The 113,026-nt window shown below is 64.2% G+C and carries 108 protein-coding genes, 1 tRNA gene and 3 pseudogenes (2 of these 112 running past the window's edge); 65 read left to right on the top strand and 47 right to left on the bottom strand.

Annotation, left to right across the window (positions count from 1 at the left end; translation table 11 throughout):
• Positions 1–1,279, bottom strand: the 5' portion of a protein-coding gene (locus QSV46_RS07180) for a metallophosphoesterase (RefSeq protein ID WP_314948542.1). 218 nt of this gene lie to the left of the window's left edge; the window shows 1,279 of its 1,497 coding nt (coding positions 1–1,279); it begins with the start codon at positions 1,277–1,279; its stop codon lies beyond the left edge, outside the window.
• Positions 1,280–1,548: 269 nt separating this feature from the next.
• Entirely contained in the window at positions 1,549–1,752 is a 204-nt protein-coding gene (locus tag QSV46_RS07185) for a hypothetical protein (protein WP_314948544.1), read from the bottom strand.
• 204 nt (positions 1,753–1,956) lie between these two features.
• Between QSV46_RS07185 and QSV46_RS07190 the strand changes: the two genes are divergently transcribed.
• Together QSV46_RS07190 and QSV46_RS07195 are read left to right on the top strand one after the other, a co-directional pair.
• Positions 1,957–3,330 (top strand): leucyl aminopeptidase family protein, encoded by a 1,374-nt coding sequence (locus QSV46_RS07190; RefSeq protein ID WP_314948547.1) that lies wholly within the window; start codon positions 1,957–1,959, stop codon positions 3,328–3,330.
• A complete protein-coding gene (locus QSV46_RS07195) occupies positions 3,323–4,177 on the top strand; it encodes a C40 family peptidase (protein ID WP_314948549.1) in 855 nt (284 codons plus the stop codon). The genes QSV46_RS07190 and QSV46_RS07195 overlap by 8 nt, the downstream gene beginning before the upstream one ends.
• A gap of 5 nt (positions 4,178–4,182) precedes the next feature.
• Here the strand turns inward: QSV46_RS07195 and QSV46_RS07200 are convergent, their stop codons facing one another.
• The 6 genes from QSV46_RS07200 to QSV46_RS07225 all read right to left on the bottom strand — a co-directional run bounded on the left by QSV46_RS07200 (position 4,183) and on the right by QSV46_RS07225 (position 12,680).
• Positions 4,183–5,820, bottom strand: a complete 1,638-nt coding sequence (locus QSV46_RS07200; RefSeq protein ID WP_314948552.1) for an ABC transporter ATP-binding protein — start codon at positions 5,818–5,820, stop codon at positions 4,183–4,185.
• Between the two features lie 7 nt (positions 5,821–5,827).
• A complete protein-coding gene (locus QSV46_RS07205; RefSeq protein WP_314948553.1) occupies positions 5,828–7,009 on the bottom strand; it encodes an ABC transporter permease in 1,182 nt (393 codons plus the stop codon).
• Entirely contained in the window at positions 7,009–8,115 is a 1,107-nt protein-coding gene (locus QSV46_RS07210) for a microcin C ABC transporter permease YejB (protein ID WP_314948555.1), read from the bottom strand. The genes QSV46_RS07205 and QSV46_RS07210 overlap by 1 nt, the downstream gene beginning before the upstream one ends.
• Before the next feature lie 2 nt (positions 8,116–8,117).
• Positions 8,118–10,001: an extracellular solute-binding protein gene (locus QSV46_RS07215; RefSeq protein ID WP_314948557.1), complete on the bottom strand. Its 1,884-nt coding sequence runs from the start codon at positions 9,999–10,001 to the stop codon at positions 8,118–8,120.
• 14 nt (positions 10,002–10,015) lie between these two features.
• Positions 10,016–11,914 carry an extracellular solute-binding protein gene (locus QSV46_RS07220; RefSeq protein WP_314948560.1) on the bottom strand — a complete coding sequence of 633 codons (1,899 nt, stop codon included), beginning with the start codon at positions 11,912–11,914 and terminating at the stop codon, positions 10,016–10,018.
• Between the two features lie 211 nt (positions 11,915–12,125).
• Positions 12,126–12,680 (bottom strand): c-type cytochrome, encoded by a 555-nt coding sequence (locus tag QSV46_RS07225; RefSeq protein ID WP_314948563.1) that lies wholly within the window; start codon positions 12,678–12,680, stop codon positions 12,126–12,128.
• Between the two features lie 219 nt (positions 12,681–12,899).
• On the opposite strand from QSV46_RS07225, the gene QSV46_RS07230 reads away from it, so the two are divergent.
• Both QSV46_RS07230 and QSV46_RS07235 read left to right on the top strand, forming a co-directional pair.
• On the top strand, positions 12,900–13,640 hold the full coding sequence (locus tag QSV46_RS07230; RefSeq protein ID WP_314948565.1) for a 3-deoxy-manno-octulosonate cytidylyltransferase: 741 nt from the start codon (positions 12,900–12,902) through the stop codon (positions 13,638–13,640).
• Positions 13,641–13,661: 21 nt separating this feature from the next.
• Positions 13,662–14,522, top strand: a complete 861-nt coding sequence (locus QSV46_RS07235; RefSeq protein ID WP_314948568.1) for a prephenate dehydratase — start codon at positions 13,662–13,664, stop codon at positions 14,520–14,522.
• A gap of 69 nt (positions 14,523–14,591) precedes the next feature.
• Here the strand turns inward: QSV46_RS07235 and QSV46_RS07240 are convergent, their stop codons facing one another.
• Positions 14,592–15,605 (bottom strand): LLM class flavin-dependent oxidoreductase, encoded by a 1,014-nt coding sequence (locus QSV46_RS07240; RefSeq protein ID WP_314948570.1) that lies wholly within the window; start codon positions 15,603–15,605, stop codon positions 14,592–14,594.
• Positions 15,606–15,988: 383 nt separating this feature from the next.
• On the opposite strand from QSV46_RS07240, the gene metF reads away from it, so the two are divergent.
• Positions 15,989–16,909 carry a methylenetetrahydrofolate reductase [NAD(P)H] gene (gene metF, locus QSV46_RS07245; protein WP_314948573.1) on the top strand — a complete coding sequence of 307 codons (921 nt, stop codon included), beginning with the start codon at positions 15,989–15,991 and terminating at the stop codon, positions 16,907–16,909.
• 6 nt (positions 16,910–16,915) lie between these two features.
• Positions 16,916–20,767 (top strand): methionine synthase, encoded by a 3,852-nt coding sequence (metH, locus tag QSV46_RS07250; protein ID WP_314948575.1) that lies wholly within the window; start codon positions 16,916–16,918, stop codon positions 20,765–20,767.
• A 199-nt stretch (positions 20,768–20,966) separates the two neighbouring features.
• On the opposite strand, the gene QSV46_RS07255 is transcribed toward metH, so the two are convergent.
• Positions 20,967–21,596, bottom strand: coding sequence for a glutathione S-transferase family protein (locus QSV46_RS07255; protein WP_314948578.1), 630 nt, complete (start codon positions 21,594–21,596; stop codon positions 20,967–20,969).
• Between the two features lie 152 nt (positions 21,597–21,748).
• Here QSV46_RS07255 and QSV46_RS07260 point away from each other — a divergent pair, with 152 nt between their 5' ends.
• Both QSV46_RS07260 and QSV46_RS07265 read left to right on the top strand, forming a co-directional pair.
• On the top strand, positions 21,749–22,696 hold the full coding sequence (locus QSV46_RS07260; RefSeq protein WP_314948581.1) for a threonine/serine dehydratase: 948 nt from the start codon (positions 21,749–21,751) through the stop codon (positions 22,694–22,696).
• 10 nt (positions 22,697–22,706) lie between these two features.
• Complete coding sequence (locus QSV46_RS07265) at positions 22,707–23,129, top strand: DUF6636 domain-containing protein (protein ID WP_314948583.1); 423 nt, start codon at positions 22,707–22,709, stop codon at positions 23,127–23,129.
• A gap of 254 nt (positions 23,130–23,383) precedes the next feature.
• On the opposite strand, the gene QSV46_RS07270 is transcribed toward QSV46_RS07265, so the two are convergent.
• Positions 23,384–23,977 carry a GNAT family N-acetyltransferase gene (locus tag QSV46_RS07270; RefSeq protein WP_314948586.1) on the bottom strand — a complete coding sequence of 198 codons (594 nt, stop codon included), beginning with the start codon at positions 23,975–23,977 and terminating at the stop codon, positions 23,384–23,386.
• Between the two features lie 193 nt (positions 23,978–24,170).
• Positions 24,171–25,676: a glycerol kinase GlpK gene (gene glpK, locus QSV46_RS07275; protein ID WP_314948589.1), complete on the bottom strand. Its 1,506-nt coding sequence runs from the start codon at positions 25,674–25,676 to the stop codon at positions 24,171–24,173.
• Positions 25,677–25,883: 207 nt separating this feature from the next.
• Here glpK and QSV46_RS07280 point away from each other — a divergent pair, with 207 nt between their 5' ends.
• On the top strand, positions 25,884–27,242 hold the full coding sequence (locus QSV46_RS07280; RefSeq protein ID WP_314948592.1) for an MBOAT family O-acyltransferase: 1,359 nt from the start codon (positions 25,884–25,886) through the stop codon (positions 27,240–27,242).
• A gap of 11 nt (positions 27,243–27,253) precedes the next feature.
• Entirely contained in the window at positions 27,254–28,138 is an 885-nt protein-coding gene (locus QSV46_RS07285; protein WP_314948594.1) for a hypothetical protein, read from the top strand.
• 9 nt (positions 28,139–28,147) lie between these two features.
• Here QSV46_RS07285 and QSV46_RS07290 read toward each other — a convergent pair whose 3' ends face one another.
• The 5 genes from QSV46_RS07290 to QSV46_RS07310 all read right to left on the bottom strand — a co-directional run bounded on the left by QSV46_RS07290 (position 28,148) and on the right by QSV46_RS07310 (position 35,513).
• Positions 28,148–28,921: an SDR family oxidoreductase gene (locus QSV46_RS07290; protein WP_314948596.1), complete on the bottom strand. Its 774-nt coding sequence runs from the start codon at positions 28,919–28,921 to the stop codon at positions 28,148–28,150.
• A gap of 150 nt (positions 28,922–29,071) precedes the next feature.
• A complete protein-coding gene (gene pimD / locus QSV46_RS07295; protein WP_314948598.1) occupies positions 29,072–30,214 on the bottom strand; it encodes a pimeloyl-CoA dehydrogenase small subunit in 1,143 nt (380 codons plus the stop codon).
• A gap of 162 nt (positions 30,215–30,376) precedes the next feature.
• Positions 30,377–31,567, bottom strand: coding sequence for a pimeloyl-CoA dehydrogenase large subunit (gene pimC / locus QSV46_RS07300; protein ID WP_314948601.1), 1,191 nt, complete (start codon positions 31,565–31,567; stop codon positions 30,377–30,379).
• 24 nt (positions 31,568–31,591) lie between these two features.
• Complete coding sequence (pimA, locus tag QSV46_RS07305; protein ID WP_314948602.1) at positions 31,592–33,271, bottom strand: dicarboxylate--CoA ligase PimA; 1,680 nt, start codon at positions 33,269–33,271, stop codon at positions 31,592–31,594.
• Between the two features lie 145 nt (positions 33,272–33,416).
• On the bottom strand, positions 33,417–35,513 hold the full coding sequence (locus QSV46_RS07310) for a 3-hydroxyacyl-CoA dehydrogenase NAD-binding domain-containing protein (RefSeq protein WP_314948605.1): 2,097 nt from the start codon (positions 35,511–35,513) through the stop codon (positions 33,417–33,419).
• Between the two features lie 128 nt (positions 35,514–35,641).
• Between QSV46_RS07310 and QSV46_RS07315 the strand changes: the two genes are divergently transcribed.
• From QSV46_RS07315 to QSV46_RS07360, 10 genes are all read left to right on the top strand, one after another.
• Positions 35,642–36,508 carry an IclR family transcriptional regulator gene (locus tag QSV46_RS07315; RefSeq protein WP_314948609.1) on the top strand — a complete coding sequence of 289 codons (867 nt, stop codon included), beginning with the start codon at positions 35,642–35,644 and terminating at the stop codon, positions 36,506–36,508.
• A 66-nt stretch (positions 36,509–36,574) separates the two neighbouring features.
• Entirely contained in the window at positions 36,575–37,372 is a 798-nt protein-coding gene (locus QSV46_RS07320; protein ID WP_314948611.1) for an ABC transporter ATP-binding protein, read from the top strand.
• Complete coding sequence (locus QSV46_RS07325; RefSeq protein ID WP_314948613.1) at positions 37,369–38,082, top strand: ABC transporter ATP-binding protein; 714 nt, start codon at positions 37,369–37,371, stop codon at positions 38,080–38,082. Before QSV46_RS07320 ends, QSV46_RS07325 begins: the two co-directional genes overlap by 4 nt.
• A 12-nt stretch (positions 38,083–38,094) precedes the next feature.
• Positions 38,095–38,973 (top strand): branched-chain amino acid ABC transporter permease, encoded by an 879-nt coding sequence (locus QSV46_RS07330; RefSeq protein ID WP_314948615.1) that lies wholly within the window; start codon positions 38,095–38,097, stop codon positions 38,971–38,973.
• 2 nt (positions 38,974–38,975) lie between these two features.
• Positions 38,976–39,992, top strand: a complete 1,017-nt coding sequence (locus QSV46_RS07335) for a branched-chain amino acid ABC transporter permease (RefSeq protein ID WP_314948616.1) — start codon at positions 38,976–38,978, stop codon at positions 39,990–39,992.
• A gap of 31 nt (positions 39,993–40,023) precedes the next feature.
• Positions 40,024–41,259, top strand: a complete 1,236-nt coding sequence (locus tag QSV46_RS07340) for an ABC transporter substrate-binding protein (protein ID WP_314948619.1) — start codon at positions 40,024–40,026, stop codon at positions 41,257–41,259.
• A gap of 121 nt (positions 41,260–41,380) precedes the next feature.
• Positions 41,381–42,607, top strand: a complete 1,227-nt coding sequence (locus tag QSV46_RS07345; protein ID WP_314948622.1) for an ABC transporter substrate-binding protein — start codon at positions 41,381–41,383, stop codon at positions 42,605–42,607.
• Positions 42,608–42,865: 258 nt separating this feature from the next.
• Positions 42,866–44,095 (top strand): ABC transporter substrate-binding protein, encoded by a 1,230-nt coding sequence (locus tag QSV46_RS07350; protein WP_314948625.1) that lies wholly within the window; start codon positions 42,866–42,868, stop codon positions 44,093–44,095.
• 168 nt (positions 44,096–44,263) lie between these two features.
• Positions 44,264–45,493 carry an ABC transporter substrate-binding protein gene (locus tag QSV46_RS07355; RefSeq protein WP_314948627.1) on the top strand — a complete coding sequence of 410 codons (1,230 nt, stop codon included), beginning with the start codon at positions 44,264–44,266 and terminating at the stop codon, positions 45,491–45,493.
• A 189-nt stretch (positions 45,494–45,682) separates the two neighbouring features.
• Positions 45,683–46,966, top strand: a complete 1,284-nt coding sequence (locus tag QSV46_RS07360; protein WP_314948630.1) for a glycerate kinase — start codon at positions 45,683–45,685, stop codon at positions 46,964–46,966.
• 143 nt (positions 46,967–47,109) lie between these two features.
• Here QSV46_RS07360 and QSV46_RS07365 read toward each other — a convergent pair whose 3' ends face one another.
• A complete protein-coding gene (locus QSV46_RS07365) occupies positions 47,110–47,643 on the bottom strand; it encodes a MarR family winged helix-turn-helix transcriptional regulator (RefSeq protein WP_314948632.1) in 534 nt (177 codons plus the stop codon).
• A gap of 176 nt (positions 47,644–47,819) precedes the next feature.
• Here QSV46_RS07365 and QSV46_RS07370 point away from each other — a divergent pair, with 176 nt between their 5' ends.
• The 3 genes from QSV46_RS07370 to QSV46_RS07380 are packed head-to-tail and all read left to right on the top strand — an operon-like array spanning position 47,820 to position 51,365.
• Positions 47,820–48,860 (top strand): branched-chain amino acid ABC transporter permease, encoded by a 1,041-nt coding sequence (locus tag QSV46_RS07370; protein WP_314948635.1) that lies wholly within the window; start codon positions 47,820–47,822, stop codon positions 48,858–48,860.
• 7 nt (positions 48,861–48,867) lie between these two features.
• Positions 48,868–50,637 carry a branched-chain amino acid ABC transporter ATP-binding protein/permease gene (locus QSV46_RS07375; RefSeq protein WP_314948637.1) on the top strand — a complete coding sequence of 590 codons (1,770 nt, stop codon included), beginning with the start codon at positions 48,868–48,870 and terminating at the stop codon, positions 50,635–50,637.
• Positions 50,634–51,365, top strand: coding sequence for an ABC transporter ATP-binding protein (locus tag QSV46_RS07380; RefSeq protein ID WP_314948639.1), 732 nt, complete (start codon positions 50,634–50,636; stop codon positions 51,363–51,365). Before QSV46_RS07375 ends, QSV46_RS07380 begins: the two co-directional genes overlap by 4 nt.
• A gap of 112 nt (positions 51,366–51,477) precedes the next feature.
• On the opposite strand, the gene QSV46_RS07385 is transcribed toward QSV46_RS07380, so the two are convergent.
• The 5 genes from QSV46_RS07385 to QSV46_RS07405 all read right to left on the bottom strand — a co-directional run bounded on the left by QSV46_RS07385 (position 51,478) and on the right by QSV46_RS07405 (position 54,286).
• Positions 51,478–51,861 carry a DUF1330 domain-containing protein gene (locus QSV46_RS07385; protein WP_314948640.1) on the bottom strand — a complete coding sequence of 128 codons (384 nt, stop codon included), beginning with the start codon at positions 51,859–51,861 and terminating at the stop codon, positions 51,478–51,480.
• A 16-nt stretch (positions 51,862–51,877) separates the two neighbouring features.
• On the bottom strand, positions 51,878–52,273 hold the full coding sequence (locus tag QSV46_RS07390; protein ID WP_314948641.1) for a putative quinol monooxygenase: 396 nt from the start codon (positions 52,271–52,273) through the stop codon (positions 51,878–51,880).
• A gap of 125 nt (positions 52,274–52,398) precedes the next feature.
• Positions 52,399–52,797: a cupin domain-containing protein gene (locus QSV46_RS07395; protein WP_057847934.1), complete on the bottom strand. Its 399-nt coding sequence runs from the start codon at positions 52,795–52,797 to the stop codon at positions 52,399–52,401.
• A 113-nt stretch (positions 52,798–52,910) separates the two neighbouring features.
• Positions 52,911–53,693 (bottom strand): carboxymuconolactone decarboxylase family protein, encoded by a 783-nt coding sequence (locus QSV46_RS07400; protein WP_314948643.1) that lies wholly within the window; start codon positions 53,691–53,693, stop codon positions 52,911–52,913.
• The gene (locus QSV46_RS07405; protein WP_409997153.1) at positions 53,690–54,286 is read right to left on the bottom strand and encodes an MFS transporter; all 597 of its coding nucleotides are present in this window, start codon (positions 54,284–54,286) and stop codon (positions 53,690–53,692) included. The genes QSV46_RS07400 and QSV46_RS07405 overlap by 4 nt, the downstream gene beginning before the upstream one ends.
• 202 nt (positions 54,287–54,488) lie before the next feature.
• Between QSV46_RS07405 and QSV46_RS07410 the strand changes: the two genes are divergently transcribed.
• Positions 54,489–55,391 carry a LysR family transcriptional regulator gene (locus QSV46_RS07410; protein WP_314948646.1) on the top strand — a complete coding sequence of 301 codons (903 nt, stop codon included), beginning with the start codon at positions 54,489–54,491 and terminating at the stop codon, positions 55,389–55,391.
• Between the two features lie 225 nt (positions 55,392–55,616).
• Here the strand turns inward: QSV46_RS07410 and QSV46_RS07415 are convergent, their stop codons facing one another.
• Complete coding sequence (locus QSV46_RS07415) at positions 55,617–56,252, bottom strand: pyridoxamine 5'-phosphate oxidase family protein (RefSeq protein WP_314948648.1); 636 nt, start codon at positions 56,250–56,252, stop codon at positions 55,617–55,619.
• A gap of 119 nt (positions 56,253–56,371) precedes the next feature.
• On the opposite strand from QSV46_RS07415, the gene QSV46_RS07420 reads away from it, so the two are divergent.
• On the top strand, positions 56,372–57,256 hold the full coding sequence (locus QSV46_RS07420) for a LysR family transcriptional regulator (RefSeq protein WP_314948650.1): 885 nt from the start codon (positions 56,372–56,374) through the stop codon (positions 57,254–57,256).
• Positions 57,257–57,361: 105 nt separating this feature from the next.
• Here the strand turns inward: QSV46_RS07420 and QSV46_RS07425 are convergent, their stop codons facing one another.
• Positions 57,362–57,781: a PaaI family thioesterase gene (locus QSV46_RS07425; RefSeq protein WP_314948652.1), complete on the bottom strand. Its 420-nt coding sequence runs from the start codon at positions 57,779–57,781 to the stop codon at positions 57,362–57,364.
• Between the two features lie 249 nt (positions 57,782–58,030).
• Positions 58,031–59,200, bottom strand: a complete 1,170-nt coding sequence (pobA, locus tag QSV46_RS07430; protein WP_314948655.1) for a 4-hydroxybenzoate 3-monooxygenase — start codon at positions 59,198–59,200, stop codon at positions 58,031–58,033.
• Between the two features lie 147 nt (positions 59,201–59,347).
• Here pobA and QSV46_RS07435 point away from each other — a divergent pair, with 147 nt between their 5' ends.
• The 12 genes from QSV46_RS07435 to QSV46_RS07490 all read left to right on the top strand — a co-directional run bounded on the left by QSV46_RS07435 (position 59,348) and on the right by QSV46_RS07490 (position 68,954).
• Positions 59,348–59,524: a hypothetical protein gene (locus QSV46_RS07435; protein WP_314949273.1), complete on the top strand. Its 177-nt coding sequence runs from the start codon at positions 59,348–59,350 to the stop codon at positions 59,522–59,524.
• Positions 59,451–60,467 (top strand): TRAP transporter substrate-binding protein, encoded by a 1,017-nt coding sequence (locus QSV46_RS07440; protein WP_314949252.1) that lies wholly within the window; start codon positions 59,451–59,453, stop codon positions 60,465–60,467. The genes QSV46_RS07435 and QSV46_RS07440 overlap by 74 nt, the downstream gene beginning before the upstream one ends.
• A 246-nt stretch (positions 60,468–60,713) precedes the next feature.
• Positions 60,714–61,223, top strand: a complete 510-nt coding sequence (locus QSV46_RS07445) for a TRAP transporter small permease (RefSeq protein ID WP_314949254.1) — start codon at positions 60,714–60,716, stop codon at positions 61,221–61,223.
• Between the two features lie 2 nt (positions 61,224–61,225).
• Positions 61,226–62,545: a TRAP transporter permease gene (locus tag QSV46_RS07450; protein ID WP_314948658.1), complete on the top strand. Its 1,320-nt coding sequence runs from the start codon at positions 61,226–61,228 to the stop codon at positions 62,543–62,545.
• A 12-nt stretch (positions 62,546–62,557) separates the two neighbouring features.
• Positions 62,558–63,019, top strand: coding sequence for a DUF3237 domain-containing protein (locus QSV46_RS07455; protein ID WP_314948661.1), 462 nt, complete (start codon positions 62,558–62,560; stop codon positions 63,017–63,019).
• A 43-nt stretch (positions 63,020–63,062) separates the two neighbouring features.
• Positions 63,063–63,251 (top strand): type II toxin-antitoxin system HicA family toxin, encoded by a 189-nt coding sequence (locus tag QSV46_RS07460; protein ID WP_314948664.1) that lies wholly within the window; start codon positions 63,063–63,065, stop codon positions 63,249–63,251.
• Between the two features lie 5 nt (positions 63,252–63,256).
• Complete coding sequence (locus QSV46_RS07465) at positions 63,257–63,655, top strand: type II toxin-antitoxin system HicB family antitoxin (RefSeq protein ID WP_314948666.1); 399 nt, start codon at positions 63,257–63,259, stop codon at positions 63,653–63,655.
• Positions 63,656–63,803: 148 nt separating this feature from the next.
• Positions 63,804–64,613, top strand: coding sequence for a crotonase/enoyl-CoA hydratase family protein (locus tag QSV46_RS07470; RefSeq protein ID WP_314948668.1), 810 nt, complete (start codon positions 63,804–63,806; stop codon positions 64,611–64,613).
• The gene (locus QSV46_RS07475; RefSeq protein ID WP_314948671.1) at positions 64,610–66,493 is read left to right on the top strand and encodes a feruloyl-CoA synthase; all 1,884 of its coding nucleotides are present in this window, start codon (positions 64,610–64,612) and stop codon (positions 66,491–66,493) included. The genes QSV46_RS07470 and QSV46_RS07475 overlap by 4 nt, the downstream gene beginning before the upstream one ends.
• 25 nt (positions 66,494–66,518) lie before the next feature.
• Complete coding sequence (locus tag QSV46_RS07480; RefSeq protein WP_314948674.1) at positions 66,519–67,280, top strand: SDR family NAD(P)-dependent oxidoreductase; 762 nt, start codon at positions 66,519–66,521, stop codon at positions 67,278–67,280.
• Between the two features lie 9 nt (positions 67,281–67,289).
• Positions 67,290–67,709, top strand: coding sequence for a thioesterase family protein (locus QSV46_RS07485; RefSeq protein WP_314948677.1), 420 nt, complete (start codon positions 67,290–67,292; stop codon positions 67,707–67,709).
• A gap of 93 nt (positions 67,710–67,802) precedes the next feature.
• Complete coding sequence (locus QSV46_RS07490) at positions 67,803–68,954, top strand: ABC transporter substrate-binding protein (RefSeq protein WP_314948679.1); 1,152 nt, start codon at positions 67,803–67,805, stop codon at positions 68,952–68,954.
• A gap of 74 nt (positions 68,955–69,028) precedes the next feature.
• On the opposite strand, the gene QSV46_RS07495 is transcribed toward QSV46_RS07490, so the two are convergent.
• A complete protein-coding gene (locus QSV46_RS07495) occupies positions 69,029–69,757 on the bottom strand; it encodes a glutathione S-transferase family protein (RefSeq protein WP_314948680.1) in 729 nt (242 codons plus the stop codon).
• A 37-nt stretch (positions 69,758–69,794) separates the two neighbouring features.
• Positions 69,795–70,055, bottom strand: a complete 261-nt coding sequence (locus QSV46_RS07500; protein WP_314948683.1) for a hypothetical protein — start codon at positions 70,053–70,055, stop codon at positions 69,795–69,797.
• 113 nt (positions 70,056–70,168) lie between these two features.
• Here QSV46_RS07500 and QSV46_RS07505 point away from each other — a divergent pair, with 113 nt between their 5' ends.
• Positions 70,169–70,867, top strand: coding sequence for a YafY family protein (locus QSV46_RS07505; RefSeq protein WP_314948685.1), 699 nt, complete (start codon positions 70,169–70,171; stop codon positions 70,865–70,867).
• A gap of 5 nt (positions 70,868–70,872) precedes the next feature.
• Positions 70,873–71,196 carry a YkgJ family cysteine cluster protein gene (locus tag QSV46_RS07510; protein ID WP_314948688.1) on the top strand — a complete coding sequence of 108 codons (324 nt, stop codon included), beginning with the start codon at positions 70,873–70,875 and terminating at the stop codon, positions 71,194–71,196.
• Here the strand turns inward: QSV46_RS07510 and QSV46_RS07515 are convergent.
• On the bottom strand, positions 71,193–71,591 hold the full coding sequence (locus tag QSV46_RS07515; protein ID WP_314948691.1) for a hypothetical protein: 399 nt from the start codon (positions 71,589–71,591) through the stop codon (positions 71,193–71,195). The genes QSV46_RS07510 and QSV46_RS07515 overlap by 4 nt on opposite strands.
• 217 nt (positions 71,592–71,808) lie before the next feature.
• On the bottom strand, positions 71,809–72,156 hold the full coding sequence (locus tag QSV46_RS07520; RefSeq protein ID WP_314949256.1) for a DUF3307 domain-containing protein: 348 nt from the start codon (positions 72,154–72,156) through the stop codon (positions 71,809–71,811).
• Positions 72,157–72,562: 406 nt separating this feature from the next.
• Between QSV46_RS07520 and QSV46_RS07525 the strand changes: the two genes are divergently transcribed.
• From QSV46_RS07525 to QSV46_RS07540, 4 genes and pseudogenes are all read left to right on the top strand, one after another.
• On the top strand, positions 72,563–74,020 hold the full coding sequence (locus QSV46_RS07525; RefSeq protein ID WP_314948694.1) for a TAXI family TRAP transporter solute-binding subunit: 1,458 nt from the start codon (positions 72,563–72,565) through the stop codon (positions 74,018–74,020).
• A gap of 117 nt (positions 74,021–74,137) precedes the next feature.
• Entirely contained in the window at positions 74,138–74,356 is a 219-nt protein-coding gene (locus QSV46_RS07530; protein ID WP_314948697.1) for a hypothetical protein, read from the top strand.
• A 170-nt stretch (positions 74,357–74,526) separates the two neighbouring features.
• Positions 74,527–75,636: a cyclic nucleotide-gated ion channel gene (locus QSV46_RS07535; protein WP_314948700.1), complete on the top strand. Its 1,110-nt coding sequence runs from the start codon at positions 74,527–74,529 to the stop codon at positions 75,634–75,636.
• A 12-nt stretch (positions 75,637–75,648) separates the two neighbouring features.
• Positions 75,649–76,435: pseudogene (locus tag QSV46_RS07540) on the top strand (enoyl-CoA hydratase/isomerase family protein).
• On the opposite strand, the gene QSV46_RS07545 reads toward QSV46_RS07540, so the two are convergent.
• Positions 76,436–76,870, bottom strand: coding sequence for a DUF6157 family protein (locus QSV46_RS07545; protein WP_314948703.1), 435 nt, complete (start codon positions 76,868–76,870; stop codon positions 76,436–76,438).
• A gap of 17 nt (positions 76,871–76,887) precedes the next feature.
• Positions 76,888–77,532 carry a glutathione S-transferase family protein gene (locus tag QSV46_RS07550; protein WP_314948705.1) on the bottom strand — a complete coding sequence of 215 codons (645 nt, stop codon included), beginning with the start codon at positions 77,530–77,532 and terminating at the stop codon, positions 76,888–76,890.
• Positions 77,533–77,618: 86 nt separating this feature from the next.
• Here QSV46_RS07550 and QSV46_RS07555 point away from each other — a divergent pair, with 86 nt between their 5' ends.
• Both QSV46_RS07555 and QSV46_RS07560 read left to right on the top strand, forming a co-directional pair.
• Positions 77,619–78,641 (top strand): YafY family protein, encoded by a 1,023-nt coding sequence (locus tag QSV46_RS07555; protein WP_314948707.1) that lies wholly within the window; start codon positions 77,619–77,621, stop codon positions 78,639–78,641.
• A 97-nt stretch (positions 78,642–78,738) separates the two neighbouring features.
• Positions 78,739–78,987 carry a hypothetical protein gene (locus tag QSV46_RS07560; protein WP_314948709.1) on the top strand — a complete coding sequence of 83 codons (249 nt, stop codon included), beginning with the start codon at positions 78,739–78,741 and terminating at the stop codon, positions 78,985–78,987.
• Between the two features lie 57 nt (positions 78,988–79,044).
• Here the strand turns inward: QSV46_RS07560 and QSV46_RS07565 are convergent, their stop codons facing one another.
• From QSV46_RS07565 to QSV46_RS07575, 3 genes are all read right to left on the bottom strand, one after another.
• Complete coding sequence (locus QSV46_RS07565; protein WP_314948712.1) at positions 79,045–79,992, bottom strand: fatty acid desaturase; 948 nt, start codon at positions 79,990–79,992, stop codon at positions 79,045–79,047.
• Positions 79,993–80,021: 29 nt separating this feature from the next.
• Positions 80,022–81,038, bottom strand: a complete 1,017-nt coding sequence (locus tag QSV46_RS07570; RefSeq protein WP_314948715.1) for an alpha/beta fold hydrolase — start codon at positions 81,036–81,038, stop codon at positions 80,022–80,024.
• Between the two features lie 155 nt (positions 81,039–81,193).
• On the bottom strand, positions 81,194–81,997 hold the full coding sequence (locus QSV46_RS07575; protein WP_314948717.1) for an MBL fold metallo-hydrolase: 804 nt from the start codon (positions 81,995–81,997) through the stop codon (positions 81,194–81,196).
• 191 nt (positions 81,998–82,188) lie between these two features.
• On the opposite strand from QSV46_RS07575, the gene QSV46_RS07580 reads away from it, so the two are divergent.
• Positions 82,189–83,391, top strand: a complete 1,203-nt coding sequence (locus tag QSV46_RS07580; RefSeq protein ID WP_314948719.1) for an MFS transporter — start codon at positions 82,189–82,191, stop codon at positions 83,389–83,391.
• Positions 83,392–83,428: 37 nt separating this feature from the next.
• Here QSV46_RS07580 and QSV46_RS07585 read toward each other — a convergent pair whose 3' ends face one another.
• On the bottom strand, positions 83,429–85,042 hold the full coding sequence (locus QSV46_RS07585; protein ID WP_314948723.1) for an acyl-CoA synthetase: 1,614 nt from the start codon (positions 85,040–85,042) through the stop codon (positions 83,429–83,431).
• A gap of 153 nt (positions 85,043–85,195) precedes the next feature.
• Here QSV46_RS07585 and QSV46_RS07590 point away from each other — a divergent pair, with 153 nt between their 5' ends.
• Complete coding sequence (locus QSV46_RS07590; protein ID WP_314948725.1) at positions 85,196–86,401, top strand: ABC transporter substrate-binding protein; 1,206 nt, start codon at positions 85,196–85,198, stop codon at positions 86,399–86,401.
• Between the two features lie 39 nt (positions 86,402–86,440).
• Here the strand turns inward: QSV46_RS07590 and QSV46_RS07595 are convergent, their stop codons facing one another.
• From QSV46_RS07595 to QSV46_RS07605, 3 genes and pseudogenes are all read right to left on the bottom strand, one after another.
• Entirely contained in the window at positions 86,441–86,929 is a 489-nt protein-coding gene (locus QSV46_RS07595; RefSeq protein WP_314948728.1) for a DUF2059 domain-containing protein, read from the bottom strand.
• A 46-nt stretch (positions 86,930–86,975) separates the two neighbouring features.
• Positions 86,976–88,193, bottom strand: coding sequence for an OpgC domain-containing protein (locus tag QSV46_RS07600; protein WP_314948731.1), 1,218 nt, complete (start codon positions 88,191–88,193; stop codon positions 86,976–86,978).
• 301 nt (positions 88,194–88,494) lie between these two features.
• Positions 88,495–88,986: pseudogene (locus QSV46_RS07605) on the bottom strand (ATPase); the annotation flags it as partial.
• Between the two features lie 266 nt (positions 88,987–89,252).
• Here QSV46_RS07605 and QSV46_RS07610 point away from each other — a divergent pair.
• Positions 89,253–90,290, top strand: a complete 1,038-nt coding sequence (locus tag QSV46_RS07610; protein WP_314948734.1) for a thermonuclease family protein — start codon at positions 89,253–89,255, stop codon at positions 90,288–90,290.
• 81 nt (positions 90,291–90,371) lie between these two features.
• On the opposite strand, the gene QSV46_RS07615 is transcribed toward QSV46_RS07610, so the two are convergent.
• Positions 90,372–90,448: transfer RNA gene (locus QSV46_RS07615), tRNA-Met, on the bottom strand.
• A gap of 308 nt (positions 90,449–90,756) precedes the next feature.
• On the opposite strand from QSV46_RS07615, the gene QSV46_RS07620 reads away from it, so the two are divergent.
• Together QSV46_RS07620 and QSV46_RS07625 are read left to right on the top strand one after the other, a co-directional pair.
• Complete coding sequence (locus QSV46_RS07620; RefSeq protein ID WP_314948737.1) at positions 90,757–92,190, top strand: coniferyl aldehyde dehydrogenase; 1,434 nt, start codon at positions 90,757–90,759, stop codon at positions 92,188–92,190.
• 98 nt (positions 92,191–92,288) lie between these two features.
• Positions 92,289–93,887, top strand: a complete 1,599-nt coding sequence (locus QSV46_RS07625) for a choline dehydrogenase (protein ID WP_314948739.1) — start codon at positions 92,289–92,291, stop codon at positions 93,885–93,887.
• 71 nt (positions 93,888–93,958) lie between these two features.
• Here the strand turns inward: QSV46_RS07625 and QSV46_RS07630 are convergent, their stop codons facing one another.
• Positions 93,959–94,720, bottom strand: coding sequence for an SDR family oxidoreductase (locus QSV46_RS07630; protein ID WP_314948741.1), 762 nt, complete (start codon positions 94,718–94,720; stop codon positions 93,959–93,961).
• Positions 94,721–94,825: 105 nt separating this feature from the next.
• Between QSV46_RS07630 and QSV46_RS07635 the strand changes: the two genes are divergently transcribed.
• Positions 94,826–95,338, top strand: a complete 513-nt coding sequence (locus QSV46_RS07635) for a CvpA family protein (RefSeq protein ID WP_314948744.1) — start codon at positions 94,826–94,828, stop codon at positions 95,336–95,338.
• Between the two features lie 128 nt (positions 95,339–95,466).
• Positions 95,467–96,249 carry an SDR family oxidoreductase gene (locus QSV46_RS07640; protein WP_314948745.1) on the top strand — a complete coding sequence of 261 codons (783 nt, stop codon included), beginning with the start codon at positions 95,467–95,469 and terminating at the stop codon, positions 96,247–96,249.
• A 178-nt stretch (positions 96,250–96,427) separates the two neighbouring features.
• Here QSV46_RS07640 and QSV46_RS07645 read toward each other — a convergent pair whose 3' ends face one another.
• The gene (locus tag QSV46_RS07645; RefSeq protein ID WP_314948748.1) at positions 96,428–96,904 is read right to left on the bottom strand and encodes a DUF3775 domain-containing protein; all 477 of its coding nucleotides are present in this window, start codon (positions 96,902–96,904) and stop codon (positions 96,428–96,430) included.
• Between the two features lie 137 nt (positions 96,905–97,041).
• On the opposite strand from QSV46_RS07645, the gene QSV46_RS07650 reads away from it, so the two are divergent.
• The 6 genes from QSV46_RS07650 to mbfA all read left to right on the top strand — a co-directional run bounded on the left by QSV46_RS07650 (position 97,042) and on the right by mbfA (position 102,873).
• Positions 97,042–97,890: an MBL fold metallo-hydrolase gene (locus QSV46_RS07650; RefSeq protein ID WP_314948750.1), complete on the top strand. Its 849-nt coding sequence runs from the start codon at positions 97,042–97,044 to the stop codon at positions 97,888–97,890.
• 190 nt (positions 97,891–98,080) lie between these two features.
• Positions 98,081–98,923: a fumarylacetoacetate hydrolase family protein gene (locus QSV46_RS07655; protein ID WP_314948753.1), complete on the top strand. Its 843-nt coding sequence runs from the start codon at positions 98,081–98,083 to the stop codon at positions 98,921–98,923.
• A 157-nt stretch (positions 98,924–99,080) separates the two neighbouring features.
• On the top strand, positions 99,081–99,692 hold the full coding sequence (locus QSV46_RS07660; RefSeq protein WP_314948755.1) for a glutathione S-transferase family protein: 612 nt from the start codon (positions 99,081–99,083) through the stop codon (positions 99,690–99,692).
• A gap of 15 nt (positions 99,693–99,707) precedes the next feature.
• Positions 99,708–100,574 (top strand): MBL fold metallo-hydrolase, encoded by an 867-nt coding sequence (locus QSV46_RS07665; RefSeq protein ID WP_314948757.1) that lies wholly within the window; start codon positions 99,708–99,710, stop codon positions 100,572–100,574.
• Between the two features lie 116 nt (positions 100,575–100,690).
• Positions 100,691–101,833 carry an alpha/beta hydrolase gene (locus QSV46_RS07670; protein WP_314948758.1) on the top strand — a complete coding sequence of 381 codons (1,143 nt, stop codon included), beginning with the start codon at positions 100,691–100,693 and terminating at the stop codon, positions 101,831–101,833.
• 68 nt (positions 101,834–101,901) lie between these two features.
• Positions 101,902–102,873, top strand: coding sequence for an iron exporter MbfA (gene mbfA, locus QSV46_RS07675; protein ID WP_314948761.1), 972 nt, complete (start codon positions 101,902–101,904; stop codon positions 102,871–102,873).
• Positions 102,874–102,932: 59 nt separating this feature from the next.
• On the opposite strand, the gene QSV46_RS07680 is transcribed toward mbfA, so the two are convergent.
• Together QSV46_RS07680 and QSV46_RS07685 are read right to left on the bottom strand one after the other, a co-directional pair.
• Positions 102,933–104,147, bottom strand: a complete 1,215-nt coding sequence (locus tag QSV46_RS07680; protein WP_314948763.1) for a hypothetical protein — start codon at positions 104,145–104,147, stop codon at positions 102,933–102,935.
• 56 nt (positions 104,148–104,203) lie between these two features.
• A complete protein-coding gene (locus QSV46_RS07685) occupies positions 104,204–104,830 on the bottom strand; it encodes a CoA pyrophosphatase (RefSeq protein WP_314948766.1) in 627 nt (208 codons plus the stop codon).
• 70 nt (positions 104,831–104,900) lie between these two features.
• Here QSV46_RS07685 and QSV46_RS07690 point away from each other — a divergent pair, with 70 nt between their 5' ends.
• From QSV46_RS07690 to QSV46_RS07715, 6 genes are all read left to right on the top strand, one after another.
• The gene (locus QSV46_RS07690) at positions 104,901–105,326 is read left to right on the top strand and encodes a PaaI family thioesterase (RefSeq protein ID WP_314948770.1); all 426 of its coding nucleotides are present in this window, start codon (positions 104,901–104,903) and stop codon (positions 105,324–105,326) included.
• A gap of 276 nt (positions 105,327–105,602) precedes the next feature.
• Positions 105,603–106,613 (top strand): aldo/keto reductase, encoded by a 1,011-nt coding sequence (locus QSV46_RS07695; RefSeq protein WP_314948773.1) that lies wholly within the window; start codon positions 105,603–105,605, stop codon positions 106,611–106,613.
• A gap of 15 nt (positions 106,614–106,628) precedes the next feature.
• Positions 106,629–107,942 carry a tetratricopeptide repeat protein gene (locus QSV46_RS07700; RefSeq protein ID WP_314948775.1) on the top strand — a complete coding sequence of 438 codons (1,314 nt, stop codon included), beginning with the start codon at positions 106,629–106,631 and terminating at the stop codon, positions 107,940–107,942.
• A gap of 196 nt (positions 107,943–108,138) precedes the next feature.
• Positions 108,139–108,714, top strand: coding sequence for a hypothetical protein (locus QSV46_RS07705; protein ID WP_314948777.1), 576 nt, complete (start codon positions 108,139–108,141; stop codon positions 108,712–108,714).
• A gap of 55 nt (positions 108,715–108,769) precedes the next feature.
• Positions 108,770–109,117 carry a DUF3088 domain-containing protein gene (locus QSV46_RS07710; RefSeq protein ID WP_314948780.1) on the top strand — a complete coding sequence of 116 codons (348 nt, stop codon included), beginning with the start codon at positions 108,770–108,772 and terminating at the stop codon, positions 109,115–109,117.
• 248 nt (positions 109,118–109,365) lie between these two features.
• Complete coding sequence (locus QSV46_RS07715) at positions 109,366–109,683, top strand: hypothetical protein (protein ID WP_314948783.1); 318 nt, start codon at positions 109,366–109,368, stop codon at positions 109,681–109,683.
• 62 nt (positions 109,684–109,745) lie between these two features.
• Here the strand turns inward: QSV46_RS07715 and QSV46_RS07720 are convergent.
• From QSV46_RS07720 to QSV46_RS07730, 3 genes and pseudogenes are all read right to left on the bottom strand, one after another.
• Positions 109,746–111,013 (bottom strand): annotated as a pseudogene (locus tag QSV46_RS07720) (flavin monoamine oxidase family protein).
• Positions 111,014–111,021: 8 nt separating this feature from the next.
• Positions 111,022–111,732 (bottom strand): RibD family protein, encoded by a 711-nt coding sequence (locus tag QSV46_RS07725; RefSeq protein ID WP_314948786.1) that lies wholly within the window; start codon positions 111,730–111,732, stop codon positions 111,022–111,024.
• Positions 111,733–111,753: 21 nt separating this feature from the next.
• Positions 111,754–112,416: an FABP family protein gene (locus QSV46_RS07730; protein ID WP_314948788.1), complete on the bottom strand. Its 663-nt coding sequence runs from the start codon at positions 112,414–112,416 to the stop codon at positions 111,754–111,756.
• A gap of 433 nt (positions 112,417–112,849) precedes the next feature.
• On the opposite strand from QSV46_RS07730, the gene QSV46_RS07735 reads away from it, so the two are divergent.
• Positions 112,850–113,026, top strand: partial view of a helix-turn-helix transcriptional regulator gene (locus QSV46_RS07735; RefSeq protein ID WP_314948789.1) — the 5' portion only. The gene runs 813 nt beyond the window's last position; only the first 177 of its 990 coding nucleotides appear in the window; its start codon is at positions 112,850–112,852; its stop codon lies beyond the right edge, outside the window.

Below are 113,026 nucleotides of genomic sequence, written 5' to 3' on the forward strand. Positions count from 1 at the left end.
CGAGCACGCCGGCGGAATGCTCGATCAACCGGCACAGCAGCAAGGTCACCGCAGTCATCGCCTCAACATCGTGCCTGTGCTCCGACCTTGCGAACTTGCCCGCGATATCGGCCCAGGCGTGTGAGGTGACGAGATAGGCGTGGAGCGCGCCCGACCAGTCCGCATCGCCGCCGGCATAAAAGGCGCTACGCGTCAGGAGCCGGCGGGCCAGTGCTGCGACCTGATCACGCTTCAGCGTCGCACATGAGGCGATCTCGATAGTCGACTGGACGGCCGGATCGCGGGAAAAATCCCGTCCTGCCGGCAGCCTGATGACGCCGTCCGGCAGGTTCGAGTCGAGCGGCGTGAAGGCGCCGCCGTTACGTGGCCGCGAATAGCGCGCGATCGCGAACCGATGCGCCGTCCCGTGCAACGATGGGCCAAAATGAATGATGTTGAAGCCGGCATCGTCGCCGGCCTGTCCGGTCGAGGACGGACAGGAGAGTACGTAGATGGTGCGCCAGAAGGGCTCGCCGTTCTCGCTCCGCGTCGCGCGCGGATCCGGAATCGAATAGCGGGTGAGGCCCTCGACATGCCGGTGTCCGTGCAGAACCAGACTGACGTTGAGCGACGTCGCCGCTTCGAGAAAGGTCGCGGGCGCTGCGAGATACATCAGCGGTTCGTCGGGCACGCCGAGAAACCGCTTTCCCTCGCCGGTCGCCTGCGGCAGCGGATGGTGATGCAGCGCCAGCACGCGCACCAGGTTTTCCGACGGCTCGGCATAATCGGCGCGCCCCACAGTTCCCATGCTGCCGGCGAGCTCGACGCTCAGCCGGGCGGAATCCGCGACAAGCGCGTTGTAAGCGGCCTCGTCGACATTGCCGCTCGCCAGCGTCGTGAGACTCGCTCGGTTGGAATCCAGCAGCACCAGATCGAGGCCGGCGTGGCGGTAGTAATTGCTCTTCGAGGTCCGCGGCAGATGCAGATAGTCATAGGCGTCGTACCGGCCCGCACGCTGGCCCGGCCGCTTGACGTCGTGATTGCCGGCAACCGCCTGGATGTCGGTGAACAATCCGGTCCGCCGGAACGATGCGATGACGGCGAGCGCTTCGTCGAGCGCGCGCGGCGTCGGGTCGTCCACGAGATCGCCCGTGATCAGCAGGATGCGGTCGGGGATATCGGCGTAGTCCGCCATCCCCTTGCGGATTGCCGCGCTGAGCGCCTCGATTGTCGCCAGCAGCCGGCCTGACCCGTCCAGATGCAGGTCGGAAATCTGCGCAATAACGAACGATCTATCCATTTTGCGCCGCTTATTTGCGAATGCTGCGCCGCCCAAACGATGAGAGAAATGCCTTTCACGAGCGAGTCCGGCTCGTATCGGCCCGGGCAAGGAATGACCCGGGCACGCGCCTACGCTCGATACGAGCATGACACGAACGCAACAATCTACAATACTCGCCGATAATGCCACAACCGAAGCGCTAGTAAAGCCCCGGCGACTACGCTCCCGCGAACAACAGGTCTCGTGATGGATACGAGATCGGCCCGGCGATAGTTTCGCCCATCCAATCAATATTCGATGGCAAGCCGCTTGCGGATTTCGTCGACGCGCCTGTCGAGAGCATCAAACCGCGCATGGATGGAGCGGTCGTGAAGATAGAAGACGTAGCCGCCGGCAAGGAATCCGAAGATCCAATGATGATGCTCGACATAGCCAAAAATCGCCGCGACGGCCTCACCGATGAATGTGACCACGCTCCACAGAAATTCCATTGTAGCTTCCTCCCGGCAGGCTTCGTCTTTGGCCGCCGAAGATCTCTGTCCCCTGGCGGCCGTTGCCGGAACCTAGCATGGCCCCCTTGTTGCGAGTAGCGGCTCGCTGAACGGTGACAGCAAAGCCGATTGCGGCGGCGGCGAAACTCTGCGAAGTCTCGTCCATTCGTATGACCTGTTTGAGCCGACGTTCCGGACCCGCCAATGCCTTCAATCTTCGAGACATCGTCCACTGCCATCCCGATCACCTTCGTCACCAAGTCGAGCTGGGATCAGGTCGCCGAGACGCTGCCGCCGGCGCAGCGCCAGTTCGCCACCGCGAACGCCTTTGCCGGCAAGCCGGGCGGCTATCTCGCACTGCCCGCGCCCGATGGCACGATCGCGCGCGTGCTGTTCGGCCTCGAGGACGATGGAGCAAGATCGCGCGACCTGTTCCGGCCGGGCGCCCTGCCCGGCCTGCTGCCGCCGGGCATCTATCGCTTTGCCAATGCACCGCACGATGTACGGCTGGCGGCGCTCGCTTTTGCACTGGGGTGCTATCGCTTCGCCCGCTACCGCAAGGCCGACCGTCCCGACGTCCGGCTGGTGCCACCTGATGGCATCGATGCGGCCGAGATCAATCGCATGGCGGATGCTGCGATGCTGGCGCGCGATCTCATCAACACGCCGTCCAACGACATGGGTCCGGCGGAGCTCGCCGCGGCCGCGCAGGCGCTCGCCGCCGAATTCGGCGCAAGCTTTGCCTGCACCACCGGTGAAGAGCTGAAGTCGAATTTTCCGCTGATTCACGCCGTCGGCATGGCATCTAGCCGCGCCCCGCGGCTGATCGACATCGGCTGGGGCGATCCGGCTCATCCCAAGGTGACGCTGGTCGGCAAGGGCGTCTGCTTCGACACCGGCGGGCTCGACCTCAAGCCATCGAGCGGCATGCTGATCATGAAGAAGGACATGGGCGGCGCCGCCAACGTGCTGGCGCTCGCGCGCATGGTCATGGACGCGAAGCTGAAGCTGCGGTTGCGCGTGCTGATTCCCGCCGTGGAAAACGCAGTCGCGGGCAATGCCTTCCGCCCGCTCGACATTTTTACGTCGCGCAAGGGCATCACGGTGGAAATCGGCAATACCGACGCTGAAGGGCGGCTGGTGCTCGCCGACGCGCTGGCGCTCGCCGACGAGGAGAAACCGGATCTGCTGATCGATTTGGGTACGCTGACCGGTGCCGCGCGGGTCGCGCTGGGGCCGGATTTACCGCCCTTTTACACCAATGATGAGACGCTTGCCGCCGACGTCGCGCGCTGCGCGGCGCTGGAGAACGATCCGTTGTGGCGCATGCCGCTTTGGCCGCCTTATGATGCGTGGCTGGATTCCAAGACGGCCACCATCACCAACGCACCGTCCGGCGGGTTTGCCGGCTCGATCACCTGCGCGCTGTTCCTGCAACGCTTCGTCGAGCAGGCCAGGAGCTGGCTGCATGTCGACATCTATGGCTGGACGCCGTTGGCAAAGCCGGCGCGGCCCGAAGGCGGCGAGTGCCAGGCCGCGCGCGCCATCTACGCACTCTTGAGCGAACGCTATGCATGACCCCAGACACGATCCAAGGCTGACGCCGGCGCGGGGCGACATCGCCGCGAAATATCTCGAAGGCAAGATTGAGGCGGAACGCTTCGTCACCGGCGAGGATTTCGAGGTGGCCGATCCGGTCGCGCCCATGCGCGAACAGCCGTCACCGGCCGCGATGCTGATGACGCAGGCGCTACGCGGCGAGCGCGTCACGGTCTACGATCGCAACGGCGAGGGCTGGGCCTGGGGCCAGCTTGCCGCTGACGGCTATGTCGGCTGGCTGCCGGATGCGGCGCTCGCGAAGCCATCGGCGCCGCCGACCCACGTCGTCAGCGCGCTGCGGACGTTCGCTTTCCCCGGCCCCTCGATCAAGCTGCCGCCGGCCGACACGCTGGTGCTGGGATCGAAGATCACGATAGCGCGCGAGGACGGCAACTTCGCCGTGACGCCCGAAGGAACGTTCCTGCCGAAGGCGCATCTCGTCCCGCTCGATCATCGTGAGCCGGACTTCGTCGCGGTCGCAGAACGCTTCGTCGGCACGCCCTATCTCTGGGGCGGCAAGAGCAGTTTTGGCATCGATTGCTCCGGCCTCGTCCAGGTCGCGCTGACCTCAGCAGGCATCGGCTGCCCGCGCGACAGCGACATGCAGCAGGCCGGCCTCGGCCGCGCACTCCAGTCACATGATCGAGGCAGCTTGCTGCGCGGCGATCTGATCTTCTGGAAGGGCCATGTCGCCATCGTCCGCGACAGCGGCACCATGGTTCACGCCAACGCGCATCACATGGCGACGGTGGTCGAGCCGATCGAGCCTGCGCTCGCGAGAATCAGGCAGGCCGGCAGCGAGGTCGTCGCGATCAAGCGGCTCTGAGCACGTTAGGTCGCTACCGCCCCATTTCCCGCCGTCTCCAGCCGGAACGCCGCCGCGAACAGCGCGCGCGTGTAGTCCGTCTTCGGGCTCTTGAACAGCTCGGCAGCCTGGCCTTCCTCGACGACCTTGCCGCCGCGCATCACGATCAGATGGCTCGCAAGTGAGGCGACGACGCGCAAATCGTGCGAGATGAACATGTAGGTCAAGTCGCGCCGGCGCTGCAAATCGCGCAGCAGATCGACCATCTGCGCCTGAATCAGCATGTCGAGCGCGCTGGTCGGCTCGTCCAGCACGACGAAATCCGGCTCCAGCACCACCGCGCGCGCGATGCTGATGCGCTGGCGCTGACCGCCGGAGAATTCGTGCGGATAGCGATGACGGGTGTCCGGCTTCAGGCCGACATCCTCGAGCGCCTTGACGACGCGCTCCTCGCGCTCCTCGCGCGACAGTTTTGGTTGATGCACCGAGAGGCCTTCGGCGATGATGTCGGCCACCGACATCCGCGGGCTGAGCGAGCCGAACGGATCCTGGAACACGATCTGCATGTCGCGCCGGAAGGGCCGCATCTCCTTGAAACGAAGGCCCTGAATGTCGTTGCCCAGGAACACGATGCGTCCATTCGAGGAGATCAATCGCATCAGCGCGAGTCCCAGCGTCGTCTTGCCCGAGCCGGATTCGCCGACGACGCCGAGCGTCTCGCCCTTGCGCACGGCGACGCTGACGCCATCGACCGCCTTGACGTGGCCGACCGTCTTGCGCATCAGGCCGCGCTTGATCGGAAACCACACCTTGAGATCATTGGCCGACATCACCACCGGCGCATCCGGCTGCGGCGGCGCCGGATCGGGCTTCGGCTCCGCGGCGAGCAGATCGCGCGTATAGGGATGCTTCGGACTGGTGAAGACCTGCTCGACCGGCCCCTGCTCGACGATGACGCCGCCCTTCATGACGCAGACGGTATCGGCGATGCGTCGCACGATGCCGAGATCGTGGGTGATGAAGAGCAGGCTCATGCCGAGTCGCGATCGGATCTCGGCAAGCAGCGCCAGGATCTGCGCCTGCACGGTGACGTCGAGCGCCGTGGTCGGCTCGTCCGCGATCAACAGGTCCGGCTCGTTGGCGAGCGCCATCGCGATCATCACGCGCTGGCGCTGGCCGCCGGAGAGCTGGTGCGGATAGCTCTTCAGCCGCGTTTCGGGCGCGGGAATGCCGACCTGCGTCAGCAGCTCCAGCGTCCGCCTGCGGGCCTCGGCATTGCTGGTCGGATTGTGCAGCTGGATGATCTCGCCGATCTGCGCCTCGATCGTGTGCAGCGGATTGAGCGAGGTCATCGGCTCCTGGAAGATGATGGAGATGTCGCTGCCGCGGATCTCCCGCATCTCTTGCTCGGAGCGGTCGATCAGCTCCTGCCCCTTGAAGCGGATGCTGCCCGAGGGATGCGAGGCGTTCGGATAGGGCAGAAGCTTCAGGATCGAAAGCGCGCTGACCGACTTGCCTGAGCCGGATTCGCCGACCAGCGCGACGCACTCGCCTCGCTTGATCTGGAACGAGACCTGGTCGACCGCAAGCGTGGTGGCGCCGCCCTGATGGAAGGCGACCGAGAGATCGCGCACGCTGAGCAGAGGCTGGTTGATCGCGTCCATCACGCCCTCACCTGAACGTCTTGCGCGGATCGAAGGCGTCGCGCACGGCTTCGCCAATGAAGATCAGAAGTGACAGCATGATCGCGACCGAGAAGAAGCCGGAAAAGCCGAGCCAGGGCGCCTGCACGTTGGACTTGCCCTGCGACAGCAGCTCGCCGAGCGACGGCGAGCCGGGCGGCAGCCCGAAGCCGAGAAAGTCGAGGGCCGTCAGCGTCATGACCGAGCTCGACACGATGAACGGCAGGAACGTCATGGTCGCCACCATCGCGTTCGGCAGCAAATGCCTGAACATGATCACGGCGTTCGACACGCCGAGCGCCCGCGCCGCCTGGATGTACTCGAAGTTGCGCCCGCGCAAGAATTCCGCGCGCACGAGCCCGACCAGCGACACCCAGGAAAACAGGAGCAGGATGCCGAGCAGCACGAAGAAGCCGGGTACCAGCACCGAGGACAGGATGAGCAACAGATAGAGCGACGGGATCGCAGTCCATATCTCGATGAACCGCTGGAACAACAGGTCGATCCAGCCGCCGAAATAGCCCTGCACCGCGCCGGCCGCGATGCCGATCACGGAGGAGATGATGGTCAGGCAGAGGCCGAACAGCACGGAGATGCGGAAGCCGTAGATCAGCCGTGCCACCACGTCGCGGCCCTGATCGTCGGTGCCGAGCCAGTTGTATTCGAGATCGCGGCAGCTCTTCAGACCTTTCCGCTCGACCACAGGCTTGCACTGCGCCTCCGTCAGCATCCAGGTCGGCGGTGACGGCGCCGGCGTCGGCAGGTCGAGATTGTGGGTGTCGTAGGAGTAGCGGATCAGCGGCCAGACGATGCTGCCGCCCTTCTCCCTGATCAGCTTCTGCAAATAGGGATCGCGATAGTCGGCGGCGGTCTCGAAATCGCCACCGAAGGTCGTCTCCGAATAGGTGACGACGGACGGCCAATAGAGGTGGCCGTCATATTTGATCAGGAACGGCCGGTCGTTGGCGATCAGCTCGGCGAACAGCGACACCACGAACAGGATCATGAAGATCCAGAACGACCAGTAGCCGCGCCGGTTCGCCTTGAAATTTTGCCAGCGCCGCCTGTTGAGCGGCGATGGCACGAACGGCTTGCGTGTCATCGGCACGGCATCGCCGAGCGGCGACTTCGCAGTGGTTTCGATCGGCGTGGTGGGGGCGGCCAGCGTCATCAGACCTCCCGCGCCTCGAAATCGATCCGCGGATCGATCCACATGTAGGTCAAGTCGGAGATGAGGTTGATCACGAGGCCGACGAGCGAAAAGATGAAGAGCGTGCCGAACACCACGGGGTAATCACGGTTGAGGACGCTCTCGAAGCTGAGCAGTCCCAGCCCGTCCAGCGAGAAGATGGTCTCGATCAGAAGCGAACCCGAGAAGAAGGCGTGAATGAAGGTGCTGGGAAAGCCCGCGATGACGATCAGCATCGCGTTGCGGAAGACGTGGCCATAAAGCACCCGATTCTCGCCGCAGCCCTTCGCGCGCGCGGTCATGACATATTGCTTGCGGATCTCGTCCAGGAACGAGTTCTTGGTCAGGAACGTCATGGTGGTGAACGCGCCGAGCCCCATGGCGATCAACGGCAGCGTCAAATGCCAGAAGTAATCGATGATCTTCCAGTACCATGGAAATTGCGACCAGCCGTCTGACGTCAGCCCGCGCAGCGGAAACCAGTTGAAGAACGAGCCACCGGCGAACAGGATGATCAGGAGGATCGCGAACAGGAAGCCGGGAATGGCATAGCCGAGCACGAGCACGCTCGACGTCCAGGTGTCGAAGCGCGTTCCGTCCCTAACCGCCTTGCGGATGCCGAGCGGGATCGAGATCAGGTAGGTCAGGAGCGTCAGCCAGATGCCGAGCGAGATCGAGACCGGCAGCTTTTCCTTGACCAGCTGGAGCACGCTGACATCGCGAAAATAGCTCTTGCCGAAATCGAAGCGGGCGAAATTCCAGACCATCAGCGCGAAGCGTTCCGGTGCGGGCTTATCGAAGCCGAACTGCACCTCCAGCTTCTTGATGAAATCAGGATCGAGCCCCTGAGCACCACGATATTTCGAATTGATCTCACCGCCGGCACCAACCTGCCCCGGGGCGCGCTGCGCAAAGTCGCTGCCGCCCGAGATACGCGAGCTGCCGCCGGTGTCGGCGCCCGAAAGCTGCGCGATCACGCGCTCGACCGGACCGCCCGGCGCGAATTGCACGACGACGAAGGAGACGAAGAGGATCCCGAGCAGCGTCGGGATCATTAGCAGGATGCGGCGGGCGATATAGGCGCTCATGATTATTTCGCCCGCTCGAGCTTGGCCGCCTTGGCGCCGTCATGCCACCAGATCTCGGGGGCGCCGACGCCATTGGCGTAACGTGGCAGCTTCTGGGGGCGGCCGAACTGATCCCAATAAGCGAGCCGATGCGTCTTGTTGTACCATTGCGGTACCCAATAGCGGCCGGCGCGGAACAGGCGATCGAAGGCACGGCAGGCGACGGTCAATTCCTCGCGGCTGTCGGCCGCCATGATCTTCTCGATCATGGCGTCGATGGCCGGGCTGGCGATGCCGGCGAGATTATACGAGCCCTTGGTCGCGGCGACCTGCGAAGAGAAGAACGCGCGCATCGCATCGCCCGGCGTCGCCGACATGCTGAAACGCTGGATGGTCATGTCGAAATCGAAATCTTCCTGACGCGCCCTGTATTGCACGGCGTCGACCAGGCGCACGCTCGCCTCGATGCCGAGCGTCGCCAGGTTCTTGATGTAGGGCGCGTGGTGCGGCTGGAACGAGGGCTCGTCCAACAGGAACTCGATCCTGAAGACGTCACCGTTCGGCAGCACCCGCTTGCCGTCCTTGATCGGCACGCCGGCCTCGTTCAGCAGTTGCTGCGCCTTGCGCAACAGGCTGCGGTCCTGCCCGGAGCCGTCCGAGACCGGAGGCGAAAACGGTGCGGTGAAAACCTCGTCGGGAACCTGGCCGCGAAACGGGTCCAACAGCTTCAGCTCTTCCGGCGAAGGCGGCCCGTTGCTCGCCATCAGATCGGAGTTCTGGAAAGGCGACACCGTACGGGCATAGGCGCCGTACATGATGGTCTTGTTGGTCCATTCGAAATCGAAGGCATCGATCAAGGCCTCGCGCACGCGAGGGTCCTTGAATTTTTCGCGCCGCGTGTTGATGAACCAGCCCTGCGCGCCGGACGGCGTGTCGTCAGGCACGGTTTCGAGCTTGACGCGGCCGTCCTTGACGGCCGCAAAGTCATAGCGCGTCGCCCAGATGCGTGAGGTGAACTCCTCCCGGTAGAGATAGTTCTTGCCGGTGAAGCCCTCGAAGGCGACATCGCGGTCGCGGTAGAATTCATAACGCACGATGTCGAAATTGTAGCTGCCGCGGCAGGGCGGCAGATCGGCGGCCCACCAGTCCTTGACCCGCTCGAACTCGATGTAGCGATTGACCTCGAACTTGCCGACCTTGTACGGACCTGAGCCCAGCGGAATCTCCAGAGACGTTTCGTCGAACGGGCGGGATGCATAGAAAGCCTTGGAGAAGATCGGCAGGCTCGCGGCATAGAGCGGCACGTCGCGTGCCCGCCCCTTGGCAAAGGTGACAACGAGCGTCGCATCGTCGATCGCTTCAGCGCTGACCATATCGCGCAGCTGCACGATGATCAGCGGATGCCCCCTGGTCTTCAGCGCCGTCAGCGAAAATGCCGCGTCATGGGCGGTGAGCCTGGTGCCGTCGTGGAATCTCGCCTCGGGCCGCATGGTGAAGCGATAAACCAGCCTGTCCGGCGATATCCGCACGGATCTGGCGGCAAGCCCGTACATCGCGTCCGGCTCGTCGCTTGCCCGAACCATCAGCGGCGAGAACGTCATGTCCATGCCTTGGGCGCCGTCACCCTTCAGGATGAACGCGTTGAGCGAGTTGAAGGTCTGGTATGACTGGTTGTAGGCGCGCACCGACGGGATGAGCGAGAACATGCCGCCCTTCGGCGCATCCAGATTGACATAGTCGAAATGGCGGAAGTCGGCGGGATATTTGAGATCGCCGAAGGCCGAGATGCCGTGCGCCTCGGTCCCCGCCTCAGATGCCCGCGCGCCGCGCGGCGACGCAACGAAGGACATTCCAAAGGCGCCGCCGACACCCAAGGCCAGCACATCGCGGCGTGACATCTGCGTCATGCGAGGGATGTCCTTCACGATTTCTTTGTGATCCGCGCCGCCTTATCCGCGTCGTACCACCAGATGAACGGAAAACCGGACTGACCGTATTTCGGCAATTCCGTCGGACGGCCGAAGCGATCCCAGCGCGCGGTGCGCACCTTCGTATAGGTCCACTGCGGCACAACGTAGTGATTCCACAGCAGCACGCGGTCGAGCGCCTTGGTTGCGGCGACGAGATCGTCGCGATCTCTGGCGTAGATCACCCGCTCGATCAGCTTGTCGATCGCCGGATTCTTGATGCCGGCAATATTGCGTGAGCCGGGGATGTCGGCCGTCTTGGACGACCAGAACTCGCGCTGCTCGTTGCCGGGCGACTGCGACTCGCCCCAGGAGTTGGTGACGACGTCGAAATCCCACTCGCGCGTCCTGTTCTCGTATTGGGTCGGATCGACCGTCCGCACGCTGACGGCAATGCCGAGCCGCTCCAGCGACGGCTTGTAGAACAGCGTGATCCGCTCGAAGCTCGGATCCGAGTTCAGCAACTCCAGGGAGAACTGAGCGCCGGTCTTGACGTCGACCAGCTTGCGGTCGCGCACCTCGTAGCCGGCCTCCTTGAACAGGCGCAGCGCCTCGCGCAGATTGTCGCGCACCGCTTCCGGACTGCCGCCGACCGGATTGGTGTAGGCCGCCGTGAACACTTCGGGCGGGACTTCGGCGCGGACGGTCTCGAGGATCTCGAGCTCCTTGCCCTGCGGCAATCCGGTCGCCATCAGCTCGTCGATGCCGTCGAAATAGCTGCTGACGCGCTTGTACTGGCCGTAGAAGATTTGCTTGTTCATCTCCTCGAAGTCGAACGCGTAGTTGAGCGCACGACGCACGCGGGGATCGCTGAACTTGGCGCGGCGCAGGTTCGGCACGAACGCCTGCATCACGCCCGAGCTGCGATTGGCGAACTCCTCGAGGATCACGCGCTTTTCGGTCACGGCCGGGAAGTCGTAGGCCGTCGCCCAATTCTTCGCGCTGTTCTCGGTACGCCAATCGACCTGATCGGCCTTGAAGGCCTCGATCGCTACCGTGGCGTCGCGGAAATATTCGTAGCGCAGCTCGTCGAAATTATTGCGGCCGACATTGGCGGCGAAGTCACGCCCCCAATAGTCCTTGACGCGCTCCAGCGCGATCGATCGCCCCGCAACGAATTCCTTGACCCTGTAGGGGCCGGACCCGAGCGGCACCTCGAGCGTGGTGGCGGAGACATCGCGCTTGCGGCCCTGGGCATCGGTCCCCTCCCACCAATGCTTCGGCAGGACCGTGAGCTGCCCGACGATCTGCGGCAGCTCGCGGTTGCCGGGCGCGTCGAATGTGAACTTCACCTCGCGCTCGCCGACCTTCTCGGCCTTCACCACGTGGCTGTAATAGGCCGAATACATCGGATGGTGCTTCTTGAAGGAATCGAGCGAGAAGATCACGTCATCCACAGTGACGGGCTTGCCGTCATGCCATCTGGCCTGCGGCCGCAAACGATAGGTGACGAAGGAGAAATCCTCGGGGTGGCTGACAGCCTCGGCCAGCGCGCCGTATTCGGTCGAGACCTCGTCAAGCGAGGGCGTCAGTAGCGATTCGTAGATGAACGCGACGGCCCCGGCGACCTGCCCCTTCACGCCGGAGACGACGATGTTGAAATTGTCGAATGTACCGACGGCGATCTGGCGCGCGACGCCGCCTTTGGGCGCTTCCGGATTGACGTAATCGAAGCGCGTGAAGTCGGCGGGGTACTTCACCTTTCCGAACAGCGACAGCGCGTGCCGCCAAGGCAGGTCACTGGCGGATTGCGCGCGCGCCGTGCCGATGACGGCAACGCCTACGGAACCAAGGGCGGGGAGCGCTGCCGCAGCAGTACCGGTGAGCAGGAGATCGCGTCGGGTGATGGCCAAATCAATAGTCCTGTCTTGAAGGAGGCTACTCCTTTAAGTTCCCAATATAGGCGAGGTTTCGACGGAATATGTTGCTTTTTCCTCATCTTGGAAGCCTGGCCGTTCCATCCGATGCGGCCAAACGCCTCGATAACGTCGCCGCGAGGCCCGGATATGGAAACGGCCAGGCTTTTCAGCCTGGCCGCATAGTCCAAGATGAGTTTCGAAGGCTTTACTTTGAGGCCGTCGGCAGCGGCTGCGGATGCTCGGACAGTGAATTCAGATACGCAATGACGTCGGCGCGCTCGGAATCCTTGGGAATGCCGGCGAAGCCCATCGCGGTGCCAGGGATGAAGCCCTTCGGGCTGGCGATAAACTTGTTGAGGTCGTCGAACGTCCAGGTGCCGCCCTTGGCCTTCATGGCGGCCGAGAAGTTGAAGCCGCCACGGCCCTCGCCGCGCTTCTCGCCGACGACGCCGTAGAGGTTCGGACCGACACGATTCGGACCGCCCTTCTCGAAGGTGTGGCAGGCGCCGCACTTCTTGGCGGCGGCAGCGCCCTTCTCGACCGAGGCGGTCTGGAGCAGCTTTTCGATCGGCTCGGCAGACGCGGCAGCCGCGCCGCCTTCCTTGCCGTGGCCGGCGTCTTCCTTGACTGCGATCTCGAAGCCCGGCTTTTCCGGCATCTTGGGCGAGAACAGCGCTTGGGCGGTGAAGCTCGTCACCAGCAGGATGAGACAGGTGCCGAGCACGGCACCGAGAATCTTGTTGAGTTCGAAAGAGTCCATTTCCGGCCAGGCCCCACACCGCAAGAAGGAAACAGCGGCCGCGCGGCCGCCAGGACGAGCCTCGGGAGAATCAAACGTTCCTTATTGTTTCCCCGAGTTTTGCCATTGAGATATCGGTTTGCCCGGGGTCTGGCAACCCGTATAAGCGACCCGGCTTTCAGCCCGTCCCTACCCCATTTCTCGACGCGGAAAACGTACCGTTTCCAGGCCTTTGACCCGATGACCGATCCCCGCATCCTGGTGCTGATCCCGGCCCGCATGGCCGCCACCCGCCTGCCCGGCAAGCCGCTCGCCGACATCGCGGGGCTGCCGATGATCGTGCACGTGTTGCGCCGCGCCGAAGCCGCCGGGATCGGCCGGGTCGCCGTGGCAACCGACACGGCCGAGATCGCCTCGGTCGTGACCGCCCATGGCGGCGAGGCCGTGATGACCCGCGCCGAGCACCCCTCGGGCTCGGATCGTATCCACGAGGCCATGCAGAAGCTCGATCCGGACGGCAAGGCCGAGATCGTGGTCAATCTGCAGGGCGATTTCCCGACCATCACGATCGACAACATCCGCGAGGTGCTGCCGCCGCTGCAGGATCCGGCCGTGGACATCGCGACGCTGGCCTCGCAGATCCATACCGAGGAGGAGGACCTGGCGCCGAGCGTCGTGAAGGCGATCGGGACCTCACTCGGCGGAAGGCGGATGCGCGCACTTTATTTCACCCGCGCGACCGCCCCGACCGGCGACGGACCGCGTTACCACCATATCGGCCTCTACGCCTATCGCCGCGCCGCACTGGAGCGCTACGTCCGGCTTCCGCCCTCGCCGCTGGAATTGCAGGAGAAGCTCGAGCAGCTCCGGGCGCTGGAGGCCGGGATGCGGATCGACTTCACCATCGTCGATACCGTGCCCCGCGGGGTCGACACGCCGGCGGACCTCGAGACCGCGCGCAGCATCCTTTCCAAATCCTGAGCCGCTGCTACAAGGCCGAGCATGAGCAAGATGAAGATCGCATTCCAGGGCGAACCCGGGGCCAATTCCCACATCGCCATCGTCGAGGCCTATCCCGACGCCGAGCCGCTGCCGTGCGCAACCTTCGAGGACGCGCTGTCGGCGATCTCGTCGGGCGAGGCCGACCTTGGCATGATCCCGATCGAGAATTCGGTCGCAGGCCGCGTCGCCGACATCCATCATCTGCTGCCGGCTTCCGGCCTGTTCATCGTCGGCGAATGGTTTCTGCCGGTCCGGCATCAACTGATGGCGGTGAAGGGGACCAGGCTCGAAGACATCAAGAGCGTCGAGAGCCATGTGCACGCGCTCGGCCAGTGCCGGCGCATCATCCGCAAGCTCGGCATCAAGCCGATCGTGCATGCCGACACCGCCGGCAGCGCCCGCGATATCTCCGAGCGCAACGACAAGACCGTCGCTGCGATCGCCTCGCGCCTGGCCGCAAAAATCTACGGCCTCGACATTTTGGCCGAGGACATCGAGGACGAGGCCCATAACACCACGCGCTTCGTGGTGCTGGCGCGCGAGCCGAAATGGGCTGCGCAGGGCTCCGGCCCGTTGGTCACCACTTTTGTATTTCGAGTGCGCAACTTGCCGGCCGCGCTCTACAAGGCGCTCGGCGGCTTTGCCACCAACGGCGTCAACATGACCAAGCTCGAGAGCTACATGGTCGACGGCAATTTCTTCGCCACGCAGTTTTATGCCGACGTCGATGGCCATCCCGATGACAAGGGCCTGGCGTTCGCGATCGAGGAGCTGAAATTCTTCTCTCGCGAATTCCGCATCGTCGGCGTGTATCCGGGACATCCCTTCCGGGCGACGTTCAGCGAGACCCAGCAGGACTAGTCTCGTGTCCCGGACGCGCGAAGCGCGAGCCGGGACCCAGAGGCCACGATATCCGGAGCACGATCGTGTTTACGCGGTCGCTTTCAGCCCGAATGCATCGGCCAGAAGCGAATACGACTTCTTGCGCGCCTCGTGATCGTACACGGCCGTGATTACCATCAGTTCGTCCGGCTTGCTCGCATCGATCAATGGCTGAAGCTTTTTCTGGACGGTCGCAGGGCTACCGACGAACAGGCGCGAACGGTTGCGCGCGATCGAGATGCGCTCGGAATCCGTATAGGGATAGGCCGTCGCCTCTTCGACGCTCGGCAGCGGCAGATACTGACCACGATCGCGGCGCAGGCGGTTGAGGTCGAACGACGTGGCGAGCTTTTCCGCCTCCTCGTCGGTATCGGCAGCGATGACGGCAACCGCGAGGATCGCGCGGGGATTCGCGCTCCACGCCGAGGGCTGGAAGCGACTGCGATAGTGCACCATCGCATCGATAGCGTCATGGGACGCAAAATGATGCGCGAAGGCGAAGCCCATGCCGACTTGCGCGGCCAGTTCCGACGAATAATCGCTGGAGCCGAGCAGCCAGATCGGCGGCAACGGCGAATCGTCGGGCATCGCGACGACGTTGTGGTAGGGATGGCCTGAGGGAAATTCGCGGGTTTCCCACAGGATCAATTCATGCAGCCGCTCCAGGAAATCGTCGCCCTCGCGCCGATCGAGCCGGCTGCGTAGCGCGTAGGCCGTGGCGCCATCCGTGCCGGGCGCGCGGCCGAGACCAAGATCGATACGGCCGGGAAACAGCGCCTCCAGCATCTTGAAGCGCTCGGCTACGACCAGGGGCGCGTGGTTGGGCAGCATCACGCCACCGGAGCCGACGCGGATGTGCTTCGTCACCGCCGCGATCTGCCCGATCATTACGTCGGGCGCAGGGCTCGCCACCGAGGCGAGGTTGTGATGCTCGGCGAGCCAGTAGCGGACATAGCCGAGCCCGTCGACATGGCGCGCCAGATCGATGCTGTTGCGCAGCGCTGCGGCGGGTTTCGTGCCTGTGGTGACGACGGAGAGGTCGAGGACGGAGAGCGGGATCATGGCGCGCTAAGTTAGTGGAGGTGGGCGCGACGACAATGGGCAGACGGCGCAGGTCTGGCGTGTGCGGGCCGCGAGTTCGGGCGGCGGACCGAACTCGGCTCGGTGGGATGGATTTATCCTCAGCAGCAGGATCTTTATACTGCCCACCATAGTTTTAATCATCTGTCAGCGACAACTCCCCGCAAATTATTGATTTATTGTTATTTTTGTAGAAATTGCGCTTCCCACTTCCAAGGCTTATTGCACAATAATTTGCCTTTCGACGGCAAAATTGGGCAATTTCCCACCTCCGATGGGCTGTCGAGTGCCGCCGCTTTGGCTTATCTTAGCCACTTCCAATCTAGACCGACGCCGGCCGCCAAAATCCTGGAGTGAGTGGTGCCATGACTGATCCGACAATTCCTGCCCAGGCTGGCGGGCAAGACGGGCACCTGAAGCGGCCTGCGATCTCCTTCGAGTTCTTTCCGCCCAAGACGGAAGATATGGAGCGCAATCTCTGGGAGACCATCAACCGGCTAGCCCCGCTCGACCCGAAATTCGTCTCGGTCACCTACGGCGCCGGCGGCTCGACCCGCGAGCGCACCCATTCCACCATCTCGCGCATCCTGAAGGAGACGGCGCTGCTGCCGGCCGCGCATCTGACCTGCGTCGGCGCCTCGCGCGGCGAGATCGACGAGATCGTCGACCGCTATCACGAGGTCGGCGTCCGCCACATCGTTGCCTTGCGCGGCGATCCACCCGGCGGCATCGGCACGGCCTATTCCAGCCATCCCGACGGCTACCAGAGTTCTGCCGATCTCGTCGCCGGCATCAAGAAGCGCCACGCTGATATCGAAGTGTCGGTCTCCGCCTATCCCGAGAAGCACCCCGAAGCGCGCGACTTCGACGCCGATATCGACATGCTGAAGGCCAAGGTCGACGCTGGTGCTGCGCGCGCTATCACCCAGGTGTTCTTCGATAACGACCTCTACTTCCGTTTTCTCGACCGTGTCCGTGCGCGGGGGATCAACATTCCGATCGTGCCGGGCATCATGCCCATGCACAATTTCAAGCAGGCGCGCAATTTCGTCACCCGCGCCGGCACTACCGTACCGGACTGGTTCGCCGCGAAATTCGACGGCCTCGACGACGACGCCGAGACCCGCAAGCTGGTAGCCGCGACCGTCGCCGCGGGCCAGGTGCAGAAGCTCGCCAAACACGGCGTCGACACCTTCCACTTCTACACCATGAACCGCGCCGACCTCGTATTCGCGATCAGCCATTTGCTCGGCATCCGCGCCAAGAGCGCGCAGAAGGCGGCATAAGACAGCATGACCGTATCCATCTCTCCCAAGCGAACTGCCCTGCTCAATGCCGCGCGCGAGCGCATCCTCGTGCTCGACGGCGCCATGGGCACGATGATCCAGAACCTTCAGTTCGACGAAGCCGCCTTCCGCGGCGAGCGCTTCAAGAACTTCCATCGCGACCTGCGCGGCAACAACGACCTGCTGATCCTGACCCAGCCGCAGGCGATCGAGGACATCCACGCTGCCTATTTGCGCGCCGGCGCCGATATCGTCGCGACCAACACGTTCTCGACCACCTCGATCGCGCAGGCCGATTACGATCTCGCCGACATCGTCTACGAGATGGCGCGCGAAGGCGCCCGCCTCGCCGGCAATGCCGCACGGCGCGTCGCCGCCGAGGACGGCAAGCCGCGCTTCGTCGCCGGCGCCATCGGTCCGACCAACCGTACCGCCTCGATCTCGCCCGACGTGTCCAATCCGGGCTACCGCGCCGTCACCTTCGACGATCTGCGCAAATCCTATGGCGAGCAGATCAACGGCATGCTCGACGGCGGCGTCGACCTGCTGCTGGTCGAGACCATTTTCGACACGCTGAACGCCAAGGCGGCGCTCTATGCGATCGCCGAGATCACCGAAGCGCGCGGCATCGACGTGCCCGTGATGGTCTCGGGCACCATCACCGACAAGTCCGGCCGCCTCCTGTCCGGCCAGATGCCGGAAGCGTTCTGGAATTCGGTGCGGCATGCAAAACCCGTCACGATCGGCTTCAACTGCGCGCTCGGCGCCGAAGATCTGCGTGCACATATCGCCGATATCGGCCGCGTCGCCGATACGCTGGTGTGCGCCTATCCCAATGCCGGCCTGCCCAACGAGTTCGGCCAATACGACGAGACTCCGGACTACATGGCGCGCCTGGTCGGCGAGTTCGCGCGCGACGGCCTCGTCAACATCGTCGGCGGCTGCTGCGGCACCACGCCGGACCACATCGCGGCGATCGCCGCCGCGGTAGCCCCGCATAAGCCGCGCATCGTGCCCGAGATCGAACCGCGCTTGAAACTCTCCGGCCTCGAGCCCTTCATCCTGACCGACGCGATTCCGTTCGTGAACGTCGGCGAGCGCACCAACGTCACCGGCTCCGCGCGCTTCCGCAAGCTGATCACCGCCGGCGACTACACGGCGGCGCTGCAGGTCGCCCGCGACCAGGTCGAGAACGGCGCGCAGATCATCGACGTCAACATGGACGAAGGCCTGCTGGATTCCGAAGCCGCGATGGTGACCTTCCTCAACCTCGTCGCCGCCGAGCCCGACATCGCCCGCGTCCCGGTCATGGTCGACTCTTCGAAATTCTCGGTGATCGAGGCCGGCCTGAAATGCGTACAGGGCAAACCGGTCGTCAACTCGATCTCGATGAAGGAAGGCGAGGAGAAATTCATCTACGAAGCGAACATCGCGCGGCGCCACGGCGCGGCCGTGGTGGTGATGGCGTTCGACGAAGCCGGTCAGGCCGACACGTTCGCGCGCAAGACCGAAATCTGCAAGCGCGCCTACGATATCCTGGTCAATCGCGTCGGCTTCCCGCCGGAAGACATCATCTTCGATCCGAACATCTTCGCGATCGCGACCGGCATCGAGGAGCACAACAATTACGGCGTCGACTTCATCGAGGCGACGCGCTGGATCCGCCAGAACCTGCCCGGCGCGCATATTTCCGGCGGCGTCTCCAATCTGTCGTTCTCATTCCGCGGCAACGAGCCGGTGCGCGAGGCCATGCACTCGGTGTTCCTGTATCATGCCATCAAGGCGGGCATGGACATGGGCATCGTCAATGCCGGCCAGATGATCGTCTATGACGACATCGACCCCGAGTTGCGCCAGACCTGCGAGGACGTCATCCTCAATCGCGACCCCGGCGCCTCCGAGCGCCTGCTGGCGCTGGCGGAAAAATTCCGCGGCAACAAGACCCAGACCAGGGAAGCCGATCTCGCCTGGCGCGAATGGCCGGTGGAGAAGCGGCTGTCGCATTCGCTGGTGCATGGCATTACTGAGTTCATCGAAACCGATACCGAGGAAGCCCGCAAAGCTTCGAAGCGTCCGCTCGACGTGATCGAGGGCCCGCTGATGGCCGGCATGAACGTGGTCGGCGACCTCTTCGGCGACGGCAAGATGTTTTTGCCGCAGGTGGTGAAATCCGCCCGAGTCATGAAGCAGGCGGTGGCCTGGCTGATGCCGTTCATGGAGGAGGAGAAGGCGCGTAACCTCGCCAACGGCATCGGCACCGAAGGGTCCTCGTCTGCCGGCAAGATCGTGCTCGCGACCGTGAAGGGCGACGTCCACGACATCGGCAAGAACATCGTCGGCATCGTGCTCCAGTGCAACAATTTCGAGGTCATCGACCTCGGCGTGATGGTGCCGGCGGCGAAGATCGTCGAGACCGTGAAGGCGGAGAAGGCCGACATCGTCGGGCTATCCGGCCTGATCACGCCCTCGCTCGACGAGATGGCGTTCTTCGCCGGTGAATTGCAGCGCGAAGGGTTGAAGCTGCCGCTGCTGATCGGCGGCGCCACCACGAGCCGCGTGCATACCGCCGTCAAGATCGACCCGAGCTATCGCGCCGGGCCGGTGGTGCATGTCAACGACGCCAGCCGCGCCGTCGGCGTCGCCTCCTCGCTGCTCTCGCCGGAGAAGCGCGAGGCCTACGCCGCCGAAGTTCGCGCCGAATACGCCAAGATCTCGGATGCGCATTTCCGCGCGCAGGCCGACAAGAAGCGGCTGAAGCTGGATGTCGCCCGCAAGAACCGCGTGCCGGTCGACTTTGCCGCCAACAAGCCGGTGAAGCCGACCTTCCTCGGCACCCGCAGCTTTGACGACTACGATCTCGCCGAGCTGGTGCCCTATATCGACTGGACGCCGTTCTTCCAGACCTGGGAGCTCGCCGGCCGCTTCCCCGCGATTCTCAACGATGCCAAGGTCGGCGAGGTCGCGCGCTCGCTCTATGACGACGCGCGCAAGATGCTCGACCTGATCGTCAAGGAGAAATGGTTCCGGGCGCGCGCCACGGTCGGCTTCTGGCCGGCCAACGCCCAAGGCGACGACATCGTGCTCTATGCCGACGAGAGCCGGACCAAGAGCATCGCGACGCTGCACACGCTGCGCCAGCAGCTCGAGAAGCGCGAGGGCCGCTTCAACGCGGCGCTCTCCGACTTCATCGCGCCCGCCGGCGTACCTGATTACATCGGCGGCTTCGTCGTCACCGCAGGCATCGGCGAGGACGCGGTCGCCGACCGCTTCAGAAGCGCGAATGACGACTACTCCTCGATCCTGTGCAAGGCGCTGGCCGACCGCCTCGCCGAAGCCTTTGCCGAGCGCATGCATGCCCGCGTGCGCCGCGAGTTCTGGGCCTATGCGCCGGACGAGACGCTGTCGACCGACGAGCTGATCCTGGAAAAGTACCAGGGCATCCGTCCCGCGCCCGGTTATCCCGCGCAGCCCGATCACACCGAGAAGGCGACGCTGTTCGAGCTGCTCGATGCGGAGAACTCGGCGGGCGTGAAGCTGACCGAGAGCTTTGCGATGTGGCCGGGCTCGTCCGTATCAGGGCTCTATTTCGCCAACCCCGAGAGCTATTATTTCGGCGTCGGCAAGATCGAGCGCGACCAGGTCGAGGACTACGCCGCGCGCAAGGGCATGAGTGTCGCGGAGACCGAGCGCTGGCTCGCGCCGGTGCTGAACTACATTCCGGCGCAGCAGAACGCCGACAAGGCTTTTGCCGCGACGGCCGCGAACGACGAGACCCTAGAGGATCTCGCCTCGCATCCCCCGGGCTGCACTTGCGCGGTGCATCTGGTCTGGCAGAAGAAGCGCGCGGGGGCGGGCTAGACCCGCCTCCAAAACAAAAATGCGAAAACAACCCCATGCACAGTAGCGATGGGGTTGAAAAGCCTGAGTAATTTCGGCAATGCCGAAACGGGCTTGCTCCGTCGGGCAAAACACCTGTAATATTCCATCATCGCCTGCCATGCCGATGGATGCCACACCCGCGGTCGCCATCCTCCCCTGGAGGGCAGGGTAACAGGCCTCACCCCTTCGGCGGCGCCAGCGGCTGCACGATCTCCTGGAACGGCGCCAATGCTTCGCAACGCTCGGCATGCGCGGACAGCGCCGGATAACGCGCGGCGTCGAACAGAAGCGGGTGCGCCTCGCGGGTGAAGCGCACGACGCAGGCCACCGCAATATCGGCGTGGCCGATGCGATCGCCCAGCCAGTATGGCGTCGTCACCTTGGCGCGCTCGGCCTCCAGCGCTTTCAGCACGTCCGCGATCTGCGCCTCGCAGCGCTGGACCCACAGCGCAAGCTGCTCCTTCCGCAGCACGCGCTCGTAGAGCAGGCTGACCGCCTTGTCGCCGAGTCCTGAGGCGAGCGCGCAGATGCGCAAATGCCTGCGTCGCTCGGCGCCGCTGCGCGGCAGCATGGCCTTCTCGGGTCCGACGAGCTCGTCGAGATAATCCAGGATGATCGTGCTCTCGATCAGCGCCTCGTCGTCGTCGAGCACCAGGGTCGGCACGCGGCGCAGCGGATTATAGGGCGCGATCTTGTCGGCATCGCCGAAGGTCGACCAGGGCCTGTGCTCGAAGGCGAGACCGTAAAGCCGCAGCGCGATCGCGACGCGGCGGACGAAGGGGGAGTCGTATTGGCCGATCAGGAACATGGTTTTGCGCTCTTGTCATTTTTTCCGGCAGGGCCGATCAGTTTCCACGGCAAGGCCACAGTGGCGCAAGAAAAATCATGGAAGTGGAGCATTGCGCCGGATGCAACGGCGCCGCGACAGCCTCTGCCGGATGCGCTATCAAGGACGGCATCATGACAGCAACAATGGACATCAATCGGGAGCGGATCGCGGCGACCGAGGCCGTCATCCGCCCGCACATCAGGCGCACGCCGCTCGTCGAGGCTGATCTCGCCGATTTTGGCCTGCCGTCCGCGCCGGTCACTTTCAAGCTTGAGCTGCTGCAGCATTCCGGCTCGTTCAAGGCGCGCGGCGCCTTTGCCAACCTGCTGTTGCGGCAGGTGCCGAAGGCCGGAATCGTCGCGGCGTCCGGCGGCAATCACGGCGCGGCGGTCGCCTATGCCGCGCAACGGCTCGGCATCCCGGCCACGATCTTCGTGCCCGACATCACCTCGCCGGCGAAGGCCGAACGCATCAAGAGCTACGGCGCGCAGCTCGTGGTCGCCGGCGCCCGCTATGCCGACGCGCTCGCCGCGAGCGAAAGCCATGTCGCGCAGACCGGCGCGATGGCGGTGCATGCCTACGACCAGGCCGAGACCTTGCTCGGTCAAGGCAGCGTCGGAATGGAGCTGGAGCAGGATGCAGCGGGCATCGACACGGTGCTGGTGGCGGTCGGCGGCGGCGGCCTGATCGGTGGTATGGCAGCGTGGAGCGCCGGCAGGACACGCATCGTGGCGGTCGAGCCGGAGCAGTCGCCGACGCTGCATGCCGCCTTCGCGGCGGGCGCGCCGGTCGATGCGCCAGCGGGCGGGATCGCCGCCGACAGTCTCGCCCCGCGGCGCGTCGGACAATTGATGTTTCCGATCGCGCGGGCCCATGTCGAGCGGGTCGTCCTGGTTACTGACGATGCAATCCGGCAGGCGCAGGCGGCGCTGTGGTCGAGCTTGCGCGTTGTGGCCGAGCCTGGTGGCGCGACCGCATTTGCCGCCTTGCTCTCCGGCCGCTATCGTCCCTCACCGGGCGAACGCGTCGCGGTGCTGCTCTGCGGCGCCAACACCAATGCGGTGAATTTCAACAGCTAACGAGCGTTGCATGACCAGGTATCGCGGACTCATCCTGACGTTGATCCTGCTTGCCCTGCCCGGCCACGGCGCCGACGCGCAGGACCGCCCGATCGGCTTCCAGACGCCGTCGAAGAACATCGCCTGCCAATTCTTTGCGGATAATGGACAAGGCGTGCTCCGCTGCGACATCATGAACATGGAGACCCGCCCGCGCCGGCCCGCCGACTGCGAGCTCGAATGGGGCAACGCCTTCGAGATGAGCGCGAAGGGAGCTGCGGGCCGCATCTGCGCCGGCGACACCATCATGGACCCGTCGCTGCCGGTGCTCGCCTATGGCGAGGTGTGGCAGCGGGCGGGGTTCACATGTCGGTCGGAGCAGACGGGGTTGACCTGCTTCAACGCCATGCAGCGGGGGTTTTCGCTCGCAAGGGCGAAGCAGGAGGTGTTTTGAGGGGTAGCCCGCATAGAGCGGAGCGGAATGCGGAAACGCTGTCCCGGATTGCGCTTCCGCCTTCGCCCTTCGAGCCTCGGCGGACAAAGCGGTCCATCCGGCGACGATGCCGTCGCGCATTGATCTGCCGCGACGACAGCGCCACACTCCGTCATTGCGAGCGAAGCGAAGCAATCCAGGATCTTTCCGCGGAAGTGAGCTGGATTGCTTCGTCGCAAGAGCTCCTCGCAATGACGGGGGGAGGCAGTAGCGCGCTATTCGATGATCGGCACATGCTTCGCCGCATCTCGCGGCGCCGTTCCGTCGAGGCGAGGATCGTCGGCGATCTCGATCTGGCGGCGGAACGGGCGGAAGCCGGAGCGTTGGTAGAACGCGACAGCCGACGGATGATCGAAGGTGCAGGTGTGCACCCAGACACGGTGGAGATCGCGTGACCACACAGTCTCCAGCGCGCGGTTCATCAGGAAGCGGGCGGCACCCGTCCCGATCAACCCGGCCGTGACGCCGAAATAAACCAGCTCGCACTGGCCGGCTTCGCGGAAGTCCAATTCGAGCAGGCCTTCATCGCGTCCATCCACGGCCAGCGCGTAGACTTCTATCCCAGGTGCGTGGATGACTGCAGCGAGCTCGGCATCGTTCATACGCGCCCGCGAAAACCACAACCACTCCTCGCCGACGCGGCGGTGGAGGTCGCGATACCAGTCGAGCGCGGGCGCATCGACCTTGCGCAGCGTCCATGCGCCCGGGGGATCGTCACGGCGCGGCGGACGCGCGGTCATCTCCAGATGGGTGACGACGGCGGCGATCTTCCCGTGGGGGACGTCGGAGTATCCGTCGGGGAGGATCATGGGAATTCCTGTAGGGCAAACTAGCGACTGAAGCGGGACTGCACCCCCTCGCCCCGTTCTTACGGGGAGAGGGTTGGGGTGAGGGGCGTCTCTCCACAGATGAGATGGCGGCGAGAGCTGTACCCCTCACCCGGAACGCATCTAGCGATGCGTTCCGACCTCTCCCCGCAAGCGGGGAGAGGTGACGAAGCCGCTACCCCTCCCCCTCGTCGCTCGCCAGCACGCCCTTTACCGCCCGCGCCCAGCCGGCAAGCTTGCGCTCTCTTGTCGCCTGGCTCATGTTCGGCTTGAAGCGGTGCTCGAGGCGCCAGTTGTCGGCGAATTTTGTCGGCTCGGGATAGACGCCGGCCTGGAGGCCGGCGAGGTAGGCGGCGCCGAGTGCCGTGGTCTCCTGGATCACGGGGCGATAGACGGGGGCGTCGAGGAGATCGGCGAGGCGCTGCATGGTCCAGTCCGATGCGGTCATGCCGCCGTCGACGCGGAGGACGACGCTGGCGGTTTCCGAGCTCGGCCAATCCGCGCGCATCGCGGCCCACAGATCAAACGTCTGGTAGCAGACGCTCTCCAGCGCGGCATGGGCGAGTTCGGCGGGACCGGTGTTGCGGGTGAGGCCGAACAGCGCGCCGCGCACGCGCGGATTCCAGTAGGGCGCGCCCATGCCGACGAAGGCCGGGACGAGATAGACGCTCTGCATGGAGTCGGACTGATCGGCAAGAGGACCGGTCTCGGCGGCGTGCTTGATGATGCCGAGGCCGTCGCGCAGCCACTGCACTGCTGAGCCCGCAACGAAGATCGAGCCTTCGAGCGCGTAGGTGCGTTTTCCACCGAGCTGATAGGCGATGGTGGTGAGCAGCTTGTTCTTCGACACGACAGGCGTGGTGCCGGTGTTGAGCAGCGCAAAGCAGCCGGTGCCGTAGGTCGACTTCATCATGCCCGGGCGGAAGCAGGCCTGGCCAATGGTGGCGGCCTGCTGGTCGCCGGCGATGCCGGCGATTGCGATCGCGCCGCCGAACAGATCGGGCACGCTCTCGCCGAAATGGGCGGAGGAGTCCTTCACCTCGGGCAGCATCGAGCGCGGCACGCCGATGATCTCGAGCAGTTCGTCGTCCCACTGTCCGGTGTGGATGTTGAACAGCAGCGTGCGCGAGGCGTTGGTGGCGTCGGTGGCGTGCACCTTGCCGCCGGTGAGGCGCCACAAGAGATAGCAATCGACGGTGCCGAACATCAGCTCGCCGCGCGCGGCCCGCGCCCGCGCGCCGGGCACGTGGTCGAGGATCCAGGCGACCTTGGTGCCGGAAAAATAAGGATCGATGATCAGGCCGGTCTTCTGCGAGATCACCGGCTCGCGGCCGTCGGCTTTCAGTTTGGCGCAGATGTCGGCGGTACGGCGGTCCTGCCAGACGATGGCACGGTGCACGGCCTGCCCGGTGGCGCGGTCCCACACCACGGTGGTCTCGCGCTGGTTGGTGATGCCGATCGCGGCGATGTCCTTCGCGGTGATGCCGGCCTGCGCGATCGCATCGCGGCACACCGTCACGGTCGAGGTCCAGATGTCCTCCGGCTCGTGCTCGACCCAGCCCGAGGCCGGAAAATGCTGCGGAAACTCGGCTTGCGCCTTCGCCGCAATGGAAATGTCGCCGCGAAACACGATGGCGCGCGAGGAGGTGGTGCCCTGATCGATGGCAAGGACGAAAGACATGGTCGCTACCCTGGCGTTTGTCTTGGTGGCTTTTTTCGGCGTTCCCCGAGGGGATCATCGTGTTGCGCCAAAAGGAGCGGATTGGAGGCGGAAGGTCAAGGCCGCCTTCCCCGTCGAGGCAGTCGACAGTGCACAGGCTGCTCAGCCGGAGACTAGGACAGCGGGAGCGAAGATGGTACATGCCGGGCCGGGTTAAATCGGGCCGGCATGACATTCACTTCCTTTCAGTTTGGCCTCTTCGTCGCGGTCGTGTTCGGCGCCTATTATCTGCCGCCCTTGCGCCGCTTCCAGGTCCAGCTGCTCGTGCTTGCAAGCCTGGTGTTCTATGGCTCGGGCCAGCCGGACCTGCTGCCGCTGCTGCTCCTCGCCGTACTCGGAACCTATCTCTGCCTGGTGCTGGCCTTCGACAACCGCGCGATCTGGATGCCGGCCGGAATCGTCTTCAATCTCGCTCTGCTTGCGTTCTTCAAATACAAATTTCTGTTCGTCGATGCGGCCACGGCTCATCCGACCGGCTTCGCGCCGCTGGATTTCCTGCTGCGGTTTCCGCTGCCGATCGGCATCTCGTTCTTCGTGTTCCACAACATCAGCCTCCTGGTCGACCTCACGCGCGAGAAGCGGCCGCCGCCGCTGCGGGATGTCTTCCTCTACATCATCTTCTTCCCGCAGCTCGTGTCCGGGCCGATCACGCGCGCGGGCCAGTTCATGCCGCAAATCGTCCCCAAGCGGATCTCCGACGTCGATTTCGTCGAGGCGGCCAAATGGATCCTGACCGGCTTCTTCTTCAAGCTCTACGTCGCAAACAATCTCAACGAGATGACGTCCTACATGGACTATCCGCTCTATGAGACGGTGGCCACGCAGGACCGCTGGCTGCTCGTGTTCCTGTACAGCTACCAGATCTATGCCGACTTCTTTGGCTATTCGGCGATTGCGCTCGGCCTCGGGCTGCTGTTCGGCTACCGCCTGCCCGTCAACTTCGACCTGCCCTACATCTCGGCCTCGTTTTCCGAGTTCTGGACGCGCTGGCACATCTCGCTGTCCACCTGGCTCAGGACGTATCTCTACATCCCGCTCGGGGGAAATCGGAAGGGACCGGCCAGAACCTGCCTCAATTTGATGATCGTGATGACGCTCGGAGGCCTGTGGCATGGCGCGAGCCTGGGCTACGCATTGTGGGGCATGCTGCACGGCCTGCTGCTGGTCGTCGAGCGGCCGTTTCTGACGGTGCTGGGCGAAGCCGGCCCCGTCGTGCGGATTGCCCGCATGGGCGTCGTGTTCTTCTGCGTGACGATGCTGTGGATCTTCTTCAAGCTGCCGAACTTCGATCACGCGCTCGGCTACCTCGCGGGCATGTTCGCGCCGACGGACAATCCCAATCCGACGAAGCTGTTCCGCAACATGGCACTGCTCTACGCGCTCCCCGTCCTCATCCAGCATCTCGGCCTCGGCGCGCTCGTCGGCGGCAGGCTGCGGCGATGGGAGCCGTATCTCTACGGCGCGCTTGCGGCGCTGGCCTATCTCGAGGCGGGGCCGGACGCCGCTTTCATCTATTTCCAGTTCTGATGGTGGCACAGATGTCCGGGCTTCCATGGCTGATCAGATGCGCGGGTGTCGCGGCGGCGCTGCTGTTGGCCTGCGGGCTTGCCACGGCGCGGTTCGGCTCGGCGCTCCAGCAGCCGTCCGTCTCGACCCGCGACGGCAGCCTCGTCACCCTCAACCGCTATCTGAGGGAGCCCGTGCCTGAGATCGTGCTGGTGGGCAGCTCGGTCGCCTGGCGTCTCAAGGAGGAATATTTCTCGTTGCCCCGCCTCCGCAATCTCGCGCTGGCCGGAGGTTCGCCGGTCACTGCCCTGGAGATCCTGGCCAGGCAGCCAAGCTTGCCGAAGATCATCCTGATCGAGACCAACATCCTCTCGCGCGACGCCGACGCCGAGCTGATCGCACGATACTCGGGCGGTGCGCGCGCGGAAGCGTCGTTCCTACGCCCCGTGCGCACGGCGGTTGCGGCATATGAGACGTGGAATCATGCGCCGCCCGATCCAGCCCGGGCGCGGGCCGAACGCGATCGCCTGCTCGGCCAGCCGCCGAGCACGTTCGACAACAAGGTCTATCTCGAGCTTGCGCTGCGACAGATGAACGAAGGTGACCCGACGACGCCGGCGCGCGCCAATGTGGCCCGCGTCAGAGAGCTGATCGACGACCTCGAGCGGGGCGGGTCGCGGGCGCTCCTGGTCGAGATTCCGTTCGAGGCCGAGATCGAGGACGCCCGCTTCGTCGCGATGAGCAAGGCGATTGTCCACGCCGCTTTTCCCGACCAGGCGCTGTGGCTGCCGATCGATCCACCGCGTAGCGAATTGCGCTGGGCCGACGGCGTGCATCTCGACGAACGATCGGCCCTGATCGTCGTGCGCGCCATTGAAAGAGCCTTGGCCGAGCGCGAGGGCGTACGTCGCCCTTAGGATGCGAGGCTACACCGCCGCCGTGGTCACGCCGCCATCGATGACGATGGTCTGCCCCGTCATGAAGCTCGAGGCGTCCGAGGCCAGATACGCCACGGCGCCGGCGATTTCGTCGGGTTCGCCGATGCGGCGCAGCGGTGTGGTGGCGGTGCGGCGCTTGAGGTTGGCTTCGTCTTCCCACAGCGCGCGGGCGAAATCGGTCTTGACGAGGCCGGGTGCGATGCAGTTGACGCGGACGCCTTTCGGGCCCCATTCGCCGGCGAGCGAGCGGCACAGCGCGAAGTCGGCGGCCTTGGAGATGCCGTAGGCACCGATCACGGTGGAGCCGCGCAGGCCCCCGATCGAGGAGATGATGACGACGGAGCCGTTGCCACGATCCGCCATCTGCGGGATCGCGAGCGCGGAGAGCCAGATGTTGCTCTTGACGTTCGAGCCCATGATCTTGTCGAAGGCCTCATCGGTGATGTCGAGCAGTGGGCCGTAATACGGATTCACCGCGGCGTTGCAGACGAGGATGTCGATCTTGCCGTAATGCTTGATGGTGCCCGAGATCAGCGCCTCGACCTCAGCCTTGCGCGCGATGTTGCAGGGAATGACGGTGGCGTCTCCACCGGCCGCGATAATGCCGTCGGCGACGTCCTTGCAGGCGTCAGCTTTGCGTGAGGAGACCACGACCCTGGCACCGAGCTTTGCCAGAAGCTCGGCGGAGGAGCGGCCGATGCCGCGGCTGGAGCCGGTGACGATTGCGACTTTTCCGGTGAGATCGAACGGGGTGTTTTTCATTGTTGATGGGCTCAGCTGAGGCCACTTGTTCGGAGTCATCGCCCGGCTCGACCGGGCGATCCAGTATTCCAGAGACGGCGCGGCTGGAATCGAGCGGCCGCGGCGTACTGGATCCCCCGCTTTCGCGGGGGATGACAGTCGTCGCGTGACTCAGATCAAACCTCCACCGTCCGCGACGCGGCGCTGGTGGTAGTCGGTGTCGCCGAAGCTGTTCTCGATCATGGTGAGGCGCTTGAAGTAGTGGCCGATCTTTGCCTCCATGGTCATGCCGATACCGCCGTGGAGCTGGATCGCCTGCTGTCCCACGAACTTCAGCGACTTGCCGATCTGCACCTTGGCCGCGGCGATCGCGTTGGTGCGCTCCTTGGCATCCTCGAAATCACCCGCCATGGTCGCAAACATCGACATCGAGCGCGCCTGCTCGGCCGCGACGAACATATCGGAGGCGCGATGCTGGAGCGACTGGAACGAGCCGATCGGCACGCCGAATTGCTTGCGCGTCTTGATGTACTCGACGGTGGTCTTGAGCGACTCGTCCATCAGACCGACCGCCTCGGCGCAGAGCGCGATGCGGGCCTCATCCACCACGCGCTCGATCAGCGCGAGCGCGTCGTCGGGATTGCCGAGCACGGCATCGGCGCCGATTTCGACACCGGTGAAGGTGATGTCGGCGGCGTGCAGGCCGTCCTGGGTCGGGTACGACTTCTTGGTGATGCCCTTGGCATTTGCCGGCACCAGGAAGACGCCGATGCCGGTCTTGTCGCGGCGCTCGCCCTTGGTGCGTGCGGTGACGACAAGCGTGTCGGCGTTCTCGCCGTTGAGCACGACGAACTTTTCGCCGTCAATGACCCAGCCGTCGCCCTTTTTCTTGGCCGTCGTGGTGACGTCGAACAGATCGTAGCGCGAGTTCTTCTCGAGCTGGGCAAACGCCAGCGTCTTGCTGCCGTCGATGATGCCGGGCACGTGCGCCGCCTTCTGCGCATCGGTTGCGGCATGGCGCAGGAAGCCGCCGCCGATCACCACCGTTGGCAGATACGGCTCGAGCACCAGCGCCTTGCCGAGCGCCTCCATCACGATCATGGTCTCGACGCCGCCGCCGCCGAAGCCGCCATCGGCCTCGCTGAAGGGCAGGCCGAGCAGGCCCTGCTCGGCGAGCTTGAGCCAGACCGCTTTGCTCCAGCCGCCCTTCTCCGCCATGTACTTCTTGCGGCTTTCGAAATCGTAGGAATCGGTCAGCAGGCCGTCGATGCTGTCCTTGAGAAGCCGCTGCTCCTCGTTCAGGTCAAAATCCATCTGTCTCTCCAATTGGCGGGCATTGCCCCGCCATCGCCTCACCCTCAAACGTCATCCCCGCGAAAGCGGGGATCCAGTAAACGCAGCCGTCCGTCGTACTCACGACCGCCGCGGCGTACTGGGTCCCCCGCCTCCGCGGGGGACGACACCGTCATTCCTGACTCACAGTCCCAGCACCGCCTTGGCGATGATGTTGCGCTGGATCTCGTTGGAGCCGCCGTAGATCGAGACCTTGCGGTTGTTGAAGTAGCTCGGCGCGATCTGGGCGGTCCAGTCCATGGCTTCGTTCGAGCCGTCATCGCCGTGCACATCGTAAGGCGCGGCGAACGGGCCGATCACTTCCATCAACAGCTCGGTGGTGGTCTGCTGGATCTCGGAGCCCTTGATCTTCAGCACCGAGGACGCCGGATTGGGCTTGCCCTTGCCGTGCTTGCCTTCGTCGGCGACGACGCGGAGCTGCGTGAGCTCGAGCGCCTTCAGTTCGATCTCGCAGGCCGCCAGCTTCTCGCGGAACGCGGCGTCCTGGATGATCGGGCGGCCAGCGGACTCGACCTTGCCGGCGAGATCGCGGATGCGGCGCAGCCGCTCCTTGGAGACGCCGACGCGGGCGATGCCGGTGCGCTCATTGCCGAGCAGGAATTTTGCGTAATCCCAGCCCTTGTTCTCCTCGCCGATCAGATTCTCGATGGGCACCTCGACGTCGTCGAAGAACACCTCGTTGACCTCGGCGCCGCCGTCGATGGTCTGGATCGGGCGCACCGTGACGCCCTTCGACTTCATCGAGAACACGATGAAGGAGATGCCCATCTGCTTCTTGGCGGCGGGATCGGTGCGGCAGAGGCAGAAGATCATGTCGGCGTGCTGGGCCAGCGTGGTCCAGGTCTTCTGGCCGTTGATGATCCACTTGTCGCCCCTGCGCTCGGCTTTCGTCTTGAGCGAAGCGAGGTCGGAGCCGGAGCCGGGCTCCGAAAAGCCCTGGCACCACCAGTCGTCGACATTGGCGATGCGCGGCAGATACTGCTTCTTCTGCGCCTCGTTGCCGAAGGTGTAGATGACGGGGCCGACCATGCTGACGCCGAAGGCGAGCGGCTGCGGCGCCGGATAGGACTGCAGCTCCTCGTTGAAGATGTAGTGCTGCACGGAGGTCCACCCCGTGCCGCCATACTGCTTGGGCCAATGGCTGACGCCCCAGCCCTTCTTGTTGAGGATGCGCCACCAGGTCACCATCTCGTCCTTCGACAGATGGCGGCCCTCGACCAGCTTGCGCCGCGTATCCGGCGGCACGTTGTCGCGGAAGAATGATCGCACTTCCTCGCGAAACGCCTGCTCTTCCTTCGTGAATGCGAGATCCATCGGATCCTCCTGTGAGCGTTATTGCTAGTTTGTAGCGTGCTGTTGGACTGGTGACGACGATTGCTTCTGCTGCTGGCGCAATTCGTGGCGGGACAGCTTTCCGACCGGCGTGCGCGGCAGATCGTCGACGAACGCGACATCGGCCGGCAATTCGTGCCTGCCGAGCTTGCCGGCAAGCCGCGCGCGCAGCTCGTCGAGCGAGAATGGGTTGGCATCCGGCCTCAGCTTGATGAAGGCCTTTGCGGCCTCGCCGCGATACGGGTCGGGAATGCCGAGCACAATCACCTCGTGCACGCCCGGGATGGTGTAGATCGCCTGCTCGATCATCTGCGGATAGACGTTGAATCCGCCGGAGATGATCATGTCCTTCTTGCGGTCGACCAGGAAGAAATAGCCGTCGGCGTCCATGTAGCCGATGTCGCCGGTGACGAAGCGACCGCCGACGAAGGCTTCCGCGGAGCCCTCCGGCTTGTTCCAGTAGCCTTTGGTGACGTTCGGGCCCTTGATGCGGATCTCGCCGACTTCGCCCGGCGGCAGCACGCGCCTCGGATCGTCCAGCGCGACGACGTCGAGCTCGATACCGGGCAGCATCAGTCCGATCGAGCCGGGCTTGTCGGGTCCCGTGGGCGGATGGCCGGTGCCGGGCGAGCATGTCTCGGTCATGCCCCAGCCGCTCTTCAGCTTCTTGCCGATCTTGCGTTCGAAGAAGTTCGCGACTTCCACCGGCAGCGGCGCGCCGCCGGAACCGATGGTGGCCAGCGAGGAAAAATCGCGCCTGTCGAGATCGGGCAGCGCGGCGAGCGCGATCCACATGGTCGGCACGCCCGGGAAGTAGGTCGCGCGCTTGACCTCGATGTCGCGCATGACCGCTTCGACATCGAAACGCTGATGCAGCGAGATCAGATGGCCGCGGCTGAGCGCGGACAGCAGCACGACAGTCAGCGCGTAGATATGGAACAGCGGCAGCACGCAGATCACGCGCTCGACGACATCGCCGCGGGTCGCGCGTGACGGTTTGCCCCAGACATCGTAGATCGACACCGCCGAGGTGAGATTGCCATGCGTCAGCATCGCGCCCTTGGGAAGGCCGGTGGTGCCGCCGGTATATTGCAGCAGCGCGACGTCATCCGCCGTGACTTTCGGCCATTCTGCCGGTGCCGTCGCGCCCTCGACGAAGGCCTTGAAGGTGACGATGCGGGGATCATCGGGGATCGCCGCCTGTGGCGTGCCGACCCTGCCCCAATTGTCGTCCTCGCAGACGACGAGGCGATCGATCAGCCCCTTCTCCAGAAATTTGAGCGCAGTCGGCAGCAGCGCCTGCAGGTTCGAGGTGACGAGCAGGCGGGAGCCGGAGTCGGAGACCTTGTGCGCCAGCGCGATCTCGCCGTCGAGCGGCGAGAGATGCGCAACGCGGCTGCCTGCCTTGAGCGCGCCGAAGAAATTGATCGGATGGTCCGGCGTGTTGCCGAGGAACAGCGCGACCGAACTGCTCTTGCCGCAGCCGGCACGCAGGAAGGCGGCCGCCGCGCGCTCGGCCATCGCAGCGAGCTCGGTATAGGTGATGGGACGATCGCGGAACTCGATCGCAGTGCGCGGGCCGTACTCGGCGGCAGCTTTCGACAGCAGCTCAGGCAGCGGGCCCTGGACGATGGTGTCGTCCCAGCGCACGCCTTCGGGATAAAACTGTTCGCCAGGATGGGTCATTCTTTGCATCATATTCAGTCGTCATTCCGGGGCGCGACGAAGTCGCGAGCCCGGAATCCATCAGGCCGCGCGTTCAAAGGAAAAATGGATTCCGGGTCTGGCCCTTCGGGCCATCCCGGAATGACGAGAGGATAGGCAGCGGCCATCACGCCGCCTTCGACGCCGCCGCCAGCGAGGCAAACGTCTTGCCTTCGGCCGCGAGCTTCTTCAGCAGCGGCGCGGGCTCGAGGCTGGGGTCGTTGGTCTCCTTGGCGTAGAAGGACAGGCGATCGGCGATGTGCTTGAGGCCGACGCTGTCGGCCCAGAACATCGGGCCGCCGCGATAGATCGGCCAGCCGTAGCCGTAGAGCCAGACCACGTCGATGTCGGACGGGCGCGCCGCGATGCCCTCTTCCAGGATCTTCGCGCCCTCGTTGATCATCGGATACATCATGCGCTCGAGGATCTCCTCGTCGCTGACGATTCGCTTCTTGCGGCCAAGACGCAGCAACGTTTCGTCGATCAGCTTCTCGACCTCCGGATCGGGCAGCGGCGAGCGCGAGCCCGCCTCGTACTTGTAATAGCCCTTGCCGGTCTTCTGGCCGAAGCGGCCGGCCTCGCAGAGCGCGTCCGCGATCTCCGACTTGATGCCGCGGTCCTTGCGCGAGCGCCAGCCGATGTCGAGGCCGGCGAGGTCGCCCATCGCGAACGGACCCATCGGCATGCCGAACTTGGTCACGACGGCATCGACCTGCTGCGGTAGCGCGCCTTCGAACAGCAGCTTCTCGGACTGCTTGCCGCGCTGGGCCAGCATGCGGTTGCCGACAAAGCCGTCGCAGACGCCGACCACGGCCGGCACCTTCGCGATCTTGCGCGCGATATTCACCGCAGTCACCAGCGCATCCGGCGCGGTCTTGTCGGCGCGCACGATCTCGCACAGCTTCATGACGTTGGCCGGCGAGAAGAAGTGCATGCCCAAAACGTCCTGCGGCCGCTTGGTGGACTTCGCGATCTCGTCGATGTTGAGATAGGACGTGTTGGAGGCCAGCACCGCGCCCGGCTTGACGTACTGGTCGAGCTTGCCGAACACCTCTTTCTTCACCGCCATGGTCTCGAACACGGCTTCGATGACGAGGTCGGCGTCGCCGACGTTCTCGATGCCGACGACACCGTTGATCAGCGCCATGCGCTTGGCGGGCGCGTCCGCCGGGATGCCGCCGCGCGCGGCGGTCGCCTCCCAGTTCTTCTGCATGATGCCCATGCCGCGCTTGAGCTGTTCTTCGCCGGTCTCGATCAGAGTGACGGGAATGCCGGCATTGGCGAACGACATCGCGATGCCGCCGCCCATGGTGCCGGCGCCGAGAATGGCAACACGGTTAACGGGACGCGCCTTGGTGCCCTCGGGCACCCCGGCGATCTTGGCGGCCTCGCGCTCGGCGAAGAAGGCATAGCGCTGCGCCTTGGACTGGTCGCTGGCGACGAGCTTGAGGAAGCCCTCGCGCTCCTTCTTCAGGCCTTCGTCGAACGGCAGGTCAATGGCATAGCCGACGGCATCGGCCGCGGCGAACGGCGCTTCCAGGCCGCGCGACTTCTTGGTCATCGCCGCGACCGCGTTGGTGAAGATCGAGCGGTCGGCCTTGGCGGCCGCGATCTTGGAATCGTCGTCCCGCAGCCGGCGCAGCGGACGCTTCTCGGCGAGCAGCTTGCGGACGAAAGCTTCGCCGCCGGAGGCCGGGCCTTCGACGATCTCCTCGATCAGGCCGTTCTTGAGCGCCTCGGCAGCACCGATCGGGTCACCGCCGACGATCATCTTGACGGCAAGCTCCGGACCGACCGCGCGCGGCAGGCGCTGGGTGCCGCCGGCGCCCGGCAGCAGGCCGAGCTTCACCTCGGGCAGGCCGAGCTTGGCCTCTTTGACCGCCACGCGGAAATGACACGCGAGCGCGACCTCGAGACCGCCGCCGAGCGCGGTGCCGTGGATCGCGGCCACGATCGGCTTCGGCGAGTTTTCCATCTCGGCCAGAACCTCGTTCAGTCCCGGCGGCTTCGGCGGCTTGCCGAATTCGGTGATGTCGGCACCGGCAATGAAGGTGCGGCCGGCGCAGGTCAGCACGATGCCCTTGATCGCGGGATCGGCGATCGCGGCCTTGATGCATTCCAGTATACCACCGCGCACTGCGGCACTCAGCGCATTGACCGGAGGGCTGTTCACCGTGACGATCCCGACTTCGTCATGACGCTCTAGCTTGACCACTTCGCTCACGGCTTCCCTCCTTGGTGGGGCTTTACTTTTGCTATTTCGCAGTGCGGAATTTAATTCCGCATCTTGACGGCAGGGTTATTTTGAAGCACGGACGTTGTCAACGACTCCGCGCAAGAAGCAGATCAGGGATGAAGCGTACAGGAAAGAAGACTGCGACCGACCGGAATTTCGTCGTCGCGCTTTCCCGCGGGCTGGACGTGTTGCGCGCATTCGAACCTAATGACGGCCTTCTCGGCAATCAGGAAATCGCGGCCCGCACCAATCTGCCGAAGCCGACCGTTTCGCGGCTGACCTACACGTTGACGAGGCTCGGCTATCTGACGCCGGTTCCCCGCTTCGAGAAATATCAGCTCGCCCCGGCGGCGATGGCGCTCGGTTACGCGGCGCTGTCCAATCTCGGCGTTCGGCATTTGTCCGAGCCGTTTCGCGAGGAAGTGATGCGCGCGACCGGCGGCGCGGTCGCCATCGGCGGCCGCGACCGTCACAGCATGATCTATTTCGGGCAAAGTCGCGGCAGCGAGACGGTCGGCGTTCAACTTGACGTCGGCTCCCGCGTGCCGATTGCAACCAGCGCGATGGGCCGCGCCTATTTCTGGGCGCTCGACGACGACAACCGCGCCGAAGTAACCCGCATCCTGCGCGAACATTACGGCAGCCGCTGGCCCAAGATGCGCGACGGACTGGAGCGTTCCGGCGAGACCGTCGCGAAATACGGCTTCGCGATTTCGGTCGGCGACTGGCACGACGACATCGGCGCCGCCGGCGTCGCGCTCAAGCTCAACGACGGAACCGGACCTTACGCATTCAATTGCGGCGCGCCCGCATTCCGCTTCACGGAAGAGCGTTTGATCAACGACATTGGACCGCGTCTGCTTGCGATGGTAAGGAACATCGAAGCGGCACTCGGTGGACTGATGCCGCAATCCAAAAAAGAAGTCAGCAAAAAGCTGAAATCAGGAGGAAAAGTTGCGCGTGTGGCCGAGGGGTTCAGATAGCGTTCGTCATCACCGGGAGCGGTTCGCATCGCCCCCTCGCCCACTGAATCGCGTGGGCGAGACGACATGACGCAGGCACAGCTCGCGCAGGGGACATCGCCCCTGCTCGCGGTTCGCGACGTCAGCGTCGTGTTCGGCGGCATCATTGCGCTCAACGGCGTGTCCTTCGACATGCACAAGGGCCAGATCCTCGGATTGATCGGCCCCAACGGCGCCGGCAAGACCACACTCTTCAACTGTCTCTCGCGGCTTTACCAACCGTCGTCAGGCGACATCCTGATGGAAGGCACGAGCATCCTGAAGCGGCCGCCGCACCGGATCGCCGAGATCGGAATCGGCCGCACCTTCCAGAACGTGGCGCTGTTTCCCAACCTGTCGGTGATGGACAACGTCCGCGTCGGCGCCCATTCGAAGACCTCCAGCGACATCATCAGCGACTCCCTGCGACTCGCATGGGTCCGGCGCAGCGAGAGCGACGTCAACAGGAAGGTCCACGAGATTCTCGCCTACCTCAAGCTCGAGGATGTCGCCCACACCGTCGTCTCAGGGCTTCCCTTCGGCACCCAGAAGCGCGTCGAGCTGGCGCGCGCGCTCGCGGCCGATCCGAAGATCCTGCTGCTCGACGAGCCGGCCGGCGGCCTCAACCACGAGGAAGTCCATTTGCTCGGCGACCTCATCCGCAAAATCCGTGACGAGCGCCACATGACCGTGCTGCTGGTCGAGCACCACATGGGCCTCGTGATGTCGATCGCCGACCACGTCGTCGCGCTGAATTTCGGCAAGAAGCTCGCCGAAGGCACGCCGGCCCAGGTGCAGGCCGATCCCGAAGTCATCAAGGCCTATCTCGGGAGCAAGGACCAATGACGACGCTGCTCAACGTCAAGGACCTGCGCGCCTATTACGGCCAGGTCCAGGCGCTCCACGGCCTCTCCTTCTCGCTCAATGAGGGGTCGCTGACGACGCTGCTCGGGGCCAACGGTGCCGGCAAGACCACCACCTTGCGCGCGATCTGCAACATGGTGCGCTCCACCGGTGCGATCGAGTTCGAAGGCAAGCCGCTGAGCAACCGCTCCACCGAGAGCATCGTGCGGTTCGGGATCGCCCATGTGCCGCAAGGGCGCGGCACCTTCACCACCATGACGGTGGAGGAGAACCTCCAGCTCGGGGCCATCACCCGCAAGGACAGCGCTGGCATCATCTCCGACATCGAGCGCATGTACGCGCATTTCCCGGTACTGAAGCAGCGCCACACCCAGCAGGCCGGCACGCTCTCCGGCGGCGAGCAGCAGATGCTCGCGGTCGCCCGCGCGCTGATGCTGCGGCCGCGGCTGATGCTGCTGGACGAGCCGTCCTTCGGCCTCGCGCCGCTGGTGGTGCGCGACCTGTTCGGCATCCTCGGCAAGATCAACCGCGAGGACAAGGTGTCGATCCTGGTGGTCGAGCAGAACGCCCAGCTCGCGCTCGAGCTCGCCGACCAGGCCTATGTGATCGAGACCGGACGCATCGTGATGTCGGGCAATGCCAAGGACATCGCGAACAACGAAGAAATCCGCAAATCCTATCTGGGTTACTGAGGAGCCGGCACGATGGAGCTATTCACCAACCAAGTGCTGGCCGGCATCGCCACCGGCGCGATCTATGCCTGTATGGCGCTGGCCGTGGTCATGATCTACCAGGCGATCGACCATCTCAACTTCGCGCAGGGCGAGATGGCGATGTTCTCGACCTTCATCTCCTGGCAGTTGATGCAGTGGGGCGTGCCGTACTGGGCCGCTTTCGTGATCACGCTGGCGCTCTCCTTCGTCGCCGGCATCGCGATCGAGCGCATCCTGTTCAAGCCGCTGGTAAAGGCACCGGTTCTCACCAACGTCGCCGGCTTCATCGCGCTGTTCGCGATCATCAACTCCTCGGCCGGCCTGATCTGGGACTTCACCATCAAGCAGTATCCGACCCCGTTCGGCTCCTCGCCGTTCCTGGGCAGTCAGCTGATCTCGACCCACCAGGCCGGCATGATCGGCGTCACCGTGCTGCTGCTGCTCGGCCTCTACTTCTTCTTCCAGTACACGCGGATCGGCCTTGCCATGCGCGCGGCCGCCTCCGTGCCTGAATCGGCTCGCCTCGTCGGCATCAACACGTCCTGGATGATCGCGCTCGGCTGGGGCATGGCGACCGCGATCGGCGCGATCGCCGGCATGCTGATCGCCCCGGTCGTGTTCCTCGAGCCCAACATGATGGGCGGCGTGCTGATCTACGGCTTCGCCGCCGCGGTGCTCGGCGGACTGACCAGCCCGTTCGGCGCCGTGGTCGGCGGCTTCCTGGTCGGCGTCTTCGAGAACCTCGCAGGCACCTACATCCCCGGCGTCGGCAACGAGCTGAAGCTCCCGATCGCGCTCGCGCTGATCATCTCCGTCCTGGTCGTCAAACCGGCTGGCCTGTTCGGCCGGCACATCGTCAAGCGAGTTTGATCATGAGCGCTGCAGAAGAAGTCGTTGAAGGCCACCAGGCGGTCGAGGCCGTTCCGAAGCGGGCCATGACGCTGGGCACCGGCACCTCGCTGGTGGTGCTCGCCGCCCTGCTCATCGCGCCCGTCTTCGTCAAGAACTTCATCATCTTCCAGATGACGATGCTCCTGATCTACGGGCTTGCGGTGCTGGCGCTGAACATCCTGACCGGCGGCTCCGGCCAGTTCTCGCTCGGCCAGAGCGCGTTCTACGCCGTCGGCGCCTATACGACCGCGGTGCTGATGGAGCATTTCAACGTCAATTACGCCCTGACCTTGCCGATCGCCGGCGTGGTCTGCTTCGGCTTCGGCTTCCTGTTCGGGCAGCCGGCGCTGCGGCTCTCCGGCGTCTACCTGGCGCTTGCGACCTTCGCGCTCGCCACCGCCATGCCGCAGCTTCTGAAGCTGAACTTCCTCGAGCATTGGACCGGCGGCGTGCAGGGCCTCGTCGTCACCAAGCCCGATGCGCCGTTCGGACTGAAGATGTCGCAGGACATGTGGCTGTACTACTTCACGCTCGTGGTCGTGATCGCGATCTACATCTTCGCGGTGAACCTGCTGCGCTCCCGCTCGGGCCGCGCCTTCATGGCGATCCGCGACAACGAGATCGCCGCCTCCGCCATGGGCGTCGACGTCGCGCTGTACAAGACGCTGGCCTTCGGCGTGTCGGCTGCGATCACCGGCATCGCCGGCTCGCTCGGCGCGATCGCGGTGCAGTTCGTCGCGCCTGACAGCTACACCATCACGCTGGCGATCTCGCTGTTCCTCGGCATGGTCGTCGGCGGCGTGGGCTGGCTGCCGGGCTCGATCGTCGGCGCCGCCTTCATCATCTTCGTGCCGAACATCGCGGAGGGCATCTCCAAGGGCCTCTCCGGCGCTGTGTTCGGCGTCCTGCTGTTCCTCGTCATCTACCTCGTGCCGCATGGCGCCAGGCAGGTCGCGATCGTTGGCCAGCAACTCGTCGGCCGGCTCAAAAAGAACTGACGACTCGTTAATTAAACCAAGGAGACCCGAATTGCTTTTTGAAAGAACACTGCGAACCGCTGCGCTGGTCACGGCAACGGCGGTCATTACCTTCACCTCCGGCGCAGCACTTGCCCAGAAAAAATACGACACCGGCGCGTCCGATACCGAGATCAAGATCGGCAACATCATGCCGTACAGCGGTCCGGCGTCGGCCTATGGCATCATCGGCAAGACCGAAGAAGCCTATTTCAAGATGATCAACGACAAAGGCGGCATCAACGGCCGCAAGATCAACTTCGTCACCTACGACGACGGCTATTCGCCGCCGAAGGCCGTGGAGCAGGTCCGCAAGCTGGTCGAGAGCGACGAAGTGCTGGCCGTATTCAACCCGCTCGGCACGCCTTCGAACAGCGCGATCCAGAAATACCTGAACGCCAAGAAGATTCCGCAGCTGTTCGTCGCCACCGGCGCCACCAAGTGGAACGACCCGAAGAACTTCCCCTGGACCATGGGCTGGCAGCCCTCCTACCAGAGCGAAGCGCAGATCTATGCGAAATGGCTCTTGAAGGAGAAGCCCGACGCCAAGGTCGCGATCCTCTATCAGAACGACGATTTCGGTAAGGACTACCTTAAGGGCACCAAGGACGGCTTCGGCGCCAAGGCTTCCTCCATGATCATCATGGAGGAGAGCTATGAGGTGTCCGAGCCTTCGATCGACGGCCACATCGTCAAGATCAAGGCGGCCAATCCTGACGTGCTGCTGATCTACGCGACGCCCAAATTCGCCGCCCAGACCATTAAAAAGACGGCCGAGCTCACCTGGAAGCCGCTCCAGATCCTGACCAACGTCTCGATCTCGGTCGGCAGCGTGATGAAGCCGGCCGGCCTCGATAACGCCCAGGGCGTGCTGTCGGCGGCCTACGCCAAGGACGGCACCGACCCGCAGTGGAATAACGATCCCGGCATGAAGAAGTGGTCCGAGTTCCTCGACAAGTACATGCCCGGCGCAGACAAGACCGACACCAGCATCGTCTACGGTTACGGCGCGGCATCGACGCTGGCCAAGGTCCTGGAGATGTGCGGCGACGATTTGACCCGGGCCAACATCATGAAGCAGGCGGCGTCGCTGAAGGATTTCGCGCCGGACACCCTGCTTCCCGGCGTCAAGATCAACACCAGCGCCACCGACTTCGCTCCGATTTCGCAGCTCCAGATGCAGCGCTTCAAGGGCGAGAAGTGGGAACTGTTCGGCGAGATCATCAGCGGCGACGTCCCCACCGACTGACACGCTGACGCAATAGTCCAAACCCACGCAGCCCCCGCGAACGATCGCGGGGGCTTTTTGTTGACGTCCGCCGTCAATCTTGTTCAATGCGGCGCCGATCCAGCCCCGGGGTAGGAGAACAATGACTGCCGTTCGATTTCAGGTTGCGGCCATCTGGGCCGCACTTTCGTTGTGCACTGCGATGACTGGCCCGGTGGTGGCGCAAAAGAAATACGACAGCGGCGCTTCCGATACCGAGATCAAGATCGGCAATATCATGCCCTATAGCGGGCCGGCCTCCGCCTATGCCGCGATCGGCAAGACCGAGCAAGCCTATTTCAACAAGATCAATGCCGAGGGCGGCATCAACGGCCGCAAGCTCAGGTTCATCTCCTACGACGACGCCTATTCGCCGCCGAAGACGGTGGAGCAGGCGCGCAAGCTGGTCGAGAGCGATAACGTGCTGCTGATCTTCGGCTCGCTCGGCACCTCCACCAACGGCGCGATCCGCAAATACATGAACGAGAAGAAGGTGCCGCAGCTGTTCGTGGCGAGCGGCGCCTCCAAGTGGAACGATCCGAAGCAGTACCCGTGGACCATGGGCTGGCAGCCGAGCTACGCCAGCGAGGCGCGCATCTACGCCAAGTACCTGATGAAGGAGAAGCCGGACGCGAAGATCGGCGTGCTCTACCAGAACGACGATTTCGGCAAGGACTATCTGAAGGGATTGAAGGAGGGTTTCGGCGCGAAGGCGTCGATGATCGTGCTCGCGGACAGTTACGACACCTCGGAGCCGGCGATCGACGAGCACGTCGTGAAGCTGAAGGCCTCGGGCGCCGATGTCTTCATCAGCATCACCACGCCGAAATTCGCCGCGCAGGCGATCAAGAAGGCGGCCGAGATCAACTGGCATCCGGTCCACATCATCTCCAACGTCTCCGCGTCGGTCGGCGGCGTGCTCGAGCCGGCGGGCCTCGAGATATCGCAAGGCATCCTGTCGGCGAGCTACACCAAGGACGGCTCCGACCCGCAATGGAACGCCGATGACGGCATGAAGAAGTTCTACAATTTCCTCGCGCAATACGATCCCCAGGCCAACAAGCTCGATGCCGGCGTAGTGTTCGGCTATGCCGCGGCGCAGACCATGGTGAAGGTGCTGCAGATGTGCGGCGACGAGCTCACCCATGAGAACGTCATGAAGCAGGCCGCTTCCTTGAAGGATTTCGAGCCCGATACGCTCTTGCCCGGCATCAAGATCAACACCGCGCCGGACAATTTCGCGCCGATCGAGCAGCTCCAGATGATGCGGTTCAAGGGCAAGAAATGGGAGCTGTTCGGCGACATCATCTCGAGCGAGCCGGGACATTGAGCTCTTCGAGAATGGCGCAACTTGAAGTCGCCCTAGAAGAGTAGCGCAATTCAGGATCAATTCGTTAACGCAAGCTACGAGTTTCACTACTCGGAATATTCCGCGCCGCATCGATCAAATTGCGCGCGCTGCGACAGTTGCCGAGGCGTTTTTCTTGCTGGCCCGACAGGAAGGGTATTCAATGTGCGCAGGAGCGACGCAAACGAGCGCTCCCGATCAAAATAAAAGACACATTGAAACCGACCAAGGGAGAACAAGATGCCTGCAATGCATGTGCGGCTGGGGGCCCTTGCGGCCGCCCTCGCAGTGGCTGCTGCCTTTTCCACCGCAGCGTCAGCGCAAAAGAAATACGACACCGGCGCGTCCGACACCGAAATCAAGATCGGCAACATCATGCCCTATAGCGGCCCCGCTTCGGCCTATGGCGTGATTGGCAAGACCCAGGAAGCCTACTTCAGGAAGATCAATGCGGAGGGCGGGATCAACGGCCGCAAGATCAACTTCATCAGCTACGACGATGCCTACTCGCCGCCGAAGACGGTGGAGCAGGCGCGCAAGCTTGTCGAAAGCGACGAAGTGCTGCTGATCTTCAACTCGCTCGGCACGCCGCCGAACTCAGCGATCCAGAAGTACATGAACTCCAAGAAGGTGCCGCAGTTGTTCGTCGCCACCGGGGCCACGAAATGGAACGATCCGCAGAACTTCCCCTGGACCATGGGCTGGCAGCCCAACTACCAGAGCGAATCCATCATCTACGCCAAATACATCCTGAAGAACCATCCCGACGCCAAGATTGCCGTGCTGTATCAGAATGACGACTACGGCAAGGACTATCTGAAGGGATTCAAGGACGGGCTCGGCGCCAAGGCCGCCTCGATGATTGTAGTCGAGGAAAGCTATGAGGTCTCGGAGCCGACCGTCGACTCTCACATTGTCAAACTCAAATCGATCGGGGCTGACGTCTTCTTCAACATCAGCACGCCGAAATTCGCCGCGCAGGCGATCAAGAAGAATGCGGAGATCGGCTGGAAGCCGATCCACTTCCTCAACAACGTGTCGGCATCGATCGGCAGCGTGATCAAACCGGCCGGCTTCGAGGCTGCGCAGGGCATCATCTCGTCGCAATACTTCAAAGACCCGACCGACCCGCAATGGAAGAACGACCCCAGCATGAAGGCCTGGAACGAATTCCTCGACAAATACTATCCGGAGGCAAACCGGGCCGACGCCTCGGTCATGTACGGCTATATCGTCTCGCAAGGGCTCGTGCACGTATTGAAGGCTTGCGGTGATAATCTGACCCGCGAGAACGTCATGAAGCAGGCCGCCAGCCTGAGAGATTTCGAACCGGCCGGACTACTTCCGGGAGTCAAGGTTAACACCAGCCCCACGGACTTCGCCCCCATCTCGCAGGTGCAACTGGAGCGGTTCAAGGGCGAGACCTGGGAGCTGTTCGGCGAAGTGATCAGCGGTGACGTCGGCGGGTAAACTCGCCCACCGCCGGTCAATGACTATTAAAGAAGCAGCCCCTGCGACCAGGTCGCAGGGGCTTTGTCTTGAAGCTGTCTGCCAAATCGTATTGAATTGACGCTGCGTCGCCAAAAACAATCAAGACAAGAAAAGGGATGCACACACCAAGAAAATAGGGAGATAGGAATGCCCGCTGTCACCGGCAAAATTGCGGCCGCGTCACTGGCACTTGCGCTCATTGCGTCCTCGGCCTCTACTGCATCGGCCCAGAAGAAATACGACACCGGCGCGACCGACACCGAGATCAAGATCGGCAACATCATGCCCTATAGCGGACCGGCGTCCGCCTACGGCATCATCGGGCGGACCGAAGCCGCCTATTTCAAGAAGATCAACGACGAAGGCGGCATCAATGGCCGCAAGATCAATTTCATCTCGTACGACGACGCCTATTCGCCGCCGAAGACGGTGGAGCAGGCGCGCAAGCTGGTCGAGAGCGACGAGGTGCTGTTCATCTTCAACTCGCTCGGCACGCCGCCGAACTCGGCAATCCACAAATACATGAACTCGAAGAAGGTGCCGCAGCTGTTCGTCGCCACGGGCGCCACCAAGTGGAACGATCCGCAGAACTTCCCCTGGACCATGGGCTGGCAGCCCAACTACCAGAGCGAGACGCAGATCTATGCGAAGTGGCTGCTCAAGAACAAGCCGGACGCCAAGATCGCCGTGCTCTACCAGAACGACGATTACGGCAAGGACTATCTGAAGGGCCTGAAGGACGGTCTGGGAGCGAAGGCTGCCTCGATGATCGTGATCGAGGAGAGCTACGAGACCTCGGAGCCGACCATCGACAATCACATCGTCAAGCTGAAGTCGACCGGCGCCGACGTCTTCATGAACATCACGACGCCGAAATTCGCGGCGCAGGCGATCAAGAAGAACTCAGAGATCGGCTGGAAGCCGCTGCACTTCCTCAACAACGTCTCGGCCTCCGTCGGCAGCGTGATGAAGCCCGCCGGCTTCGAGAACGGCCAGGACATCATCTCGGCCGACTATCTCAAGGACGTGTCGGATCCCGCGTGGACCAACGATCCCGGCATGAAGGACTTTTTGGCGTTCATGACCAAATACTTCCCCGAAGGCGACAAGCTCGATAAGGGCACCATCGTCGGCTATGCCGTAGCCCAGACGCTGGTTCAGGTCTTGAAGCAGTGCGGCGACGATCTCACGCGCGAGAACCTCATGAAGCAGGCGGCGAGTCTAAAGGACTTCCGCACCGAGGCGCTGTTGCCGGGCGTGAAGATCAACACCTCGCCGACCGATTTCGCGCCGATCAGCCAGCTCCAACTCGAGAAGTTCAAGGGCGAGAAGTGGGAACTGTTCGGCGACGTGATCAGCGCCGACGCGGGCGGCTAGCCGGCTCGGCCAGATGACGATGAGAGCCCCCTGCGAGATGATCGCAGGGGGTTTTGCTGCGCCGATTATGATCACGCGATTGCACAATCGAATGATGGCAAAGCCCGCTTACGCTTTCGCGCCCGATGCGGTAGGCAGATGGACGGCGATTTCGTCGCCATTGTTCTAGTCCGCCGAAGGCTTTTCGTCATGACCGACCGACGTCCGCTGCTCCGCGCGCTCTACGACGCCGCCGTTGCCGCCGCGCATCCGAGTACAATTCTGGCGCCGCACTTGCGGCCCGCACCGAAGGGACGCGTGATCTGCCTTGCCGCCGGCAAGGGCGCGGGCGCAATGGCCGCCGCGGCCGAGCGGCATTATCTCGACACGCTCAAGCTTGCGCCGGAGCGCCTCGTCGGCATCGCCACCACGCGCCACGGCTATGGCGTGCCGACGCGCCGGATCCGCGTGGTCGAGGCCGGCCACCCCGTGCCTGACGAGGCCGGCCTCAAGGGCGCCGCCGACACGCTCGCGCTCGCCGGCGAGGCCGGGCCGGACGATCTGCTTCTGGTGCTGCTGACCGGCGGCGGCTCGGCGAACTGGATCGCGCCGGTGGACGGCATCAGCTTTGCGCAGAAGCAGGCGGTCAACAAGGCGCTGCTGCGTTCCGGCGCGCCGATCGGCGAGATGAATGTCGTGCGCAAGCATCTCTCGCGCATCAAGGGCGGCCGTCTCGCGCGCGCCGGCAAGAATGCCGCCGAGATCGTCACCCTCGCGATCTCCGACGTGCCGCATGACGATCCGTCCGCGATCGCGTCCGGTCCCACCGTGCCGGACCCGACCACGCTGGCCGATGCGCGCGCGATCGTCGCGAAGTACAGGCTCGCCGTCGACGATGCCGTCCGCCGCGCGCTCGACGATCCCAATAGCGAAAGCTGCAAGCCAGGCGATGCCGCCTTTGCGCGCGCGTCATTCGAATTGATCGCTCGCCCCAAGCAGTCGCTCGATGCCGCGGTGAAGCTCGCCAAGGACGCCGGCTACGAGACGATCGATCTCGGCGCCGATCTCGAAGGCGAAGCGCGCGAGGTCGCCGCCGACCACGCAAGGCTCGCGCTCGAGGCCCGCGCGCAGGGCAAGCGCGTTGCGATCCTCTCCGGCGGCGAGCTCACGGTCACCGTCCGCGGCCATGGGCGCGGCGGCCCCAACCAGGAATACGCGCTGGCGCTCGCCGCACTGCTCAAGGACACGCCCGATATCTCCGCGCTTGCCGGCGACACCGACGGCGCCGACGGCGGCGCCGGCCATCCCACCGACCCCGCCGGCGCGCTGATCGACGCCGCCACCTTCGCGAAGATGAAGGCACAGGGGCTCCAGCCGCAGGCCTATCTGGACAACAACGACGCGACCACGTTCTTCGAGACGACCGGAGATCTGCTGATGCCAGGCCCGACGCTGACCAACGTCAACGACATTCGCGTGATTTTGGTGGATTGAGGCCCCTGCTCCAATGACGGTGTCATTCCCCGCGAAGGCGGGGAATCCAGTACGCCGCGGCCCATCCGTATCCTACCGCGGCCTCTGGAATACTGGATCGTCCGGTCAAGCCGGACGATGACAGCCGGGCCAGAGCACAGCCCTCAGAACTCGTTCGCGATCTTCGCGAGCATGGCGAGCAGGGCTTCGCGGTTGGCTTGCCCGAGCAGCTCGTTCAGCCGCGACTCGTGCTTGGTGGCGACGAGCTTCTTGGCGCGCGTCAGCACAGCCTTGCCCTTGTCGGTCAGCACCAGGATGTGCGAGCGACGATCGTTGGTGGAGCGGATCCGCGCGCAGAGATCGCGGCTCTCCAGATTGTCGAGCATGGCCACGAAGTTCGGGCGCAGGATGCCGAGGGTGGAGGCGATCTCGGTCTGGTTACGGCCCGGATTCTTCTCGACCAGCAGCAGCACGGAGAACTGCGCGGGCGTGAGCTGGAGCGAGGCCATGCAGCGCAGGAAGTTCTCGAACACCTTGAGCTGTGCCCGCTTCAGGACATAGCCGAGCTGTTCGGAGAGCTCACCAAGCTGGAGGGCTTCAGCGTGATTCTGGCCTTGCGCCTCGGCCGCGTCCTTGCGGACCTTGGCCGCGCCGCCGGGCTTTTCGGAAGACTTTTCAGCGGTTCTGGAAACGGTCATCGCCTCGTGCTCGTAATCCCGCTAAATTCGGGTCGGGTCGTTCCCACCCTTGATGTTATATTTGATAATTGTTATGGACCATATCAAATATCGTCAGTCCTTTTCAATGGCTGTGAGCGGGCCGTCCACCGCAATCGCGGAAACCGGTCCTTGATCTTTAGGGGGAGCGTCCGGTCTTGAATACCACCATCATGCTGTTCCTGCTGCAGGACGGCATCACCAATGGCGCTATCTACGCGCTGCTCGGCCTGGCGCTGGTGCTGGTGTTCGCCGTCACCCGCGTGATCCTCATCCCCCAGGGCGAATTCGTCACCTATGGGGCGCTGACCTATGCCTCGCTGGCCGCGGGCCAGATGCCGGGCACGGCAAAGCTCGCGCTCGCTTTGGGCCTCGGCGCCTTCGCCTTCGACCTGTTCGTCGCGCGCAAGGCGCTGCACGGCCGGCTGATCCTGCGCAGCGTCATCACCAACATCGTGCTGCCGGCCATCGTGCTGGCGCTGACCGTTTACTTCGCCAGCCAGAAGCCGCCGGTCGCGGTCTGCATCGCGCTGTCGCTGGTGATCGTCGCGATGATCGGCCTGTATCTCTACCGTATCGCCTTCCAGCCGCTGGCGCACACCTCCGTGCTGGTGCTGCTGATCGCATCGGTGGGCGTCCATCTCGCACTTCAGGGATTGGGCCTGCTGTTCTTCGGCGCCGAAGGCCAGCGCGGACCCGCCGTGCTGTCCGGATCTTTCACCGCCGGCGCACTGCGCTTCACCGGGCAGAGCATCGCCGTCTACGGCATCACCATCGCCTTCATCGTCGGGCTCTGGCTGTTCTTCGGGCTGACGCTCTACGGCAAGGCGCTGCGCGCGACCGCCGTGAACCGGCTCGGGGCGCGGCTTGCGGGCATCCGCACCACGCTGTCGGGGCAGATCGCATTCCTGCTGGCGTCCGTGATCGGCGCGCTGTCGGGCATCATGATCGTGCCGATCACGACGCTCTATTACGACTCCGGCTTCCTGATCGGCCTGAAAGGCTTCGTCGCCGCGATCATCGGCGGTCTCGTCAGCTACCCCCTTACCGCAGTCGCAGCGCTGGTCGTCGGCATCGTCGAGGCGTTCTCGTCGTTTTACGCCTCCAACTACAAGGAGGTGATCGTTTTCATGCTGTTGATCCCGGTGCTGCTGTTGCGCTCGCTCGCCGCGCCCGCGGTCGAGGAAGAGAAGGACTGACGCCAAGATGCAGAGCCGTCTCCCCATCCTCATCTTCGCATCTGCGATGGCGGCGATCCCGTTTGTCCCCGGCATGCCGCCGTTCTGGATCGTGCTGCTCGACAATATCGGCCTTGCCGCCCTGGTCGCGATGGGCCTCGTGCTGCTGACCGGCGTCGGCGGCCTGACCTCGTTCGGCCAGGCCGCTTTCGTCGGCTTCGGCGCCTACACCAGTGCGGTGCTGTCGACGGCCTACGGAATGTCGCCCTGGCTGACGCTGCCGCTGTCGCTCCTGGTCAGCGGATCGCTGGCGGTGCTGCTCGGCCTCGTCACGGTCCGCCTCTCCGGCCACTATTTGCCGCTCGGCACGCTCGCCTGGGGCCTCGGCCTGTTCTACCTGTTCAGCAAGCTCGAATTTCTGGGGCGCAACGACGGCATCTCGGCGATTCCGCCGCTGTCAATCGGGACGTTCAAGATGCTCTCGCCCGGCTCGATCTATTACGCGATCTGGGTCGCCGTGATCGTCTCGGCCGTGCTGACGATGAACCTGCTGGACTCCCGCACCGGCCGCGCCATCCGTGCGCTGCGCCGCGGACACGTCGCGGCCGAGGCGTTCGGCGTGCACACGCCGCGGGCAAAGCTGCTGGTGTTCATCCATGCCGCGGTGCTCGCCGGCCTGTCCGGCTGGCTCTACGCCCATCTTCAGCGCGCGGTGAACCCGACGCCGTTCGGCGCGCAGGCCGGCATCGAATATCTCTTCATCGCGGTGGTCGGCGGCGCCGGCTATGTCTGGGGCGGCGTGCTCGGGGCGGCCATCGTCGTGGTGCTGAAAGAGGTGCTGCAGAGCTATTTGCCGCTGATCCTGCCCGGCTCCGGCCAGGTCGAGACCATCGTGTTCGGCATCATGCTGGTGGCGCTGCTGCAACTCGCGCCCGGCGGCCTCTGGCCGTGGCTGATGTCGTTCCTGCCCGAGCGCACCCGCGGCAAGAAGCCGGACACCTCGCTGAAACTGGAACAGCGGACCCGCGCTCCCGGGGAGACCAGCGTCCTGCTCCAGGTCGAGAAGGCGCGAAAACAGTTCGGCGGCGTGATCGCCGTCAACAACGTCTCCTTCGACGTCCAGGCGCGCGAGATCGTCGCGCTGATCGGGCCGAACGGCGCCGGCAAGAGCACCACGTTCAATTTGATCACCGGGGTGCTGTCGGCCACATCGGGCTCGATCTCGGTGCTCGGCAACAAGCTCGACAACGCGCCGCCGCAGGAGATCGTCAAGCTCGGCATCTCCCGCACCTTCCAGCACGTCAAGCTGGTCCCCGACATGACCGTGCTGGAGAACGTCGCGATCGGCGCGCATCTGCGCGGCCATTCCGGCCCGATCTCCTCGATGCTGCGGCTCGACCGCACCGATGAGGCAAAACTGCTCGCGGAAGCCGCCCGCCAGATCGAGCGCGTCGGCCTCGCCGAGCAGATGCACCAGCTTGCCGGCAGCCTCTCGCTCGGCCAGCAGCGCATCGTCGAGATCGCGCGTGCGCTGTGCGTCGATCCAATGCTGCTGCTGCTCGACGAGCCGGCCGCGGGCCTGCGCCACATGGAGAAGCAGCGCCTCGCAACGCTGCTGCGCGAGCTGCGCGACGGCGGCATGAGCGTGCTGCTGGTCGAGCACGACATGGGCTTCGTGATGAACCTCGCCGACCGCATCGTGGTGCTCGATTTCGGCACCAAGATCGCGGAGGGCACGCCCGCCACGATCAAGACCAACCCCGAAGTGATCAAGGCCTATCTCGGAGTGGCGGCATGAGCGCGCTGTTGTCCGTCACCGACGCGCATGTCGCCTATGGCAAGGTCGAGGCCGTGCGCGCGGTCTCGCTCGAGGTCGGCCAGAACCAGATCGTCACCATCGTCGGCGCCAACGGCGCCGGCAAGACCACGCTGCTCTCCGCTATCATGGGCATCCTGCCCCTGAAGGGCCGCGTCGCCTTCGCCGGCCAGGACCTCGCCCGGCTCGACATCGAGGATCGCGTCGCGATGGGGCTTGGCCTCGTCCCCGAGCACCGCGAATTGTTCGTGACCATGAATGTCGAGGACAATCTCGAGCTCGGCGCCTTCCGCATCGAGCGAAGCAGGGCGAAGGCCTCGATGGAGCGCGTCTACACGCTGTTTCCGCGGCTGAAGGAGCGCCGCAAGCAGCTCGCCGGCACGCTGTCCGGCGGCGAGCAGCAGATGCTCGCGATGGGCCGCGCGCTGATGGGCGAGCCCAAGCTCCTGATGCTGGATGAGCCGAGCCTCGGCCTCGCCCCCATCATCGTCGCCGACATCTTCCGCATCGTCGCCGAACTGCGCGCCGCCGGCGTCTCTGTGCTGCTGGTCGAGCAGAACGCGCAGGCCGCGCTGAAGATCGCGGATCAGGCCTATGTGATGGAGCTCGGCGAGTTCGTGCTCAGCGGCAAGGCTAGCGACATCGCCGCGAACGAGCGGGTGGCGGCGAGCTATCTCGGCTTCCAGCACGAAGGCGCAAGTGTGTTGTAAGCTGGTAGGGCCCTGTCAAGCTGGGGAGAGTGCGCGCAGGGCCAAGCGGCATCGTTCATCGCGCAGTACCGATGAGATGCGGAAAGTCCGCTTGAAGTTGCCCCTCTTGCGGTTACTGCGGCGCGCCATCGACTGCGAAGATACGAAAATGGCCATACCTTTCGCCGACGGTACGGGCGGCCTTGTATTCCGGCGAATGTCGCCACTTCATCATTTGTCCGACCGACTCCCATCGGACGAGAACGACACGTCCCTTCGGCGGATCTCCGTCGATTGAGACCCCGCTTCCGCCCCCGAGATAGCGTCCTCCGTACGTCTGAAGGCTCTCACGCGCCAGAGGAGCGAATTCCTTTGCGAACCCGGCGGGATCGATCACCGTGTTATCTTCGATCATATAAACGGGCGGCTGCGACTGCGCATGAAGAGCGTGAACGCCGAAGCTACCGATACCGATCCCCGCTGCCAGCGCCGCAGCCACCGCGAATGAATTCTTCATGATAGATTCCCTCCTGTCACTTCGATTGGGCGCCGAGCATGATCGGGGTGAGCTGGATTAGCTTGAGCGACTTCACCATCTTCTCCACTGTCGTCTTGTATTTCTTGAAATGATCCGATCCGAGGTGAGCTTCGTAGGCGCTCCTGTCCCGGTAGACCTCGAAGACCTTGACGTGGGTGGGGTCGCCTTTTTCGGAAACGGCGTACAGCACCAGGACGCCCGGCTCCTTGCGAATTGCCGCGTCGATCTGCTCCTGCACTGCGGCCCTGTAGGCATCCAATTGGACGGGATAGACCTCGATCTCCGCCACTTGGACGTACTGTTCGTCCGCCTGCTGGGCGCCGGCGCCGCCGGTGAGCGCCGTAGCCAGCATGGATGCGCCGAGAACAAAAAGCTGCTTTGCGATCACCATTTTCTCCTAACTGGCGCGATTGCCGAGCTTCATCTCGTTTCCGTTAGTTCACTTTGAGGCTGGGAGTTCGCGTCGCGCGGCACGAACTTGATGGTCGGGGAGCGGGCGCGGCTTCTCAGCCGAAATCAAGTTCGGCGGTATTGTTCGTCGCTTACCTTTTCCAACCAGTCGACGTTCTTGCCGTTGAGCGATTCCTGAATGGCGATGTGTGTCATCGCCGTCGTCGGCGACGCACCGTGCCAATGTCTCAAGCCGGGCGGAAACCAAACCACGTCGCCCGGACGGACTTCTTCGACGGGCCCGCCATCGCGCTGCACCCATCCCAGACCGGCCGTGATGATCAGCGTCTGGCCGAGCGGATGCGTGTGCCACGCCGTGCGTGCCCCGGGTTCGAAGGTGACTTGGCCACCGCCCACCCGCGCCGGGTCCGGCGCCTGAAACAGCGGATCCACGCGGACCGATCCGGTGAACCAGTCCGGAGAGCCTTTGGCGGAGGGCCGAGAGCCGTTTCGTTTAATGTCCATATCCATATGCGAACTCCTTTGCGCGTTCGCGCTGTCTGCGTTGGCGCTCGTCGCGGCGAGCGCAGCAAGGCCTACGGTGGCGATGATCGCTTGTCGGCGCGAGTACGACATTGCTACCGGGGCCTCTTCTCGATGACGTCCTTGATGACCGGCGCGGCCGAGAACGCGTTGGGCCAACCTGCGTAGAAAGCGAGATGTCCGACCACCTCTCCGGTCTCCTCCTTGGTCAACCCGTTATCCATCGCCCGGTTCAAATGGTAGGTGATCTGCGGGACCTGGCCGATCGCAACCAGGGCGCTGACGGTGACCAGGCTGCGGTCCCGCGGCGCTAGTCCCGGCCTCAGCCAGAGATCTCTAAACAGGACATCCGTTGTGTACTGGACCAGACTGGGGGTGATCTGTCCGAATTGCTGCGCGACGCGCGTGGCCCGCTGGGCCTCCGCCGCCTCGTCGAGCGGTAGCTGAGGACCGGAAGCCGGAGGGAGCTGATCGGCTCCAATGTTGCGGCTCTTGAACACGTCCTTCGCCGCTGAAACGGCGTCGATGGCATTGGCCCAGCCGGTATAGAACGCAAGATGCGTGATGATCTCCGAGATCTCGGCGGGCTTCACGCCATGGTCGAGCGCGCGATTGAGATAGAACGGCAGTTCGACCGTCTGATCGCGTGCGATCAGCGCGGCGACTGTAACGATGCTTCGGTCGCGCGGCGACATTCCTGGGCGCTTCCAGAGGTCGCTGAGCACGACGCCCTTCGCATAATTTTCGAGGGCGGGCGCGACGGCACGAAGGTCTTCGGTTGTGGGCATGGCTTTCAATCCTTCGATGGTTGCCTGTTGACCGCTGGCCGTGCCGGCGGCGATCAATAATGAAAGTACGGTTGCTGCGAGCAATTTCATTGCGCTTGTCCTCCGATGGTCCCTGGGCATGCTATGAGCCATGACGCGACGAGCGCGGCGCAAAGCACGGTGATGGCGCTGACGAGAAACACGACGTTCAAGCCGGCCCCTTTCGCGACCAACCCAAGCCCCGGGCTTGCGAGCCCCTGAGCCAGGTCGATGAAGGCGGTGTATGCTCCCATCGCAAGGCCGCGGCTCTGTGCCGGCACCCGCCGGACGGCTTCGCCGAAGCCGGGATAGACCAGCGAAAACCCGAATCCCGTGAGAGCGGCCCCGAGCAGCGCCAGATCGGGACAAGCGGCCAGCCACATCAGCGCCTGGCCGGTTGTTTCGATCAGGACGCAGAACAGCGCGACCTTGGCGCCGCCAAACCTGTCGGCTGCATGGCTGAAGAAAACGCGCGCGAAGATGAATGCGACGGCGTAGGCGGTGTATGCGAACCAGCCTTGCGTCCAGCCGCGATTAGCAAACAGCAACGCTGCGAACGTGGTCACGGCCCCAAATCCCACACTGCCCAGCGCCGAGCCGAGACCCGGTACCCACACCCCTCCAAACACTTTGACGAACGATAAGCGGGCGCGCGGCACCGGCACGACAGCGGGAAGCGGCGCAACAGCGACGCCGCAAACGGACGAGGATCGATAGTCTCTTGCATGGTTACAACGGACATCGCGTTCCTGGGATTTCGTCGCTTCGCGGCCCTCGTGCGGCCGCCGGTCAACTCGCTAGGTAAGCGCTTGGGGCCCCGGGGATTAGATGATAAAACTCAATTGGATTTATTGGGATACCCTATAAATGAAACGCGCCGACGCAAGCGACCTTCTCGCCTTCCTGGCGGTAGCGCGGGAACGCAGTTTCACCCGGGCGGCGGCCCGGCTCGCGATTTCCCAGCCGACCTTGAGCCAGACCATCCAAAGTCTGGAAGAGCGGCTGGGCGTCAGGTTGCTAAATCGCACGACCCGGAGCGTCACGCCGACGCAGGCCGGCGAGCGGCTACTGCTCACGATCGGGCCCAAGTTCGACGAAATGGACGTCGAACTCGGGGCGTTGAGCGAACTGCGCGAGAAACCGGCCGGAACGATCCGGATCACCGCGACGGAGTATGCCGCGCAGGCGATCCTCATGCCCGCCATGGCTAAGCTCGTACCGCAGTATCCTGACATCAAACTCGAGGTGATGATCGACGTCGGCCTGACGAACATCGTGGCGGCCCAGTACGACGCCGGGATCCGGCCCGGCGAGCTAGTGGCCAAGGACATGATCGCAGTCCGGGTCGGTCCGGACCTGCGCATGGCCGTTGTGGGCTCGCCGTCTTATTTCGTGTCCAGAAAGAGACCGCGAACGCCACCGGAGCTGACCCAGCACAACTGCATCAACCTCCACCTGCCCACGCATGGCGGGAGCTTGTATGCTTGGGAGTTCGAAAAGAGCGGCCGCGAACTCAACGTGCGCGTCGAAGGGCAACTCGTCTTCAACAGCTCTGGCGCCCTGCTGCACGCCGCCCTACAGGGTCTCGGCCTGGCCTACCTGACCGAAGGTCAGGTTCAGCCCTACCTGTCGAGCGGCAAGCTTGTCCGAATTTTGGCGGACTGGTGCCCGCCATTCTCCGGCTATCACCTATACTATCCCAGCCGACGGCAAACTTCGCCAGCGTTTTCGCTGTTGGTGGACGCCCTTCGCTATCGAGGGAAACGCTGAATACTTTTGAAGATTACCAGTCAATTTCAGCGAAGATGCGAAGGTCCGTGGCAAAGCCGTCGCGTTCCGACCAACCACACAGGATGGCGTCTTCAACGTCGTCTCGGAACCCAGACGATTGCAACCATCGACATCCGGCCTCTCGACGGAAAGCCCAGAAAGTATCCACGATGTCTTTGAACATCCGTCCACGATCTCCCCGGTCTGATCACCGCGCAAGCCGCTCTAGCTTTCGCTCGAAGGTAGGCTTGCTTTTTCCTTCAATGCCGCCACCTCCGCCTCCAGTTCCGCGATCCGCTGATCCCTCGCCGCCAGCGCGGCCGCGACATCGCCTGCGTCGAACTTCTGCGGAATGTGCTGCGGGCAGTTGGTATCCCATGCCGTGATCTTGAACAGGATCACCTGCTCCGGCCGCGCGCGATACCCCTTGGGCATCAGCGATGCCGTCAGCGCCTCGTCGTCCTCGACCACGCGGGCCTCGCCCCAGATCTTCACCCGACGGCGATGGGCGTAGTCCATCACGAAGATGTAGGCCTTGGGATTTTCGGAGAGGTTTCCCTGCGTGATGTATTGCCGGTTGCCGGCATAGTCCGTGAAGGCCAGCGTCTGCTTGTCGAGCACCTTCAAGAAGCCCTTCGGCCCGCCGCGGTGCTGGATGTAAGGCTGGCCATCCGCCGAGGCGGTGGCGAAATAGAAGCTGTCGGCGCCGGCGAGGAATGCCGCGAGGTCTTCGTCCACCTCAGTGCGCCAGCCCCGCTGCTCGGCATGCGCATAGCCTTCACGTGATCCCTTCCGGGTCTGGATCGATTTTACCGCGGGCGAGAAGGCCACGTCGCTGGCGAAAGTGTGGGTTGCCGTCATCGGAATATCTCCTGAATCCCGGCGCATTCCTGCGTCTTCGCCATGAAAGATGGATCTCTCAGCAGCTAAAACAATCAGCCCGCTTGACACTTCATCATTGCGATATATGCAATAATTCGATGGACCGTCTCGAAGCCATGCACGTCTTCATCACCGTCGCCGATCTGCGCGGCTTTGCGCCGGCGGCGCGAAAGCTGCGGCTGTCGCCCTCGGCGGTGACGCGGCTGATCGCGGCGCTGGAGGAGCATCTCGGCGCGCGGTTGTTGCAGCGGACCACGCGGCAGGTGACGCTCACCGATGTCGGCACGCGCTATCTGGAGCGCGCCCGGCGAATTCTCGCCGATGTCGAGGAGGCCGACGGCTCTGCACGTGAGGAGCGCAACCGGCCGAGCGGACGGCTGGTGGTATCGGCGCCGGTCGGCTTCGGCCGGCTCCATGTCGGGCCGGTCATGACCGCCTACCTCAAGCGCTACCCCGAGGTCGCGTGCGAATTGCGGCTGTCGGACAACCTCGTCAATCTCGTCGAAGACGCCGTCGACGCCGCGGTGCGGATCGGCCACCTCGCCGATTCCTCGCTGGTGGCACGCCAGGTCGGCGAGATGCGGCGGATCGTCGTGGCCGCGCCCGGCTATCTCAAGCGGCATGGCGAGCCGAAGACGCCGGAGGCGCTCCCCTCGCACCAGACCATCCAGTTCGGCCCTTGGCCCGCATGGCGCTTTCTGCGCGAGGGCCGCGATGTCGAGGTGACGCCGGCGCCGCGATTCATCAGCAACAGCGCCGACGCAGCCTTGCAGTATGCCGAAGCCGGCGGCGGCGTGACGCGTGTGCTGGCCTATCAGGCCGCCGAAGGGCTGAAGCGCGGGCGGCTCAGAATCGTGCTGGCGAAATACGAGCAGCCGGCGCTGCCGATCCACATCGTCTACCCGACCTCGCGCCTGCTCTCGGCCAAGGTGCGGGCGTTCATCGATCTCGTGGTGGAAACGGCGGCGTGGAAGTTTGGGTGAAGCCGTCATTCCGGGGCGGTCCGAAGGACCGAACCCGGAATCTCGAGATTCTCTGGTGCGCAAGTGCGCACCATAGTTCTCGCTTCGCGAGCCCCGGAATGACGGTTAGCCCTTCTTCGGCACCACGCGGAACGTCCCGCTCGCGCGCGCGATCACGGCATCGTCGGCCTTGATCAGGCTCTGCGCAAAGCAGATCGTCTTCCCGGTCTTGATGACGTCGCTCTCGATCGAGCACCATTGGCCGATCTCGGCGGAGCCGACAAAATCGATCGAAAGCGAGACCGTCACGAACGACGTGGTCCAGTTCGTCACCTGCGCGCAGCTGTAGCCCATGGCATTGTCGGCAAGTGCGGCGATCAGACCGCCATGGATCAGGCCGCGGCCATTGGTGTGCGGCCTTGCCAGACGAAGGCCAATGATGACGGCCCTCTCGGTCTTCTTCGCGTAGATCGGCTCCCAAGGTTCGGTGAGCGGGCTCTTGCGGGACAACGGCTCGAAGCCGTCGGGGATGGGGCTGGTGGTCATGCGTGCCTCGCGTCATTGGCTGGGGACCATAGAACGCGATGTGGATGACGGTTTCACCGCCTACAAAGTTTTAAACGGGATTTGCGCGGGTGTTTGAAACGGGCGCCACCGTCATTGCGAGGAGCTCGCGACAAAATTGCGAAGCAATTTGCGCTGATGCGACGAAGCAATCCAGAATCCTTCCGCGGAGGTGTCTGGATTGCTTCGCTTCGCTCGCAATGACGGGGTGTGCGGCGCCGCCACGTCTCCCTAAAACGGCAGCCCCACGTAATTCTCCGACAGCGACGTCATCGCGGCCTGCGACTGCGTCACGTAGTCGAGCTCGGCGAGCTGGATGCGCGCGCCGATGGAGCCGGTGTCGGGGAATTTGTGCAGCATCGAGGTCATCCACCAGGAGAAGCGCACCGCTTTCCAGACCCGCGCCAGCGCCTTCTCCGAGTAAGCGTCGATGCCGGCGCTCGATTTCTCGTCATAGAACTCGCGGAATGCGCTCGACAAATAATGCGCGTCGCTCGCGGCGAGGTTCAGTCCCTTGGCACCGGTCGGCGGCACGATGTGGGCGGCATCGCCGCACAGGAACATCCTGCCAAAGCGCATCGGCTCGGCGACGAAGCTGCGCAGCGGCGCGATGCTTTTCTCGATCGACGGCCCCGTGACGAGGCTGTCGGCCGCCTCCTGGTCGAGCCGGCGCTTCAGCTCGTCCCAGAAGCGATTGTCGGGCCACTGGTCGACATGGTCGTCGAGCGAGCATTGCACGTAATACCGGCTGCGCTTCATGGAGCGCATGGTGCAGAGCGCAAAGCCGCGGGCGTGGTTGGAGTAGATCAGCTCGTGGCTGACCGGCGGCGTCTCGGAGAGAATGCCGAGCCAGCCGAACGGGTAAATGCGCTCGAACTCCTCGATCGCCGAGGGCGGAACGCTGGCGCGGCTGACGCCGTGAAAGCCGTCGCAACCGGCGATGAAATCGCAATCGATCTCGTGAGTGATGCCGTCCTTGACCCAGGTTACGCGCGGGTGACTGCCGTCGAAGCCATGCGGCTGCACATCCCTGGCCTCGTAGACCGAGGTCAGACCGGCGGCCTTGCGCGCATTCATCAGGTCGAGCGTGACCTCGGTCTGGCCGTAGATCATCACGGTCTTGCCGGTCGCGCCCTTCATGTCGATGCGGTGACGGCGGCCGGAAAACGCGAGCTCGATGCCCTCATGCACCAGGCCCTCGGCATGCGCCCGTGCGCCGGCGCCGATCTGGTCGAGCAGGGAGACCGTTCCCTCCTCCAGAAGACCGGCGCGGATGCGTCCGAGCACGTAATCCGGGCTCTGCCTCTCCAGAATCACATTGTCGATGCCGTATTTGTGCAGCAGTTGCCCAAGCAACAATCCGGCCGGCCCGGCCCCGATGATTGCGACTTTTGTCCGCAATACTTGCTCCTCCCGATCCTGTAGGCTTTGGTCGCGGCTCGCTTGTCGCGATCGTCCGCGCGCGATAATTATATCATATAATCGTTGGGCAAAAGGGGCGTGCACGTCGCCGGAGCGCGACAAATCCATGCAACATGGCTGACGTAGATGTCGCGCCAGTTCCGGCTTGAACGCGCCAGCCAATTAGATAACATGTTAATTAAAGACGGGGCCATCGAAGCCCGCCGTCACAAAGAGGGAGAGACGCGTGATGAGGAAGGTCTGTTTGGCTTTGCTGCTGGCAGCAAGCGTGAGTCCTGCGTTGGCGCAGGACAAGACTTTTGACCTGAAGGTCTCGCACTGGGTGCCGGCGTCGCATCCGCTGCAAAAGTCGCTGGAAGACTGGGTGGCCGCAGTGAACAAGGATTCCGGCGGCACCATCACGGGGAAGGTGTTTCCGGCCCAGCAGCTCGGCAAGGCGTTCGATCATTACGACATGGCGCGCGACGGCATCGCCGACGTCACCTACGTCAATCCCGGCTACCAGCCCGGCCGTTTCCCGATCGTCGGCGCCGGCGAATTGCCGTTCCTGATCTCGGACGCCAAGGGCGGCTCGATGGGCCTGGATGCCTGGTATCGCAAATATGCCGAGAAGGAGATGAAGGACGTCAAATACTGCCTCGCCTTCGTCCACTCCCCCTCCTCCTTCCATTCCAAGACCAAGAAGATCGTGGCGCCGGAGGACGTGAAGGGGCTGAAGATCCGCCCGGCGCACGCCACCATGGCGAACTTCGTCACCTCGCTCGGCGGCACCAACGTGCAGTCGTCCGCGCCTGAAGTGCGCGACATCATCGAGCGCGGTGTCGCCGACGGCGTCACCTTCCCCTGGGGTTCCCTGGTGCTGTTCGGCATCGACAAGGTGACCAAATACGACATGGAAGCGCCGCTCTACACCACGACCTTCGTGTTCGTGATCAACAAGGACAAGTACAATGCGATGTCCGACAAGCAGAAGGCTGCGATCGACAAGAATTGCACGGTCGAGATGGCGGGCGTGGTCGGCGAGCACTGGGGCAAGTTCGAGGATGCCGGCATCGACAAGGTCAAGGCGGAATCCGGCCACGAGGTCTACAAGCTGACGCCGGAACAGACCGCCGCCTGGAAGAAGGCCGCCGATCCGCTGGTCAAGACCTGGAGCGACGGCGCCAAGAAGGCCGGCGCCGACCCGGACGCCGCACTCGCGGATTTGAAGGCGTCGCTCAAGAAGTACAACGCGCTGGCGGAGTGAGGCCCAAGTGCGGCCACCCATTCTATCTTCTCCCTCGCCCCGTTCTTACGGGGAGACGGTTGGGGTGAGGGGCCGCTTCCGCAAAAACAGTGACAGAGGGACTCGCGGAGAGTCCCCCTCACCCGCCACGCTTCGGACGATGCTTCGCATCGCTCGGCGCGTGTCGGCTTCTCCCCGCAGGCGGGGAGAGGCGAAGGACCGCGGCTGGAGTCGAGAGCAAGAATGGACATCGCACAGGACACACCCGTGAAGCGCTCCTGGATGGACCGCGTCATCGACACCATCGAATGGATCGCCGCCGGCTTCGTCGGCATCGTCGCGCTCGACATCTTCCTGTCGGTGCTGCTGCGCAACACACTGAACTATTCAATCCCCGACAGCTTCGACATCGGCCGCATGCTGCTCGGCATTCTCATCTTCTGGGGCATCGCGGCGACCTCCTATCGCGGCACCCACATCACGGTCGACCTCGTCTGGGGCAATGTCGGGCCGCGCCATCAGCGCTGGATCGACGTGTTTGCGACGCTGGTGCTGCTGTTCGTGGTCAGCGTGCAGACCTGGACGCTGTTCGACAAGGTGCGCGGCACCTACAACGACAACGTCCAGACCTTCGACATGCACATGCCGACCTGGCCGTTCTTCGCGGTCGCCTGGATTGGCGACGTCTCGGCGGTGTTGCTGATCGCGATCCGCACCTACCGTTTGATCTTCCATCCCGAAGACATGCACGACCCCAAGCTGAAGGCGACGGAGTAATCATGAGCACCGATGCCGTCGCCTTAATCGGCTTCGTTTCCCTGTTTGTCCTGATGCTGCTGCGCGTGCCGGTCGGCATGGCCATGGGCCTCGTCGGCGTCACCGGCTTCGCCTATCTCGTCAACGGGACGGCGGCGCTGAAGCTGGTCGGCCAGACCTCGATGCGCACGGTGACCGACTACACGTTCGGCGTGATCCCGATGTTTTTGCTGATGGGCTCCTTCGTCAGCAATTCCGGCATGAGCAAGGAACTGTTCCGGGCCGCCAACGGCTTCGTCGGTCACATGCGCGGCGGCCTCGGCATTGCCACCGTCGGCGCCTGCGGCGGCTTCGCCGCGATCTGCGGCTCCTCGGTCGCGACCGCCGCAACCTTCTCCGCCGTCGCCTATCCCGAGATGCGCCGCTTCGGCTATCCGCAGTCCTTTGCCACCGGCGTAATCGCGGCGGGCGGCACGCTGGGTGCGATGCTGCCGCCCTCCACCGTGCTCGCGGTCTACGGCATCATCACCGAGCAGGACATCGGAAAACTCTTCATCGCCGGCATCATTCCGGGCCTGCTGGCGATGACCATGTACATGATCACGATCTTCCTGATCGGCTATTTCCGGCCGGACTTCCTGCCCAAGGGCAAGGTGCTGCCGTGGCGCGAGCGTTTTGCCGGCCTGAAGGACATCTGGGCGCCGGTCTTGCTGTTCGTGTTCGTGATCGGCGGCCTCTACGGCCTGCCGTTCCTGCCGCGCTTCACGCCGACGGAGGCCGGCGGCGTCGGCGCCGCCGGCGCCTTCATCATCGGCGTCGTCACCGGCCGGCTCGACCGCGAGAAGATTCTCGCCTCGCTGCTGCAGGCAACTCGCACCGCGGCCGCCGTATTCACCGTGCTGATCGGCGCGCTGATCTTCGGCTATTTCCTCACGGTGACGCAGACGCCGCAGAAGGTGACCGAGTTCCTCACCGGTCTCGGCCTTGGTCCCTATGGCGTGCTGGCGCTGATCATGGTGATGTATCTGGTGCTCGGCTGCCTGATGGACGCCATGGCGATGATCATCCTGACCGTTCCGATCATCTTCCCCGTCATCACGCACCTCGGCTTCGACCCGATCTGGTTCGGCGTCATCATCGTCATGACCGTCGAGCTCGGCCTGATCCATCCGCCGGTCGGCATGAACGTCTTCGTCATCAAAAGCGTGGTGAAGGACGTGTCGTTCTCCACCATCTTCAAGGGCGTGATCCCGTTCGTGGCAACGGACCTCGTGCGGCTGGTGATTTTGATCGCCTTCCCGCTGCTGGCCACATGGCTGCCGACGCGGATGATGGCGCATTGAGGAGGTGAAGCAATGACGACACCCACCCTCGAAACCAAATACGTCTTCACCATCACCGCCAGAATCGGCGACGTCGTCACCGCCGGCGAGACCGGCATCGGCGTTCGCCGCATCATTCCGATCCTCGGCGGCGAGGTGAGGGGCGCGATATCAGGCAAGGTGCTCCCATTCGGCGCCGACTTCCAGACCATCCGCCCCAACGAGCTGATCGACCTCGAGGCGAAATACGCCTTCGAGACCGACGACGGCGCCATCGTTTACGTCGAGAACAAGGGCATGCGCTTCGGCCCGGTCGAGCTTCTGCAAAAGCTCAAGCGCGGTGAGCCGGTCGATCCGAAGCTGATCTATTTCCGCACCGTGCCCCGGTTCGAAACGGGGCGCGAGAAGTACCGCTGGCTGATGGAGCACATCTTCGTCGGCTCGGCCGCGCGGCATGCGGATCGCGTGGTGATCGACGTGCATCAGGTGATATGAGCCCCGGATTGACAAATCTGTCCGATGTGTATAAATACACACGATGAATGGCCGAGAAATTATCTCGGCCCTTCAGAGGGATGGCTGGGTGCAAGTGGCTCAAAAAGGCAGCCACATCCAGTTCAAGCATCCGACGAAAAAGGGCCGCGTCACGGTCGCTCATCCAAAGCGGGACGTCCCGCTGGGGACACTGAAGAGCATTGAACAGCAGTCCGGTCTGAAGCTGAGGTGAGCGCCATGCGCCATTACATTGGTCTGATCCGCAAGGACGCCGACAGCGATTTCGGCGTGTCGTTTCCCGATCTGCCGGGCCTCGTGACCGCAGGGACCACGCTGGACGAAGCGCGCGACATGGCCGAGGAAGCGCTGGCGTTTCACCTCGAAGGCATGGCGGAAGACGGAGAAGCGATCCCGGAGCCTTCGTCGCTCGAAGAGATCATGTCGGATCCCGAGAACCGTTCGGGCGTCGCCATTCTGGTATCGGTGAAGGACGATCAGCCAAAGATCGTACGCGTCAATGTTACCATGCCCGGTGATGTCCTGGAGCAGATCGACAGGTTCGCCGAGGCTCACGGCTACACGCGATCGGGGCTGCTTGCTCAGGCCGCGAAGAAGATGATGACCGAAGCCGCCTGAGGCGCTTCCACCCGTTGCGTCCAATGCGGCGCCCAGTCGCCTGACATTTTTCCGTTCGCAGGAGACTTCCAAAGCACAACAGCGGAGCCTCCCTTGTTGACTCCCCCAGAATTCGTTATACAACATAACTATTCTGACAAGGACGCAAATGACACAGGGAAACGCCGAGACCGCGGACGCGGGCGCCTCCGGGCTATTGAGGATCGAGCGGGCGGACCGGGTTCTGACCGTGGGCCTGAACCGGCCGGCCAAGCGCAATGCGCTCAACGACGGCATCATCCTGGAAATCGGCGAGTGCTTTGCATCGCTGCCCGAAGACATCGGTGCGGTCGTCATCCACGGCATCGGCGATCATTTCTCCAGCGGTCTCGATCTTTCGGAACTCCAGGACCATGACGCCACCGGCGGCTTGCTGCATTCGCAGATGTGGCACCGGGTGTTCGACCGTATCCAGTACAGCCGCGTGCCCGTGATCGCCGCGCTCCGGGGCGCTGTGATCGGCGGCGGGCTGGAACTCGCCTGCGCCGCGCATATCCGCGTCGCCGAGCCTTCGACCTATTTTGCGCTGCCGGAGGGGCAGCGCGGCATCTTCGTTGGCGGCGGCGGCTCGGTGCGGCTGCCACGGCTGATCGGCGTTGCCCGGATGATGGACATGATGTTGACGGGGCGCGTCTATAGCGCGACCGAAGGCGCCTCCTACGGCTTTGCGCAATATGTGACGGAAGCCGGCAACGGGCTCGGCAAGGCGCTGGAGCTTGCGACCAAGGTCGCCGCCAACGCTCCGCTGACGAACTTCGCCGTGCTCCAGGCACTGCCGATGATCGCGGAAGCCAATCCGCAAACCGGCCTGCTGATGGAATCGCTGATGGCGACGGTGGCGCAGAGCGACAAAGAGGCCAAGCGCAGGATCCGCGAGTTCCTCGAACACAAGACCGCCAAGGTAAAGCCGAAGTCATGACCGCACAGCCGTCCTCTTCCAGCATGGAGCGCGGCGCAAGCACTTCCCCGCTGCGTCCCATCTCGTTCGGCGATCCCGTCGTCGATATCGAGCGGCGCGACGACGGCACGATCTATCTGCGGCCCAAGCAGCCGCTCGGCGACTATCCCGTCCGCATCACCGACCGCCTGCATCACTGGGCGACGACGACGCCGGACCGCGTCTTCATGGCGGAGCGCCAAGGCGGCCGCGGTTGGCGCAAGATCACCTACGCCGAGCTGCTCACCGCGAGCCGGCATATCGCCTCAGGGCTGATTGCGCGCGGCCTGTCGGCGGAGCGGCCGGTCGTGATCCTCTCCGGCAATTCGATCGACCACGCGCTGCTCGCGTTCGGCGCGTTCTATGCCGGCATTCCGTTCTGCCCGGTATCGCCGGCCTACTCGCTGGTGTCGAAGGATTACGGCAAGCTCTCCTACCTGATGAAGCTGCTGACGCCGGGCCTCGTCTTCGCCGAGGACGCCGACAAGTTCGCCGACGCGCTCGCCGCCAATGTTTCGCTCGGCACCGAGATCGCCGCATCCTATGGCAGCGTGCCCGGGCGCGATGTCACCCTGCTCGCCGATCTCATGGCCGCGCCGATCCGCGGCGATCTCGACGCGGTGCACGGCAACATTGGCCCGGATACGATCGCAAAATTCCTGCTGACCTCGGGCTCGACCGGCAATCCCAAGGCCGTCATCAACACCCAGCGCATGATCTGTGCCAATCAGGTGATGCTGCGCGAGACACTCGCCTTCCTCAAGGACGAACCGCCCGTCATCATCGACTGGCTGCCCTGGAATCACACCTTTGGCGGCAACCATAATATCGGGCTGACGCTTTACAACGGCGGCTCGATGTATCTGGACGCCGGCAAGCCGGTGCCCGGCGGCATCGAGGAAACCGTGCGCAATCTCCAGGAGATTTCGCCGACGGTCTATTTCAATGTGCCCAAGGGCTACGAGTCCCTGCTGCCCTATCTGCGCGACGACCAGGGCCTGCGCGCAAAATTCTTCGACCGGCTGCATGCGATGTTCTTCTCCGGCGCCGCGCTGTCGCCGTTCGTCTGGAACAGCCTCGACGAGCTCGCGGTGAAGGAGAAGGGGTATCGCGTGCCGATGCTGACCGGCTTAGGCGCGACCGAGACCGCGCCGTTCTTCATGTCGGTCAATCCGCGCACCAGCCGCTCCGGCCACGTCGGACTTCCCGTGTCCGGCAACGACGCCAAGCTGGTGCCGAACAACGGCAAGCTGGAAGTGCGCTGCAAGGGGCCGAACGTCATGCCTGGCTACTGGCGCCAGCCCGACATCACGGCGAAATCGTTCGACGAAGAAGGCTTCTACAAGCTCGGCGATGCGCTCAAGCCCGTCGATCCCGATGATTTCAATGCCGGCTTCGATTTCGACGGCCGCATCGGCGAGGATTTCAAGCTTGGCAGCGGCACCTGGGTCAGCGTCGGCCCCTTGCGCGCGCGCTTCGTTGCGGCATGCGCACCGCTGGTGCGCGACGTCGTCATCGCCGGCATCAACCGCGATGAGATCTCCGCGCTGGTTGTGCTCGACCTCGACGGCTGCCGCCTGGTCAACCCGACGCTGCCGGCCGACGATCTCACGGTGACCGCCCGCGACCGGCTGGTCCGTGAGGCCTTCCGCGAGCGCCTGACGGGCTTCCTGGCCTCGGCCACGGGATCCTCGACCCGGATCACCCGTGCGATCCTGCTGGATACGCCGCTCTCGATCGACAAGGGAGAGGTCACCGACAAGGGCTCGATCAACCAGCGCGCGGTGCTGGAACATCGGGGCGCATTGATCGAGGAGCTCTATGCTGCCAATCCATCGGACCGTGTGATATCGGTCGGCTAAGAAACCATCGCACCAGGAGAACGCCATGTTGTTGAAGGATCAGGCAGCCATCGTCACCGGCGGTGCATCGGGACTGGGCGCGGCCACCGCGCGCAAGCTTGCAGCGCAGGGCGCCAGGGTCGCGGTTTGTGACCTCAATGCCAAGCTTGCAGAAACCGTTGCCGCCGAGATCAAGGGCGTCGCGGTGACCTGCGACGTCTCCGATGCGGCTTCCGCTGAAGCTGCGATCGCGCAGGCGACCAAGGCGCACGGCCCCGCGCGCGTGCTGGTCAATTGCGCCGGCATCGGCGTTGCCAAGCGCGTGGTCGGCCGCGACGGCCCGATGGCGCTTGCCGATTTCGACAAGGTGATCAAGGTCAATTTGATCGGCACCTTCAACATGCTGCGCCTCGCCGCGGCCGAGATGTCCAAGCTCGAGCCGCAAGCGACCGGCGAGCGCGGCGTCATCATCAACACCGCCTCCGTCGCCGCCTATGACGGCCAGATCGGCCAGTCGGCCTATTCGGCCTCCAAGGGCGGCATCGTCGGCATGACGCTGCCGATCGCACGCGAGCTGGCGCAGTTCGGCGTCCGCGTGCTGACGATCGCACCCGGCCTGTTCCTGACGCCGCTGCTCGCCAATTTGCCGCAGGAAGCCCAGGACTCGCTCGCTGCCGCGATCCCCTTCCCGCGCCGGCTCGGCCATGCCGATGAGTTCGCGGCGCTGGCGCTGCACATGGTCGAGAATTCATACCTGAACGGCGAAGTGGTGCGCCTCGACGGCTCGCTGCGCATGGCGCCGAAGTAGGGGAATCGTATGTTCGTGAACCGGCGCGAGGTGCAGATCCAGTGGGGCGACTGCGACCCCGCCAACATCGTCTACTACCCGCGCTATTTCGCGATGTTCGACGATTCGACGTCGACCCTGTTCGAGGTCGCCGGCTTCTCCAAGCAGGATCTGGTCCGGAAATACGGCCTGGTGGGGATCCCCATGGTCGACACGCGGTCCAGGTTCTACATCCCCTCGACCTATGGCGACTGGATCACCATCGAAACCAAGATCGAGAGCATCAAGCGCTCGAGCTTCGAGGTGAAGCACAACGTCTACAAGGGCGAGTCGCTCGCGATCGAAGGGTTCGAGACCCGCGTGCTGGTCGGCCGCGATCCCGTTAACCCCGACAAGCTGAAATCGGCACCATTTCCGGCGGAAATGGTGGCCAAGTTCACGGGGAGTTAGGCCTGGAGCTAAATCGCCGCATCACCGAAAGAGGGGGCTGAATTACCCCCCGAATTCTGCTTTCAAAGAAACACGTCAAGGGAGGAATAATAGATGAAACGCTTTTACCTGACCGCCGCCGTGGCTGCGGCGTCGCTTGCCCTACCGGCGCTGCCAGCGCTCGCCCAGACCAGCGAAGTCACCATCGGCATCACCACCACCACGACCGGCCCGGGTGCCGCGCTCGGCATTCCCGAGCGCAACGCGCTGGAGTTCGTGCCGAAGGAGATCGGCGGCGTGCCGCTGAAGGTGATCGTGCTCGACGACGGCGGCGATCCCACCACGGCGACCACCAACGCCCGCCGCTTCGTCACCGAATCCAAGGCCGACATCATCATGGGCTCGGCACTGACGCCGCCGACGATCGCGGTCTCCAACGTTGCCAACGAAGCCGGCATTCCGCATTTCGGCCTGGCGCCGTTCCCGATCACGCCGGAGCGCATGAAGTGGTCGGTGGCGATGCCGCAGCCGATCCCGATCGTGGGCAAGGTGCTCTACGACCACATGAAAGCCAAGGGCGTGAAGACCGTCGGCTATATCGGCTACTCCGACTCCTATGGCGATCTCTGGTTCAACGACCTGAAAGCGCAGGCCGTGCCGATGGGCATCACCATCGCCGACGAGGAGCGCTTCGCCCGTCCCGACACCTCGGTGACCGGACAGGTGCTGAAGCTCGTCGCCGCCAACCCCGATGCGATCCTGGTCGGCGCGTCCGGCACCGCGGCCGCGCTGCCGCAGACCGAACTGCGCGAGCGCGGCTATCAGGGCCTAATCTACCAGACCCATGGTGCCGCCAGCATGGACTTCATCCGCATCGCCGGCAAAGCCGCCGAAGGCGTGCTGATGGCTTCCGGTCCCGTCATGGACCCGGAGGATCAGCCGGACGAGGCCGCCACCAAGAAGCCGGGCCTCGCGCTCAACTCGGCCTATGAGGCCAAGTACGGCCCGAACAGCCGCAGCCAGTTCGCCGGCCATTCCTACGATGCGTTCGAGATCCTCAAGCGGATCATCCCGGCGGCGCTGAAAACCGCAAAACCCGGCACGCCGGAATTCCGCGAAGCGATCCGCCAGGCGCTGCTGTCGGAGAAGGAGCTGGCCGCGAGCCAGGGCGTCTACAACTTCACCGAAAAGGACCGCTACGGCCTCGACGAGCGCTCACGCATCCTGCTCACGGTGAAGAACGGCAAGTACACGCTGGTGGAGTAGGCGCGGAGCAGTTTTGAGACGACGAGAGCCGGCCCGGCGGGCCGGCTCTTTTGTTTTGCGCCCTCGAAACAACGCTACGCCGCCTGCCGCAGCGGGGCCCAGGCGAACTCCGGATAGTAATTGTCCATCATGCGATCGACATAGGCGGTGAGGTTCGGGAAGCCCTCGGCCCGCTGCCGCAGCCCGGACTCGAAGAACGGAGTCAGCATTCCCGCGAGCATACCAAAGGCGGTGGCATCGACGCCGCAGGGCTTGCTGCCCATCAGATACGACTTGTCGCCGAGCTGCACCGAGAGCGCGAACAGCGAGCGGACCGCAAGATCGACGTCGTCATCGGGCGCGTGGCGGCCGAGCCCCGAGAGCAGATAGTTCTCGGCGACGCGGAACTGGGCATCCTCGCGCAGCTTCTCGCGATTGTGCTCCGGCGCGCCGTCGAAGAAATGCGCAGGTCCCTTGGCGAAATTGACCGGATCGACCCAGCGCGCTCCGACCAGCGCCCAGTAGACATGATGCTCGATCATGCGCTCGAACGCCCAGGCCTGCGCGCGTTCCTGCAACGAGAGTCCGGCGTCGAAGTCGAAGCCATAGCGGCGCTCGAGATGGGCGCGGATGAAGGTGGAATCGGCCACCGCCTCGCCGCCGTCGTCGATGAACGGCAGCTGCCCCTTCGGCGAGGCCGGCGGCATCGCGCGCTCCTTCCGGTAGGGCAATCCCGCCATCTTGAGCTGCACCTCCGTCTTGGTGACAAAGGGGCTGATTTCCGGCAGGCCGAAGCCGGCGCCAAAGCCATAAAGCGTGATCATGAAAGCTCTCCTGAACGAAGCGAAAGATTGACGGAACCTAGTGCCGGGCTGCTGCCACCATGGTGGCAGCAGCCGTGATATCTTCTGCGAAACGGGCCCCTCGCCAGGCGCGGCCCATCACATGGCGGGCCAGCGCGTCCGCTGCCTGGATCAGCGAACGTGTCACCACGCTTGCGAATGCAAATCGGAGGTCGACAGCCATGAGATCGAACGAAACGAGGCGGCCGAACGCCCGGGCTTGCCACATCTGGGCGCGCCACAGCGGAGCGGCCGGGCCGAAATGGGTCGGAATGATCATGGACAAATCCTCTTCAGTCGATGTGTTGTCCCGGTATAGAACTCCCCTGCTGCCAACATCCTGTCAGCAGCCGCGCGGCGCGTTCTGAAAAAATCATCGGTAAGAGAACTGTCATGAGACGCGCCGACCGGCTGTTTCAGATCATCCAGGTGCTGAGGCGCACGCGTAAGCCGTTGACGGCGGACGCCATCGCGGCCGAGCTCGAAACCTCGAAGCGCACCATCTACCGCGACATCGCAACCCTGATCGGCCAGCGCGTTCCGATCCGCGGCGAGGCCGGCATGGGCTACATCCTGGAGAAAGGTTTCGACCTGCCGCCCTTGATGCTGACGCCGGACGAGATCGAGGCCGCAGTGCTGGGCGCGCAATGGGTCGCGGGCCATGCCGATTCGGCGTTGGCGCGCGCGGCTGAAGACCTGATGGCCAAGATCGCCGACACCGTGCCCGAGCGCCTGCGTCCCTTCGTGCTGGAGCCGGCGAGCCGGGCGCGGCCGAGCTGGAACAGGGAGCCGGACCGCCTGGACATGGCGCGCACGCGCACCCAGATCCACGAAGGCAAGAAGATCATGCTGCGCTATCGCGACGAGCAGGGCCGCCCCAGCGAGCGCATGATCTGGCCGATCTCGGTCGGCTATCTCGAAGCCGTGCGCCTGCTCGCGGCCTGGTGCGAGCTGCGCGGCGACTTCCGCAGCTTCCGCACCGACCGCGTGGTGGATGCGAGCTATCTCGACGAAAGATATCCGGAGCGGCGCGACGTGCTACGTGCAAGATGGCGCCAGAGCCTGGTCTGGGGCCCGCCAAAGGACACGTGAGCACGATGGAAGAGACCTCCCCCCTCGATCCGTCGAGCTGTTGCCAGAGCTGCGGCGCCTGCTGCGGCTATTCCGAGAACTGGCCGCGCTTCTCGATCGAGAGCGACGAGGAGCTCGCTGCAATCCCGGAAGCGCTCGTCAACGCGCGCCAATCCGGCATGCGCTGCGAAGGCGATCGCTGTTCGGCGTTGCGGGGAGAGATCGGAAAGCAGACGGCCTGCGGCATTTATGAGGTGCGGCCGGAGGTCTGTCGCACATGCATGCCGGGCGACGCCGAATGCGCGATGGCACGGCGGAAATTCGGGCTGCCGGTGATAGAGACCGTTTAGGCCGGAACGGCTTCGCCGATCTCGTCGTCGATCTCGTCATCGAGCGGCGCGAGCACCGAGAGCGGCTTGGTCGACAAGGTGATCGGCTTGCGGCCCCCCGACAGCGACGGCGACGATTTGGCCGCGCCCGCGCGCGACAGCGCGTAGAGCGTCGAGCCGACACGGCCGCCGTTCTCGATCAGGTCGCGCTCGCTGCAGCTGCCCGCGATCGCGACCGCCAGCGAATGCAGATGGCTGCGGCGATAGCAGAACAGCGCCAGCCTGGCGCGTGCGTCAGGGGAAACACTCTCAACCAGCCTCGGCAGGCCGCTCTCGCTGGCGCGATACATCTCGCCAAGGAGCTCGTCGCGGACCGGGCAGAAATCGCTTTCAAAGGTATCGCGGCTTGAAAACATTGCAGTTCTCCCTCGCATGGGAAGATGCAGCGCAATTGTCTAACGAAAGGTTAACCACGCTGCCCGGTAGTCACCCGGGGTGGTTGCCCGCCGGCCGGGAATCAGGGGCCAGACCTGCTGCTTGCCGTCATTCCGGGGCGGTCCGCAGGACCGAACCCGGAATCTCGAGGTTCCGGGTTCTCGCTTCGCGCGCCCCGGAACGACAGTGCGCAATCAGTCAGTTCGCCGCCATGAAGATGGAGAGGCCGAACCCGGTCAGATGGTGCAGCGCCTGGTCGACGCCGATCAGGGTCCAGAACCAGGGATGCGCGAGATCGACGCCGAAATTGGCCGAGACCATACCCTTGGCGCGGTCGATCGTGATGTGGATCACGAAGTCGATGAACGCGACGAACCAGAATTTGGGCGCCACGATCAGGATCAGCGGCAGCGCAACCGCAAGGTGGATCAGGCAATGCACCAGAAGCGGGAGGGCCCAGCCGTGCTTCTGATCCTTGCCCTGCGCCATCCAGGCGGTCTGGAGAACGAAATCGGCGATGATGTGCTTGAAGGTGAGCAACAACATCCAGCCAATGAGCGCCTCGACCGGAATCGCCGATGACAGGGGTGGAAACGACAAGCTGACGCCCTCATTGACGTGACAAGAAAAATTGGAGCGTTCAGCGCAACTTCTTCTTGGACCGGTCAAATCGCCGGGACGTGTGATTTATGACATCTCCCGCGGCGGAATGCAGCCGGGGGGAACCGGAAAATCGCCAACTGTGGCTAACTGGTGATAGGATGACCAATCGCCGCGCCGGATCGAGTAACGTTACCTTCGGCTCGAAATTTGCTTTCCGGTTTCGGCGCGCTATCATTGTCGGCAGGGAAATACCGTTCTTTTTTCAGACGTTTAGGAATTGCAGGGCGCCCGCCGCGATCATATCCGCGAGCCGGCCAGCCCCCAGCAGGAATAAGGCCAGAGTGCTGCCATGAGTACTGACACGAGTACTGAAGGCCCCACCACGTCACCGGTCGAGCCGCCGCCGCGGCGTCCCAAAGTGATCAAGACCAATCAACAGCAGGTCCTCCTCTACGTCGTGCTGACCCTGCTGCTGTCGCTCGCCACGGTGTGGGGCGGCCGCGCGCTGGTACACAATTCGGAGACGCTGACCTTTGCCGTCGGCGCCCCCAACAGCGACGAGGCGATGTTCGCCGCCAAGCTCGCCACCGTGCTGAAGAACAACGCCTCGCGTCTCCGGATCAAGGTCGTCAACAATCCAGACAACGCCAGGGCGCTCGCCCAGTTCGACCGCAAGCAGGCCGACCTCGCCGTGCTGCGCACCGACGCCAAGGTGCCGCCGCGGGCGCGCACGCTCGCGATCCTCGAGCACGATCTCGTGCTGCTGCTCGGCCCCGGCAACAAGAAGATCAAGTCACTTGCCGAGCTGAAGAAGAAGAAGGTCGCGGTCGTGGCCGAAAGCGAGGCCTCGCTCGCCTTCGTGCGCAGCATTCTCGACATCCCCGATGGTCCTGACGCCGCGCGGATCCAGATGGCGCCGCAGGGCGCCACGCTCGACAAGCTGTTTGCGCCGGGAAACGGCTTCGGCGCGGTGATCGCCATCGTCCATGCCTCGAGGGCGGTGCGCGACAAGGCCTATGAGCAAGTCGCCAGGCGCGGCGGCTTCACGCTGAATGCGATCGACGAGGCCAAGGCGCTGGCGCGCAAGATCCCCGGCATTTCCGGCGAGACGCTCACCGCGGGCACGCTGTCCGCATCGCCTGAAATTCCCGCCGACGACCTCGACACGATCGGCCTCGAATGGCTCCTGGTGACGCAATCGAAGATGTCGCCGTCGACAGCGGGCGAGCTCGCGCGCACCGTCTACGAGAACAAGTCCGCGCTCGGGCTCGACAATGGTTTTGCCACCAGGATCGAGCCGGCCTCCGTCGAGAAGGACGCCTTCGTGATCGCGCATCAGGGGGCGGTCGACTACATCAACGACGACACCAAATCGTTCATGGATAAGTACAGCGACCTGATGTATCTGGGCGCCGCCGCGCTCAGCGTCATCGGCTCGATCTTCGCCGCCATCTACACCAAGATCACAAGGATCGCGCCGGAGAAGGCCAGCGAGCTCTCAACCGCCATCCTCGACGTCGGCGAGCGCATCGAGCACGCGCATTCGCTGGATCAGCTCGAGTGCCTCCAGGACGAGCTGGAAGGAATATTGCGCGGCGCCGTCATCGGCCTCAGGGACGGCACGATCAGCACCGACGGGCTCGACACTTTCAAGCTCGGCTACGAGTTCGTCCGCGACGAGATCGGCATGCGCCGCGACTATCTCAAGCGCCATGCCGTCGAGGCTGACAAGGCCGCCCAGGATATGGCCCTTCCCCAGCACGACGAGAGCAATATCGTGGTGGTGAAGACCGCTCAGAACGCCTGACCTATCGACGGCCTTGCGGCGACAGCTTGCCGAACCTCCCGCGAAGCAGCGGGCCCGATACGGGAACCGTCCCCGCCCACAACCGTTTTCCCCCGGGATACAACCGGAGAACGCAGCATGCGTACGCTCCTCATCATGATCCTTCTGGGGATGCTGGCGGCGGCTGGTTATTTCGCCTATTCGGCAATGGCGGTCGAGGGAGAGCCGATCCCGACGGAAGGCTATGTGGCGCTTGCGCTGGGGGCGGGTTTTTCCATCGTCGTCGGCATCGGCCTGATGATGCTGCTTTTTTTCAGCAGTCGCCGCGGCTACGACGAGCCGCCACATTTCAGGTAGCGACCTGGGCCGGCCCCGGCACCGGACCGCGCGCGCCCTGGTCCACGATATTCAGGCGCCTCAGGGGCCGTCGTTGACGGCCCCTGCCCGGGCGGGCACTTTGGCGACGGCGTCCCAGCCGGGACCGCAAGAGCCAAGTCCAAGAACCAAGACCGAGCCCGCCTTCCCGCATGTCCAAGCCGTTGATTCCCGCTTTGGCCCAGTTCGTGGCCGCCACGGCCGGCCGCAACATGACCACGGCGGCCTACGTGGCTGTGACCGTTGGCGTGCTCAGCATGGTGCTGCTGACGGTTGGCCCGGCCTATCAGACGGTCCATGGCTGGGTCGATGCCCTGCTGTGGGCCTGCCTGGTCTATTTCGTGTTCGAATGGGTGGTTCGGCTGCGCCACATGGCGCAGCAGGGACGTCTTGCGCTCTACATGTCCTCGTCCGCCGGGCTGGTCGATGCCGTCGGCGCGCTGGCCGTACCGGCCGCGCTGCTGCTCGGCGTCGAGGCGAAAACGGCCTGGCTGCTCAGCGTGCTCTGGGTGCTGAAAGTGGTGCCGGGCATTCCCGGCCTGCGGCAGCTGCGCCGGGTGCTGGTGCTGGAATCGGGACCGCTGGTCAGCGTGCTCGTGATCTTCCTGATGGTGGTCTTCCTTGCCTCCGTCGCCGAATATTTCCTGGAGCGGGACGTGCAGCCCCAGACTTTCGGCAGCATCCCCGCCGCGCTGTGGTGGGCTGTCGCCACGCTGACGACAACGGGCTATGGCGACGTCGTGCCCGTGACGCCGCTCGGACGCATGGTGGCGGCGCTGGTGATGATCTCCGGCCTCGGCGTGTTCGGCCTGTGGACGGGTATTTTGGCGACCGGATTTGCCGCCGAGACCCGGCGCGACAATTTCCTCAAGACCTGGGAATCCGTCAGCAAGGTGCCGTTCTTCGCGGCGCTCGGGCCCGCGGCGATCGCCGACGTCACCCACATGCTGCGCACCATGGAGCTGCCGGCACGCACCATGATCATCCGCAAGGGCGCGCAGGGCGACTGCATGTATTTCATTGCCGCCGGCGAGGTCGAGGTCGACCTGCCCGGCAAGAAGGTGCGGCTCGGCGAGGGCGCCTTCTTCGGCGAGATGGCGCTGCTCGGCAACAACAAGCGCGGCGCCAATGTCTCGACCACGAAAGTGTCGCGGCTGCTGGTGCTCGACCTCGTCGATTTCCGCGTGCTGATGGCGCGGCACCCGGATCTGGCGGAGACCATCGACGCCGAGGCCAAACGGCGCACGCTCGAAAACAAGTAAATGGAGACAAGAATGTCGGATCTCACCGACGCGCCTTCCGGCCCCGTGCTCGAAATCACCGGCGCACGCGCCACCATCCGGCCTCAACCGTCCCAAACATCTCAACCGGCTCCAGGCCGAGGATCTGGGCGAACTGATAAAACTGTTCGACCGGGTCGAGGCCGATCCTGATATCCGGGTGCTGGTGCTGACAGGCACGGGCCGGGCCTTTTCGGCAGGCTATGACCTTAACTCGGTCGCCGAGCGCGCGGTCAGCGCGAGCGAGCAGCAGAGTGCGGGCTCCGCGTTCGAGGTGGTCGTCAACAAACTGGAGGATCTGGGTGTGCCGACGATCTGCCGGCTCAACGGCGGCGTCTATGGCGGCTCGACCGACCTCGCGCTGGCCTGCGATTTTCGCATCGGCGTCGACACCGCCGAGATGTTCATGCCGGCGGCGCGGCTCGGACTGCATTACTACCGAAGCGGCATCAAGCGCTACGTGACACGGCTCGGCGTCGACAACGCGAAGAAGCTGTTCCTCACCGCGCAGAAAATCACCGCGCCGGAGATGCTGCGGATCGGCTATCTCACCGCCATGGTGCCGGTGGAATTGCTGGATGAAGAGGTCGACAAGCTCGCGGGCGTCCTCGCCGGCAACGCACCGCAGGCGATGCGCGGCATGAAGCGCGCGATCAACGATTTCGCCCGCGGCGAACTCGATGAGCAAGCCGCCGACCAGCGCCACCGCGACAGCATGCGCGGTGACGAGATCAAGGAAGGCATCAGGGCGTTTGCGGAGAAGCGGGCGCCAAAATTCTGATCACGCCCGCTTCGACCGCATCGCGCGCACCTGCGTGAGCTTGGGATCGCGGACGAACGCCTGATATTGTTTGCTGTCGACGGCGTAGATCGCGATCCGGCCTTCACTGTCGGCATGAACGCCCCAGCCGAAGCGCTTGCCCAGGCTCGACGCCCTCATGCACGCCTCCCCCCGGGAGAAGAACGCTTCACGCGCCGCGCGCTTCTCCGCTTTCGCCGCCTTCCCATCGAGCTCGCGTCCCGGCGCAGACGTCGCGAAGATCACGTCGTCGGACGTGTATTTGTAAGGCGCCTTGGCAATCATCCCGTATTGCAGGCACGCCACCGTCGGCTTTCCCGCGCGCAACGGCGGCGCCTCGCCAGTACGCGCGGGACAGTCTTCGGCAACACGGATAAAGGTGTTGAAGCAGTTGGTCGTGTGCGTCGGCTTCGTCATCTGCAACCCTGGTTCATTCAACCACCAGCAGCCGCGGCATGCTGCGCCGCCATCTCGGCATCGGCGGCATTGATCCGCTGGAACGCGGGACGCGAGGTCATGCGCTCGGCATAGCGAACGAAGACGTCGTTTTTCGGCACGATGCCGAACATCATGGTCCAGCTGAACGCGACGCCCCACAGCACGTCCGCCGCGGTCATGCGCTCGCCGAGCAGATACGGCCCCTTCAACAGCTGCGACTCGAGCGCACCGAGCATCGTGTCGTAGTCGGCATAGGGCGATTGCGTGATCGGCGCCGGCTCGCGCTGCATGAACTTGTCGATCAGGGCCGGCTCGAACGAGGCACCGTAATAGGCGATCCAGCGCAGGTAAGGACCGCGCAGCGGATCGTTCAGCGCCGGCGTCAGGCCCGCGTTCGGGAAGAGATCGGCGAGATAGATGGTGATGGCGACCTGCTCGGTCACAAGCGCGTCGCCATGACGGATCGCCGGCACCTTGCCGAGCGGGTTGATCGCGAGATAGTCGGGCTTGCGCTGCTCGCCAGCCTTCATGTTGAGGACATGGAGATCGTAGGGCGCGCCCAGCTCCTCCAGCAGCACCCGCGTGCCGGTGGCGCGGCTTTGCGGGGAGTAATAGAGGGTGATGCGGTTCGGATCGGTCATGGCAGGTCTCCATCTGGCCCTTCGGCGGATGCGCATCTCTAGCAAAGCATACCTGACATCCTATGTCAGGTATGCTTTATGGGATCATGCGCGCCAGCCGAATGCTGTCGATCCTCACCACCCTCCAGGCCAGGGGACAGGTCACCGCGCCCGAGCTTGCGGAGGCCTGCGAAGTCTCGGTGCGCACGATCTATCGCGACATCGACGCGCTCGCGGCCTCCGGCGTCCCTGTCTATGCCGATCGCGGCGCGGAGGGCGGCTATCGCCTGCTCGACGGCTATCGCGTGCGGCTGAATGGATTGTCGCAGAGCGAGGCGGAAGCGCTGTTCCTCGGGGCATTGCCCGGCCCTGCCGCGGCGCTCGGACTGGATGCCGCGATGCTCGCCGCGCAGAACAAGCTGATGGCGGCGCTGCCTGCCAATTTGCGCGAGGACGCCGGGCGGATGCAGGAGCGATTTCATCTGGATGCGCCGGGCTGGTTCGGCGAGACGGAGGAGCCGAAGCATCTGCGCGCCGTTGCCGGCGCGGCCCTGCGCGGGACGCTGATCAAGATCCGCTACCAGAGCTGGCGTTCAGAGAAGCAGCGCCGCGTCGCACCGCTCGGCCTGGTACTGAAGGGCGGCAGTTGGTATCTCGCAGGCCAGGTCGACGGCAGCGTGCGCACCTATCGCATCGCGCGCGTGCTCGACTGCGCGGTGCTGGAGGATCGCTTCGATCGTCCCGCCGGTTTCGATCTCGCCGCCTATTGGCGGGATGCCACGCTACGTCTCGAAGCCGAGATGCATCCCAATATCGCAATCGTGCGGCTGTCGCCGCTCGGCGTGAAACTGCTCGACGCGCTGAGCCAGCCTTACGTGAAGGCGCGCACGCAGGTCGAAGAGATCACCGACGCGGACGGCTGGCGCATCGCCCGAGTGCCGACCGGCAAGACGTCGTGGCATGCCGCGGCCGAATTGCTGCGGTTCGGGCCTGAGGCCGAGGTGCTGGAGCCCGCCGATCTGCGCGAGAAGATGGCGCAGATGACACAGGCGATGGCCGCGCGTTATCGCACGGCGGCGCGGAAAGCCTCGCGGCGGCGCATTGCGCAGCAGCCCACGAAACAATCCTGAAACACGATTCTCAGCCGGCGCCATGAACGCATTGGCGCCTCGGCCCGACCGAGATGCAGGGACACAACAACGGCTTCGTGCCAAATGGAGAATGAAGATGTTTCGTAAGCTTGCACTTGGTCTGATCGCCGCCGCCGCGTTCGGAGCTGCCGCGCTCGCCCCCACCGCCGCCTCGGCAGGCGGCTTCCATCATCATCACTGGGGTCACCACTGGGGTCCGGGCTTTGGTTTTGGCGGCGTCTACGTCAACACCGGCATCAACAACTGCTACCAGGAGCGCCTCGTTCGGACCCGGCACGGTCTGCGCGTCCGCGTCGTCAATGTCTGCGCCTACGGGATCTACTGATACATCGCCTTCCCCGACAAGACTCCGGTCGCGCTGCGACCGGAGTCTTGCGTTGGGCTAAACCCCCTGCCAATTCCGCCGAAACCAAGCCCAGGTCTCACGTGTCGTCCTGATGTAGCCGCGGCCGCGATGAACGATCTCGCCATCGACGATGCCGTTCAGCTTCGGCAACGCGTGAAACGGGATCGAGGGATAGGCGTGGTGCTCGACATGGTAGGGCATGTTCCAGGCAAACCATTTGACGACGGCGCCGGTATAGGTGGTGCGTGTGTTCTCGAAGGCACTGCGGGTGCGGTCGCAGCCGGTGTGCTCGGCCAGGAGATAGGGCCGCAGGAAGAATTGCCCGAGGATCAGCGGCACGATCCAGACCCAGAGCAGCAGCGCCGAGGAAAACCACAGCGACAGCCCGAGCAGCAGCACATAGAGCGCGACATAGGCGCGGGCCTCTCGCACGATGGTGGCGCGCCTGGTCTCGGAAATCCAGGGCACGGTGACCTTGCCGGTGATGGCATGGCCCAGCATCAGCCGGAGCCGGCCGGCGACCTGGAGCAGGCCGCTATAGGCGATCGCAAGCTGCGTGTCGGATCTCGGCTTCACGCCGACGATCAATTCGGGATCCTTCTCCAGATCCTGGGTGTAGCGGTGATGGTCCCAGTGATACAGGCAGTAATATTCGTACGGCAGTCCGACGATGAAGCCCGAGAGATAGCCGACCGCGAGATTGAGGCCGCGGCTCCTGAACGCAGTCTTGTGCGCGGTCTCGTGCACGGCCATGAACAGGAAGGCGACGACATAGCCCTGCACCGCCATCAGCGGCAGCGCCCAGAGCACGCCATGGCGTGAGGCGACGATCCAGACCAGCATGCCCGCGAGCAGGACCACGCCGTAATGGCCGAGGCTTTGCACGGCGCCCCTGAGATTGGAGCGGACCGACAATTCGCGCAGCATCGCGGGTGTCAGCGGCTTGAGGCGATGGCCGTGCTCTGAAACGGTCGCGTCAGTCATGATCGATGCCTTCCTCACTTGCGAGAAGTTCACTTGGCGAGAAGTTCGGCGATCTCGGCCTTGATGAAGGCCTGGTCGCGCGGATGATTGACGGGATTGCCGGCACGATGGCCGTGCAGCGACTGGATCGGATGCAGCACCGCCGATTTTGCGTTGACCAGCCGGCCGAGCTCGTCCTCGTTGTCGCGAACGTCGAAATAGCGGTCGGTCGCCCCCGGCATCAGCAGGATATGCGCCTTGATCGCCGCCAGAGCGCGATCGAAATCACCGCCGAAGGTCGCGCAGCGGCTGACATCGCCGCCCTGCCAGATGGCGATCTGAGCCAGGAGATCGTTGGCATCGCGCCGCGCAAAGACCACGTCCCAGGCGCGGACGAGGTAGTCCTCCAGCGACGCGAAGCCCGCCTCGCGCCAGAGCTCGTCGCGATAGAAACCGTGCGACATCGCCCAACCGGCATAGACGCGGCCCATGGCGCGATAGCCCGCGACGGGCTTCTCGATGAAGCGGCCGTCGCGGAAGGCGGGATCACCGGTCAGCGCGGCCTTCACGCTTTCGAGAAAGACATGATTATAAGGCGCACAGCGCGCGCTGCCGCAGACGACCGCGGCACGCTCGACCATGTCGGGATGCAGCGCCGCCCAGTGATAGGCCTGCATGCCGCCCATCGACCAGCCATAGATGAGGGCGAGCTTTGTGATGCCGAAGCGCTCGGTGAGCAGCCTGTGCTGGACAGCGATGGCGTCGTGATAGGTGACGTGCGGGAACGGCGCGGCCGTATTCGACGGCGAGGAGGACAGGCCGTTGCCGAACAGGTTCGGGACAATGATGAAATAGCGCGTGGAATCGAGCACGCCATCGGGCCCGATCAGCCATTCAGTGTCGATGTGCTGCGCGCTGAACGAGGTCGGATAGAGGATGACGTTGTCCCTGGCGGCGCTCAGGGTGCCGTAGGTCTTGTAGGCGAGCTTGAGTGACGGGACGACGGTGCCGGACTGAAGCGCAACGCCGCCCGCTTCGAAAATCTCGTAGTCGACTTGCCCGGCCATACGTTCGATCCCGCCCGCGGCCGCACAACGCACCCCGCCGAACCGATCATGCATCGATCGTGCCGGACCAGCATACGCATCGTTGCGCCGCATTTAATAACTGTACTTATAGTACATTTATTAAGCGAGCGCAATACGAATTCCGCCGCGCTAGCTTAGGCGATCGCCGCGATGTATCGCGCGACCGACGCCGCGAACGCGGCCTTGGCCCCGCCAGCGATGTTGCGGCCCCACCAAGCGCCGTAGATGCGGTCGAAAGCCAGCGGTTCGACCGCAGCCGCGATCCGCCGCACTGCGGCTGCATTGAGCGGCATGTAGTTCGGATAGGAGTACATGAAGCTGACGAAGCGGCGGTCCATCGTCACCTGTGCGATGTCGCCGGTCAGCAGTGCGCCCTTGCCGTCCGCGCCGCCCGACCAATGCAGCATGGTGGCGCCGGCGAAGTGACCGCCGGTGCGCAGAAGCAGCAAATCGTCGGACATGCGATGGCTGTCGCCGCTCCAGTGCACGATCGCCGGATGCGGCCGCGTCACCCATTGGCGGTCATCGGCATGCAGATAGACCGGCACGCCGCCGAACGCCTCGCTCCAGTCGGCCAGCGCGCCATAATAGTGCGGATGCGAGATCGCGATCGCCTTCAGCCCGCCGAGCGAGTGCACATGTGCGATCGCCTCCGGCGTCGCCAGCGGCACGCAGTCCCACATCACGCAACCAGCGGCCGATGGCACAAGCAATGCGCGCTGGCCGATGGCAAAGCTGGGCTCGAGCGAGAGGCCGGTCAGGCCGAGATCGTCGCGCCAGATGACGCGGTGGCGTTCAGCCAACGTCTCGCGCGTCAGGAAGATTTGTCCCTTCCAGCCGACATACTGCCGTTCATCCTCGCAGATCGGACAGGACGCCGGCGGCGTTCCGTTTGCCGAAAATTGCGCGCCGCAGGTCTCGCAGGTCCAGAGAGGCATGCCGTACTCCCACGAGGGACGATCCGATTTCAATAAAGACTTCCTGGCCATGACCGCAAGGCCATCGCGGGGGCGAGACCAGGAACCAACCCGATCAGCGCCCGTTACACTTTCGTCCGCGCCAGAACGATTGGCTGAAAGGATCACGTCCCACCTGCCGAATCCCGGCTGGAGACCACGTTTTGGTATCGATGACATCGCGGTCCCCCTCCTCGTCTCGAATCTGGCCCCTGTTTGCACTGAACTTCTTCATGGCCGACATGCAGTCGGGCATCGGGCCGTTCGTCGGCGTCTTTCTCCAGGAGCGTGGCTGGGCGAGTGGATTGATCGGCACCGCGATGACGGTTGGCAATGTCGCGGGCATGCTGGTCACGACGCCGATCGGCGGCTTCATCGATGCCAGCCGCAACAAGCGGCTGTGGGTCATCATTCCCGGCATCTGCGTGGTCGCGGCGTCCGCGATCATCCTAATCTCGCAGAATTTCTGGGCGGTGACGTTCTCGCAGGTCGCGCAATCGCTGGCGAGCGCCGCGATCGTGCCGGCGGTGACCGGCATCACGCTCGGCATCGCCAAGCAAAAGGGTTTCAATGCACTCAACGGCCGCAACCAGGCGTTCAATCACGCCGGCAACATGGTCGGCGCGGCGCTGTCGGGCTATCTCGGCTACAGATTCGGCTATGTCGCCGTATTCGTGCTGGCTGCCGTGTTCGGTGCTATCGCGATCGCCTGCGTGCTGATGATCCCCGCCAAGGCGATCGATGACCGCGCCGCGCGCGGCAGCAAGGAGGATGATTCCAAGGCTCCGCCGGATGCGATGACGATGCTGCTCAAACACAGGCCGCTGCTCGTGCTGGCGCTGGCGCTCGCTCTTTTTCACCTCGGCAACGCCGCGATCGTGCCGCTCTATGGGCTTGCGGCGGTGGCCGAGGGGCAGGCCAACGGTCCGAGCTTCGTCGCGACCACCGTCGTGATCGCGCAGGGCGTAATGGTCGTGACGTCGCTGATCGCGATGAAGGCCGCGAGCAAGCGCAATTACTGGCCGGTGATCCTGGTGTCCTTCATGTTCCTGCCGATCCGCGGCGTGCTCGCCTTCTTCGTGACGGGATGGTGGGGCGTCGTGCCGATGCAGGTGCTCGACGGCATCGGCACCGGACTTCAGACCGTCGCGGTCCCCGGCATGGTCGCCCGCTCGCTCAACGGCTCCGGCCGCATCAATCTCGGCCAGGGCGCCGTGATCACCGTGCAGGGCGTCGGCGCAAGCCTTAGTCCCGCGCTCGGCGGCTGGATCGCGCAATGGATCGGCTACGGCCCGACCTTCCTGCTGCTCGGCGGGTTCGGGCTTGCGTCAATGGCGCTGTGGCTGGCATTCGGCGCGGCGGTCAAGAAGTATTGAGGACATCCCTGCGGCGCGCGGGAGAGACGAAAAGTCGCTACGTCGCAAAATTCGTCTGGATCGCCTTGTCGAGCGTCTCGCCGCCGACGAAGCGCTGGCGCAGCTCGCGCTTGAGCAGCTTGCCGCTCGGGTTCTTCGGCAGGCTATCCACGAAGATGACGCGCTTGGGCACCTTGAAATGCGCCATCTGGCCGGCGCAATGCTTGATGACGGTCTCCTCGTCGAGCGCCTCGCCGGTCTTGACCACGACGATCGCGGTCACCGCCTCGATCCAGCGCCGATCGGGCAGGCCGACCACGGCGACCTCGGAAACCGCGGAGATACGATAGACCATCTCCTCGACCTCGCGGCTGGCGACATTCTCGCCGCCGGTCTTGATCATGTCCTTGACGCGATCGACCACACTGATGTGGCCCTCTTCATCGACGGTGGCGAGATCGCCGGAGTGAAACCAGCCGCCGGAGAACGCCGCCGCCGTCTTGACAGGATCGTTGTAGTAGCCGGACAGCAGATGCGGCGAACGGTGCACGATCTCCCCGACCTCCCCCGCCTTGACGTCCTCCATCGCCGCATTGACCACGCGCGTTTCGACATTGAGCACGGGCTTACCGGCCGAGCCGGCCTTGCGGAGCTGATCCTCCGGACGCAGCACGGTCGCGAGCGGTGCGATCTCGGTCTGGCCGTAGAAATTCCAGAACTTCACGTTGGGCAGGCGGCGCTGCAGCTCGAGCAGCACTTCCACCGGCATGATCGAGGCGCCGTAATATCCCTTCTGGAGCGTCGACAGGTCGGTGCTGTCGAAATTCGGCGAGCGCAGCATCGCGATCCAGATCGTCGGCGGCGCGAAGAAGGACGTGATCTTGTGGGCCTGGATCAGCGCGAGGATGTTGTGGGCGGTCGGCTTGCCCGTGATCACGCCGGAAGCGCCGAGATAGACTTGCGGCCCCAGGAACACGTCGAGCTGGGCGCAATGATAGAGCGGCAGCGCGTGCAGGAACTTATCCTCCACGCTCATGCCGCCGTCGATGATGCAGCTGACATACTGCCACATCACGGCCTCATGGGTCAGCATCGCGCCCTTGGGCAGGGATTCCGTGCCGCTGGTGTAGACGATCTGCGCGAGATCGCGGCTGTCGACGGACGCGTCCAGAAACGAGCCGTCGGGATAAAGGAGATCGTCGAAGGTGGTGAGGCCCGCGGGCGCGGATGCCGGATCCTCGCCCGGCAGCCAGATCATCTTCTCGACCGCACAATCCCTGGCGCTTGCGGCCTTCGCCGGTTCGACGAAATCGGGACCGGCCGCGAGCAGCTTGGCGCCGGAGCTCTTCAGGATGAAATTGATCTCCTCCGGATTGAGCATGAAGTTGATCGGCACCAGCACCGCACCGATGCGCGCGAGTGCGAAGCGCAGCGCCGCGAAGGCGTGCGAGTTGCGCGAGAGCACGGCGAGACGGTCGCCTTTCTTGACGCCGAGGCCGAGCAGGCCGCGGCCGAGCCGGTTGCAGATCGCGTCCATCTCGGCAAAGGTCCAACTGACATGGCCGCAGCTCACCGCGAGCTTGTTGGGCTCACGGCCGGCCGATCGGCGCAGGAGATCGCCGATGGAATGCTCGCGCGCTTTCGCGATGGTGGCTGCAGTATCGCTCAACATTTCCACTCCCCAAGATTTGCAATTTGCGCAAAGCGTAGTCGGCGCTGTCGTCTGCGTCAAATTGCCTGCACGGCGACGTCATGACGCAAGAATTGCCGCTTCGCCGGAGCAAGTTTGGATTGGTACACCAACAATAAATATCGGGGGAATGCCATGTATCGGATCGCGCGCGCCGCTTTTGCGGCCGGGCTGCTGTCTGCGTTTTTCGTCAATCCATCGCTCGCCCAGCAGACCCCGCTCAAGATCGGCGTGCTCTCCGACTTCTCCTCCGTCTATTCCGATATCGGCGGCCAGGGGAATGTCGAGGCCACAAAAATGGCCATCGAGGACTTCGGCGGGCAGATGTTCGGCAAGCCGATCGACATGCTCTCGGCCGACGTCCTCAACAAGCCCGACGTTGCCTCCACGATCGCGCGGAAGTGGTGGGAGACCGAAGGCGTCGACATGATCATCGACCTGCCGACCTCGGCTACTGCGCTTGCGGTGATGGAGCTGTCGAAGCAGTACGAGAAGATCATGATCGTGACGGACGCGGCGAGCTCCGACATCACCGGCAAGTCCTGCTCGCCCTATACCGCGCACTGGACCTACGACACCTACGCCAACGCGCACACGGTCGGCAGCGCCATCGTCAAGAACGGCGGCGACAGCTGGTTCTTCCTCACCGCCGACTACGTGTTCGGCCATTCGGTCGAGCGCGACACCGGCGAGGTGGTGAAGGCGGCGGGCGGCAAAGTGCTCGGCAGCGTCAAGCATCCGCTCAACACGGCGGACTTCTCGTCCTTCCTGCTCCAGGCCCAGGCCTCCAAGGCCAAGATCATCGGGCTCGCCAACGGCGGCGGCGACACCATCAACGCGATCAAGCAGGCCGGCGAGTTCGGCATCGTCGCGGGCGGCCAGAACCTGGCTGCGATCGTGATGTTCATCTCCGACGTGCACAGCCTCGGGCTCAAGCTCGCACAGGGCCTGATCATCACCGAGGCTTATTACTGGGACCTCAACGACAAGACCCGCGCTTTCGGCAAGCGCTTCATCGAGCGTATCAAGCGCATGCCGACCATGAACCAGGCCGCGACCTACAGCGCGACGCTGCACTATCTCAAGGCGGTGCAGGCCGCCGGCACCAAGGACACCAAGACGGTGATGGCGAAGATGCGAGAGCTGCCGGTGAAGGATGCCTTCACCGATAACGGCACACTCCGCGAGGACGGCCGCATGGTGCACAGCATGTACCTGTTCCAGGTCAAGAAGCCCGAGGAATCGAAGGGACCGTGGGACTACTACAAGCTGCTCGCCGAAGTCCCGGCCGATCAGGCGTTTCGGCCGCTGAAGGACGGCGGCTGTCCGCTGGTGAAGTGAGGCAAGCGGGCGAGCGTTCAAGCCTGCGCGATATTGATCTTACAGCTTGTGTCCCTTCTGGCGCAGCGCCTCGATCAGACGCTGCTTTAATTCGTCGGCGGCCTTCCGGCTGACGTCTTGGCTGATCTGCGCGCTCGCCTGGGCCAGCGCATCCGACTTCTCCAGGAATTTTCGTCCCGCCGGCCCGGCATAGAACGCCTCGATCTGGCCCAGCTCATCGGCGCTGAAGCTTTGGGCATAGAGGGCGGCGATCTGGTCGGTCATCGACGCCACGAACGGGGCGTAGATCTCCGAGCCGGGCGCCGTCATCGCGTCGTAATCGCGCTCGATCTCCGGCCTGTCCTGCGCGACCACGGGCCGGAGCGCGAGCAGGAGCTGCGGCAACAGCACCCGATACTGATCCGCGATCTTCAGGGTGACGACGAGCTTGCGCGCGGCAGCCATCGTCTCGGGCGACGGTGCTTGCGCCGCGGCACTGCAGACCAGGAGCAGGAGGGCGCCTGCGATCGTCAACAAACGTCGGGACATTGATATCTCCGTTGGACTTCTCCACGAGGATGCAGGCGGGCGACGTTCAATGCGCAGCGGGCGCCGCGGCGGTGGTCGCGGCCGGGGCGCTGTCCAATGCGGTGTCGGCTTCCTCGAGCTCCGTCACCTTCACGAAGAGATTCGGCACGCGCTCGGCGCGATCGAGCAGCCAGGCCGCGCCGATCATGATGACGATGCCGACGATGGAGACGGCGACCTGCTCCCAAATGCCCTTATTGTACTGGGTCAGGATCCAGTGCGCCGAGAACGACAGGAACACGCCCAGGCAGAAGATCGGCAGCGAATGCTGGCCGCACAGGATGACGGGCCGCAGCCAGGCTGCGCGCAGCGTTCGCCATTTGCGCGAGACCAAATAGGTGACCCAGATCGCCAGCGCGAGGAAGTGGGTGAAGCGCAGCATGTCGAGATCGGTCTTGTCGATCGGGTAGATCAGCCTGATCATCCATTTTGGGATCAAGGCTTCGAGCGCAGGGACGTGCCAGGTCATCACGATCAGCAGAGCGAAGACCAGCCAGGCCGCGGCCAGCCCCATCGTGGCCTTCGACCATACCCATCTCGCGATCTTCTCGATCTGGCCGATACCGCACCAGGCGGCGAACACGAACATCAGCTGCCAGCAGAACGGGTTGAAGTACCAGGTCGTGCCGGGCGGATAGGAGGCGATGTTCCAGTCGAACCAGCGCGACAGCAGATAGAGCACGACGGAGCCGGCGAGCGTCAGGTTCGGCCGGCGCACCAGGCACCAGACGATGAAGGGCGAGGCGAACACCAGCGTGATGTAGAGCGGCAGCACGTCGAGATTGACCGGCTTGTATCTCAGCAGGATCGCCTGCCCGATCAGCTCGTCCGGATGCGACAGGAAATTGAACACGTTGAACTCGTGCTCGTACATCGGATTGTCGAAGCGTCGCGCGGTGCGGGCAATCTGCGCCGTGAACAGCAGGAACAGCATGATGTGGGCGACGTACATCTCGAGCGCGCGCCGCCACAGCCGCTTGACCGCGGCGAGAAACCAGCCACCGGCGACGATCGGCCCGTAGATCCAGCCGACCAGATAGCCGGAGATGAAGACGAAGAACTCGGCGGCGTCGCTGAAGCCGTAATTGCGCAGGGTCAGCCAGGCCACGACGTCGTGCGGGATGTGGTCGAGGAAGATCATCCACAATCCGATGCCGCGGAAGAGATCGAGCCGCAAATCGCGCTCGACCGGCGCGAGCAGCGCTGACTGGTCCCGTGTGATCATGGCCCCGCCTCGTTCGGTGGGCGTCGCGCCATCGCGGCGCCGAAAAATCGGATGCTAAAAAATTGAAATCAGAAGTCACCTGGCCCTGCGGCTAGTGGCAACGGTAGTCCACCTTGGAGGGCGCGCAAGGGGCTTTGTCATCGGCGCGGATAGCGAGGGCGTGCCATCCTTTGCGCTGCACCATTGGCGCGCCCTTCGAAATAGGCGAAAACAACCCCATGCACAGTAGCTAAACCCTTGCGTTGCCTGCGGGATTTATTTGAAGCGTGGGCCGGTATCGGCTGCCCCGCCGGGAGCGCGATCAGGTGAGCTGGTCGCCGCGCGCGAGCATGTCGTTCAGCAGCGCCTCGGCCTTGTGCTGGAGCGGCAGCGCGCCGCTTTCGGAGGCGATCGCGATAGCTGCCCGCAAGGACGCGAGAATGGTTGCCTCGTTCTCCGGGCTGAAAGCCGGCGTCACCATGGCTTCGCCGAACAGGGCCTCGGCCTCGAGACCTGAAAACCCCTGCTGCCGCGCCGTGTTGCGCGCCTCGCGCAGCATGTTCTGCGCGGCCTCGACGTCGCCGAGGCGGCAGGTCGCGAGCGCCAGATAGATCGAACTGCGCAGCACCGCCGAGGTATAGCCGACCGCCTTGGCCTCCTCGCGCGCCTCGGTCAGCATGCCGCGCGCCCGGTCGAACAGCCCCTGCTCGAGATAGGCGATGCCGAGGTGGCAGGCCAGCACCGGCACGAACAGCCCGATGCCGTGTTTCTGCGCGAGCACAAACCCCTCTTCGAGAATGGCGGCGGCCGCAGCCTCGGTCGACGCACGGCAGCAGCTGTCCGAAAAGTAAGTCGCGCTTCGGCGACATCATCCTCTGATCGGGCGCGGGCCGGCACTTTGCCGGCCCGCGCTTTTTGTTGTGCGCCCGGGAAAGGCAATGAACGCGCCGTAGCCACAGCCCCTGTCGCGTCTGTCCCGTCTCGCGTCATGGGCCTGTCGCACTAAGATGGTCCGCTACCACTCAGTGCGCGCGACTCGTTTCCCTCGGAACGCGCGCGCTGGTTTGACAGGAGCGGCCGATGCCGGTGGGACTGCTGGAGGTCGAAGGCACCATCGAGGTCAAGCAGTTCTGGCCGGAAGGGCGGTCGGATGCCGACACCACCAAGGTCGTAGTGACCATCGCGCCGGACGCGATACGCTTCCGCAAGAACGATGCGTCGCCGTTCCAGCCGACCCACGTGTTCGAGGGCGCCAAGGTCAAGGGCCGGACCGCGACCGCGCCGATCAAGAACGGCAAGCTCACCGTTCGCCTCCAGGGCATCGACGCACCGGAGCTGCACTATCAGCCGTCGCCGCTCTCGACCGCCGAGAAGAAGGGGCTGAGCGACGCCAAGCGGCAGGCCTATCACGAGGTCACGCATTCTTACCGGCAATTCCTCGGCGCGACGGCGAGCAAGGCGCTGCATGATTTTCTTGGCAACAGCGGCAAGCCGGCGATCGCCTGCCGGGTGTTCACCCATGTCAATGCCCCGAACGAGGTGTTCGACACCTATGGGCGGCTGGTCGGCGACATCGAGGTGACCGTCGGCGGCCACACGGTCGACATCAACCACTGGCTGGTCGTGCAGGGCTTTGCCTATCCGACGTTCTACTCCTCGATGAACGAGGACGAGATCCGCGCCTTTCTCGCGCTCGCCAAGACCGCGCGGTCGAAGAAGCTGCCGGTCTGGAAGCACCTCGCCAGGACGATTGGCGCGTTCGACTTCGACCTGCGCGAACCCAGGACAAACGAAACCGGCGTGCTCGCGACCGACAAGGGCCCGGTGATCCCGCCAAAACTCTACCGCCGCTATACCAACTGGTCGGCGCGCAAGAAGGCCAAGGTGACGAGCCAGAATTTCCAGAAGTTCTTGAGCGAAGGCTCCGGCGGCAAGCCCGACACCTGCTACGTGATCGACGATTTCCTGGCCAACGGCGTGCACTCGGCGACGCCGCGGAATTTTGCGGAGTTCGTCGAGGGCGGGAAAAAGATCAAGTTTCAGCCGCAGGGGCTGGTGTTTGGGGAAGCGCCGTCGACGCTGGTTGGGGCGGACAGGAAGGCGATCAAAGAGTTTTGAGGACGGGGCAGCATACCCCAAACAAAAAATGGCCCGCTCAATGCGGGCCATTTTCGTCTCGGAACCGGTAAAGTCCGAACTTGGTTGCGGGGATAGGATTTGAACCTATGACCTTCAGGTTATGAGCCTGACGAGCTACCGGGCTGCTCCACCCCGCGTTAAACCGTTGCTTTGCTTTCCAAAATGCCGGGGACGGTGAGATAAGGCCGGCGCTGTTCGCGTGGCTTGCTCTTCCGTCCCAAAGGCTTCCTTGGAAGGCAACCCCGGGCCAAGCCCGTCGGGTGCAGGGCGTATCTATCAACACGGGCTGCCTTTGGAAAGGGCTGCGGGTACGTTTTTTTCGACTTTATGACAGGCGGACGGACCAAATCCGGGTCCGTTTGGCGCGTCCTTGCCAGAAGTTCCACAAAGGGCCAGCTTGCGGCAACAAAACCAAGGGCGAATGCCGCTAACGAGGGAGAACGCCATGGACAAATCCCTGACAAGCGCCCCGCTTCGCGACCTCGAAGACGCCTTCCACGCCATGGTCGCACAGTCGCGAGCCGAGCCGGCGCCCGACCTCGCCGGGCGGCTCGACCGGCTGACGCGGCTGCGCAGTGTCGTCGTCGACAACGAGGAGCGCTTCCGGCAGGCGATCTCGGCCGATTTCGGCCATCGCTCGGCGGTGGAGACCACCATCGCCGAGACCATGCTGGTGTTCTCCGAGATCCGGCATGCCACCAAGCACCTCAAGAGCTGGATGGCGCCGCAGCGTGTCGCCACCGCGCTGCAATTCCTGCCCGCGCGCAACCGGCTGATGCCGCAGCCGCTCGGCGTGATCGGCATCATCGCGCCGTGGAATTACCCGCTGCAGCTGACGCTCGCGCCCGCGATTGGCGCGATCGCCGCCGGCAACCGTGTCGTCATCAAGCCGAGCGAGCTGGCGCCGCACTTCGCGAGCCTGCTGAAGGAAGCGATCTCCGCAAGGTTCGATGCCACCGAAATGCTGGTGACCGGCATCGAGGACGAGATCGCAAAGGCTTTTGCGACGCTGCCGTTCGACCACCTCGTGTTCACCGGCTCGACCCGGGTCGGCCGGCTGGTCGCGGAGGCCGCGGGGCGCAATCTCACGCCCGTCACGCTCGAGCTCGGCGGCAAGTCGCCGGCGATCGTCGACGCCTCGGCCGATCTGGAGGAGGCGGCCGAGCGCATCGCCTATGGCAAGCTGCTCAATGCCGGGCAGACCTGCATCGCGCCGGACTACGTGCTGGTGCCAGAGCGCTCGTTGCAGGCCTTCGCCGAGAAGGTGCGCGCGCAGATGCGGCGCATGTTCGGCACCGATCCCGCCAACAAGGACTACACTTGCGTGATCTCCGACCGGCATTACGCGCGGCTGGAGGGACTCGTCGCGGATGCCGCCCAGCACGGCGCAAAGATCCTGCAACCGGCGAAGGCCGACGATCCCAACTGGAAAGCGCACCGCAAATTCCCGCCGACGTTGATCGTGGGTGCGACCGGAGACATGGCGGCGATGCGGGAGGAGATTTTCGGGCCCGTGCTGCCGGTGCTGGGCTATCGCGAACCGGCGGACGCCATCGCGTTCGTCAACAAGCGCGACCGGCCGCTGGCACTGTACTGGTTCGGCAAGGACCGCAGCGTGCGCGACGAGGTGCTGGCGCGCACCATCTCCGGCGGTGTCACAATCAACGACTGCCTGTTTCACTTCACGCAAATCAACCAGCCGATGGGCGGCGTCGGCGCGTCCGGCACCGGTGCTTATCACGGCGAATGGGGCTTCAAAACGTTCAGCAAGCTGAAGCCGGTGTTCTACCGCTCAAAATTCAACCGCCTCGCCGATCTCTATCCGCCCTATGGCGGCAAGATCGCGCGGCTGGAGAAGCTGATGCGGTTCATGTCGTAGGGGTGGTCGTTCCGGGGCGCGAAGCGAACCCGGAACCTCGTCATTCTGGTTCGATGCTCCGCATCGCCCCGGAATGACGAGAAGCAGGGGAAACATCAGTGACTGACACATTCGATTTCGTCGTCGTGGGCGCGGGCTCCGGCGGCTGCGCGGTGGCGGGGCGGCTGTCGGAGGATGCTGCGACATCCGTGGCGCTGCTGGACGCCGGAGGACGGAACGACAATTGGCGGATCACCACGCCATTCGGGCTCGCCTTACCTTACAGAGCGGCCAACTGGGCCTTCGATACCGTGCCGCAGAAGGGATTGAACGGCCGTATCGGCTATCAACCGCGCGGCAAGGGCCTCGGCGGCTCCTCGGCGATCAACGCCATGGTCTACATCCGCGGTCACAAATGGGATTACGACCACTGGGCCTCGCTCGGCAATGCCGGCTGGTCCTACGCCGATGTGCTGCCCTATTTCAAGCGTGCGGAGAACAACACCGATTTTGACGGCGCGTATCATGGCAAGGGCGGCCCCCTGCACGTCAACAAGCTGCGCTCGGACAATCCGATCCACGACGTCTTTCATCAGGCCGCGCGCGAGGCGCAGTTCCGCATCCGCGAGGACTTCAATGAAGATGACCACGAGGGGCTCGGCAGCTACCAGGTGACCCAGCACAAGGGCGAACGCTGGAGCGCGGCGCGCGCCTACCTGCATCCCCACATCGACAAGCGCGCCAATCTGCGCGTCGAGACGGGGGCGCAGGCCACGAAAATCCTGTTCGAAGGCACCCGCGCGGTCGGCATCGAATATGTGCAGGGCAAGCAGACAAGGCAGCTGCGCGCCCGCCGCGAGGTGATCCTCGCCTCCGGCGCCTTCCAGTCACCGCAATTGCTGATGCTGTCGGGTGTCGGCGATGGCGATGCGCTTTGCGCGCACGGCATTGACGTCGTGCATCATTTGCCGGGCGTCGGGCGCAATCTGCAGGACCATCCAGATTTCGTGTTCGTCTACGCCTCCGACTATCCGCACTTCGTTCATTCTTCCCTCGGCCGGCTGCCGTTCCTGCTGCGCGCCATCCAGCAATTCCGCCGCGAGCGACGCGGCCTGATGACCACCAATTTCGCCGAATGTGGCGGCTTCCTGAAGACCAGCCCCGACCTCGAAGTATCAGACGTTCAGCTGCACTTCGTCATGGCCATGCTCGACGACCACGGCCGCAAGAAGCACAAGCAGGCGGGTTTCTCATGCCATGTCTGCCTGTTGCGACCGAAGAGCCGCGGCAGCGTGTGGCTGAAAAGCGCCGATCCGCTCGCTGCACCCATGATCGATCCAAACTTCTTGGGCGAAGCAGAGGATCTCGAGGCGATGGTCGCCGGCTTCAAGACCACTAGACGGCTGATGGAGACGCCTGCGCTACGCGCATTGCAGAAGAAAGACATGTTCACGTCTGATGTCAGGACGGACGACGACATCCGCGCCATCCTGCGCGCGCGCGTCGACACCGTCTATCATCCCGTCGGCACCTGCAGGATGGGCACGGATGCGTTTGCCGTGGTCGATCCGGCGCTGAAGGTGCACGGCATGGAAGGATTGCGCGTCGTCGACGCCTCGATCATGCCGACGCTGATCGGCGGAAACACCAACGCGCCGACCATCATGATCGGGGAAAAGGCGGCGGATATGATCAGGGCGGAGATGCGGGCGAGTTAGCGATCTTGGTGCCTCATACTCCGCCGTCGTCCCGGACAAGCGTAAGCGCAGATCCGGGACGACAGCGGTGGTTAATTCAACAAGAACCCGCCGTCCACCGTCACCACACTTCCCGTCATGTACCGCGACGCGTTCGAGGCCAGCAGCAGGATCGCGCCGTCGAGATCGGACTCGGCGCCGACGCGGCGCTGGGGGATGCGCTTTGCCAATCGCTCGCCTGCCGGCGTGGACCAGAAGGCGTGGTTCATCTCGGTGTCGATATAGCCGGGCGCGAGCGCGTTGATGCGGATGTTCTGCCCGGCGAGCTCCAGCGCCATCGCCCTGGTCGCCTGGATGATGCCGGCCTTGGAGATCGCGTAGGGCGAGACCGCCTTCAGCACGCCGGTGCCGAGCACGGAGGCGATGTTGACGATGTTGCCTCCCTGCTTGCGCGCGATCATGCGCCGCGCAACTTCGGTCGCGAGGAAATAGGCGCCCTTGAGGTTGGCACCGATCACGGCGTCCCAATCGGCTTCGGTCTGCTCGGTCGCAAGTTTTTCGATGGCGATGCCCGCATTATTGATCAGCACCGTGATCGGACCGAGCACGGCTTCCGTGGCATCGACGGCCTTCGCGATCGAGGCAGTGTCGGTGACGTCGAGCGCGACCGCGGCCGCGCGGCCGCCCGTGCCGCGGATCTCCTCTTCCAGGCTCTTGAGCTTATCAGTCTGCCGCGCCGCGAGCGCCACGGCCGCGCCATTGGCGGCCAGGACCCGGGCAAATTGCCGCCCCAGCCCCTGGCTTGCGCCGGTGACGAGGATGGTTTCTTTACTGACGTCGAATAGGTCTGACATAAGCGAGGTCCCGAGCTTTGGAGCCCACCAATACAGACGATTTTAGCGATCTGAAACCGGAATGATCGGTTCGGCGTTCATTCGTTCCATGGCAGGCTCTCGCGCATGAACAGTTTCGATCTCGCGGTCTACGCGGCGCTCGCGATCGCGATCGGCTTCGGTTTCAGGACCGGCCTGCTCCGCAGCGCCATGACCATTCTCGCCTACCTTCTTGCCGCGCCCATCGCGGTCGCGCTGATGCCGTTGATCGCGCCGCAGCTTACAGCCAATCCGAACTCGCCGCTGCTGCAGAACTGGATCTGGTTCTTCGGGATCTTCGTGGTCGTCGGCATGCTGTTCGGATATATCGGCCGGTTCTTGCTGGACGACACGGTCGGCGAGGCCGGCATCGGCGACCGGCTCGGCGGCGCCGCGCTCGGCGCCATCAGGGTCGGCCTCGTCGCCACCACGCTGGTGCTGGTGTTCGACCGTATCGTGCCGGCCAACCGCCAGCCTCCTTTCCTTGCGGGCTCCCATCTGCGGCCGCTGTTCTCGGCCGCCGGGCAGATGGGCTTCAAGACACTCCCCCCGGAGGCGGTGTCCGCGATCGACCGCCTCAAGCAGGAACGGCGCATCTGATCAGGCGCATTTGCATCGCAGCGCCGAGGCGCATGCATTTTGGTACGAGCCCCTCCCTTATCAGCGGCACCACACTTGGCTAGAGTGCCGCCGTCCAAAAAACCTGCCTGACATTACGGAGTGAAACAGTGGATCTTGGGATCAAAGGTCGCCGCGCCATCGTCTGCGCATCCAGCAAAGGCCTCGGCCGTGCCTGCGCCATCTCGCTGGCGGAGGCCGGCGTTCACGTCACGCTGACCGCGCGCGGCGCCGAGGCCCTGAAGAAGACGGCCGACGACATCCGCAAGGCCTGTCCCGACGTGACCGTCACCGAGATCGTCGGCGACATCACGACGCCCGCAGGCCGCGAGGCCGTGCTGAAGGCGTGTCCCGAGCCGGACATTCTGATCAACAATGCCGGCGGCCCGCCGCCCGGCGATTTCCGCAACTGGACCCGCGACGACTGGATCAAGGCGATCGACGCCAACATGCTCACCCCGATCGAGCTGATCAAATCGACGGTGGACGGCATGATGGCGCGCAAGTTCGGCCGCATCGTCAACATCACCTCGGCCGCCGTAAAGGCGCCGATCGACATTCTCGGCCTCTCCAACGGCGCGCGCGCCGGCCTCACCGGCTTCATCGCCGGCCTGTCGCGCAAGACCGTGATCAACAACGTCACCATCAACGGCCTGCTGCCGGGCCCGTTCGAGACCGATCGTCTGACCGGCACCGCGAAGGCCGAAGCCGACAAGCGCGGCGTCACGCCGGACCAGATTTTGGCCGAGCGCGCCAAGTTGAACCCGGCCGGGCGCTTCGGCCAGCCCGACGAGTTCGGCTATGCCTGCGCTTTCCTGTGCGGCGCCAAGGCCGGCTTCATCACCGGGCAGAACATCCTGCTCGATGGCGGTGCGTTCCCGGGCACGCTGTAACCTCATCACGACGCAAACCATCCACGAGACTTCGTCATGCCCGGGCTTGTCCCGCCTGCGCGGTCGAAGCCGCTTCGGCGAGGCGAAGGCCCGGGCATCCACGTTCTTTGCACCACGAAGCAAGACGTGGATGGCCGGGACAAGCCCGGCCATGACGACGGGAAACGAGCGGGACTGATCACCGCTGCTTCGTGATCTCGTCCTCGTCCCGCTGGCTCGGAGCGGATGAATCGGCGGTGAGGCCTTCTTCGGTCCAGTTGATGCCGAATTCGTCGAGCCCGTCCGCGAGCAGATCGCCCAGCATCGGCTCGCCGAGCAAATAGTGCACCGTTTCGCGGCGCGGGCTGCGATATTCGGACCGCGCCTCCACGGCACGGGCGCGCAAATCATCCCAATCGTCGATCGTGCCGTCACCGCGCCCGAGCCAGGTCAGTGCGACGAGATCGAGCTGCTCGTCTTCGTTCAGGGCGATCATGAAGCTGCCGAGCTCGTTGCGAACCGGATCGGAGCCGTCGTCTTCGAGCACGTCGACCGCATCGTCATCGGTGGCGTTCGAACCGGAATCCGGGTCGGAATTTCCTTCCTTGACGTCGAACTCGCGCGCCTTTTCGATGATGAAGGCGACCTTTTCGGCGGAAATTGCAAGCTCTGGCATGACTGGCCCTTTGGCTGTCCCTGGGTTCCCGCGATAACGCCGCATCTCGCCAGATGATCCATTGCGCCTGATGCGGAAACTGCGCATGTTCCGTGCCAAAGCAAGAACACCAAAGCAAGAATATGGGGATGCGCCGGATGCAGTGGACGGTCGGCAAGGTCAAGATTACAAAACTCGTTGAATTGGAGACGGTCGGCTCGACCCGCTTCATTCTGCCTCTGGCGAGCAACGAGGAGATCCGCAAGCTCCCGTGGCTGATCCCGCATTTCGCCACCGAAGAGGGGCGGCTGAAAATGTCGATTCATTCGCTGGTGGTGGAGACACCAGGCAAGCGCATCGTGGTCGACACCGGGCTCGGCAACGACAAGCAGGGCCGCAACGTCCCGACCTGGAATAACCGCACCACACCGTTCCTGGAGACCTTGACGGAGGCGGGCTTTGCGCCTGACAGCATCGACACCGTGCTGTGCACACATCTTCATGTCGATCATGTCGGCTGGAACACGAAGCTGTCGGGCGGCAAATGGGTGCCGACCTTCCCGAACGCGCGGTACGTGTTCGGCAAGACCGAATACGAACACTGGCGCGACCATTCCATCGAGCCGGACAAGCAGGCGGTGTTTGGCGATTCCGTCAAGCCGATCGTCGATGCCGGCCGGGCCGATCTGATCCCGAGCGACCATCGGCTGTCCGACGAAATCAGCATGATCCCGACCCCGGGCCACAGCCCCGGCCATATGAGCATTTTGATCCGGTCCGACGGCGAGCAGGGCCTGCTCACTGGCGATGCCGCTCATCATCCGTGCCAGATGGCCCATCTCGACTGGTCCTCGACCGCGGACTCCGATCAGGCCCAATCGGCCGCGACGCGGCGCGAGCTGTTCGGCCGGTTTGCCGACACGCCGACATTGGTGATCGGCGGGCATTTTTCGGCGGGGCATATCAAGCGGGACGAGGATGCGTTCAGGTTTGTGGCGCTGGGGTGAACTGCGTGCTCCGGACGCGGTTGCAACGTGCAACGTTGCGCCGCTGAGCCGGGCACGAGACCCGTAAGCCGACCCATTCGCCCGCCGAATCAAGAGGGCTGCAATGCATCCCCTTTCGGCGGTTGAATTTCCCGCCGCCCTGTTCCATGAAGCTATTTAACCGCTTGGTCCATCTCAGGGAGAAACGAGAATGAAGCTTGTTCGTTACGGCGAAAAGGGTGCGGAAAAGCCCGGCCTGATCGACAAATCCGGCCAATTGCGCGACCTGTCGGCGCATGTGAAGGACCTGACCGGCGACGCCTATTCGCCTGATACCCTGAAGAAGCTGGCAGGCCTCGACCCGGCCTCGCTTCCCGCCGTCTCCGGCAAGCCCCGCTTCGGCGCGCCTGTCACCGGCATCTCGAAATTTGTCGCCATCGGTCTCAATTACAGCGACCACGCCAAGGAAACCGGCGCTGCGATCCCGACCGAGCCGATCATCTTCATGAAGGCCAACACCTCGCTGTCCGGCCCGAACGATGCGGTCGAGAAGCCGCGCGGTTCGACCAAGCTCGACTGGGAGGTCGAGATCGCCGCGATCATCGGCACCCGTGCCAAATATGTCTCGGAAGCCGACGCACTGAACTACGTCGCCGGCTACTGCGTCTGCAATGACGTCTCCGAGCGCAACTTCCAGACCGAGCGCCTGGGCCAGTGGACCAAGGGCAAGTCGCACGACACGTTCGGCCCGCTCGGCCCGTGGCTCGCCACCAAGGACGAGATCAAGGACGTGCAGAACCTGTCGATGTGGCTCGACGTCAACGGACAGCGCCGCCAGACCGGCTCGACCAAGACCATGATCTTCTCGATGGCCAAGTGCATCTCCTATGTCTCGCAGTTCATGACGCTCCTGCCGGGCGACATCATCACCACGGGCACCCCGCCCGGCGTCGGCCTCGGCATGAAGCCGCCGACCTTCCTCAATGTCGGCGACGTCGTCACGCTCGGCATCGAAGGCCTCGGCGAGCAGCGCCAGGAGATCGTGGCGGCGTGAGCTGCGATCACCACACCACTCGTCGTCATGCCCGGGCTTGTCCCGGGCATGAACGTCTCCCAATCTAACCACGCGGAAGCGCGTGGATGGCCGGGTCAAGCCTGGCCATGACGAGGGAGATACCGTTCGTACAATATCGATCGCAGGGAATTGTCCCATGAAGCTCACCTTCTCCCCCGCCTCACCCTTTGCCCGCAAGGTGCGCATCGCCGCGATCGAGCTCGGGCTGATCGACAAGATCGAGCTGACGCCCGCGACGGTCGCGCCGGGCACCGCCAACGAGGACTATTCGCGCATTACGCCGCTGAAGAAGCTGCCGGTGCTGATCACCAATGACGGCGACGTGATTTTGGACTCCTACGTCATCGTCGAATATCTCAACGAGATGGCGGGCGGCAGCCTGATCCCGGATTACGGTCCGCGGCGCTGGAAGGCCAAGACCAATCATTCGCTGATCAACGGCATGCTCGATTCCATGCTGCTGTGCCGCTACGAGAAGATGGTGCGGCCGCAGGGCCTGCAATGGCAGGCGTGGTCGGACGACCATTGGAACCGGGCGTGGACCGGCATGGCGCGGTTCGAGAACATGCCGGACGTTTTGAACGGCCCGTTCGACATTTCGCAGATCGGTCTCGTCTGCGTGCTCGGCTATGCCGATTTCCGCTTTGCCGATTGCGGCTGGCGCAAGGCCTATCCCAAGCTCGACGCCTTCCATCAGAAGATGCTGAAGCGGCCTTCCGTGCAACTCTCTGTACCGCCGGCAGCGTAAATCGCGGGAGTACCCATGAGCCTTACATTCTCGGTCGGCGATCTCACCATCCATCGCGTCATCGAGCAGGAAACGCCGTTCTTCCCTGCGCTGGAGTTCATCCCCGGGCTGACGCCTGAGGTGCTGGCCGAGAACCGCGCATGGATGCGCGAGGCCAAGGCGCTGGATGAGCAGGACGCGCTGCTCCTGTGCTTTCAGTCCTACGTGATCAAGTCGCCGCACCACACCATTCTGGTCGACAGCTGCATCGGCAACGACAAGCCGCGAACACGGCCGAGCTGGAACATGAAGACCGACGACGCCTACATGCGCAGCCTCGCCGCCGCCGGCATGTCGCCGGGCGACATCGACTTCGTCATGTGCACGCATCTGCATGCCGATCACATCGGCTGGAACACCCGGCTGGAGAATGGCCATTGGGTACCGACCTTCCCGAAGGCACGTTACGTCTTCGCCAAGCGGGAGTTCGACTATTGGTCCGAGCAGAACGCGAAGGCGGAGGTGCCGGCCTTTGCCGACAGCGTGCTGCCGGTGGTCGAGGCCGGACGCCACGAGCTCGTCGGCGGCGATCATCAGATCGGCGATCACGTGCGCATCCTGCCGACGCCGGGCCACACGCCGGGTCATGTTGCGTTCACGCTTGGACGCGGCAAGGACGATGCGGTGTTCTCCGGTGACCTCATCCACTCGCCGTTGCAGGCGCTCTACCCGGAGCTGTCGATGAAGTTCGACGTCGATCAGGCGCAAGCCGCATCGACGCGCCGCAGCTTCCTGGAACGCTATTGCGACACCGACACGCTGTGCTGCACCGCGCATTTTCCCTCGCCGTCGGTGGGGAAGATCAGGCGCAAGGGCAGCGGCTTCGTTTGCGCGGCGGTGTAGCGCGCGCCCTGCTTCCGTCATGCCGGGGCTTGTCCCGGGCATCCACGTTCTTACAATCGATCACCAACAAGAACGTGGATGGCCGGGACAGGCCCGGTCATGACGAGGAAACAAACATGACTGCACTCCCCGACATCCCCCTGCCCGCTGGCATTCGCTCGCGGTATGTCGACGGCATCAACGGCTTGCGCATGCACGTGCTCGAGGCCGGCTTCGAGACCAAGGGGCGGCCCTGCATCCTGCTGCTGCACGGCTTCCCGGAGCTTGCCTTCTCCTGGCGCAAGGTGATGCCCGTCCTCGCCGCAGCCGGCTATCACGTGATTGCGCCGGACCAGCGCGGCTACGGCCGCACCACGGGATGGAGCGCCGATTACGACGACGATCTCGCGCCCTTCTCGCTCCTCAACCTGGTGCGCGATGCGCTCGCCCTGGTGTCGGCGTTCGGCTACAAGCAGGTCGATCTCGCCGGACATGATTTCGGCAGCCCGGTCGCGGCCTGGGGCGCGCTGATCCGGCCTGACGTGTTTCGCTCGGTGACGCTGATGAGCGCGCCGTTCGGCGGAGCACCGCCGCTGCCGTTCGACACTGTCGATGCGCCGGCGAAACCACCGATGGAAGACCCGGTGCATCGCGAGCTCGCCGCGCTGCCGCGTCCGCGCAAACATTATCAGTGGTATTATGCGACACGATCCGCGAATGCCGACATGCAACACGCGCCGCAGGGCGTGCATGATTTCCTGCGCGCCTACTACCATCACAAGAGCGCGGACTGGACCGACAACAAACCTTATCCGCTGAAGTCATGGTCGGCGGATGAACTCGCAAAGCTGCCGACCTACTACGTGATGGACGCCGGCGAGACGATGGCGGAGACAGTTGCGAAGGAGATGCCCTCGCCGGCCGCGATCGCCGCCAACCAATGGCTGCCCGACAGCGACCTCGCCTATTACAGCGCCGAGTATGGCCGCACCGGATTCCAGGGCGGGCTGCAATGGTACCGCTACGGCACGTCAGGCGCTCTGAATAGCGAGATGCAGCTGTTTGCGGGGCGCAGCATCGACGTGCCCTCCTGCTTCATCTCGGGCAAGCAGGATTGGGGCACCTATCAGCGGCCCGGTGTGTTCGAGGCGATGCAGGGCGGCGGGTGCACGAAGATGCTCGGCTGCCATCTGGTCGACGGTGCCGGTCATTGGGTGCAGCAGGAGCAGCCGGCCGAGGTGAGTCGGTTGCTGCTCCACTTCCTGGCGAAAACGGCGTGATTTGACCCGGGAACCATGGCGCCCTATATAGTTTAGAATAATTCTAAACTATCACCAGCAGGGCCGTCGTGAAGAATTTTGCCGATCTGACCGAGCGCGAGGTGCTCGCAGTCGCGATCTCCTCCGAGGAGGAGGACAGCCGCATCTATATGAGCTTCGCCGAGGACCTGAGGGAGCGTTATCCCGACTCGGCCAAGATCTTCGAGCAGATGGCCGAGGAAGAGCGCGGTCATCGTCACATGCTGCTGGAAATGTACGAGCAGCGCTTCGGCCCGCATTTGCCCCCGATCCGCCGCGAGGACGTCAAGGGCTTCCTGCGCCGCCGCCCGGTCTGGCTCACCAAGAACCTGCCGCTCGACACCATCCGCAGGGAGGTCGAGACGATGGAGCTGCAGGCCGAGCGCTTTTACGTGAAGGCGGCCGAACAGGCCGAGGACGTCGGCGTGCGCCGTCTGCTCGGCGATCTTGCCGAAGCCGAGAAAGGCCACGAGAACACCGCCGCCAAGCTGACGGACCAGATCCTGAGCTCCGACGTGCGCGCGGAGGAAGACCGCACCAGCCGCCGCATGTTCGTGCTGCAATATGTGCAGCCGGGCCTTGCCGGCCTGATGGACGGCTCGGTCTCGACGCTGGCGCCGCTGTTCGCGGCCGCCTTCGCCACCCACCAGAACTGGCAGGCCTTTCTGGTCGGCCTCGCCGCCTCGATCGGCGCCGGCATCAGCATGGGCTTTGCCGAAGCGCTGTCCGACGACGGATCGTTAACCGGCCGCGGTTCGCCCTGGCTGCGCGGCCTCACCTGCGGCTTGATGACGACGCTCGGCGGGCTCGGCCACACCATGCCTTATCTCGTGCCGGACTCCTGGCCCAACGCGTTCTGGATCGCGACCGCGATCGCAGGCGTGGTCGTGTTTTTCGAGCTGTGGGCGATCGCCTTCATCCGCGCGCGCTACATGGACACGCCGTTCCTCCAGGCCGTGTTCCAGATCGTGCTCGGCGGCGCCATCGTGCTGGCGGTCGGAATATTGATCGGGGCGGCGTAGCAGCCGCCCCTCGGTGTCATAGCCCGTCCGCGCAGAGCATCCGGTTTTTCTGACGCCGCCTAAAACGCGCCCGCCAGCTCCCGCGCGCCGGCATTGTTGCTGTTGCTGTCCATCCGCGTATCCGTCACCGCCAGCAGCTTGGCCACCGTGTTGTGGCGGATCGCGACCGGGTTGCGCTCGTAGCCGCCGCGCTGGAAGAAGTTCGAGGTCGGCACCTGCTCGCGCATCGCCTGCGGCATCGTCACCATGTCGAGGCCGGTGCCGTCGCCGGTGAGGTTCATCATCTCGAGCTCGGCGGCGGAGAGCGGACGATTGTAACCCTTGGCGCGCGCGAACAGCACCGAGGTCAGCAGCTTGTGGGTCTGCAGCATCGGGCCGATGTCGATGTCGAGCACCATCGCATGCATGGCCCAGCCCTGCGCGGTGTTGCCGATCTTCTCGTGCTCCGACCAGGTGTCCGGCACCGACTTCGCGTGCGCCACCATCTTCTTCAGCACAGTGAGCTTGTGCTCGAGCGCCTGGCGCGCCGGCCCCGAGGTGCGCGCCACCTTGTCGGAGAGCGCACGGATGAATTCATGCCCCTGCTCGGCGAGCAGCTCGACGCTGTTGGTGGTCAACAGTTGATTGTAGCCCATCGCGGTCGAGATCGCGCGCTTGCCGCCGTGCTCGATACCCGCCTGCACGTCGTAACTGCCGGTGCCGCCGGTCTCGAACGAATAGACCCGCACCGCCTGCTCGCGCGTCAGCCCGGATGCCAGCGCATAGCGCGCATAGGCGCGCTTGAACTCGAGCTCGCTGGAGGGGCGCTGCGGCGTGAACTGGTAGAGCTCCTGCGCCGCGCGGAGGAGATCGGCGACAACCGGTATAGGCTTTTTGGTCGGGCGCTCCGGCGTTTCCTCCGGCTCCGGATTCACCGGCCGCTTCGGGCCGTTGTAAAGCGGCGGATGCTCCAGCACGTAATCGTCGAGCGTGACCTGCTGCCCGCTGCGCCGCTTGGCGTTGCGGCCCTTCCGCTTCTCCGAGATCTGGCTCCAATAGGCGCCGGCCTCAGCGTCGAAAGCGGCGCGCGCCGCCTGATATTCCGCAAGCTTGCGGCGATATTCGAGCACGGCCGGCGACGCGCCGCCTTGCGCAAAAAACTGCGACAGCAGCTGGGCCTTGGCATCGCGGACGGCCGGCGTCAGCGCGTCGGACTCGCCGCCGCTCGCGGCGGGCGCGAGCAGGACAAGCGCGAGTGGAACCAGCCTCACGGCATTTCGAATCGAATGATGCATGCTGCCCTCTTAGCAGGCATCCGGTAACCGTCACGTTAACGCGCCGTTTACCATCGCTATTTCCAGGCGAATACCGGCTGTTCCAGCTCGGTGACGCGGGTGTGCCGTCCGGCCAACACCTCGCGGAACTGGTAGATCAGCGCCGCCGTCGGCGCGTGGATCAGGCTCATCTGGTGATGGAAGCGGATCACACGGCGCGCACTTTCGGGAATGACTGTGAAATCGAAGGCGTCGTCGTGCTCGATCGTCGTCAGCGCGATGCGATGGACGGATGCGACCTCGTCCGGGTTCGGCCTGATCGCCGCACTGTCGGCGGCCCAGACCACGACCGGCGTGATGAGATAGCCGGACCGGGTCGGATAGTCGTCGAGCAGGCCGAGTACCGCGTCGGCTGAAAGCTTGAGCGCGAGCTCCTCGTCGAGTTCGCGCAGTGCCGCCTCGACCGGCGTCTCGCCGGCATCGCAGCGTCCGCCCGGCAACGCCCATTGCCCGCGATGCGCGCGCAGGTGTGACGCACGCTTGGTGAGCAGAAACGCAGTGTCGTCGCCGTGGCTGGATGCGGTCAGCGCCAGCACCACCGCGGCGCGCTTCAGCACCGACGGCCCGGCCGCATCAGGCAGCCGCGCGAAGGCGGCGCAGGCCTCTGCGATATTCCGCCTGGTGGCATCGTCGAAAGCTCTCATGAAGCTTGACTACACCAGGACCGCGCTTGATGAAACGAGAAGAGACAGCGTCGCGAGGATGGACGGAGAGATGACCAACAAGGCCGCCGCAAGGCTGAAATCAGACGGCTGGACCATCCTGGAGACCACGGGCTTTTTGCATTTGATCGGCCCCTTGTGGGAGCGGAAGGTCGACGGACACTACGAATTCGCGCTCGCCACCGAGGACAAGCACCACAATCGCCGCGGCATGGTCCAGGGCGGCGTGATGATGACTTTCGCCGATCGCACCTGCGGCATGGCCGCCCGCTGCGTCTCGGGCAAGGAGTATCTGGCGACGGTGCAGCTTGACACCCATTTCGTCGAAGCCGGCAGGATCGGCGACATCCTGATCTCCCGCCCCCGCGTAGTGCGCACGACGCGCAGCCTGATCTTCATGAACACGGAGGTGCTGGTGGAGAACCGCTGCGTGGTGATGGCAAATGGCGTGTTCAAGATATTGAGGGGGCCGGAGTAGGCGCGATACCCGTCGCTGTCATTCCCCGCGGAGGCGGGGAATCCAGTACGCAGCGGCCTCTCGATTGAACCGCAGCCTTCTCGGAATACTGGATCGCCCGGTCAAGCCGGGCGATGACCGCCGAAAGTGTGGCAAGCAGCCTCCCCATCCACGTCATTGCGAGCATAGCGAAGCAATCCAGAATCTTTCGGCGAACACATTTCTGGATTGCTGCGCTCGCAATGACGGCGGTAGCTGGCTATGCTGCCACTCAACAAAAGCATCGAGGACCCGCCCATGCAATACCGCCAACTCGGCCGGAGCGGCCTGAAAGTGTCGCCGATCTGCTTGGGCTCCATGATGTTCGGCGGGCCAACCGATGAGGCCACATCGAAACGGATCATCGACAAGGCGCATGGGGCCGGAATCAATTTCATCGACACCGCGGATGCTTATGCAAAGGGTGCATCCGAGGAGGTCGTGGGCCGCGCGATCGGCAACAACCGTCACGCCTGGGTGTTGGCGACAAAGCTCGCCAATCCGATGGGCAATGATCCGAACCGCGTCGGCCTGTCGCGGCGCTGGGTGTTGCAGGCCGCGGACGAAAGCCTGAAACGGCTCGGCACCGACTACATCGACATCTACTATCTGCACAAGGAAGACCATGCGACGCCGCTGGAGGAGACAGTGCGCGCGATGGGCGACCTGATCCGTGCGGGCAAGGTGCGCTATTTCGGCGTCTCCAACTACCGCGCCTGGCGCGTCGCCGAGATCTGCAACATCTGCGACCGGCTCGGCATCGACCGGCCCGCGGTGAGCCAGCCCTATTACAACGCGATGAATCGCATGCCCGAGGTCGAGCATTTACCCGCCTGCTCCTATTACGGCCTCGGCATCGTGCCCTATAGCCCGATGGCGCGCGGCGTGCTCACCGGCAAGTACAAGCCCGACTCAGCGCCGGACAAGGAAACGCGCGCGGGCCGCAACGACACCCGCATGATGCAGACCGAATGGCGGCCGGAATCGCTCCAGCTCGCGCAGGAGATCAAGTCCCATGCCGAGAAAAAGGGTATCACCGCCGGCCAGTTCGCGGTCGCCTGGGTGCTCAACTCCGCCTTCGTCTCGTCGATCGTCGCCGGCCCGCGCACCGAGGAGCAGTGGGACGGCTACATCCGCGCGCTCGACTACCGCTTCACCGGGGACGACGAGGCCCTGATTGACCGCCTAGTGACACCCGGCCATCCCTCGACGCCGGGCTACAACGACCCGGCCTATCCGATCGAAGGCCGCCGCGCGCGGACGGCGTGAGAGCGGGAGATGACGATGGCCCTCGAAGACCGCTATGGCCTGCCGCTCTCCACCTCTTCGCACGAGGCCGCATCGGCCTATCACGAAGGCGTCGATCTCATGCTCGCGGGCTGGACCGGCACGGTCGAGACGCTGGAGCGCGCAATCGCAGCTGACCCGGATTTCGCGCTTCCACACATTGCCCGCGCCCGTGTGCATGCCTTCTACCAGCAGGGCGATCTGGCGCGAAGCAAGGCGGCGCTGGCGCGGGAGCTTGTCGCCAAACGCGGCACTGAGCGCGAGCGCTCGCATGTCGAGACGCTGGCGCTCGCGATCGAGGGCAGGCTGCCCGAGGCCATTGCATCGACCTTGAAGCACATCGAGGCGTGGCCGCGCGATGCACTGGTGCTGTCGCTGCCGCTCGGCGCGTTCGGCCTGTTCGCCTTCTCCGGCATGGCCGATCACGACCGCGCGCGGCATGAGCTGTGCGAACGCGTCGCGCATCATTACGGCGAGGACTGGTGGTTCCTCACCATGTCCGGCTGGGCCATGACCGAGAACGGCGACGTCGCACGCGGCCGCGCCGTGACCGAACGCGGCTTCGAGCTGCGCCGGCAGAATGCCCATGCCGCGCATGCAGTGCTGCATGCGATGTTCGAGGACGGCTCGATCGAGGCGGCCGATCGCCTCGTTGACGAATGGATTCCCTGTTACGACCGTGCCGGACTTTTGCACGGCCACATCCGCTGGCACCAGGCGCTCGGCGCGCTTGAGCATGGCGATGCGGATCGTGCTCTTGCGATCTATGCCGACGTGCTTCAGCCCTCGGCCACGCAGGCGCCGCCGCTCAACGTCGTCACCGACGGCGCCTCGCTGCTCTGGCGCCTGTCGGCTTACGGCCACATGGTGCCGGAGGCACTCTGGCGTGATGCCGACGTCACCGCGCAAAAACTGTTTCCGAAATCGAGCCTGCCCTTTGCCGACGTCCACATGGCACTGTTCGCCGCTGCAACGCAGAACCGCGAGGCGCTCGCCGCGCGGCTCGCTGTGATCGAGCAACGGCTCGCTGAGGGCAAGCTGCCGGCCGGCCCCGTGGTGCCGGCGATCTGCCGCGCGCTGGCGGCCTTTGCGGACGAGGATTACGCGGCATGCGTGCAAATGCTCGCGCCGGTTCTCGCTGACGTCGTGCGCATCGGCGGCAGCCACGCCCAGCGCGAGTTGATCGAGGACACTTTTCTGGTCGCCCTCATGCGCAGCGGCCAGTTGCCGCGCGCCCGCGCGCTGCTCGATGCCCGCCTGCACCGCCGCCCGTCCCTGCGCGATAGGCGCTGGCAGGCCGCAACCGGCTAGCTCCGCCACGAAAAAAACATCGGCCTGGCAGCAAGTGCCTGCTAGGACGGATATGGCGATCGGGGGCGAATCGCCGATGGGTGGTGCGGTGGTATTCCAGGCGGGCTTGGCTAGACAAACGGGATCGCAACCAATTTGCGGCTCGATGGTTGTTGGATCGACCCATTCCGTGGCCCCCTGGCATGCGAGCCCCAAGATGCGCCTCTACCGATCGGTTCTGGCCGCAGCCCTCCTTGCCCTTGCAAGCCCTTGTTTTGCCGAGTCTTCCGGGCCGATCCCGGTCAACAATCCGCCGCTGCAGAACGCGTTCGTCGACCTGCTGGCGCTGATGTCCGGCCACTGCAAGACGCTGAAGGTCGCAGGCCGCACCTTCGCCTGCAAGACGGTGGCCTACGCCCATGGCGACAAGGGCCGGGTCAATTTCGCGGTCGCCGTCGACGATCCTACCGACGAGAACCACGTCGTGTCGTTCTCCGGCGAGAACGGCAAGCGGGCCGACGACAATTCCTACGAGCTGCCGATCGACCGCATGCTGCTCAATTCCAAGGACCGGCCCAGGATCGACGGCCTGCCGGTGCCGGCCGAGCAGGCTTCGACCGGCGTCTGCCGTCAGACCGGCAATTTCGCCGCGAAGAAAGTCAACGACGTCACCTGCTCGGCAACCGACAGCGAAGGCCGCCGCTACGAGCTGCTGTTCGTCTCCGACGGCACGCCGGTCAGCGTCCGCCGCATCCGGCAATCATCGCCGTCGATCCAGGATCCGTTCAAGTAGCTCGTCCTCGACTGTCGTCAGCGTGTACGATCGCCGCCATGCTTCGGAGCGACCCATGACGCGCGACCGCTTGTTTCTGCTGCGCCCCGGTTTCGAGGACCCGGCCTATCCGGGCCGCCGCTTTTACTGCTGGCATTGCGCGCTGATCGAGGGCGTGCTCGCCTCGTTTCCGACGCTTGCCGACAAGCTCGACGTCGAGCGCATCGCCTGGCCGCGACCTAGGCATCCGGTGATTGCGCTCATCGGCGAGGCGAACCAGTCGCTGCCGCTGCTCGTGCTGGCGATGGGAGCGACCTCGCCGCACCAGACCGGCAGCCATCAGGGCCGCGCCTTCATCGCCGACAAGGACGCGATCCTCGCCGCGCTCTCCGAACGCCACGGATTTCCCGATCCGCATCCGTGAGCCGAATCGCGGCAAGTTCACGCGCAGCGTTGTCACGGATGTCGCATCATCGTTCGGAACAGCGTGCCATCGACGACAGTTGAGCGGCGCGTGTCATGCGAATGGAACGGGGCGCTCTCAATCATTCACACACATGAATGCGCGTTCATCTGACCTGATTTTACTGCGTCGTTTCGACGCCCGCACTGGCCGGAACGTGGCGAGCGCCCATCTGTTGTCACGCAACATTCAACTGGAGTGATGACACCATGAAGTATCTCATCGTCGCGATGGCGGTCGGAGCTGCGGCACTCGCCGGCGGAACGGCAGCGAACGCGGCCGGCAGCGGCAGCGCCAAACAGACCGCGCAGGAAAGCCGGTCCACCGACATCAGTGCGCACCGCAGGCACCATCGCTGGCACGGTCACCATCATCATTGGCGCCATCATCACAGCCATATTCGGCCCTACTATGGAAGCTACGGTGGCTACTATCCGCGGCACCACGGCTATTACGGCGGCGGACCGTACGGATATTACGGTGGCGGTCCCGGCGTGACGTTCAGCTTCGGTGGCGGACGCTGGTAAGATAGACGCTGGCGAGACAGACGCCGCATAAGACAAGACCCGCAGCGATGCGGGTCTTTGTTCTATTCCTGTAAGATCATCTCGGCAGTCTCCAGCCCGCTCGCCAGGGCCGCCTCGACCGTACCCATATCGCGGCCCCGATAGAGCGCCTCGCCGGAGAACAGCACCGGGCCATCGTTACGCGCCAAGATCATCTGCGCCTCGCGCGTCCGCAGCGTCGCCCAGGAATAGGCGCCGCGGGCAAGGGGATCATGGGCCCAGTTGATCGCCGCGCTCGCGACGAGGTCTTGCGCGAGGTCGTCGCGCGACATGCCGAACATGGCCGCGAGCGCATCGAGCCCGGCATCTATCAGCCCTTGCGGGTCGAGCGTCGCCAGTTCAGCCGCTCGGGGACCGCCGAACCAGCCGGTGAGCACGGGATGCTGGTCCGGATATTGCGTCCACCACACCGGGATCGCCTGGCCCGACAGAAGGTCATGTCAGCGAGATCCGGCTTTCGCTCGCGCCACCAGGGCCGCGCGAACCGCAGCAGGATTTTGATCACGCTGCCAAAGCCGATGTCGTCGGCAGAAGCAGCCTTCGCACGCACGCTTTGCGGAAGCACCATCTCGCGCAACAGAGGCAGCGGCACGGTGACGATCACGCGATCGCAGCCATGCACCTCGCCATTGGCGCAGCGGACGACCACCGCGCTGCGTTCCTCCCCGATGTCGGACACCACGCAGCCGAAGCGGATCGTCCCGCCGTGATCGCGGCACTCGGTCGCCAGGAATTCGATCAGCGAGCCGTAGCCGCCGACGATGCGCGCCTGGATATGATGCCCGCCGTCCATCCATTCCTCGCGCAACGCCAGAATGGACGCGCGCTCGGGGTCGGCGGCATCGTAACTCTCGACCATGCGCTCGGTTGAATAGCGCAGCTGGTCGTAGTCCGGTCCGGCAAAATGACGGCGCAGGAAGTCTGCGACCGTGAGGTCGTCCTTCAACTCCCTGAGCACGGCATGCAGCTCCGCCTCATGCGGATCGTGGCGATCCTCGCGCGAGAGTTTTGCGCCGTCAAAACTCCATTGCCTGCCCTCGATCACCTGAAGCGACAGCCCGGCCTCGCGCAGGAGCTCGCGCGTGACCGGCGCCTCGCCATGGACGAATTCGGCGCCGCCATCGGCGAGGTAGCCAAACGCCGATTCCGGCAGCGGATGGATGCGCCCGCCGCAGCGCTCGCGCGCCTCCAGGATCGTCACCGTCCTGCCCGCACGCGCCAGCTCGCGCGCCGCCATTAGCCCGGCCGCGCCGGCACCGACGATGACGATGTGTTCGGTTTTGCGCGGCATGCCGAGGCTTACTTCGTCGCCGCTTGCGAATCGTTCTGAATCAGATAGCGCAGCAGCAAAACGCCGCCGCCGAGCTGCCGCGTGCTCTCCAGCGTCATCGCGGTCAGCGGCGCGCGCTTGTCACTGTCCGCGTCCGTCGAATCGAACACGAAGGGTGCTCCTTTTGCACCGTCGACCGCAGGGCTGAGGATCAGATTGAATTCGTCGATCAGGCCGGCGCGCAGGAAGGCGCCGTTGGCGACACCGCCGCCCTCCACCAGCAGACGCTTGACGCCGAGCTCGCGGCCGAGAACGTCCAGTGTCAGCGCCAGATCAATCTCGGACTTGCCGGCAAAGATGTAGGAAACGCCCTCGCCGCGCAGGCCCGCAAGATGAGAATCCGGCACGCTCTCGGTCAGCACGACGACGATCGGATCGCCGCCGATGTCGGAGCGCCCCCAGCCGATCTTGCCGTGCGCATCGAGCACGACGCCATAGGTCGTTGCATCGCGCCGTGCAAACCAGTTTTCGCGGGGAAATCTCCCGCCCGGCGTCTCGGGATACGGCTTGCCCTTGGCGAACTCCGAGCCGGTGACGCGACCGATGATCCAGGCATCGCCGCCGAGCTCGTCATGGATCTTCTCGAACCAGTCGGTGCCTGCGTTCTTCGGCCGCCACCGGCTGGGATGCGTGCGGCCGTCGAGGCTCGCGTGCATCAGACAGATGACATAGGGCTTCATGCGGATTCTCCGGGCTACGTTTCAGGCCGCCGTGCCGCCGCCCTTGGCGCGATCGTTCACGATCACCGCGAGCGGATTGGGCTTTGGCGGTGCGACGAGCTTCAGCGTATTGCTGTCGTGATGATTGAACGGCGCGCCGCGCACGAACAGCTCGGTCTGGATCAGATAGCTCCAGCTTCCGTCGTCGTTGAAGGTGATGTCGCAGCGATAGGAATCGGTGCGGAAGGCCTGCTCCAGGAAATCGGTCGAGCAGATCCCGTAAGCGGTATCGCCGCGCTTCGCCGTGACGGAGATATTTCTGTCATCCGGCCCGGCCTTGCCCGAGGCCAGCAGCACCTGTCCGCGCGGGATCGCCAGGGTCTGCATGATCAGCCCGGTCGCGGGCTCCCACAGCCAATAGCCGACCTGGTCGTGGAAGGTGATGTCTTCTTCCGGCGTGTTGATGTGGATGTGATAACGCAGCCCGTACAGCAACTGCGGCCCGTTGGCCTGAGGATCAATCGGGTCCATGCGGATGTGTTCGATGAAGGTCCGCCGCTCCGGCCCCTCCGCTTTCGGATTGACGTCGATGCCCTTGTCCGCCTGCCAACTGCCGGCGAGACGGCGGAGCGGGCCGAGATTGGCAAGGCCATCGGGCGAGACGTCCTCGGGTTCGGTGAAGATGTCGGCGGGAATGGGCAGCATGGGAGCCTCGCGTCAAGTTGCGGAAACAGCCATATCACGAGGATCGGCGGTGTGGCTTCAACCTATGATCCACAAGCGGGGACAGGCGTTGCAGCCATGCACAAAATCAGGGCAGCCGCGCAAGCGGCACCGCGAGGGTTTGTGTTCGGCGTTCCCGTATGCGCCGCGGGCGCGCGTTGGCAAGACCACGGGCTCAGAATTGTGAAATCCGCCATAGGTGATGAAGCCGCTCCCAATGTAGCCTTGAAGTGACGTCGTGATTTTGAAGTGAGTGGTTGGAATGCAGCAGGCTTCGGTCGAGAAATTCTCGGAACTCATCGGCGGCATCTATGATTGTGTCATTGCGCCTGAACGCTGGGCTGGAGTCCTGGACGGGATATGCACCGAATTCGGCTTTGCCACCGGCGCGCTTTCGGTGGCCAGCCTCACCAACATGAAGGCCGTCGTCAATGCGGTCTCCGGGTCCGATCTGACCCAGATGGCCCAGAACGGCATCGGCTATGGAGCCGACATCATCGAGCTCTGGGGCGGCGCCGAGCGCATTCAGCAATACCCGCTCGGCGAGCCGATCGTTCAATCCCAGGCCGTCCGGCAGGACATCATTTCCGGC

Origin of the sequence: Bradyrhizobium cosmicum (genome assembly GCF_032290525.1) — a bacterium.
GTDB classification, from domain to species: Bacteria; Pseudomonadota; Alphaproteobacteria; order Rhizobiales; family Xanthobacteraceae; genus Bradyrhizobium; species Bradyrhizobium cosmicum_A.

Coding starts and splice junctions, on each gene's coding strand:
- QSV46_RS07185 (WP_314948544.1), bottom strand. CDS start 1,752: ATGGAATTTCTGTGGAGCGTGGTCACATTCATCGGTGAGGCCGTCGCG.
- QSV46_RS07190 (WP_314948547.1), top strand. CDS start 1,957: ATGCCTTCAATCTTCGAGACATCGTCCACTGCCATCCCGATCACCTTC.
- QSV46_RS07195 (WP_314948549.1), top strand. CDS start 3,323: ATGCATGACCCCAGACACGATCCAAGGCTGACGCCGGCGCGGGGCGAC.
- QSV46_RS07200 (WP_314948552.1), bottom strand. CDS start 5,820: ATGGACGCGATCAACCAGCCTCTGCTCAGCGTGCGCGATCTCTCGGTC.
- QSV46_RS07205 (WP_314948553.1), bottom strand. CDS start 7,009: ATGACGCTGGCCGCCCCCACCACGCCGATCGAAACCACTGCGAAGTCG.
- QSV46_RS07210 (WP_314948555.1), bottom strand. CDS start 8,115: ATGAGCGCCTATATCGCCCGCCGCATCCTGCTAATGATCCCGACGCTG.
- QSV46_RS07215 (WP_314948557.1), bottom strand. CDS start 10,001: ATGACGCAGATGTCACGCCGCGATGTGCTGGCCTTGGGTGTCGGCGGC.
- QSV46_RS07225 (WP_314948563.1), bottom strand. CDS start 12,680: ATGGACTCTTTCGAACTCAACAAGATTCTCGGTGCCGTGCTCGGCACC.
- QSV46_RS07230 (WP_314948565.1), top strand. CDS start 12,900: ATGACCGATCCCCGCATCCTGGTGCTGATCCCGGCCCGCATGGCCGCC.
- QSV46_RS07235 (WP_314948568.1), top strand. CDS start 13,662: ATGAGCAAGATGAAGATCGCATTCCAGGGCGAACCCGGGGCCAATTCC.
- QSV46_RS07240 (WP_314948570.1), bottom strand. CDS start 15,605: ATGATCCCGCTCTCCGTCCTCGACCTCTCCGTCGTCACCACAGGCACG.
- metF (WP_314948573.1), top strand. CDS start 15,989: ATGACTGATCCGACAATTCCTGCCCAGGCTGGCGGGCAAGACGGGCAC.
- metH (WP_314948575.1), top strand. CDS start 16,916: ATGACCGTATCCATCTCTCCCAAGCGAACTGCCCTGCTCAATGCCGCG.
- QSV46_RS07255 (WP_314948578.1), bottom strand. CDS start 21,596: ATGTTCCTGATCGGCCAATACGACTCCCCCTTCGTCCGCCGCGTCGCG.
- QSV46_RS07260 (WP_314948581.1), top strand. CDS start 21,749: ATGACAGCAACAATGGACATCAATCGGGAGCGGATCGCGGCGACCGAG.
- QSV46_RS07265 (WP_314948583.1), top strand. CDS start 22,707: ATGACCAGGTATCGCGGACTCATCCTGACGTTGATCCTGCTTGCCCTG.
- QSV46_RS07270 (WP_314948586.1), bottom strand. CDS start 23,977: ATGATCCTCCCCGACGGATACTCCGACGTCCCCCACGGGAAGATCGCC.
- glpK (WP_314948589.1), bottom strand. CDS start 25,676: ATGTCTTTCGTCCTTGCCATCGATCAGGGCACCACCTCCTCGCGCGCC.
- QSV46_RS07280 (WP_314948592.1), top strand. CDS start 25,884: ATGACATTCACTTCCTTTCAGTTTGGCCTCTTCGTCGCGGTCGTGTTC.
- QSV46_RS07285 (WP_314948594.1), top strand. CDS start 27,254: ATGTCCGGGCTTCCATGGCTGATCAGATGCGCGGGTGTCGCGGCGGCG.
- QSV46_RS07290 (WP_314948596.1), bottom strand. CDS start 28,921: ATGAAAAACACCCCGTTCGATCTCACCGGAAAAGTCGCAATCGTCACC.
- pimD (WP_314948598.1), bottom strand. CDS start 30,214: ATGGATTTTGACCTGAACGAGGAGCAGCGGCTTCTCAAGGACAGCATC.
- pimC (WP_314948601.1), bottom strand. CDS start 31,567: ATGGATCTCGCATTCACGAAGGAAGAGCAGGCGTTTCGCGAGGAAGTG.
- pimA (WP_314948602.1), bottom strand. CDS start 33,271: ATGACCCATCCTGGCGAACAGTTTTATCCCGAAGGCGTGCGCTGGGAC.
- QSV46_RS07315 (WP_314948609.1), top strand. CDS start 35,642: ATGAAGCGTACAGGAAAGAAGACTGCGACCGACCGGAATTTCGTCGTC.
- QSV46_RS07320 (WP_314948611.1), top strand. CDS start 36,575: ATGACGCAGGCACAGCTCGCGCAGGGGACATCGCCCCTGCTCGCGGTT.
- QSV46_RS07325 (WP_314948613.1), top strand. CDS start 37,369: ATGACGACGCTGCTCAACGTCAAGGACCTGCGCGCCTATTACGGCCAG.
- QSV46_RS07330 (WP_314948615.1), top strand. CDS start 38,095: ATGGAGCTATTCACCAACCAAGTGCTGGCCGGCATCGCCACCGGCGCG.
- QSV46_RS07335 (WP_314948616.1), top strand. CDS start 38,976: ATGAGCGCTGCAGAAGAAGTCGTTGAAGGCCACCAGGCGGTCGAGGCC.
- QSV46_RS07345 (WP_314948622.1), top strand. CDS start 41,381: ATGACTGCCGTTCGATTTCAGGTTGCGGCCATCTGGGCCGCACTTTCG.
- QSV46_RS07350 (WP_314948625.1), top strand. CDS start 42,866: ATGCCTGCAATGCATGTGCGGCTGGGGGCCCTTGCGGCCGCCCTCGCA.
- QSV46_RS07355 (WP_314948627.1), top strand. CDS start 44,264: ATGCCCGCTGTCACCGGCAAAATTGCGGCCGCGTCACTGGCACTTGCG.
- QSV46_RS07360 (WP_314948630.1), top strand. CDS start 45,683: ATGACCGACCGACGTCCGCTGCTCCGCGCGCTCTACGACGCCGCCGTT.
- QSV46_RS07365 (WP_314948632.1), bottom strand. CDS start 47,643: ATGACCGTTTCCAGAACCGCTGAAAAGTCTTCCGAAAAGCCCGGCGGC.
- QSV46_RS07375 (WP_314948637.1), top strand. CDS start 48,868: ATGCAGAGCCGTCTCCCCATCCTCATCTTCGCATCTGCGATGGCGGCG.
- QSV46_RS07380 (WP_314948639.1), top strand. CDS start 50,634: ATGAGCGCGCTGTTGTCCGTCACCGACGCGCATGTCGCCTATGGCAAG.
- QSV46_RS07385 (WP_314948640.1), bottom strand. CDS start 51,861: ATGAAGAATTCATTCGCGGTGGCTGCGGCGCTGGCAGCGGGGATCGGT.
- QSV46_RS07390 (WP_314948641.1), bottom strand. CDS start 52,273: ATGGTGATCGCAAAGCAGCTTTTTGTTCTCGGCGCATCCATGCTGGCT.
- QSV46_RS07395 (WP_057847934.1), bottom strand. CDS start 52,797: ATGGACATTAAACGAAACGGCTCTCGGCCCTCCGCCAAAGGCTCTCCG.
- QSV46_RS07400 (WP_314948643.1), bottom strand. CDS start 53,693: ATGAAATTGCTCGCAGCAACCGTACTTTCATTATTGATCGCCGCCGGC.
- QSV46_RS07410 (WP_314948646.1), top strand. CDS start 54,489: ATGAAACGCGCCGACGCAAGCGACCTTCTCGCCTTCCTGGCGGTAGCG.
- QSV46_RS07415 (WP_314948648.1), bottom strand. CDS start 56,252: ATGACGGCAACCCACACTTTCGCCAGCGACGTGGCCTTCTCGCCCGCG.
- QSV46_RS07420 (WP_314948650.1), top strand. CDS start 56,372: ATGGACCGTCTCGAAGCCATGCACGTCTTCATCACCGTCGCCGATCTG.
- QSV46_RS07425 (WP_314948652.1), bottom strand. CDS start 57,781: ATGACCACCAGCCCCATCCCCGACGGCTTCGAGCCGTTGTCCCGCAAG.
- QSV46_RS07435 (WP_314949273.1), top strand. CDS start 59,348: ATGTCGCGCCAGTTCCGGCTTGAACGCGCCAGCCAATTAGATAACATG.
- QSV46_RS07440 (WP_314949252.1), top strand. CDS start 59,451: ATGAGGAAGGTCTGTTTGGCTTTGCTGCTGGCAGCAAGCGTGAGTCCT.
- QSV46_RS07450 (WP_314948658.1), top strand. CDS start 61,226: ATGAGCACCGATGCCGTCGCCTTAATCGGCTTCGTTTCCCTGTTTGTC.
- QSV46_RS07455 (WP_314948661.1), top strand. CDS start 62,558: ATGACGACACCCACCCTCGAAACCAAATACGTCTTCACCATCACCGCC.
- QSV46_RS07460 (WP_314948664.1), top strand. CDS start 63,063: ATGAATGGCCGAGAAATTATCTCGGCCCTTCAGAGGGATGGCTGGGTG.
- QSV46_RS07465 (WP_314948666.1), top strand. CDS start 63,257: ATGCGCCATTACATTGGTCTGATCCGCAAGGACGCCGACAGCGATTTC.
- QSV46_RS07470 (WP_314948668.1), top strand. CDS start 63,804: ATGACACAGGGAAACGCCGAGACCGCGGACGCGGGCGCCTCCGGGCTA.
- QSV46_RS07475 (WP_314948671.1), top strand. CDS start 64,610: ATGACCGCACAGCCGTCCTCTTCCAGCATGGAGCGCGGCGCAAGCACT.
- QSV46_RS07480 (WP_314948674.1), top strand. CDS start 66,519: ATGTTGTTGAAGGATCAGGCAGCCATCGTCACCGGCGGTGCATCGGGA.
- QSV46_RS07485 (WP_314948677.1), top strand. CDS start 67,290: ATGTTCGTGAACCGGCGCGAGGTGCAGATCCAGTGGGGCGACTGCGAC.
- QSV46_RS07490 (WP_314948679.1), top strand. CDS start 67,803: ATGAAACGCTTTTACCTGACCGCCGCCGTGGCTGCGGCGTCGCTTGCC.
- QSV46_RS07495 (WP_314948680.1), bottom strand. CDS start 69,757: ATGATCACGCTTTATGGCTTTGGCGCCGGCTTCGGCCTGCCGGAAATC.
- QSV46_RS07500 (WP_314948683.1), bottom strand. CDS start 70,055: ATGATCATTCCGACCCATTTCGGCCCGGCCGCTCCGCTGTGGCGCGCC.
- QSV46_RS07505 (WP_314948685.1), top strand. CDS start 70,169: ATGAGACGCGCCGACCGGCTGTTTCAGATCATCCAGGTGCTGAGGCGC.
- QSV46_RS07510 (WP_314948688.1), top strand. CDS start 70,873: ATGGAAGAGACCTCCCCCCTCGATCCGTCGAGCTGTTGCCAGAGCTGC.
- QSV46_RS07515 (WP_314948691.1), bottom strand. CDS start 71,591: ATGTTTTCAAGCCGCGATACCTTTGAAAGCGATTTCTGCCCGGTCCGC.
- QSV46_RS07520 (WP_314949256.1), bottom strand. CDS start 72,156: ATGTTGTTGCTCACCTTCAAGCACATCATCGCCGATTTCGTTCTCCAG.
- QSV46_RS07525 (WP_314948694.1), top strand. CDS start 72,563: ATGAGTACTGACACGAGTACTGAAGGCCCCACCACGTCACCGGTCGAG.
- QSV46_RS07530 (WP_314948697.1), top strand. CDS start 74,138: ATGCGTACGCTCCTCATCATGATCCTTCTGGGGATGCTGGCGGCGGCT.
- QSV46_RS07535 (WP_314948700.1), top strand. CDS start 74,527: ATGTCCAAGCCGTTGATTCCCGCTTTGGCCCAGTTCGTGGCCGCCACG.
- QSV46_RS07545 (WP_314948703.1), bottom strand. CDS start 76,870: ATGACGAAGCCGACGCACACGACCAACTGCTTCAACACCTTTATCCGT.
- QSV46_RS07550 (WP_314948705.1), bottom strand. CDS start 77,532: ATGACCGATCCGAACCGCATCACCCTCTATTACTCCCCGCAAAGCCGC.
- QSV46_RS07555 (WP_314948707.1), top strand. CDS start 77,619: ATGCGCGCCAGCCGAATGCTGTCGATCCTCACCACCCTCCAGGCCAGG.
- QSV46_RS07560 (WP_314948709.1), top strand. CDS start 78,739: ATGTTTCGTAAGCTTGCACTTGGTCTGATCGCCGCCGCCGCGTTCGGA.
- QSV46_RS07565 (WP_314948712.1), bottom strand. CDS start 79,992: ATGACTGACGCGACCGTTTCAGAGCACGGCCATCGCCTCAAGCCGCTG.
- QSV46_RS07570 (WP_314948715.1), bottom strand. CDS start 81,038: ATGGCCGGGCAAGTCGACTACGAGATTTTCGAAGCGGGCGGCGTTGCG.
- QSV46_RS07575 (WP_314948717.1), bottom strand. CDS start 81,997: ATGCCTCTCTGGACCTGCGAGACCTGCGGCGCGCAATTTTCGGCAAAC.
- QSV46_RS07580 (WP_314948719.1), top strand. CDS start 82,189: ATGACATCGCGGTCCCCCTCCTCGTCTCGAATCTGGCCCCTGTTTGCA.
- QSV46_RS07585 (WP_314948723.1), bottom strand. CDS start 85,042: ATGTTGAGCGATACTGCAGCCACCATCGCGAAAGCGCGCGAGCATTCC.
- QSV46_RS07590 (WP_314948725.1), top strand. CDS start 85,196: ATGTATCGGATCGCGCGCGCCGCTTTTGCGGCCGGGCTGCTGTCTGCG.
- QSV46_RS07595 (WP_314948728.1), bottom strand. CDS start 86,929: ATGTCCCGACGTTTGTTGACGATCGCAGGCGCCCTCCTGCTCCTGGTC.
- QSV46_RS07600 (WP_314948731.1), bottom strand. CDS start 88,193: ATGATCACACGGGACCAGTCAGCGCTGCTCGCGCCGGTCGAGCGCGAT.
- QSV46_RS07610 (WP_314948734.1), top strand. CDS start 89,253: ATGCCGGTGGGACTGCTGGAGGTCGAAGGCACCATCGAGGTCAAGCAG.
- QSV46_RS07620 (WP_314948737.1), top strand. CDS start 90,757: ATGGACAAATCCCTGACAAGCGCCCCGCTTCGCGACCTCGAAGACGCC.
- QSV46_RS07630 (WP_314948741.1), bottom strand. CDS start 94,720: ATGTCAGACCTATTCGACGTCAGTAAAGAAACCATCCTCGTCACCGGC.
- QSV46_RS07635 (WP_314948744.1), top strand. CDS start 94,826: ATGAACAGTTTCGATCTCGCGGTCTACGCGGCGCTCGCGATCGCGATC.
- QSV46_RS07645 (WP_314948748.1), bottom strand. CDS start 96,904: ATGCCAGAGCTTGCAATTTCCGCCGAAAAGGTCGCCTTCATCATCGAA.
- QSV46_RS07650 (WP_314948750.1), top strand. CDS start 97,042: ATGCAGTGGACGGTCGGCAAGGTCAAGATTACAAAACTCGTTGAATTG.
- QSV46_RS07655 (WP_314948753.1), top strand. CDS start 98,081: ATGAAGCTTGTTCGTTACGGCGAAAAGGGTGCGGAAAAGCCCGGCCTG.
- QSV46_RS07660 (WP_314948755.1), top strand. CDS start 99,081: ATGAAGCTCACCTTCTCCCCCGCCTCACCCTTTGCCCGCAAGGTGCGC.
- QSV46_RS07665 (WP_314948757.1), top strand. CDS start 99,708: ATGAGCCTTACATTCTCGGTCGGCGATCTCACCATCCATCGCGTCATC.
- QSV46_RS07670 (WP_314948758.1), top strand. CDS start 100,691: ATGACTGCACTCCCCGACATCCCCCTGCCCGCTGGCATTCGCTCGCGG.
- QSV46_RS07680 (WP_314948763.1), bottom strand. CDS start 104,147: ATGCATCATTCGATTCGAAATGCCGTGAGGCTGGTTCCACTCGCGCTT.
- QSV46_RS07685 (WP_314948766.1), bottom strand. CDS start 104,830: ATGAGAGCTTTCGACGATGCCACCAGGCGGAATATCGCAGAGGCCTGC.
- QSV46_RS07690 (WP_314948770.1), top strand. CDS start 104,901: ATGACCAACAAGGCCGCCGCAAGGCTGAAATCAGACGGCTGGACCATC.
- QSV46_RS07695 (WP_314948773.1), top strand. CDS start 105,603: ATGCAATACCGCCAACTCGGCCGGAGCGGCCTGAAAGTGTCGCCGATC.
- QSV46_RS07700 (WP_314948775.1), top strand. CDS start 106,629: ATGGCCCTCGAAGACCGCTATGGCCTGCCGCTCTCCACCTCTTCGCAC.
- QSV46_RS07705 (WP_314948777.1), top strand. CDS start 108,139: ATGCGCCTCTACCGATCGGTTCTGGCCGCAGCCCTCCTTGCCCTTGCA.
- QSV46_RS07710 (WP_314948780.1), top strand. CDS start 108,770: ATGACGCGCGACCGCTTGTTTCTGCTGCGCCCCGGTTTCGAGGACCCG.
- QSV46_RS07715 (WP_314948783.1), top strand. CDS start 109,366: ATGAAGTATCTCATCGTCGCGATGGCGGTCGGAGCTGCGGCACTCGCC.
- QSV46_RS07725 (WP_314948786.1), bottom strand. CDS start 111,732: ATGAAGCCCTATGTCATCTGTCTGATGCACGCGAGCCTCGACGGCCGC.
- QSV46_RS07730 (WP_314948788.1), bottom strand. CDS start 112,416: ATGCTGCCCATTCCCGCCGACATCTTCACCGAACCCGAGGACGTCTCG.